The organism is Nonomuraea sp. NPDC049152 (assembly GCF_040648355.1).
In the GTDB taxonomy this organism is placed as follows: domain Bacteria; phylum Actinomycetota; class Actinomycetes; order Streptosporangiales; family Streptosporangiaceae; genus Nonomuraea.
Genome location: NZ_JBEZDO010000001.1, coordinates 554,391 through 664,597 on the forward strand (window position 1 = coordinate 554,391; position 110,207 = coordinate 664,597).

At 70.8% G+C, this 110,207-nt stretch carries 106 protein-coding genes, 1 pseudogene and 1 riboswitch (1 of these 108 only partly in view); of the genes and pseudogenes, 45 read left to right on the forward strand and 62 right to left on the reverse strand.

The features are described from left to right. Window positions 1-123: 123 nt before the first annotated feature. The gene (locus tag AB0B45_RS02840) at window positions 124-459 is read right to left on the reverse strand and encodes a hypothetical protein (protein ID WP_358124200.1); all 336 of its coding nucleotides are present in this window, start codon (window positions 457-459) and stop codon (window positions 124-126) included. Then, complete coding sequence (locus tag AB0B45_RS02845; RefSeq protein ID WP_358124202.1) at window positions 456-1,421, reverse strand: hypothetical protein; 966 nt, start codon at window positions 1,419-1,421, stop codon at window positions 456-458. Before AB0B45_RS02845 ends, AB0B45_RS02840 begins: the two co-directional genes overlap by 4 nt. A gap of 668 nt (window positions 1,422-2,089) precedes the next feature. Between AB0B45_RS02845 and AB0B45_RS02850 the strand changes: the two genes are divergently transcribed. Then, entirely contained in the window at window positions 2,090-3,358 is a 1,269-nt protein-coding gene (locus AB0B45_RS02850) for a site-specific integrase (RefSeq protein WP_358124205.1), read from the forward strand. Between the two features lie 178 nt (window positions 3,359-3,536). On the opposite strand, the gene AB0B45_RS02855 is transcribed toward AB0B45_RS02850, so the two are convergent. The 4 genes from AB0B45_RS02855 to AB0B45_RS02870 all read right to left on the reverse strand — a co-directional run bounded on the left by AB0B45_RS02855 (window position 3,537) and on the right by AB0B45_RS02870 (window position 9,294). Continuing rightward, window positions 3,537-4,250, reverse strand: coding sequence for a GNAT family N-acetyltransferase (locus tag AB0B45_RS02855; RefSeq protein ID WP_358124207.1), 714 nt, complete (start codon window positions 4,248-4,250; stop codon window positions 3,537-3,539). Window positions 4,251-4,414: 164 nt separating this feature from the next. Then, entirely contained in the window at window positions 4,415-4,921 is a 507-nt protein-coding gene (locus AB0B45_RS02860) for a hypothetical protein (protein WP_358124210.1), read from the reverse strand. Between the two features lie 40 nt (window positions 4,922-4,961). Next, complete coding sequence (locus tag AB0B45_RS02865; RefSeq protein ID WP_358124212.1) at window positions 4,962-6,008, reverse strand: hypothetical protein; 1,047 nt, start codon at window positions 6,006-6,008, stop codon at window positions 4,962-4,964. 61 nt (window positions 6,009-6,069) lie between these two features. Continuing rightward, entirely contained in the window at window positions 6,070-9,294 is a 3,225-nt protein-coding gene (locus tag AB0B45_RS02870) for a bifunctional [glutamine synthetase] adenylyltransferase/[glutamine synthetase]-adenylyl-L-tyrosine phosphorylase (RefSeq protein WP_358124214.1), read from the reverse strand. 75 nt (window positions 9,295-9,369) lie between these two features. Between AB0B45_RS02870 and AB0B45_RS02875 the strand changes: the two genes are divergently transcribed. Beyond that, a complete protein-coding gene (locus tag AB0B45_RS02875; protein WP_358124217.1) occupies window positions 9,370-9,891 on the forward strand; it encodes an HXXEE domain-containing protein in 522 nt (173 codons plus the stop codon). Here the strand turns inward: AB0B45_RS02875 and AB0B45_RS02880 are convergent. Both AB0B45_RS02880 and AB0B45_RS02885 read right to left on the reverse strand, forming a co-directional pair. After that, window positions 9,821-10,534, reverse strand: a complete 714-nt coding sequence (locus tag AB0B45_RS02880) for a type 1 glutamine amidotransferase (RefSeq protein WP_358124221.1) — start codon at window positions 10,532-10,534, stop codon at window positions 9,821-9,823. The genes AB0B45_RS02875 and AB0B45_RS02880 overlap by 71 nt on opposite strands. Before the next feature lie 8 nt (window positions 10,535-10,542). Next, entirely contained in the window at window positions 10,543-10,764 is a 222-nt protein-coding gene (locus tag AB0B45_RS02885; protein ID WP_358124224.1) for a hypothetical protein, read from the reverse strand. 120 nt (window positions 10,765-10,884) lie between these two features. Here AB0B45_RS02885 and AB0B45_RS02890 point away from each other — a divergent pair, with 120 nt between their 5' ends. Both AB0B45_RS02890 and AB0B45_RS02895 read left to right on the forward strand, forming a co-directional pair. Continuing rightward, a complete protein-coding gene (locus tag AB0B45_RS02890) occupies window positions 10,885-14,289 on the forward strand; it encodes a WD40 repeat domain-containing serine/threonine protein kinase (protein WP_358124226.1) in 3,405 nt (1,134 codons plus the stop codon). Between the two features lie 10 nt (window positions 14,290-14,299). Further along, window positions 14,300-15,148, forward strand: coding sequence for an alpha/beta hydrolase (locus AB0B45_RS02895; protein WP_358124228.1), 849 nt, complete (start codon window positions 14,300-14,302; stop codon window positions 15,146-15,148). Between the two features lie 45 nt (window positions 15,149-15,193). Here the strand turns inward: AB0B45_RS02895 and AB0B45_RS02900 are convergent, their stop codons facing one another. After that, entirely contained in the window at window positions 15,194-15,910 is a 717-nt protein-coding gene (locus AB0B45_RS02900; protein WP_358124230.1) for a hypothetical protein, read from the reverse strand. Between the two features lie 214 nt (window positions 15,911-16,124). On the opposite strand from AB0B45_RS02900, the gene AB0B45_RS02905 reads away from it, so the two are divergent. Together AB0B45_RS02905 and AB0B45_RS02910 are read left to right on the forward strand one after the other, a co-directional pair. Next, on the forward strand, window positions 16,125-17,363 hold the full coding sequence (locus AB0B45_RS02905; protein WP_358124232.1) for a serine hydrolase domain-containing protein: 1,239 nt from the start codon (window positions 16,125-16,127) through the stop codon (window positions 17,361-17,363). A 190-nt stretch (window positions 17,364-17,553) separates the two neighbouring features. Next, window positions 17,554-18,450 carry a CPBP family intramembrane glutamic endopeptidase gene (locus AB0B45_RS02910; RefSeq protein ID WP_358124235.1) on the forward strand — a complete coding sequence of 299 codons (897 nt, stop codon included), beginning with the start codon at window positions 17,554-17,556 and terminating at the stop codon, window positions 18,448-18,450. Between the two features lie 155 nt (window positions 18,451-18,605). Here the strand turns inward: AB0B45_RS02910 and AB0B45_RS02915 are convergent, their stop codons facing one another. Both AB0B45_RS02915 and glnA read right to left on the reverse strand, forming a co-directional pair. After that, window positions 18,606-19,205: an RDD family protein gene (locus AB0B45_RS02915; RefSeq protein ID WP_358124238.1), complete on the reverse strand. Its 600-nt coding sequence runs from the start codon at window positions 19,203-19,205 to the stop codon at window positions 18,606-18,608. Between the two features lie 254 nt (window positions 19,206-19,459). Continuing rightward, a complete protein-coding gene (gene glnA, locus AB0B45_RS02920; RefSeq protein ID WP_358124241.1) occupies window positions 19,460-20,824 on the reverse strand; it encodes a type I glutamate--ammonia ligase in 1,365 nt (454 codons plus the stop codon). A 250-nt stretch (window positions 20,825-21,074) separates the two neighbouring features. On the opposite strand from glnA, the gene AB0B45_RS02925 reads away from it, so the two are divergent. The 3 genes from AB0B45_RS02925 to AB0B45_RS02935 are packed head-to-tail and all read left to right on the forward strand — an operon-like array spanning window position 21,075 to window position 23,360. Beyond that, window positions 21,075-21,620 carry an EF-hand domain-containing protein gene (locus tag AB0B45_RS02925; protein WP_358124244.1) on the forward strand — a complete coding sequence of 182 codons (546 nt, stop codon included), beginning with the start codon at window positions 21,075-21,077 and terminating at the stop codon, window positions 21,618-21,620. An 8-nt stretch (window positions 21,621-21,628) separates the two neighbouring features. Then, on the forward strand, window positions 21,629-22,513 hold the full coding sequence (locus tag AB0B45_RS02930) for a terpene synthase family protein (protein WP_358124247.1): 885 nt from the start codon (window positions 21,629-21,631) through the stop codon (window positions 22,511-22,513). Between the two features lie 31 nt (window positions 22,514-22,544). Next, window positions 22,545-23,360 carry an expansin EXLX1 family cellulose-binding protein gene (locus tag AB0B45_RS02935; protein WP_358124250.1) on the forward strand — a complete coding sequence of 272 codons (816 nt, stop codon included), beginning with the start codon at window positions 22,545-22,547 and terminating at the stop codon, window positions 23,358-23,360. Window positions 23,361-23,445: 85 nt separating this feature from the next. Here AB0B45_RS02935 and AB0B45_RS02940 read toward each other — a convergent pair whose 3' ends face one another. After that, on the reverse strand, window positions 23,446-24,411 hold the full coding sequence (locus AB0B45_RS02940; protein WP_358124253.1) for a DUF5937 family protein: 966 nt from the start codon (window positions 24,409-24,411) through the stop codon (window positions 23,446-23,448). Between the two features lie 59 nt (window positions 24,412-24,470). Here AB0B45_RS02940 and AB0B45_RS02945 point away from each other — a divergent pair, with 59 nt between their 5' ends. From AB0B45_RS02945 to AB0B45_RS02955, 3 genes are all read left to right on the forward strand, one after another. After that, window positions 24,471-25,682 (forward strand): MFS transporter, encoded by a 1,212-nt coding sequence (locus tag AB0B45_RS02945; RefSeq protein ID WP_358124256.1) that lies wholly within the window; start codon window positions 24,471-24,473, stop codon window positions 25,680-25,682. A 118-nt stretch (window positions 25,683-25,800) separates the two neighbouring features. After that, on the forward strand, window positions 25,801-27,303 hold the full coding sequence (locus AB0B45_RS02950) for a BTAD domain-containing putative transcriptional regulator (RefSeq protein ID WP_358124259.1): 1,503 nt from the start codon (window positions 25,801-25,803) through the stop codon (window positions 27,301-27,303). Window positions 27,304-27,358: 55 nt separating this feature from the next. Beyond that, window positions 27,359-29,131: an NAD+ synthase gene (locus tag AB0B45_RS02955; RefSeq protein ID WP_358124262.1), complete on the forward strand. Its 1,773-nt coding sequence runs from the start codon at window positions 27,359-27,361 to the stop codon at window positions 29,129-29,131. Here the strand turns inward: AB0B45_RS02955 and AB0B45_RS02960 are convergent. The 4 genes from AB0B45_RS02960 to AB0B45_RS02975 are packed head-to-tail and all read right to left on the reverse strand — an operon-like array spanning window position 29,093 to window position 33,199. Beyond that, the gene (locus AB0B45_RS02960; RefSeq protein ID WP_358124264.1) at window positions 29,093-29,623 is read right to left on the reverse strand and encodes a TetR/AcrR family transcriptional regulator; all 531 of its coding nucleotides are present in this window, start codon (window positions 29,621-29,623) and stop codon (window positions 29,093-29,095) included. The two genes, AB0B45_RS02955 and AB0B45_RS02960, sit on opposite strands and share 39 nt — an antisense overlap. Then, on the reverse strand, window positions 29,620-30,840 hold the full coding sequence (locus AB0B45_RS02965; RefSeq protein ID WP_358124267.1) for a hypothetical protein: 1,221 nt from the start codon (window positions 30,838-30,840) through the stop codon (window positions 29,620-29,622). Before AB0B45_RS02965 ends, AB0B45_RS02960 begins: the two co-directional genes overlap by 4 nt. Further along, window positions 30,837-31,220: a hypothetical protein gene (locus AB0B45_RS02970; protein ID WP_358124270.1), complete on the reverse strand. Its 384-nt coding sequence runs from the start codon at window positions 31,218-31,220 to the stop codon at window positions 30,837-30,839. The genes AB0B45_RS02965 and AB0B45_RS02970 overlap by 4 nt, the downstream gene beginning before the upstream one ends. Beyond that, window positions 31,217-33,199: a right-handed parallel beta-helix repeat-containing protein gene (locus tag AB0B45_RS02975; RefSeq protein WP_358124273.1), complete on the reverse strand. Its 1,983-nt coding sequence runs from the start codon at window positions 33,197-33,199 to the stop codon at window positions 31,217-31,219. Before AB0B45_RS02975 ends, AB0B45_RS02970 begins: the two co-directional genes overlap by 4 nt. Before the next feature lie 232 nt (window positions 33,200-33,431). Here AB0B45_RS02975 and AB0B45_RS02980 point away from each other — a divergent pair, with 232 nt between their 5' ends. Then, window positions 33,432-33,596 (forward strand): hypothetical protein, encoded by a 165-nt coding sequence (locus tag AB0B45_RS02980; protein WP_358124276.1) that lies wholly within the window; start codon window positions 33,432-33,434, stop codon window positions 33,594-33,596. Between the two features lie 155 nt (window positions 33,597-33,751). Here the strand turns inward: AB0B45_RS02980 and AB0B45_RS02985 are convergent, their stop codons facing one another. The 3 genes from AB0B45_RS02985 to AB0B45_RS02995 all read right to left on the reverse strand — a co-directional run bounded on the left by AB0B45_RS02985 (window position 33,752) and on the right by AB0B45_RS02995 (window position 37,210). Beyond that, window positions 33,752-34,357: a TetR/AcrR family transcriptional regulator gene (locus AB0B45_RS02985; RefSeq protein WP_358124279.1), complete on the reverse strand. Its 606-nt coding sequence runs from the start codon at window positions 34,355-34,357 to the stop codon at window positions 33,752-33,754. Window positions 34,358-34,364: 7 nt separating this feature from the next. After that, the gene (locus AB0B45_RS02990; RefSeq protein WP_358124281.1) at window positions 34,365-35,903 is read right to left on the reverse strand and encodes an MFS transporter; all 1,539 of its coding nucleotides are present in this window, start codon (window positions 35,901-35,903) and stop codon (window positions 34,365-34,367) included. Window positions 35,904-36,007: 104 nt separating this feature from the next. Continuing rightward, window positions 36,008-37,210 carry an MFS transporter gene (locus AB0B45_RS02995; RefSeq protein WP_358124284.1) on the reverse strand — a complete coding sequence of 401 codons (1,203 nt, stop codon included), beginning with the start codon at window positions 37,208-37,210 and terminating at the stop codon, window positions 36,008-36,010. Between the two features lie 124 nt (window positions 37,211-37,334). On the opposite strand from AB0B45_RS02995, the gene panB reads away from it, so the two are divergent. Further along, entirely contained in the window at window positions 37,335-38,159 is an 825-nt protein-coding gene (gene panB / locus AB0B45_RS03000; RefSeq protein WP_358124286.1) for a 3-methyl-2-oxobutanoate hydroxymethyltransferase, read from the forward strand. An 87-nt stretch (window positions 38,160-38,246) separates the two neighbouring features. Here panB and AB0B45_RS03005 read toward each other — a convergent pair whose 3' ends face one another. After that, on the reverse strand, window positions 38,247-39,233 hold the full coding sequence (locus tag AB0B45_RS03005; RefSeq protein WP_358124289.1) for a pyridoxal-phosphate dependent enzyme: 987 nt from the start codon (window positions 39,231-39,233) through the stop codon (window positions 38,247-38,249). Then, window positions 39,233-39,529: an ArsR family transcriptional regulator gene (locus AB0B45_RS03010; protein WP_358124292.1), complete on the reverse strand. Its 297-nt coding sequence runs from the start codon at window positions 39,527-39,529 to the stop codon at window positions 39,233-39,235. The genes AB0B45_RS03005 and AB0B45_RS03010 overlap by 1 nt, the downstream gene beginning before the upstream one ends. A 67-nt stretch (window positions 39,530-39,596) precedes the next feature. Between AB0B45_RS03010 and AB0B45_RS03015 the strand changes: the two genes are divergently transcribed. Continuing rightward, entirely contained in the window at window positions 39,597-39,905 is a 309-nt protein-coding gene (locus tag AB0B45_RS03015) for a hypothetical protein (protein WP_358124295.1), read from the forward strand. A gap of 103 nt (window positions 39,906-40,008) precedes the next feature. On the opposite strand, the gene AB0B45_RS03020 is transcribed toward AB0B45_RS03015, so the two are convergent. The 4 genes from AB0B45_RS03020 to AB0B45_RS03035 all read right to left on the reverse strand — a co-directional run bounded on the left by AB0B45_RS03020 (window position 40,009) and on the right by AB0B45_RS03035 (window position 44,150). Further along, a complete protein-coding gene (locus AB0B45_RS03020) occupies window positions 40,009-41,340 on the reverse strand; it encodes a glycosyltransferase (RefSeq protein WP_358124298.1) in 1,332 nt (443 codons plus the stop codon). Further along, entirely contained in the window at window positions 41,333-41,935 is a 603-nt protein-coding gene (locus AB0B45_RS03025) for a TetR/AcrR family transcriptional regulator (RefSeq protein ID WP_358124301.1), read from the reverse strand. Before AB0B45_RS03025 ends, AB0B45_RS03020 begins: the two co-directional genes overlap by 8 nt. Window positions 41,936-42,134: 199 nt before the next feature. Next, window positions 42,135-42,611 (reverse strand): hypothetical protein, encoded by a 477-nt coding sequence (locus AB0B45_RS03030; protein WP_358124303.1) that lies wholly within the window; start codon window positions 42,609-42,611, stop codon window positions 42,135-42,137. Between the two features lie 357 nt (window positions 42,612-42,968). After that, window positions 42,969-44,150, reverse strand: coding sequence for an aminotransferase class I/II-fold pyridoxal phosphate-dependent enzyme (locus AB0B45_RS03035; protein WP_358124305.1), 1,182 nt, complete (start codon window positions 44,148-44,150; stop codon window positions 42,969-42,971). A 60-nt stretch (window positions 44,151-44,210) separates the two neighbouring features. Here AB0B45_RS03035 and AB0B45_RS03040 point away from each other — a divergent pair, with 60 nt between their 5' ends. The 5 genes from AB0B45_RS03040 to AB0B45_RS03060 all read left to right on the forward strand — a co-directional run bounded on the left by AB0B45_RS03040 (window position 44,211) and on the right by AB0B45_RS03060 (window position 49,229). Beyond that, window positions 44,211-45,611, forward strand: coding sequence for a PLP-dependent aminotransferase family protein (locus AB0B45_RS03040; protein WP_358124308.1), 1,401 nt, complete (start codon window positions 44,211-44,213; stop codon window positions 45,609-45,611). A gap of 274 nt (window positions 45,612-45,885) precedes the next feature. Beyond that, the gene (locus AB0B45_RS03045) at window positions 45,886-46,764 is read left to right on the forward strand and encodes an ABC transporter ATP-binding protein (RefSeq protein WP_358124311.1); all 879 of its coding nucleotides are present in this window, start codon (window positions 45,886-45,888) and stop codon (window positions 46,762-46,764) included. Next, the gene (locus AB0B45_RS03050; protein WP_358124313.1) at window positions 46,757-47,500 is read left to right on the forward strand and encodes an ABC transporter permease; all 744 of its coding nucleotides are present in this window, start codon (window positions 46,757-46,759) and stop codon (window positions 47,498-47,500) included. The genes AB0B45_RS03045 and AB0B45_RS03050 overlap by 8 nt, the downstream gene beginning before the upstream one ends. An 11-nt stretch (window positions 47,501-47,511) precedes the next feature. Further along, window positions 47,512-48,627: a sensor histidine kinase gene (locus tag AB0B45_RS03055; protein ID WP_358124316.1), complete on the forward strand. Its 1,116-nt coding sequence runs from the start codon at window positions 47,512-47,514 to the stop codon at window positions 48,625-48,627. Continuing rightward, window positions 48,624-49,229, forward strand: a complete 606-nt coding sequence (locus AB0B45_RS03060) for a response regulator transcription factor (protein WP_358124318.1) — start codon at window positions 48,624-48,626, stop codon at window positions 49,227-49,229. Before AB0B45_RS03055 ends, AB0B45_RS03060 begins: the two co-directional genes overlap by 4 nt. 179 nt (window positions 49,230-49,408) lie before the next feature. Here the strand turns inward: AB0B45_RS03060 and npdG are convergent, their stop codons facing one another. Then, the gene (npdG, locus tag AB0B45_RS03065) at window positions 49,409-50,071 is read right to left on the reverse strand and encodes an NADPH-dependent F420 reductase (protein WP_358124321.1); all 663 of its coding nucleotides are present in this window, start codon (window positions 50,069-50,071) and stop codon (window positions 49,409-49,411) included. Between the two features lie 100 nt (window positions 50,072-50,171). On the opposite strand from npdG, the gene AB0B45_RS03070 reads away from it, so the two are divergent. After that, window positions 50,172-50,750, forward strand: coding sequence for a hypothetical protein (locus tag AB0B45_RS03070; protein ID WP_358124324.1), 579 nt, complete (start codon window positions 50,172-50,174; stop codon window positions 50,748-50,750). Here the strand turns inward: AB0B45_RS03070 and AB0B45_RS03075 are convergent. Then, window positions 50,691-51,644, reverse strand: a complete 954-nt coding sequence (locus AB0B45_RS03075; RefSeq protein ID WP_358124327.1) for a LysR family transcriptional regulator — start codon at window positions 51,642-51,644, stop codon at window positions 50,691-50,693. The genes AB0B45_RS03070 and AB0B45_RS03075 overlap by 60 nt on opposite strands. Window positions 51,645-51,738: 94 nt before the next feature. Here AB0B45_RS03075 and AB0B45_RS03080 point away from each other — a divergent pair, with 94 nt between their 5' ends. Continuing rightward, window positions 51,739-52,386, forward strand: a complete 648-nt coding sequence (locus AB0B45_RS03080; RefSeq protein ID WP_358124329.1) for a cyclase family protein — start codon at window positions 51,739-51,741, stop codon at window positions 52,384-52,386. Here the strand turns inward: AB0B45_RS03080 and AB0B45_RS03085 are convergent. Next, window positions 52,383-52,595, reverse strand: coding sequence for a hypothetical protein (locus AB0B45_RS03085; protein ID WP_358124331.1), 213 nt, complete (start codon window positions 52,593-52,595; stop codon window positions 52,383-52,385). The two genes, AB0B45_RS03080 and AB0B45_RS03085, sit on opposite strands and share 4 nt — an antisense overlap. Here AB0B45_RS03085 and map point away from each other — a divergent pair. Continuing rightward, window positions 52,594-53,442 carry a type I methionyl aminopeptidase gene (gene map, locus AB0B45_RS03090; protein WP_358124334.1) on the forward strand — a complete coding sequence of 283 codons (849 nt, stop codon included), beginning with the start codon at window positions 52,594-52,596 and terminating at the stop codon, window positions 53,440-53,442. The two genes, AB0B45_RS03085 and map, sit on opposite strands and share 2 nt — an antisense overlap. Before the next feature lie 45 nt (window positions 53,443-53,487). On the opposite strand, the gene AB0B45_RS03095 is transcribed toward map, so the two are convergent. The 4 genes from AB0B45_RS03095 to AB0B45_RS03110 form a co-directional block, all read right to left on the reverse strand. Further along, a complete protein-coding gene (locus tag AB0B45_RS03095) occupies window positions 53,488-53,892 on the reverse strand; it encodes an ATP-binding protein (protein WP_358124338.1) in 405 nt (134 codons plus the stop codon). Window positions 53,893-54,068: 176 nt separating this feature from the next. Further along, window positions 54,069-56,060, reverse strand: a complete 1,992-nt coding sequence (locus tag AB0B45_RS03100) for a cytochrome c oxidase assembly protein (protein ID WP_358124341.1) — start codon at window positions 56,058-56,060, stop codon at window positions 54,069-54,071. Further along, on the reverse strand, window positions 56,057-56,686 hold the full coding sequence (locus AB0B45_RS03105) for a copper resistance CopC family protein (RefSeq protein WP_358124344.1): 630 nt from the start codon (window positions 56,684-56,686) through the stop codon (window positions 56,057-56,059). Before AB0B45_RS03105 ends, AB0B45_RS03100 begins: the two co-directional genes overlap by 4 nt. Before the next feature lie 44 nt (window positions 56,687-56,730). Beyond that, a complete protein-coding gene (locus AB0B45_RS03110) occupies window positions 56,731-58,017 on the reverse strand; it encodes a helix-turn-helix transcriptional regulator (protein WP_358124347.1) in 1,287 nt (428 codons plus the stop codon). A 395-nt stretch (window positions 58,018-58,412) separates the two neighbouring features. Here AB0B45_RS03110 and AB0B45_RS03115 point away from each other — a divergent pair, with 395 nt between their 5' ends. After that, window positions 58,413-61,226 (forward strand): BTAD domain-containing putative transcriptional regulator, encoded by a 2,814-nt coding sequence (locus AB0B45_RS03115; RefSeq protein ID WP_358124350.1) that lies wholly within the window; start codon window positions 58,413-58,415, stop codon window positions 61,224-61,226. Window positions 61,227-61,316: 90 nt separating this feature from the next. Here the strand turns inward: AB0B45_RS03115 and AB0B45_RS03120 are convergent, their stop codons facing one another. Beyond that, on the reverse strand, window positions 61,317-62,798 hold the full coding sequence (locus AB0B45_RS03120; protein WP_358124352.1) for a helix-turn-helix domain-containing protein: 1,482 nt from the start codon (window positions 62,796-62,798) through the stop codon (window positions 61,317-61,319). Between the two features lie 93 nt (window positions 62,799-62,891). Between AB0B45_RS03120 and AB0B45_RS03125 the strand changes: the two genes are divergently transcribed. The 3 genes and pseudogenes from AB0B45_RS03125 (at window position 62,892) to AB0B45_RS03135 (ending at window position 66,779) form a co-directional block, all read left to right on the forward strand. Continuing rightward, window positions 62,892-65,054: a molybdopterin cofactor-binding domain-containing protein gene (locus AB0B45_RS03125; RefSeq protein WP_358124355.1), complete on the forward strand. Its 2,163-nt coding sequence runs from the start codon at window positions 62,892-62,894 to the stop codon at window positions 65,052-65,054. A gap of 56 nt (window positions 65,055-65,110) precedes the next feature. Beyond that, window positions 65,111-65,353, forward strand: a pseudogene (locus AB0B45_RS03130) (EF-hand domain-containing protein); the annotation flags it as partial. 52 nt (window positions 65,354-65,405) lie between these two features. After that, a complete protein-coding gene (locus tag AB0B45_RS03135; protein ID WP_358124358.1) occupies window positions 65,406-66,779 on the forward strand; it encodes an NCS2 family permease in 1,374 nt (457 codons plus the stop codon). Between the two features lie 40 nt (window positions 66,780-66,819). Here the strand turns inward: AB0B45_RS03135 and AB0B45_RS03140 are convergent, their stop codons facing one another. Together AB0B45_RS03140 and AB0B45_RS03145 are read right to left on the reverse strand one after the other, a co-directional pair. Then, a complete protein-coding gene (locus AB0B45_RS03140; RefSeq protein WP_358124361.1) occupies window positions 66,820-67,425 on the reverse strand; it encodes a cadmium resistance transporter in 606 nt (201 codons plus the stop codon). A 59-nt stretch (window positions 67,426-67,484) separates the two neighbouring features. Beyond that, window positions 67,485-67,871, reverse strand: a complete 387-nt coding sequence (locus AB0B45_RS03145) for an excalibur calcium-binding domain-containing protein (protein WP_358124730.1) — start codon at window positions 67,869-67,871, stop codon at window positions 67,485-67,487. On the opposite strand from AB0B45_RS03145, the gene AB0B45_RS03150 reads away from it, so the two are divergent. Together AB0B45_RS03150 and ald are read left to right on the forward strand one after the other, a co-directional pair. Further along, on the forward strand, window positions 67,752-68,555 hold the full coding sequence (locus AB0B45_RS03150) for a pentapeptide repeat-containing protein (RefSeq protein WP_358124732.1): 804 nt from the start codon (window positions 67,752-67,754) through the stop codon (window positions 68,553-68,555). The two genes, AB0B45_RS03145 and AB0B45_RS03150, sit on opposite strands and share 120 nt — an antisense overlap. 131 nt (window positions 68,556-68,686) lie before the next feature. Continuing rightward, window positions 68,687-69,802 carry an alanine dehydrogenase gene (gene ald / locus AB0B45_RS03155; RefSeq protein ID WP_358124364.1) on the forward strand — a complete coding sequence of 372 codons (1,116 nt, stop codon included), beginning with the start codon at window positions 68,687-68,689 and terminating at the stop codon, window positions 69,800-69,802. On the opposite strand, the gene AB0B45_RS03160 is transcribed toward ald, so the two are convergent. Further along, complete coding sequence (locus tag AB0B45_RS03160) at window positions 69,799-70,518, reverse strand: DUF3105 domain-containing protein (protein WP_358124367.1); 720 nt, start codon at window positions 70,516-70,518, stop codon at window positions 69,799-69,801. The two genes, ald and AB0B45_RS03160, sit on opposite strands and share 4 nt — an antisense overlap. Before the next feature lie 95 nt (window positions 70,519-70,613). Between AB0B45_RS03160 and AB0B45_RS03165 the strand changes: the two genes are divergently transcribed. Together AB0B45_RS03165 and AB0B45_RS03170 are read left to right on the forward strand one after the other, a co-directional pair. Continuing rightward, window positions 70,614-71,240, forward strand: a complete 627-nt coding sequence (locus AB0B45_RS03165; RefSeq protein ID WP_358124369.1) for a DUF305 domain-containing protein — start codon at window positions 70,614-70,616, stop codon at window positions 71,238-71,240. A gap of 105 nt (window positions 71,241-71,345) precedes the next feature. Beyond that, window positions 71,346-71,639: a DUF3467 domain-containing protein gene (locus tag AB0B45_RS03170; RefSeq protein ID WP_358124372.1), complete on the forward strand. Its 294-nt coding sequence runs from the start codon at window positions 71,346-71,348 to the stop codon at window positions 71,637-71,639. On the opposite strand, the gene AB0B45_RS03175 is transcribed toward AB0B45_RS03170, so the two are convergent. From AB0B45_RS03175 to AB0B45_RS03185, 3 genes are read right to left on the reverse strand one after another with little or no spacing between them, the layout of a single operon-like run. Further along, complete coding sequence (locus tag AB0B45_RS03175; RefSeq protein WP_358124375.1) at window positions 71,609-72,679, reverse strand: low specificity L-threonine aldolase; 1,071 nt, start codon at window positions 72,677-72,679, stop codon at window positions 71,609-71,611. The genes AB0B45_RS03170 and AB0B45_RS03175 overlap by 31 nt on opposite strands. After that, window positions 72,676-73,305: an SDR family NAD(P)-dependent oxidoreductase gene (locus tag AB0B45_RS03180; protein ID WP_358124378.1), complete on the reverse strand. Its 630-nt coding sequence runs from the start codon at window positions 73,303-73,305 to the stop codon at window positions 72,676-72,678. Before AB0B45_RS03180 ends, AB0B45_RS03175 begins: the two co-directional genes overlap by 4 nt. Continuing rightward, a complete protein-coding gene (locus AB0B45_RS03185) occupies window positions 73,302-75,341 on the reverse strand; it encodes a DUF6421 family protein (RefSeq protein WP_358124381.1) in 2,040 nt (679 codons plus the stop codon). The genes AB0B45_RS03180 and AB0B45_RS03185 overlap by 4 nt, the downstream gene beginning before the upstream one ends. 174 nt (window positions 75,342-75,515) lie before the next feature. Here AB0B45_RS03185 and AB0B45_RS03190 point away from each other — a divergent pair, with 174 nt between their 5' ends. Next, window positions 75,516-76,220 (forward strand): DUF4386 family protein, encoded by a 705-nt coding sequence (locus AB0B45_RS03190; RefSeq protein WP_358124384.1) that lies wholly within the window; start codon window positions 75,516-75,518, stop codon window positions 76,218-76,220. Here AB0B45_RS03190 and AB0B45_RS03195 read toward each other — a convergent pair. From AB0B45_RS03195 to AB0B45_RS03205, 3 genes are all read right to left on the reverse strand, one after another. Continuing rightward, window positions 76,160-76,822, reverse strand: a complete 663-nt coding sequence (locus AB0B45_RS03195) for a response regulator transcription factor (protein ID WP_358124386.1) — start codon at window positions 76,820-76,822, stop codon at window positions 76,160-76,162. The genes AB0B45_RS03190 and AB0B45_RS03195 overlap by 61 nt on opposite strands. A gap of 63 nt (window positions 76,823-76,885) precedes the next feature. Beyond that, window positions 76,886-78,451: a serine/threonine-protein kinase gene (locus tag AB0B45_RS03200; RefSeq protein ID WP_358124735.1), complete on the reverse strand. Its 1,566-nt coding sequence runs from the start codon at window positions 78,449-78,451 to the stop codon at window positions 76,886-76,888. Beyond that, window positions 78,451-79,947, reverse strand: a complete 1,497-nt coding sequence (locus AB0B45_RS03205; RefSeq protein WP_358124389.1) for a hypothetical protein — start codon at window positions 79,945-79,947, stop codon at window positions 78,451-78,453. The genes AB0B45_RS03200 and AB0B45_RS03205 overlap by 1 nt, the downstream gene beginning before the upstream one ends. A 94-nt stretch (window positions 79,948-80,041) precedes the next feature. Between AB0B45_RS03205 and AB0B45_RS03210 the strand changes: the two genes are divergently transcribed. Both AB0B45_RS03210 and AB0B45_RS03215 read left to right on the forward strand, forming a co-directional pair. Continuing rightward, a complete protein-coding gene (locus AB0B45_RS03210; RefSeq protein WP_358124391.1) occupies window positions 80,042-82,051 on the forward strand; it encodes a hydantoinase/oxoprolinase family protein in 2,010 nt (669 codons plus the stop codon). Then, entirely contained in the window at window positions 82,048-83,709 is a 1,662-nt protein-coding gene (locus AB0B45_RS03215; RefSeq protein WP_358124394.1) for a hydantoinase B/oxoprolinase family protein, read from the forward strand. Before AB0B45_RS03210 ends, AB0B45_RS03215 begins: the two co-directional genes overlap by 4 nt. A gap of 13 nt (window positions 83,710-83,722) precedes the next feature. On the opposite strand, the gene AB0B45_RS03220 is transcribed toward AB0B45_RS03215, so the two are convergent. The 9 genes from AB0B45_RS03220 to AB0B45_RS03260 form a co-directional block, all read right to left on the reverse strand. Further along, complete coding sequence (locus tag AB0B45_RS03220) at window positions 83,723-84,361, reverse strand: adenosylcobinamide amidohydrolase (RefSeq protein WP_358124396.1); 639 nt, start codon at window positions 84,359-84,361, stop codon at window positions 83,723-83,725. Then, complete coding sequence (locus AB0B45_RS03225) at window positions 84,358-85,122, reverse strand: ABC transporter ATP-binding protein (RefSeq protein WP_358124399.1); 765 nt, start codon at window positions 85,120-85,122, stop codon at window positions 84,358-84,360. The genes AB0B45_RS03220 and AB0B45_RS03225 overlap by 4 nt, the downstream gene beginning before the upstream one ends. Beyond that, window positions 85,119-86,078, reverse strand: coding sequence for an iron ABC transporter permease (locus AB0B45_RS03230; RefSeq protein WP_358124738.1), 960 nt, complete (start codon window positions 86,076-86,078; stop codon window positions 85,119-85,121). The genes AB0B45_RS03225 and AB0B45_RS03230 overlap by 4 nt, the downstream gene beginning before the upstream one ends. A 68-nt stretch (window positions 86,079-86,146) precedes the next feature. After that, complete coding sequence (locus AB0B45_RS03235) at window positions 86,147-87,109, reverse strand: ABC transporter substrate-binding protein (RefSeq protein WP_358124402.1); 963 nt, start codon at window positions 87,107-87,109, stop codon at window positions 86,147-86,149. Between the two features lie 72 nt (window positions 87,110-87,181). Then, window positions 87,182-87,300: riboswitch (cobalamin riboswitch) on the reverse strand. Between the two features lie 10 nt (window positions 87,301-87,310). Continuing rightward, window positions 87,311-88,168, reverse strand: a complete 858-nt coding sequence (locus tag AB0B45_RS03240; protein WP_358124405.1) for a Gfo/Idh/MocA family oxidoreductase — start codon at window positions 88,166-88,168, stop codon at window positions 87,311-87,313. Window positions 88,169-88,174: 6 nt separating this feature from the next. After that, window positions 88,175-88,975 (reverse strand): SDR family oxidoreductase, encoded by an 801-nt coding sequence (locus AB0B45_RS03245; RefSeq protein WP_358124408.1) that lies wholly within the window; start codon window positions 88,973-88,975, stop codon window positions 88,175-88,177. Then, on the reverse strand, window positions 88,972-90,159 hold the full coding sequence (locus tag AB0B45_RS03250; protein ID WP_358124411.1) for a cytochrome P450: 1,188 nt from the start codon (window positions 90,157-90,159) through the stop codon (window positions 88,972-88,974). The genes AB0B45_RS03245 and AB0B45_RS03250 overlap by 4 nt, the downstream gene beginning before the upstream one ends. Beyond that, window positions 90,105-91,106: a phosphotriesterase-related protein gene (locus tag AB0B45_RS03255; RefSeq protein WP_358124415.1), complete on the reverse strand. Its 1,002-nt coding sequence runs from the start codon at window positions 91,104-91,106 to the stop codon at window positions 90,105-90,107. The genes AB0B45_RS03250 and AB0B45_RS03255 overlap by 55 nt, the downstream gene beginning before the upstream one ends. Continuing rightward, the gene (locus AB0B45_RS03260) at window positions 91,091-91,855 is read right to left on the reverse strand and encodes a phytanoyl-CoA dioxygenase family protein (protein WP_358124418.1); all 765 of its coding nucleotides are present in this window, start codon (window positions 91,853-91,855) and stop codon (window positions 91,091-91,093) included. Before AB0B45_RS03260 ends, AB0B45_RS03255 begins: the two co-directional genes overlap by 16 nt. Before the next feature lie 91 nt (window positions 91,856-91,946). Here AB0B45_RS03260 and AB0B45_RS03265 point away from each other — a divergent pair, with 91 nt between their 5' ends. Beyond that, entirely contained in the window at window positions 91,947-92,603 is a 657-nt protein-coding gene (locus AB0B45_RS03265) for a hypothetical protein (protein WP_358124421.1), read from the forward strand. 97 nt (window positions 92,604-92,700) lie between these two features. Further along, on the forward strand, window positions 92,701-93,612 hold the full coding sequence (locus tag AB0B45_RS03270; protein WP_358124423.1) for a TIGR03621 family F420-dependent LLM class oxidoreductase: 912 nt from the start codon (window positions 92,701-92,703) through the stop codon (window positions 93,610-93,612). Between the two features lie 63 nt (window positions 93,613-93,675). On the opposite strand, the gene AB0B45_RS03275 is transcribed toward AB0B45_RS03270, so the two are convergent. Next, complete coding sequence (locus AB0B45_RS03275; protein ID WP_358124426.1) at window positions 93,676-94,620, reverse strand: zinc-binding dehydrogenase; 945 nt, start codon at window positions 94,618-94,620, stop codon at window positions 93,676-93,678. Window positions 94,621-94,737: 117 nt separating this feature from the next. Here AB0B45_RS03275 and AB0B45_RS03280 point away from each other — a divergent pair, with 117 nt between their 5' ends. Beyond that, on the forward strand, window positions 94,738-95,319 hold the full coding sequence (locus tag AB0B45_RS03280) for a histidine phosphatase family protein (protein WP_358124429.1): 582 nt from the start codon (window positions 94,738-94,740) through the stop codon (window positions 95,317-95,319). Here AB0B45_RS03280 and AB0B45_RS03285 read toward each other — a convergent pair. The 4 genes from AB0B45_RS03285 to AB0B45_RS03300 form a co-directional block, all read right to left on the reverse strand. Beyond that, entirely contained in the window at window positions 95,316-96,059 is a 744-nt protein-coding gene (locus tag AB0B45_RS03285; protein WP_358124432.1) for a hypothetical protein, read from the reverse strand. The two genes, AB0B45_RS03280 and AB0B45_RS03285, sit on opposite strands and share 4 nt — an antisense overlap. A gap of 43 nt (window positions 96,060-96,102) precedes the next feature. Further along, the gene (locus AB0B45_RS03290; protein ID WP_358124435.1) at window positions 96,103-96,360 is read right to left on the reverse strand and encodes a hypothetical protein; all 258 of its coding nucleotides are present in this window, start codon (window positions 96,358-96,360) and stop codon (window positions 96,103-96,105) included. Between the two features lie 87 nt (window positions 96,361-96,447). After that, entirely contained in the window at window positions 96,448-96,684 is a 237-nt protein-coding gene (locus tag AB0B45_RS03295) for a DUF397 domain-containing protein (protein ID WP_358124437.1), read from the reverse strand. Next, the gene (locus AB0B45_RS03300; protein ID WP_358124440.1) at window positions 96,685-97,506 is read right to left on the reverse strand and encodes a helix-turn-helix transcriptional regulator; all 822 of its coding nucleotides are present in this window, start codon (window positions 97,504-97,506) and stop codon (window positions 96,685-96,687) included. Window positions 97,507-97,730: 224 nt separating this feature from the next. Between AB0B45_RS03300 and AB0B45_RS03305 the strand changes: the two genes are divergently transcribed. Continuing rightward, the gene (locus tag AB0B45_RS03305; RefSeq protein ID WP_358124443.1) at window positions 97,731-98,240 is read left to right on the forward strand and encodes an ATP-binding protein; all 510 of its coding nucleotides are present in this window, start codon (window positions 97,731-97,733) and stop codon (window positions 98,238-98,240) included. Window positions 98,241-98,384: 144 nt separating this feature from the next. Continuing rightward, on the forward strand, window positions 98,385-100,787 hold the full coding sequence (locus tag AB0B45_RS03310; protein ID WP_358124445.1) for a helicase-associated domain-containing protein: 2,403 nt from the start codon (window positions 98,385-98,387) through the stop codon (window positions 100,785-100,787). On the opposite strand, the gene AB0B45_RS03315 is transcribed toward AB0B45_RS03310, so the two are convergent. Beyond that, a complete protein-coding gene (locus AB0B45_RS03315) occupies window positions 100,771-101,781 on the reverse strand; it encodes an ABC transporter substrate-binding protein (protein WP_358124448.1) in 1,011 nt (336 codons plus the stop codon). The two genes, AB0B45_RS03310 and AB0B45_RS03315, sit on opposite strands and share 17 nt — an antisense overlap. Before the next feature lie 114 nt (window positions 101,782-101,895). Between AB0B45_RS03315 and AB0B45_RS03320 the strand changes: the two genes are divergently transcribed. From AB0B45_RS03320 to AB0B45_RS03330, 3 genes are read left to right on the forward strand one after another with little or no spacing between them, the layout of a single operon-like run. Then, on the forward strand, window positions 101,896-102,948 hold the full coding sequence (locus tag AB0B45_RS03320) for an iron chelate uptake ABC transporter family permease subunit (protein ID WP_358124451.1): 1,053 nt from the start codon (window positions 101,896-101,898) through the stop codon (window positions 102,946-102,948). 29 nt (window positions 102,949-102,977) lie between these two features. Then, window positions 102,978-103,958 carry an iron chelate uptake ABC transporter family permease subunit gene (locus AB0B45_RS03325; RefSeq protein WP_358124454.1) on the forward strand — a complete coding sequence of 327 codons (981 nt, stop codon included), beginning with the start codon at window positions 102,978-102,980 and terminating at the stop codon, window positions 103,956-103,958. Next, window positions 103,958-104,773, forward strand: coding sequence for an ABC transporter ATP-binding protein (locus tag AB0B45_RS03330; RefSeq protein WP_358124457.1), 816 nt, complete (start codon window positions 103,958-103,960; stop codon window positions 104,771-104,773). Before AB0B45_RS03325 ends, AB0B45_RS03330 begins: the two co-directional genes overlap by 1 nt. Before the next feature lie 6 nt (window positions 104,774-104,779). Here AB0B45_RS03330 and AB0B45_RS03335 read toward each other — a convergent pair whose 3' ends face one another. Continuing rightward, a complete protein-coding gene (locus tag AB0B45_RS03335; RefSeq protein WP_358124460.1) occupies window positions 104,780-105,430 on the reverse strand; it encodes a helix-turn-helix domain-containing protein in 651 nt (216 codons plus the stop codon). A 36-nt stretch (window positions 105,431-105,466) separates the two neighbouring features. On the opposite strand from AB0B45_RS03335, the gene AB0B45_RS03340 reads away from it, so the two are divergent. After that, window positions 105,467-105,802 (forward strand): rhodanese-like domain-containing protein, encoded by a 336-nt coding sequence (locus AB0B45_RS03340; RefSeq protein ID WP_358124463.1) that lies wholly within the window; start codon window positions 105,467-105,469, stop codon window positions 105,800-105,802. 160 nt (window positions 105,803-105,962) lie between these two features. Continuing rightward, window positions 105,963-106,895 (forward strand): endonuclease/exonuclease/phosphatase family protein, encoded by a 933-nt coding sequence (locus AB0B45_RS03345; protein WP_358124466.1) that lies wholly within the window; start codon window positions 105,963-105,965, stop codon window positions 106,893-106,895. A 13-nt stretch (window positions 106,896-106,908) separates the two neighbouring features. Here AB0B45_RS03345 and AB0B45_RS03350 read toward each other — a convergent pair whose 3' ends face one another. After that, entirely contained in the window at window positions 106,909-107,481 is a 573-nt protein-coding gene (locus tag AB0B45_RS03350) for a DUF1349 domain-containing protein (protein ID WP_358124469.1), read from the reverse strand. A gap of 157 nt (window positions 107,482-107,638) precedes the next feature. Here AB0B45_RS03350 and AB0B45_RS03355 point away from each other — a divergent pair, with 157 nt between their 5' ends. After that, a complete protein-coding gene (locus AB0B45_RS03355; protein WP_354913060.1) occupies window positions 107,639-107,959 on the forward strand; it encodes a co-chaperone GroES in 321 nt (106 codons plus the stop codon). A 5-nt stretch (window positions 107,960-107,964) separates the two neighbouring features. Here AB0B45_RS03355 and AB0B45_RS03360 read toward each other — a convergent pair whose 3' ends face one another. The 3 genes from AB0B45_RS03360 to AB0B45_RS03370 form a co-directional block, all read right to left on the reverse strand. After that, window positions 107,965-108,870 carry a hypothetical protein gene (locus AB0B45_RS03360; protein ID WP_358124472.1) on the reverse strand — a complete coding sequence of 302 codons (906 nt, stop codon included), beginning with the start codon at window positions 108,868-108,870 and terminating at the stop codon, window positions 107,965-107,967. 13 nt (window positions 108,871-108,883) lie between these two features. Further along, entirely contained in the window at window positions 108,884-109,750 is an 867-nt protein-coding gene (locus AB0B45_RS03365; RefSeq protein WP_358124475.1) for a hypothetical protein, read from the reverse strand. Between the two features lie 62 nt (window positions 109,751-109,812). Further along, on the reverse strand, window positions 109,813-110,207 hold the 3' portion of the coding sequence (locus AB0B45_RS03370) for a TIGR02611 family protein (RefSeq protein ID WP_358124741.1). It continues 40 nt past the right edge of the window; only the last 395 of its 435 coding nucleotides appear in the window; the start codon falls outside the window, past its right edge; the stop codon is at window positions 109,813-109,815.

Consider the following 110,207-nt stretch of genomic DNA (forward strand, 5'->3'; position numbering starts at 1 on the left):
TCTAAGCGCTTGAACGCGCTCGACGCGACAGACGCACCAGACACACCGCGAACGCGTATCTCCGTTGAACTGACGCGCGCGTAGCGGTGCTTCTAAGCGTCTAACTCTCCCCCGACCCCGGCTTTACGACGTAGATTCGGATTTGTCGTTTTGTCGGTTCGCGCGTGCGGCGCGGGCCCGCATCCTCGCCCGCGCCAACGCCACCCGCCGCCGCTCCACTTCCTCATCCACCTCGGGCTCCGGCTCCGTCTGCGGCGGAACGGCCTCGACCAGCCGCGACTGAGCCTCGATCACCTGCTCCACCTGCTCGTCGATCCAGTCCCACCGCCACTCCTCCACCTTCCGTCGCGGCCGCGCAGCCTCGACCGCGCGAGCACGCATCGCCCGGGCGGCCGCTGGCGACGAGCGCGCCAGCAGCTCCCGCGCCTGCTCGGCGCGATCGGCGTACGACCCGCTCACGACGACCTCCGAAGGCGCAGCATCTCCAGGTGCATCTCCCGCTGCAGACGCTTCTCCTCCAGCGCCGCACGGGCCGCACGGAACGCCTCGGACGGGCCGGGCGCCGGGGCTTGCTCGACCACGGGCGGGGGCGCGAGCGCTTCCGTGCGGCTCAGCCGCGGCGCCAGTTCGAGCGGCCCGCCGACCCGAGCCGCGTTCATCGCCTCGCGCTCCGCACGCCAGGCTTGCTGGTCGGCGCGGAGCCGGGCGGCCGCGGCCTCGAGCCGCTGCGACTTGCCGGGCAGGGGCCGGCCGTGCTCGTCGAGCCATGCGGCAAGCCGGAACCGCGCCCAGCCGGGGACGTTGCGGATCTGGTCACGGCTGATCCAGGTGTAGGTCCAGGCCGAGCCGTCCGGCTGGTGATTGAGCGCGTGTCGAACGTCGTCGGCGCTCCAGCCAGCGACGAGGAAAGCCCTGGTCAGGTGCCGGATGTACCACGGGGACAGTCGCCCGAGGACGGGGTCGGCGTCGTGGATCTTCTGGGCGGTTTGGAGTGCGTGCTTGCGGGTCCCCGGCGTTGCGGCGGGTCCGCTCGTCGTCGAGATTCGGCTGCGGCGACGGGAGGATGATCTTTCTTCGCGCGCGTGCGTAGGACCTTCCTGTACTCCCCTACGGGAAGTACAGGAGGGGGGTTCAGTTGTCGTTTTGTCGGTAAGCGTGTCGTGTTCGTCCAGCTCAGGTACAGCAGGAACGCACAGCACCCACACCGCTGCCCGGTTGCCCAGGCCGTCGTCGTCGAGCCCGCACCGGTTGCCCTTGCGGAAGCGGACCGTGCTTCCCTCCTCGACGACGCCGAGGTAACCGCGCACGCGCAGCCACCTGATCCAGCGCTTCACGGTGGACAGGGCCAGGTCGAGATCGTCAGCAATGCGCTGCTCGGTCGGGCGGGTGGTCATCGTGGTCCAGTTGGCCCAGTCGGCCAAGCGGGCCGACACCTCCGTCAGGTTCCGGTAGGCGTGGCACCGCAGCGCGAGAGCGTCCGGGTGTTCCTTGACAGCGCGGAGGAAGTCCCGCTGCGAGGGGGCACGTCGCATGCCCTCGGGGACGGCGGACAGGACGGCCATGCGGGACGTCGGTGCGTCTTGGGAGACGTTCGGCTGCGGCGCGACCCAGGCCTTCGGGCGTGCCGGGGCGAACGCTTGGCGAGGTGATATCTTCGGCTCCAAGCATCTTGAGCACCTCCCGATCGGCTTTGGGCGACCAAACCTTTGAAGCCGGTCAGGGATGCGGGTGTTGAGGTGATGTGAGTAAGGCGCTCTCCGCTGTGCGGGGGGCGCCTTTCTTTGTGTCTGGCCGGGTGGCTCCTGAGGGGCAGGCGTCTCGGATGCGGGCTCGGGGTGGTGCTCCCCCGGCTCGCCCTACTGAGGGATAGGGCGGTGCGGGCTCTCGCCCGTTCCGGAGGTCTCGTGTGATACAAACAATATAACTTGATGCGTCTGACGCGTCAGATACACCATAGCGTGACGTGTACGAGAGCACGAGACATGTTCAGGAAGATCACCAATCGCGCACGGTGACTGCTCGGCACCAGGCGAAACGCCCATTCGGAGCAGCTCGCCGCCGCCCCGCCACAACCCTCAGGAGAAGCACGATGGCTCGCGTCAGAGACCTGTGGTTCAAGACCGTGCAGGACCCGGACGGCAAGACGAAGCGAGAACCGACCAGGCGCCACGGAAAGGGGATGCGCTGGTTAGCCGTCTGGAACGACCCCGAAGGGCGAGAGCTGACGAAGGCGTTCGCTAAGAAGTCGGCGGCCGAGACCCACGGCTCGCTCATGGAGGCGGACAAGTCGCGGGGTAACTACATCGACCCGAACGGGGGCAAGAGGCTCCTGTCCTCCATCGTCGAAGGTCCTGAAGGCTGGCTGGCGTCGCTCGAAGCCGACCCGTCCACGAGGCAGATCTACGAGGGGTACTGGCGGGTGCACATCAAGCCGAGGTTCGGCCATCGGGAGATCGGCTCGATCAAGCCGAGCGAGATCCGGGCCTGGCTGAAGCAGCTCGGCAACAGGCTGGCGGCGAGCACGGCCGGCCGCGTGCTCGCGTTCCTCGAACAGCTCTTGGACAGCGCCGTGGCTGACGAGCTGATCAGCAAGAATCCGTGCGCGTCGAAGACCGTCATGAAGCCCAAGTCGCCGAAGCGGAAGATCGAGCCGTGGCCCACGGAACGCGTGCTCGCGGTGATCGATGAGCTGCCGGAGCGGTACGCCATCATGGCGATCCTGGGCGCTGGGTGCGGCCTGCGGCAGGGCGAGATCTTCGGTCTCGCCGTGGACGACGTGGACTTCGACAAGGGCGTCGTCCACGTGCGGCAGCAGCTGAAGATGATCCGGGCGAAGCTGCTGTTCGGACTGCCCAAGCACGATCGCGAGCGGACGATCCCTCTTCCGTCGTACGTCGCCGAGGCCGTGAAGGAGTACCTGAGCCGGTTCCCGGCCCGTGAGATCACCCTGCCGTGGGAGGAACTGGATGGGGAACCCAAGACCTTCAAGTTGATCCTCACCAGCCGCGAGTCCAAGGCGTTGAACCGCAACTACATCAACGAGTACGTCTGGAAGCCCGCTCTTGAGCGGGTGGGCGTGATCTCCGGGGATCGGCCGAAGATACCCGGTCGTCGCAACCAGGAGAATCGCAAGCACGGCATGCACGCGCTGCGGCACTACTTCGCCAGTGTGCTGCTCGACGCTGGCGAGTCCATCAAGGCGTTGGCCGATTACCTCGGGCACCAGGACCCGGGATACACGCTGCGGACGTACACGCATCTGATGCCCGGCAGCGAGGGCCGGACCCGGAGCGCGATCGACGAGGCGTTCAGCCGGGAGGACCCGAAAACCGGAACAGAACCGGAACAGCCCTCTTAACGATCAAGGGATAGGCAGGTCAACTGCCTGTATGTGTCACACCTACGACGTGTGACCTGTGAGTGAGCGGCCTCACCTGCCGCCTCGCCACCCCTTCGAGACGCCCCGTCACCCTGTGGCGGGGCGTCTCCTCTTGCCCCGGCATGGAGGAAGCGTGGGCGCCCGGCGAGATGCCTCTCTAGCGGAGCGAGATGTACAGGGCCTCGCCCACTTTCCGGTAGCCGACGCGGGCGTAGACCCGTGCGGCGCCGTCGTCGGCCGGGGTGAGGAACGGCGTGGTGATCCCGGCGTCCGCGCCCGCGCGGGTCAGCACCGCCGTCACCGCTCCCGCGATGCCGCGCCGCCGGTGCGAGGCACGCACCGCGATGCCCGCGACCTCGGCGACTCCCTGATGGGGGCTGCCGATCTGTCCCGCGCCGACGACGTCCCCCGTCGTGGTGTCCACGGCGGCGGCCACGAACCCGCCGCCGTCCAGGACCCGCCGGAGCCGCGCGACGTCGTGCTCGGTGGCCTCCGGCGCGTCGAACGCCTCGTTCATCACCCGCGCGACGTGCCACAGGCCGGGATCATCGGTCACCCGCGCGACCCTGACAACGTCGTCGGCGGTAGCGTCCACCACCTCGTCCGGCGGGCACACCAGCAGCGGATAGCGGCCTTCCGGGGTGAAGCCTGCCGCGAGCAGCGCGTCCTCCACCTTCGGCGCCGCCTGCGGCACGTACTCCAGCCTGGGTGTCCTGGCCCGCTCACGGAACACCGCGATCAGCGCGGCGACCTCATCCGCCGTGGGCGCGACGTCGTCGTCGGGGACCGCGTAGTTGAACGGGAGCGCGTCGTCGTTCTCGTCGAACCGGATCACGAACGGCCCTGCCCTGTGCGCCCGGGTCCCGGCCACCGACCTGAGGTACGCATGTACACGAGCGCCCAGCACGTGAGGTCCTCTCTGCGAACGACGATCACCACAAGCTAGGCCCCGGCGGATCCCCGGGCAATCGGTTTTGGAGCGCGCCGGCCCGGGGCGCCCGCCTCGCCGCACGGGAGGCGGGCACGGGCGCGGCCCTAGGGGCAGGACTCGCCGTACTTGACCACGCCGAGCGACACGGGCCCTTCCAGGGGCGCGGACGGGGCAGGCCTCTGGGTGCACACGCGCCACGCGATGTCCCAGAAGACGACGCGCTTGCGCCCCGTGGCGTCCTTGATCCTGATCGTGGTGCGTCGGGGCAGTGTGTGGCGGGCCACCCTGACGCTCTTGCCCTTCAGGTCAGGCATGAATCCAGGCCTGGTCGTCGCGGGCTCGCCGACGGGGCAGGTCTCGTCCGTCTTCACCACCGCGAGTTCCACTCCCTCCTGCGTCGCCTCGGCTCCGGCCACGGGCCGCTGCGCGCACACCTTCCAGGAGCGGCGCGTAACGACGACGCGTCCCCGCCCGCTGACGTCAGTGGTCCTGACGCGCTCGTACCCCGCGTCCCTGAGCGCTCCGATGGCCGGCACCAGTTCCTGGCCCGCGACGTCGGGCACCGGCGCCACGACGCTCGACATCATGACGATTCCGGCGATCATCCACATGAGGACTCCTCCCTGAGAACGTGGGGGGAGTGGGAGGATCTTACTTCGGGGAGCGCAGGCCGGTGATGCGGCGGAAGACGTCCCACCAGAACGGCGCGCCGAACAGCAGGGCGACGTAGGTGACCAGGAAGCCGGGCCAGTGGCTGAGAGTGGTGAGCCGCGCCCACCACGTGCCGCCGTTCCACGCGATGGAGGGGTCGCCCTCCTCGGGGATGACGACGCTGACGATCGCGTGGTCGAAGACCTTGACCAGGGCGGGCGAGCTGAGCGTCTCCGTGACGCACAGGTAGGGGTTGCCGGGCGTGTCGCACTCCTGCTTCAGCGGTTCGATCTGCTCGGCGCCACTGCTCGCGATCGCCGACACGGCCGAGCGGTAGGCGTTGTCGCGCAGCAGCGTCTTGGCGTACTCCAGGCCGTCCATGCTGAACAGCAGCACGACCACGAGCCCGAGCACGCCGACGACCCACTTGACGTAGCGCTTGTAGAGCATGGTCAGGCGCTGCATCTCGGCGTCGAACCAGATCTCGACGCCCTGCCTGAAGCGGTCCATGTCGCGCTGGGCGCCCTCCCACAGGCCCTGCAGGTGACCGTGGAGCGGGCTGCCGATGCCCTTGAGCTTGACCAGCAGCCCCTCGACGCCGTCCTTCTCCGCCGAAGCCATCTCCATCATCGCCACGGCGAACCGCTCGGGCGGGATGTTGGCGATGCTGGTCCTGCCGGTCTTGGGATGGTCGATCTCACGAACCCGCTGGTAGAACAGCGTGGTCATGGCCTCCTTCGAGGCGCTCTCCGCGGCCGGCATCGGCGCGACCTCGGACGGCGCGGGCAACTGGTTGTGCTCGGGCCGCGGATCGTGCGTGAACGGCAGCTTCGCGAAGACGTCGGCCACCCTGTTGGGCAGCCACGCCCTGCCGGAGGAGTCCGCGCCGTCCATGGTGTCCCTGAGGTAGGCCCACAGGAACTTGCTGCGGATCGACAGCAATCTGACGAAGCCCTCGTTCAGGCCGCTGACCAGCAACGACAGCAGCAGGAAGCACAGGACTAGGCCGAGTCCGAGATCGACGTAAAGAGACAGCAAAGCGATCACCCCACGCCGTGATACACGGCGGCTCCGCCGCGCGCAATGCGTTCGCCCGATTTAGGTGCTGTCAGTAGAAGACGCGCTCCACCACCTGGCGGGCGCGGCGGGTCACCCTGCGGTAGTCGTCGACGAAGTCCTCCGAGCCGTCGGGCGGGTAGCCGAGCGTCCTGGCGATCAGTCGCCGCTCGTGCGCGTCGGCCGGCACCATGTCACCGGCCCTGCCCTTCACCAGCATCATGGCGTCGCGGATGCGCGAGGCGAACCGCCAGCTTTCGATCAGCACCTCGGCGTCGGCGTGGTCGAGCAGCCCGGCGGAGACGGCCGCGCGCAGCGCCTCAAGCGTCCTGGTCGTCCGCAGCCCTGGCTCCGCGGCGGCGTGCTGGAGCTGCAGCAGCTGGGCCACCCACTCCACGTCCGACAGCCCTCCCCTGCCGAGCTTGGTGTGCAGGGCGGGGTCCGCCCCGCGCGGCAGCCGTTCGGCCTCCATGCGGGCCTTCAGCCTGCGGATCTCCCGCACGGCCTCCTGCGAGAGGCCGCCGTGCGGGTAGCGCACGTCGTCGATCACCGAGACGAACGCCTCCCCGAGTGCGGCGTCGCCCGCGCAGAAGCGGGCGCGCAGCAGCGCCTGCGACTCCCACGGCGAGGACCAGCGGGCGTAGTAGGCCCGGTAGGAGGCGAGCGTGCGCACCAGCGGGCCCTGCCTGCCCTCGGGACGCAGATCGGGGTCGATCAGCAGCGGCGGGTCGGGCGCGGGCAGCGCCAGCAGCCGCCGCAGCTCGTTGGCCACGGCGAAGCCCGCCTCCGGGCGTTCGGCGACGAACATCACGTCGGCGTCGCTGGCGTAGGAGCACTCCATGCCGCCCAGCCGGCCCATGGCGATGACGGCGAACGCGCCGAGCGGCTCGCCCCTGCTCTCCAGCCGCACCTTGGCGAGCGCGGCGTCGAGCGCGGCCTGGATCGTCACGTCGTTCAGTTCCGACAGTGCCACGCCGACCCGCTCGATGTCCGCCAGGCCCGACAGGTCGGCGACCGCCGTACGGAACAGCTCCCTGCGGCGCAGCGCCCGCACGGAGGCGACGGCGTGCTCGGCGTCGGCCTGCCTGGCGACCGCCGCGCCCGCCTCGGCGTACAGCGTCGCCACCGGCCTGGGCTCCAGCTCGGAGTCGGACCCGAGCATGGCGACGCCCTCGGGGGCGCGGGTGAGCAGGTCGGTGGCGTAGCGACTGGTGCCGAGGACACGCGCCATGCGGGCGGCCACCGCCGTCTCATCACGCAGCAGCCTCAGGTACCACGGCGTGGTGCCGAGCTGGTCGCTCACCTGCCGGAAGCCGAGCAGGCCCGCGTCGGGGTCGGCGGCGTCGGCGAACCAGCCGAGCATGACGGGCAGCAGCGTCCGCTGGATGGCCGCGCGCCTGGACACACCCGTGGTGAGCGCGGCGATGTGGCGCAGCGCCCCCGAAGGGTCGCGGTAGCCGAGCGCCTGGAGGCGGGCGGTCGCGGCGGCGGTGGACAGGCGCGCCTCGGCTTCGGGGAGCCTGGCCACGGCCTGCAGGAGCGGCCGGTAGAACAGCTTCTCGTGCAGCCGCCGCGCCTCCATCGCGTGCTTCTTCCACTGCCTGGTGAACTCTGCCGCCGGATCGGGGCCGAGCTTGAGCGCCCTGCCGAGCCTGCGCAGGTCGTCGGTGCCCGACGGCACGACGTGTGTACGGCGCAGCCGGTGCAGCTGCAGCAGGTGCTCGACCTGGCGCAGGAAGGTGTACGCCTCGGCCAGGCCCTTGGCGTCGTCCCTGCCGACGTAGCCGCCGCGGGAGAGGGCGGCCAGCGCGGGCAGCGTGGCCCGGCGGCGCAGCATCGGATCGAGCCGCCCGTGCACGAGCTGCAGCAGCTGCACCGCGAACTCGATGTCGCGCAGGCCGCCTGGACCGAGCTTGAGCTGCCGCTCCCCGTCCTCGCGCACGTGCGCCTCGACGCGGCGGCGCATCGCCTGGACGTCCTCGACGAAGTTCTCCCTCGCGGCGGCGTTCCAGACCAGCTCGTCGACCGCCGAGACGTAGGCCGCGCCGAGCGCGGCGTCGCCTGCGACCGGCCTGGCCTTCAGCAACGCCTGGAACTCCCAGGTCTTGGCCCAGCGCTGGTAGTAGGCCAGGTGGCTGGCCAGCGTGCGCACCAGCGGTCCCGCTCGCCCCTCGGGGCGTAGGCCCGCGTCGACCTCCCACAGCTCGGCGCAGGCGCGCATCATCACCTGGGCCAGGCGCGTGGCGCTGCGCAGGGCCTTGGTCTCGTCGGCGCCCGCTACAGGCTCGGCCACGAAGATGACGTCGACGTCGCTGATGTAGTTGAGCTCGCGGGCGCCGCACTTGCCCATGCCGACGACGGCCAGCCGTACGTCGTCGGCGGGCACCTCGGCCCGCGCGATGGCCAGGCCCGCCTCCAGCGCGGCTCCCGCCAGGTCGGACAGCTCGGCGGTGACCTCGGCGAACGAGGCGGCGCCTGTGAGGTCGCGGGCGGCCAGCAGCATGAGCCGCCGCCGGTACGCGGCCTTCAACCCCTCCGCCCCGCCCTCGAGACCAGGGGGTACGGCCGAAGCCCGGCCCGCATCCCCTGCGCCCCCGGCCGATCGCGCGTCTCCAGCGCCGGACACGAACTCGGTCGGTTCTGGGTCTCCTGTGACGGAATCGACCCCAGCGGAGCTTGAGTCTCCGGGTGTGGGCGCGAGAGGGGGCCGGTGTCCCGCGTCGGGCAGCGGTGCGGCGGGATCCTGGTCACTCGCGAGGGCTTCGTGGGCCAACGGTCCGGCGTCGCCCACAGGGGATTCGGGGGCCGACCATCCCGCGTCGCCGACACGGGGTTCGGAGGCCGTCGGTCCAGCGGTGCCCACGCGGGGTCCGGGGTCGCCTGCGCGGGGTTCGCGAGCGGACGGGTCGGCGGCGACCGCGCGGAGAAGCGTGGCGCGTAGTTCGCCTTCGCCGGGCCTGGCGAGGGCCGCTTCTCCCGCCAGCGACCGCCAGTGGCCCGGGTGGGTGATCACGTGCTCTCCCAGCGCCGCGCTCACCCCCAGCACCGCCAGCAGGCGCGCGCGCAGCCCCTCGTCCGACCGCAGCCTCTCCAGCACCGAGGGGTCCCGCTCGGCCAGTCTGGTCAGCGACAGCAGGGCGAGGTCGGGATCGGCGACGGCGGCGAAGGCATCGAGCAACCATGCCGCGTCGATCTCCGCGACCAGACGTTCGGCGCGATCCGGGTCGGCGAAGCCGAGCTTGGCCAGGCGGGCGGCGGTGGACTCGATCCTCGGCACCTTCTCATCTTGTCAGGTGTGCGTATAGTGAGAAGTACAACGCAACGTTGCGTTGTGATGAGAGGAGTGAGCGACATGGCAGCCTGGGGTTTGCTTGCCGCATGGGCGCTGCACGACGCGGAGGAACTGGCCACGATGGCGGGCTGGGCTCGCAAGGCACGGCCTCGGCTGGCCGAGCGCTTCCCCTGGGTGCCCGATCGGGTGTGGGAGGCCATGGACGTCGACCAGCGGCACGTCAACGTCGCCATCGGCCTCATGGGCGGGGTGGTCGCGGCCGCCGCGGCCAGCGGGCCGCGCAGCGGCTTCTACCGGGCGGCGCTGGCGGCGTTCGGGGCGCACGGGGTCGTGCACCTGGCACAGGCGGCGGCCGTGCGCGGCTACACGCCGGGCGTGGTCACCGCGCCGCTCGTGGTGATCCCCTACTCGGTGTGGGCGTGGCGGCGGCTGGAGGACAAGCGGCTGTCCTCATCGAGCTGGCTGCTCCTGCCGCTGGTCCTCGGCGGCGTCCACGCCGCCGCCCACGTCCTCACGACCCCGCGGGATCACACCACCCCGCCCGGCCGTCGGCCCACGAAGCAGCGCGACCGCTGGTTCTGACCACCTCGCCGAACGCCGAGGCGAGCGGCCGCCACGCGGCGACCAGGTCGTCCTCCGCCCGCTTCACCTCGACGACCAGGTCCTCCGGAGGGGTCCATCCCGCGAAGATCTCGGGTGTGGCCTCGGGGTGGAACTGGATCGCCCACGCCCGTCCGCCGAGGCGGTAGGCCTGGTTGGGGTACTGCTCCCCGGTGGCCAGGCGCACCGCGCCCTCGGGGAGGGCGGTCATGGCGTCCTGGTGGTACTGCACGGCCACAGCCCTGTCCAGGTCGCCGAGCAGCGCGTCGTCCCGCGCCTCCGGCAGGGCCACCACCTCGCGGACGCCCACCTCGAGCCCGTTGCCGCCGCGCTCCACCGTGCCGCCGCACGCGATGGTCATGAGCTGGGCTCCGAGGCAGATGCCCAGCGTGGGCGTGCCGTCGGCCACGCTGACCCGCAGCAGTTCGCGGGTGGCGGGCAGCCAGGGGTAGCCCTCGTCGTCCCACGCGGAGGCCTCGCCGCCGAGCACGATCAGCCCGTCCTCGGCGCGCGAGGGCACCTCCTCACCCAGATAGGGCCGAACGACGTGAACGTCGACGCCGAGCCAGCCCTCGAAATACCCCAGGCCGGCTCCGGCCTCGTGCTCGATGACGGTGATGCGCATGTGCGCAATTATCCGACCTTCACGACTATGGGCGGTTCGGGCTCATCCAGGTGCTCCGGCATCCCGGGAAGCGTCGGCTTGGGCCGCCTCGGCTCCCTGACGCCGCCCTCGCCTCCCGGCGGCTCGTCGGGGAAGTCATCGGACCAGTGCGGCTCGCCGGGGCCGAACCCCGGCATCCAGGCAGGCGCGCCACTGGTCAGCGCGCGACGCCGGCGTGAGCGTTTGCTCATCGCGGACACCCTTCGTGGGGGGATTCCAGTGTCGCCCGGCCACCCCAAGAACGCCAGATTGAACCTTATTGCGGCCTTCCGCATCAAATGCCACAGAGATCACGATGACGGAGAAGGCGGATGGCGACGGCACTGATCGACGGGGACCCGCAGCGGCTCGGCGACTACTGGCTCGCCGCCAGGCTCGGCGCGGGCGGCCAGGGCGTGGTCTACGAGGCGTACACGCAGGACGGCCGCAGGGTCGCTGTCAAGGTGTTGCACGGCGACCAGGTCGCCCAGCTGGGCAGGGAGGCCGAGGCCGCCCAGCGTGTCGCCTCGTTCTGCACCGCCAAGGTGATCGCCGCCGAGCTGCGGGGGCCGCGGCCGTACATCGTCAGCGAGTACGTGGAGGGCCCGAGCCTGCGCAAGGCCGTCACGGACGGCCGCAGGTTCGGCGGGGGCGACCTGATCAGGCTGGCCACCGCGGTGGCGACCGCGCTGACCGCGATCCACGAGGCGGGGGTGGTCCACAGGGACCTCAAGCCCGACAACGTGCTGCTAGGCCCCGACGGGCCGCGTGTGATCGACTTCGGCATCGCCAGGACGGAGGAGATGTCGCTCACCGACACGGGCCTGGTCAAGGGGACGCCGAGCTACATGGCGCCTGAGGTATTCACGGGGCAGCGGGCGGACGCCGCCGCCGACGTGTTCGCGTGGGGCGCGATCATGCTCTACGCCGCGACGGGCGCCGACCCCTTCGAGGCCGACAGCCTGGGCGCAGTCATGCACAGGGTCCTGTCGGCCAACCCTGATCTCACGGTCCTGCCCGAGCAGTTGCGCCCGCTGATCGGCGCCGCGCTCAGCAAGGAGCCCACGCAGCGGCCCCCCTCGCGTCAACTCCTGCTCGCGCTGGTCAGCGGGGACGCGCGGCTCGGCACCGGCAGGCTGCTCGCCAGGGGCGGGCGCGAGGCAGCGCTGGTGAGCGTCACCGCCGACGACCCCGCGCTCGGCACGCTGGCCGAGGACGCCTACGCGCTCCTCGACGCCGCGGAGAGGGAGCTGGCGCCCGAGGTGTTCCTGCGCCTGGTGACCGTGGACGAGCACGGCGAGCTGTCGGTACGGCACGCCGCGACGGCCGAGCTGGTCGAGGGCAGGCCGCTGCCCGAGGTGGCCGCGATCACCAAGATCCTCAAGGTGTTCGGCTACCTGCTCGGCAGGGACGGCGAGGCGATCTGGCTGGCCCGTCCCGCGCTGCCGCAGGCGTGGCCGAGGTATCGCAGGTGGATCGAGACCAACAGGGACGGCCTCGCCGTACACCGGCAGATCCTGCTGGCGGCCAGCCGGTGGGACTCCAGCGGCCGCAGGGACGGCGACCTGTTCCACGGCTCCAGCCTGGAGAACGCGCTGCAGTGGGCGGCGACGGCGCGCAGGAACATCACGCTGTCCCCCGCCGAGCGCGACTTCCTCGAGGCGGCGGCGGGGGTGACCAGGCGCAGGGCGAGACGGAACAGGCTCGTCTCGCTCAGCCTGGGCGGACTCCTGGTGATCTCGCTGGCGGCCGGGGGCCTGGCCGTCCAGCAGAGCATGGTCGCCGACACCCGGGCCGCCGAGATCGGCAGGCAGCTGCAGCGCTCCGAGGCCACCAGGCTGACCACGCTGGCCGCCTCGACGCGGGGCACGGACCCGAGGCTGGCGATGCTGCTCAGCGCGGCGGCGTGGAGCCTGGACCACACCCCCCAGACCAGGGCGGGCCTGGTGGCCTCTCTGGCGCAGCGCGAGTCGGCGATGTTCAGGGATCCCGCCACGAGCGGCGACACGGTCAGGAAGCTGTCGCCCGACGGCAGGACGTTGCTGAGCGTCGGCGAGAACGCGGCCCGGCTGTGGGACGTCCGCACGGGAAAGCGCACAGGAGGCATCCCCGACCTCGGGCTCGGATCGGAGCGAATCTCGGACGCCGCGCTGTCGCCTTCGGGCCGGACGCTGGCGGTCGTCACCGACAAGGGCATGAGGGCATGGGACCTGCGCGACGGCGGCCTCATCAGGGAGCGGGCCTTCGATCGAGCTCTCGACCTGGTCAACAGCAGGGCCGACATCTTCTACACCGACGAGCGCGGTCCAGACCTGTCCGTCGGCGAGCGGCCCGACGTGCGATGGGACCTCGAGACCGGAGCCACGACTCGCGCCGCCTTCCGTGCCATGCTCGACGCCAAGGGCGAGTGGAGGACGGCCGACGGCACCAGGGTGTTGCGCCTGACCAACTCCAGGACCAAGGCCGAGGTCGAGCTCGGCACGCGGGACGGCGCGGGCGAGAGCGGGGGCTGGAACCAGGGCTCGGTGGCGATCAGCGCGGACGGCCGGTTCGCCGCCTCCGCCGCCGCCGCCAAGGAGATCCAGATCTGGCGCATGGGCGACTCGGGGCTGCTCGCCACCATGCCCGTGCGGGGCGACTCGGACGAGAGCGACCTCCCGCAGGGCTTCTTCGACGGCCGCATCTATCGCTATCTCGTCGACGACAGGGTCTTCTCCATGGATCTGTCCGACCTGGCCTGGCGGGACAGGGACGGGGCGTACTCGGACCTGGCGGAGCTCTCCCCCGGCGGCCGCCATCTGGTGACCCCCGACGTGAGCGGGGCCACGAAGCTGCGCCAGGCACGCGGAGGGAAGGACCTCGGCGCGCTGCCCTCCGCCGATGGCGTCGCCTTCAGCGGTGACGGCAAGCGGCTGGCCCTCTTCCTCCGCGGCAAGGTCGCGATCGTGGACGCGGGCTCGCAGGCCACTCTCGCCGAGCTACGGCTCGCCGCGGGCGACATGGAGCCGGTGCGGGCCGTCTTCAGCCATGACGGAGCGCGGCTGGCCATCGTGTTGCGCAGTCCCGACGACGGCAGGCCCGACTTCCGCCACGCCGCCCAGGTCTGGGACTGGCAGCGCGGACGACGGCTGTGGAGCGGCGACCAGGCCGAGACCAACGACGCCGCGCTCTCGCCCGACGGTCGCACGCTCGCCCTGAGCGGACCCCGCCAGTCGCTGCTCGACGCGGCGACGGGCAAGCCCCTGGGGGCGCCGTTCGGCGGGGAGGGCATGCGGGTGTTCTTCACCCGCTCGGGCAGGGAGCTGGCCGTGCTCGACTCGCGCGGGCGGCTGACGCTCTGGGACGCGGCCACCAGACGCCGGCTCAACCCGGTCACCAGGGGCGCCCGGGGCAACTCCGCCGACTACGCCACCGCCTACTCCCCCGCCGAGGACGTCGTCGCGGTCGGCGGCAGGGGCAGGGTGCTGCTGTTCGACCCGGTCAAGGGGGTGAGTCTCGGAACCTACCCCGACGCGGGCGGGGCCGAGTTCGCCGGCGGCGGGTGGATCCAGTCGGTGGCCTTCACCGCCGACGGTTCGTCGCTGCTCACCATGGACGGCAAGGGGGTGGTGCGCGAACAGCCGGTGGCTCCCGCCAAGGTGCTGGCCGCCGTCTGCGCCCGCGCGGGCGGGACGCTCACCGAGGCGCAGTGGCGGGCGTACGTGCCCGCCCTGCCGTTCAGGAAGGTCTGCCCCTAAGATCGCGCGCATGAGGGTAGAAGACGTCGACGGCCTGCGCATCGCCACCTTCGGGACGGGCCCCAGGCTGATCATCGCGGCCCACGGCATCACCGCCTCGCTGATGGCGTGGGCGGGGGTGGCGCGCAGGCTGCCAGGGGAATGGTCGCTGGTGGCGATGGACCTGCGGGGCCGCGGTCACAGCCGCGACCTGCCCGGCCCTTACGGCCTGCCCAGGCACGCCGATGACGTGCTGCGGGTGGCCGAGCACGTGGGGGCCGGCCCCGACGCGGTGCTCACCGGTCACTCGATGGGCGCGTACGTGGCCGTCCTGGCGGGAGCGCGGCGGCCCTTCGGCAAGGTGGTGCTGGTGGACGGCGGGCTGCCGCTGCCCTCTCCCTCGCCTGACGCCGACGTGGACGCGCAGATCGAGGCCACGCTCGGGCCGGCGATCGCCAGGCTGAGCCAGACCTTCGCCACACCCGACGAGTACGTCGCCTTCTTCAAGGCGCACCCCGCCTTCGCAGGGCAGTGGACGGCCGAGGCGGAGGAGTACGTCAGGTACGACCTCGTGGGGCCCTCCGGCGCGCTGAGGTCGCGGGCGGTGGGCGAGGCCGTGCGCGAGGACGGCAGGTGGCTGTGGCTCAACGGCGACAGCATCGGCGCGTCGCTGGCCGCCATCGAGGCGCCGACGACCGTGCTGCGCGCGCCGCGCGGCCTGCTCAACCAGGACGTGGGGATGCTGCCCGACGAGCTGGCCGCCGCGTGGACCGCGCGACTGCCAGGGCTGCGCGACGAGCTGGTGCCCGACTGCAACCACTACACGATCCTGTTCGACGACCGGTGCGCGTCGCTGGTCGCCGACCGCCTGACGCGGTGAACAGATCAGGGGCGGCCCGAGCGGGCCGCCCCTGATCGCGCGTTTCTAGCGTGGAGCGATCCAGGTCGCCTTGGCCGCGGCCACCAGCGTGCCGTCCACCTCGTAGATGGCGCTCTCGCCGAAGAGCTTGCGTCCCTCGCGGCCGGTGGCCTTGGCCACGACCGAGTACGTGCCTCCGGGGTAGACGCGCCGGTCGACCTGCAAGGTCAGGCGGCCGAGCAGGGCCGACTCGCCGGGCGCGAAGTGGGCCCAGCCGGTCACGCAGTCGAGCACCGAGGCCACGACGGCGACAGGCACGGCGCCGTCCGCGTCGGTCACCGTGAACGGCACGCGCCACCCCGCCGCGACGACGTCGGCGCCGTCGACAGGGCCGGGGAAGACGCGCAGGCCGTCACCGGGCTCACGCAGGCCGCAGGCGAAGCACTCGGGGAAGGCGTGGCCCCTCCAGCCGGGGAAGCCCGCCTCGGCGCGGGCGGCCTCGTTGAACGGCACGAAACCGGGGCCGCTCAGGTGCTCGGCGACCGGGATGGCCTCGACGAGCACCTTGCCGTCGTGGGAGAGGGACGCGGAGTTGGCGACGTGCTCCAGCCTGAGCTCGGTCTCGAGCGGGGTGGGTGCATGAAGCGTGACCTCCACGGCCGATTGGAGACCGTTGAGCGCCTCGGCCACGGTGCCGGAGATCCAGCCGCCGTTGGCGATACCCGCCGGACCGCGGAAGCGCTCGGGGACGGTCAGCACGGTCTGCAGGGCAGCCGTCGTCATGCCACACCCTCCAATATGTCTGGAAATATCATTTTGAACAGGCCGATTTTACCCGAACGTCCCATGATCCAGGGAATCAGGGTGATGTCGCGGTCGCTCAACACGCGTAACGCGCTGACGAGCGCCTAGCTTCCCATGGAATCGGCACAAGCACCGACTTGTCCGTATGATGCTGCCCCTTGACACGCATGTGACTTGGGGGTCAGAAGTGACTGTGCTCAGCCGCCGGAACCTGCTCAAGGCGGGCGCCGCCACCGTGGCGCTGGGGCTGCAGCCCGCGAGGGCCGAGGCGGACCTGCTGCCCAGTGGGGTCGTTCCGGCCCAGTTGGCCAGCTTCGACAAGACCGTGCAGAAGTACATGACCGAGCGGAACATCACCTGCGGCCAGCTCGCCGTCGCCAGGAAGGGCAGGCTGCTGGCCGCCCGCGGCTACGGCGTCTACCGCCCGAACACCACCAACGCGATCGCCCGCGTGCAGCCGACGTCGCTGTTCCGCATCGCGAGCCTGAGCAAGAGCATCACCTCGGCGGCGATCCTGCGCCTGGCCCAGGACGGCAAGCTCAGCCTGACCTCCCCCATCACCACGCTCCTCGGCCTCCCCGCCACCGCCGACCCCCGCCTCGAGAAGGTCACCCTGTGGCGGCTCATGCAGCACACGGGCGGCTGGGACAGGAACGTCAGCAAGGACCCGCTGTGGCTCGACGCCACGATCTCCGCCTCGCTCGACGCGCCGCTGCCGATCAGCCACGCCGACATCATGAAGTACGTCACCGCCAAGCCGCTCGACTTCGACCCTGGCACCAAGATGTCCTACAGCAACTACGGCTACATGCTGCTGGGCAGGGTCATCGAGAAGGTCTCGGGGCAGAGCTACGAGTCCTACGTGAAGTCGACGCTGCTGTCGCCGCTGGGCATCGACAGGATGGTGCTCGGCGAGAGCCTGCGCGAGGACATGTCGGCCAGCGAGGTCGGATACAGCTCCAAGTACACCAACAAGAGCGTGGTCGACTCCTCGGGCGAGGTCGTGCCGTACCCGTACGGCGGGTTCAACATGCCCAACCAGGACGCCAACGGCGGCTGGCTCGCCTCTGCCGTCGACACGGTCCGGTGGGCGAGCGCCTTCGACAAGGCGGGCGCCGCCCTGAACGCCACCTCCATCTCCCGCGCGTTCGCCAAGCCTGAGATCGGCGTGAGCGGCGACGGCTGGTGGTACGGCTGCGGCTGGTACGTCAGGACGGCGGGCACCGGCCTCAACACCTGGCACACGGGCTCGATGCCGGGCACGTTCACGCTGCTCGTGCGGACCTCGGCGGGAGTGACGTGGTGCGTGCAGTTCAACAGGCGCGAGGAGGAGGGGTCGCCGGACTTCGACGTGATCGACCGGCTGATGTGGCAGGCGCACGACGCGGTCACCTCGTGGCCGACCACCGACCTGTACCCGAAGTACCTCTGACGCGCCCGGCCGTCGGGCGCCCTGAGCTCAGCGCGCCCGGCGGAGGGCTTCTACGCCGACCGTGCCGCCCACGAGGAACTCCAGCACGATCATGATGGAGCCGAGGATCGCGGTAGGCATGGCGCGACAGTCCGACAGGTCGTGAATTCTTCACTGGCTCGGGATTCGTCGCCCTCCGAAGATCGAGGACATGACGAACCTCGAGAGCCCGCCCCCACGCCAGGTCATCCAGGCCCGTCCCGCCGACCTCCTCGTGTTCCTCGCCGTGGCGTTCGGCGGCGCGTGGCTGGCCGCGATCCCCCTCTGGACCGCTGCCCCGAACGCCCGAGGCTCGGCCCTTCAGATGACGCTGGTGGGCATGCAGCTGTCCCCCACGCTCGCGGTCCTGGCCGTCTGGCTGCTGCGTAGGAACAACGCCCGAGAGTGGGCCCGCGACACCGGCCTGACATTCGGCGGCAGGCCAGGACGCGCGCTCGGCGTCACGGCCCTCACCTGGATCGCCGTCCCCGTGGTCGTGGCGGCCACGATCGCGATCAGCGCGCTGGTCGGCGCCTTCCCCACGGACCTGGCGGGCCTGTCGGGCTACCGCCGGCTGTTCCCCCAGAGCACGCACGGCTTCGCCGCCACCGGGCTGGCCATCTCGCTCGTCGTCTATCCCGTCCTCTACGCGTTCGGCGCGTTCGGCGAGGAATGGGGCTGGCGCGGCTGGCTCCTCCCCCGCCTGATGCCGCTCGGCCAGGGCAAGGCGCTGCTGCTGTCCGGCGTGATCTGGGGCGTGTGGCACGCCCCGCTCACCGCGGGCGGCCTTCACTACCCCGGCCTCGGCTGGTCGGGGGTGCCGCTCTTCACCGTCTCCTGCGTGGCCATCGGATCCGTCCTGGGCTGGCTCCGCCTCCGTACGGCCAGCGTCTGGCCCGCCGTGATCGGGCACGCCGCGGTCAACGGCACGATGCCCGCGCTCTACCTCGTGGCCTCCGACGCCCGCCACCCCGCCGACCCCGTACTCGGCGGCGTGTTCGGCGTGGTCGGCTGGGTGGTGATCGGCGGCATCGCCCTGCTGCTGACGACGAGGCGGTGGAACCGATGAGGGCTTTCAACCTGTGGAGGGATCGAGGGCTTTAACCATCGGCACCAAACCGCATGAGCCCCGGAACTGTGGACCACCTGAAAGGCCACCAGACGGCCGCTGGATTGCAACGAGAACTGCAACCAGGAGGATTTCAGGCTCTGTCGCACGCGGGGCTACCTCGCCAGCAGCGTGGAGAACAACGCGAAGGCGGCAAAGAGAGATATGAGGATGCCCAGCCTGAACAGGAAGCCGGATCCCTCCGACCACTTCCTTGTGGGGTCGTGAAGGTCGATCACGATGGTTTTAGCGATGACGTCATGCAGGCATCGCCGCTGGGGGTCGCCGAATATCCACAGCATGTCGACAAGGCCGAGGACCGCCCCGAGATAGGGGATCGCCGTGAGGAGGTGGTGGACGAGAGTGCGTAGTCCTGCCTGGCGCAGGCTCGGTATCTCTCCAGTGGCGCCGGACACGACCTTCATGCGGCAGAGGCGCTTACCGAGCGTCTGGCCCCATAGGGCGTGCTGTAGCCAGAAGTACACGGCGAAGAGGACGGTGATCACGACCTGGATCGGCCAACCGGGATCCCCCGCGTAGGGGTTGAGGAAGCTGATGAGTGTTGATTCATCGGAAACCTCGGACTCGACCGTGAACGCTACGTTGATCGGTGCAGTGGCTATGAGAAGAATCAGGGTGTCGATAAGGAAGGCAGCACAACGGGAACGCCTTGCGGCGAGAGTTCGCGTTGTCAGAACCTGGGGGGCGGTTGTCATGCGAGCCAGTGTGTCGGATGGCCTTGACGTCCGAAACCGGGGATGGCGGGCGATCACAAGAGGACGATGCCCTCGCCGAATCGGCGGGTGTGCTCGGTACCGCGGATCTCTGGTGTGGCTACGGGTAGGTCACGAAGCGCTCGCCGCCCGCGCCTCGCGGATGTGACCTGATCATGATCAGCACTACACGATGCCCTGCCGCCGAGCGACACCCGATCACAACGGGACTCTCACCGGCAGGGCGTCTTACCTGATCAGAGGACCGGCAGGTAGCGGCCCAGCTCGAACTCCGTCACCTGGCGGCGGAAGTCGCGCCACTCGGAGCGCTTGTTGCGCAGGAAGTAGTCGAAGACGTGCTCGCCCAGCGTCTCGGCGACCAGCTCGCTCCGCTCCATCACCGAGATGGCCTCGTCGAGCGACTGCGGCAGCGGCTGGATGCCGAGCGCGCGCCGTTCGGCACTCGTCAGCGCCCACACGTTGTCCTCGGCCGGCGCGGGGAGCTCGTAACCTTCCTCGATGCCCTTCAGCCCCGCCGCCAGCACGAGCGCGAAAGCGAGGTAGGGGTTGCAGGCCGAGTCGAGCGAGCGGAACTCGATGCGCGTGGAGCCGCCCTTGTGCGGCTTGTACATGGGCACGCGCACCAGCGCCGAGCGGTTGTTGTGGCCCCAGCAGATGTAGGAGGGGGCCTCGCCGCCCTGACCGGCGATGGCCTCGGCCCCGCCCCAGAGGCGCTTGTAGGAGTTGACCCACTGGTTGGTGACGGCGGTGATCTCGGCGGCGTGCTTGAGCAGCCCCGCGATGAACGACCGGCCGATCTTGGAGAGCTGGTAGTCGGCGCCCGCCTCGTAGAAGGCGTTGCGGTCGCCCTCGAACAGCGACATGTGGGTGTGCATGCCGGAGCCCGGGTGCTCGGTGAACGGCTTGGGCATGAAGGAGGCCCAGATGCCCTGCTCCAGCGCGACCTCCTTCATGACCAGGCGGAAGGTCATGATGTTGTCGGCCGTGGTGAGCGCGTCGGCGTAGCGCAGGTCGATCTCCTGCTGGCCGGGGGCGCCCTCGTGGTGGCTGAACTCCACCGAGATGCCCATCGACTCCAGCATCATGATCGCCTGGCGGCGGAAGTCGTGGCCGGCGCTGTGCGGGGTGTGGTCGAAGTAGCCGCCCGAGTCGATCGGCTCCGGCCTGGGCTCGCCGGCCTCGGGCCGGTTCTTCAGCAGGAAGAACTCGATCTCGGGGTGGGTGTAGAAGGTGAACCCCATGTCGGCACACTTGGCGAGGGCGCGCTTGAGCACCCACCTGGGGTCGGCGTGGGACGGCGAGCCGTCCGGCATGAGGATGTCGCAGAAGATGCGGGCCGCGCCCGGCACCTCGCTGCGCCACGGCAGGATCTGGAAGGTGCCCGGGTCGGGCTTGGCGAGCATGTCGCTCTCGTAGACGCGCGCGAAGCCCTCGATCGCCGAGCCGTCGAATCCGATGCCCTCGGCGAAGGCGCCTTCCAGCTCGGCCGGCGCGATGGCGACCGACTTGAGAAAGCCGAGCACGTCAGTGAACCAGAGCCGGATGAACCGGATGTCGCGCTCCTCGAGTGTGCGGAGAACGAACTCCTGCTGACGGTCCAAGGCGTCCCCTTGACTGAAAAGACATGTCTGGTCCTCTACAGTCTGCCTGTTTCGTGTTTCGCGCACGTTACGGAACGTCGCGCGCCGGCCTCTCCCGAGCGGCCGTCCCGGGGGTCCGCGGCGCCTTCGCCCAAGAAACGGCCAAGGGTCAGGCATAACGCCTGGGAGCGAACCAAGCGCGTGCCTCACTGACAAATGACTCCCCGCCCTCCTAGGGTGATCAGGCACTGCCGTCTCGGGGGAGGCACGTATGAGCGCTGATCTGCGCAAACACAAGCTCGATCGAGCTTTCACGCACATTGACGTCTACAGCAGGGGACAGATCGAGCGCGACGACCTGCTGGGGCTCGGCGCGCGCCTGCTGGTGGGGTTCGGTGAGTCCCCCACCTCGGTGACCGGCGACCGTCTCGTGCAGAGCTTCGACGGCATCTGGTCGACGCTGTCGGCCGAGCTCGGCAGGGACAACGACGCGTGGATCTCCAACACCGAGTTCCACGCGGGGATGACCTCAGCCTTCATCGAAGGCGACCTGTTCGACCCGGTCTTCAGGCCCGCGGCGACGGCGGTCGCCGAGCTGTGCGACGGGGACGGCGACGGCAGGATCGGGGCGCCCGAGTTCCGCGTGCTGCTCAGCGCCTTCGGCACCGCCTACGACGACGTGGAGGAGGCCTTCGACCGCCTCGACCGCGACCGTGACGGCGTGCTGAGCGTGGAGGAGCTGGTCGAGGCCGTCAGGCAGTACTACACCAGCGACGACCCCCACGCGGTGGGCAACTGGCTGTTCGGGCCGCTGTAGTGCTGACCATGACGCCCGCGAGCGTGCTCACGCCGCTCATCTCGCGGGTTCCCGCGCTGGCCGCGCCGTGCAGGATGCACCGCTCGGTGTACGCGATCGAGGCGGCGGTCATCGACTGGACCAGGCGGACGGGACTGCGCGTCGATCGCAGGTCGGCCTGTCACCGCCTGGCCGCGCGCGCCTTCGCCGAGTTCGACGCGAGGGCGGCGGCGCTGTTCGCGCAGTGGCTGACCTGGCTGTTCCACCTGGACGACCTGGTGGACGAGGCGGGCCAGCCGTACCCGAGGCTCTTCGAGGGGAACGGGGCGCACCCGCTGGAGGCGGCGTTCACCGACCTGTGGCGCGCGACGAGCGCGACCATGAGCGACGACTGGCGGCTGCGGTTCGCGACGAACCTGCAGCGGCAGTCGGACGCGTGTGGAGTCGAGGCGGACAACAGGGCCACCGGCGGCGTGCCGACCATCGAGGAGTACCCGGCGCTGCGCAGGGGCACGGCGGGTCCCTTCCTGTACGACCTGGTGGAGCCCTGCCTGGGGGTGGAGGTGCCCCCCGAGCTGGCCGCCGCCGAGCCGTGGCAGGCGCTCGTGGAGGCCTGCGCCGACGTGGCGACCTGGTGCAACGACCTGGCCTCGCTGCCGAAGGAGCGGGGCGACGCGCACAACTTCGTGGTGGTGGTGACCCACGAGCTGGGGCTGAGCGAGCCCGAGGCCATCGACTGGGTGCTCGACAGGATCGAGGGCCGGTGCGCCGACATGGGCGCGGCGGCCAGGCGGCTGCCGCTGGACGAGCTTCCCGCCAAGACCGCCAGGGACGTCAGCAAGGTGGCGTGCGCCTACCTGACCGCGCCGAGAGCGCATCTGGACTGGGTCACCGAGAGCGAGCGGTACACGTAACGTCATCGCGTGAATCCCCTATGTATTCAGCATGGTGGGCAGACACGCGAGACATGGGACGTGGCGGCGGCGAGGAGCGGCAGGCGCGGCCGCGATCGTCGCCCTCGCTGTCGCGTTGCTGGGGATGAACCTGCTGCGCGCGGGGGGATGCGCCGCCGCCGACGTGGAGCCGACCAGGACGGGCACGGCCGTCGACGTGGAGCCGACCAGATCGGGCACGGCGCTGCACTACCAGGGCGAGGCGGGCAACTGCTCGATCACGGGCGCCGAGCTGTACGCCTCGGTCTCGGTCGAGGAGTACGCGGGATCCGAAGCGTGCGGCGGCTACCTCGACGTGAAGGGACCGCGCGGCACGGTTCGCGTCGAGGTCGTCGACAGCTGCCCCACCTGCAGGTCGGGTGAGCTGGACCTGAGCACGGCGGCCTTCTCCAGGATCGCCGACCCGCGCTCGGGCGTGGCGAGGGTGGCCTACCACTCCGTCCGCGACCCCGAACTCGGCCGCGGGCTGGCCTTCAGGGTGCGCAAGGGCTCGACGGCCGGCTGGCTGGCGCTCCAGGTGCTCGATCACGGCAATCCGCTACGCAAGGTCGAGGTCCGCGGGAACGACGACTGGCGCGATCTGGAGCGCGGCTCCGATGGCTACTGGGTGGCCTCGGGAGGCGCGGGCGCGGGCCCGTTCGACCTGCGGGTGACCGACGTGCACGACCAGCGCGCGACCGTCGAGGGCGTCGATCTCGCCCCCGACGAGATCCAGCGGACCACCACCAGGCTGTACGGCACGGCACCCGCGAGCGCCTCCCCCGCGCCCAACCCACTGGCCGCCGAGCACGTCAGGGGCCGCTGCTAGCCCGTCCGTCGCGTCCGCCCTGCCCGCCAGGCCCCGCGCGGGGCGGCGCCTCTGGCCCGCAGTCGGGCGCGCCTCTGGCGCGATGTCAGGCGGCGCCGGCGGCCAGCGCGTCGCCTGTGGTCGTGCGGCGGTAGACGACCTCCTTGCCCAGGCGGTTGCCCACCGCGAGCCCGCCCGCCGACAGCACGCCGAGGTGCTGGCTGACCGCGCCAGGGCTGAGCGACATCCGCCTGGCCAGCGCCGACGTGGTGGCCGGTTCGGCAAGCGCGGTCAGGATCCGCGCTCTGCTGCGGCCGATGAGGGCGGCCAGCGCGCCGGGCGCGGGCGGAGGCCCCTGCTCCCACAGCGTTCCCACGCCCTGCACCGGATAGATGAGCATCTCCTGGTAGGGGTCGGTCATCACGGCCACGCTCGGCCAGTAGAACGCCGAAGGCAGCAGCACGAGCCCGTCGCCGTGCAACCCTCCGGCCGTGCACCACGGCCGGTCGATCAGTAGCTGCTCGCCCGTCCACACGATGGACGGGTCGAGCCCGGCGAACAGCTGGCGCGCCCCGCCGGAGGCCAGCTCGCGGGAGCGGCGCAGGACGTCTCTTTCGAGCAGGCCGTACACGCGCGGCCAGTATTCGGCGAAGCACGCCTCCCAGTAGGCCTCCAGCGCGTCGGCCACGCGGGCGATCCCGGCGGCGGGGTCCGACCTGAACCGCTCGATGATCGCGGGGTCGGAGCCGGCCACCTCGCCCGCCTCCTCCGCCGCGCGTTCGGGCGGCGTCATCCGGATCCGCTCGATCTCGGTGGCGAACTCGGGCAGGGGCGTGTCGGGCGGCGGGGTGATGAAGTCGGCGAGGTAGCCGCTCGGTGGGACCAGCGCGAGCAGCTCGCTCATGTCGAGTGCGGACAGGCGCGGACGAACCGCCTTGATCCATGGCAGGTGGACGGACTGCCGGGCGGGGTCGCGCAGCGTCCGCAGGCTGGCCACCAGCTCCCACACGGGAGAGAAGGCGAACCTGATGCGGGCCACGTCCTCGGGCTTGAGGGTCCACACGATGGACATACCTTTTAGTCTGCCCTAAATGGTTCGCGATGCGGATCGAACGCCGCCAATCTGGCCGCGTGAGTACCGCGACCGTTGAGAAGCCGTCATTCCTGAAGTCGAAGATCGGCGGCCTGCCGCGCCCGTTCTGGGCGCTGTGGAGCGGCACCCTGGTCAACAGGCTGGGCACCATGGTGATGCCGTTCACCGGCGTGTACCTGACCCAGTCCCGCGGACTGTCCTTGGCCGCCGCGGGCATGGTGATGGCGGTGTTCGGCGGCGGCCAGCTGGTCTCGCAGTTGATCGCGGGATCGCTCACCGACCGGATCGGGCGCAGGGCGACGCTGGCGGGCGGCATGCTGGCCACGGCGGTGGCGATGCTGGCGCTCGGCTACAGCACGACGCTGCCGGCGATCCTGGTCTCGATGTTCGTGCTCGGCCTGGTGATCGACGCCTACCGGCCCGCCTCCAGCGCCCTGGTGGCCGACCTGATCTCGCCCGCCGAGCGGCCCAGGGCGTACGGCCTGCTCTTCTGGGCGATCAACCTCGGTTACGCGGTCGGCATGACGGCGGGCGGATGGTTGGCCGAGTCGGGATTCCTGTGGCTGTTCTGGTTCGACGCCGTCAGCAGCGTGATCTTCGCGGTGCTGGTGTGGCGGGCCGTCCCCGAGACCAGGCCGGAGCCTCAGGCCGGCGTGCCGGGCGGTGGAATGCGAGAGGTGCTGCGCGACCGGCTGATGCTCGCCTTCACCGTCGTCGTGCTCGGCGACGCTCTCGTCTACGCCCAGACCTTCACCACCCTGCCCATCGCCATGGGGCTCGTCGGGCTGAGCACCGCCGAGTTCGGCCTGGCGATGGCGGCCAACGGGGTGCTCATCGTGGTCCTGCAGCCGCTGGTGTCCGACTGGCTCGGCCGCAGGGATCCCACCAGGACCTTCTCGCTCGGCGTCGCCGTCATGGGCGTCGGCTTCGCGCTGACCACGTTCGTCACCTCGACCCTGGCGCTCGTGGTCACCGTCGTGGTGTGGACGCTCGGCGAGATCGTCACGGCGGGCAGCTCGGGCGCGATCGTCGCCTCGCTGGCCCCCGCCCACCTGCGCGGCAGGTACGCGGGCCTGTTCGGGTTCGCGTGGGCGCTGGCGGGCCTGATGGCGCCGCTGATGGCGCCGCTGTTGGAGATCAGCACGTCCGCGCTGTGGTTCACGGTCGGCACCATCGGCCTGGTCACCGCCGCGGCGGGGGTGGCGCTGGCCCCCGCGATCGCACGCAGGGCGGCGTTGAGCGAGGGTTGACGGACGGCGAAGGTCGGGCCGCCGCCTTCGCCGTACACACTGGCTGCCCAGCTGATTGAAAATTTGGGATATGTCGCCATTACGCGCGCGCACGGGTGGCTCTACGCTTACGCCTGCCATGGTGACCTTCAGCGCATTGGGACCGTTCCAGGTCCTCCTCGACGGGCTTCCCCTCGACCTCGGCGGCCAGCGCCAGATGGCGGTGCTGGCCAGACTGGTGGTCGCGAGGGGCCGCGCGGTGCCCGTGACCACGCTCATCGACGAGCTGTGGCCAGGACAGCCGCCCGCACAGGCCCTGTCCACCATCCAGGGGTACGTCTCCAGACTGCGCCGCGCCCTCGAGCCGGACAGGGCGCCGCGCTCCGAGGCCGAGGTGCTGGTGTCGGCGCCCCCCGGATACGCGCTGCGGGCGACGGCCGAGCAGGTGGACTGCTGGCACTTCGAGCGGCTCGTGCGGATGGAGGGGCCCGCCCCTGAGGTGTGGGCCTCGATGGAGGAGGCGCTGGGGCTGTGGCGGGGGCCCGCGCTGGCCGAGTTCGCGGACCTGACCTGGGCGTCGACAGAAGGCGGGCGGCTCGAGGAGCTGCGCCTCGTCGCCCTCGAACGGAGAGCCGACGCGGGACTCCGCCTCGGGCGGTCGACCTCGCTCGTCCCCGACCTGGAGGCGCACGCGAGCGCGTGCCCGCTCAGGGAGGAGGCATGGCGGCTGCTGGCCACGGCCCTCTACCGGAGCGGGCGGCAGGGCGACGCGCTGGGGACCCTCAGGCGGGCGCGGGCGATCTGGCGCGACGAGCTGGGCCTGGACCCGTCGGCCGTGCTGCAGCGGCTGGAGGCGGACATGCTCGCCCAGTCGCCCCATCTGGACGCCGACCCCGTCGCCGCGCCCCTCTCCGTCCAGGCGGGTTCCGGCCTGCCGTCCGCCGGAAGGACCGCCGGCCTCGTGCCTGCCGAAGGCGGGGATCCGGCGAAGGAGCTGCGGGTGGTGGTCGCCGACGACCAGGCGCTCGTCAGGACGGGACTGCGCGTCGTGATCGACACCGAACCCGGCCTGGAGCTGGCAGGCGAGGCCTCCGACGGCGAGCAGGCCATCGCGGTCGTCAGGGACACCCGCCCCGACCTGGTCCTCCTGGACATCCAGATGCCGAGGCTGGACGGCCTGACCGCCGCCCGCAGGATCCTCGCCGACAGCGATCCGCCGAAGGTGATCATGATGACCACCTTCGGCACCGACGAGAACCTCTACGCCGCCCTGCGCGCGGGAGTCAGCGGCTTCGTGCTGAAGACCTCGCCTCCCGAGCAGCTCGTCGCCGCGATGCGCGCGGCCGCGGCCGGCGACGCGCTGATCGACCCGTCCCTGACGACGAGGATCATCTCCGCCTTCGCCGGCAGGACCGACCCCGGCGCTCCCCCGGCCCTGGCCGGGCTTCCCGACACGCAACTTGACGTACTCAAGCTGATCGCCCGCGGCCTGACCAACCGGCAGATCGCGCACACGCTCGCCGTCTCCGACCGTCAGGTGGCGGGCGCCGTGACCGAACTGCTCGATCATCTGGGCCTGTTCGACCGGGCCCAGCTGGTGGTCGCGGCCTACGAGTCGGGGCTGGTGACCCCGGGAAGATGAAACTTCACTTATCGTCGCTATGACGATAAAAAATCTGGGGTACTAGGCTGGGGCCGTGGCTCAATTGCGCATCGCCCTGGCTCAGACAAACCCGGCCGTCGGCGATATCACCGGCAATGCCGACATGCTGATCCGACGGACGCGTGAGGCCGCCGGCCGCGGCGCCCACCTCGTCCTCTTCACCGAGATGTTCCTGACCGGCTACCCGGTCGAAGATCTCGTCCTGCGGACCTCCTTCCTCGACGCCAGCGTCAAGGCGCTCGAGGACGTCGCCGTACGGCTGGCCGCAGAGGGCCTCGGCGACCTGCCCGTCGTGGTCGGCTACGTCGACAGGGCGGGGCTCGCCCCCCGCGTCGGCCAGCCCAAGGGCGCGCCGCTCGACGCCGCCGCACTGCTCCACCAGGGCAGGGTCGTCACCCGTACGGCCAAGCACCACCTGCCCAACTACGGCGTGTTCGACGAGTACCGCTACTTCGTGCGCGGGGACCGGCTGCCGATCTTCCGCCTGCACGGGGTCGACGTGGCCATCGCGGTCTGCGAGGACCTGTGGCAGGAGGGCGGTCCCGTCGCCGTCGTCGGTGAGGCGGGCGCGGGGCTGCTCGTGGTGCCGAACGCCTCGCCGTACGAGAGGGAGAAGGACGACGCCCGCCTGGAGCTCGTCGCGCGCAGGGCGCGCGAGGCGGGGTGCGCGCTCGCCTACGCCAACCAGGTCGGCGGCCAGGACGAGCTGGTCTTCGACGGCGACTCGATCGTCGTCGACGCTTCCGGCGAGCTAGTGGCGCGGGCCGGGCAGTTCCGCGAGGAGCTGCTCGTCGTGGACCTCGACCTGCCGGTGTCCGACGCCGAGCCCGGCGTCTTCCCCTTCGACGCGGGCGACGGCACGACGATCACGGTGGAGCGGCTGGTGCTGTCGGCCGAGCCCGTCGCGCCGTACGCCGAGGAGGTGCCCGAGGTGGCGCCCAGGCTCGACGACAGCGGCGAGGTCTACGAGGCGCTGGTCCTCGCGGTGCGGGACTACGTCACCAAGAACGGCTTCCGCTCGGTGATCCTCGGCCTGTCCGGCGGCATCGACTCGGCGCTGACGGCGACCATCGCCTCCGACGCGATCGGGCCCGAGCGCGTGCACGTGGTGATGATGCCCTCGCGCTATTCCTCCGAGCACTCCCTCGGCGACGCCGGGGAGCTGGTGCGCAGGCAGGGCGTCAACTCCCAGGTCGTGCCGATCGCCGACATCGTCACCGCCTTCGAGAAGGAGATCGACCTGTCGGGGCTGGCCGCGGAGAACCTGCAGGCCAGGGTGCGCGGCATGATCCTCATGGGACTGTCGAACGAGCACGGCCACCTGGTGCTGACCACCGGCAACAAGAGCGAGCTCGCGACGGGCTACTCCACGCTGTACGGCGACTCCGCGGGCGGGTTCGCGCCGATCAAGGACGTGCCGAAGACGATGGTGTGGGCGCTGTCCAGGTGGCGCAACGAGCACACCGACCCCTCGTTCCTCATGCCGCTCGAGCGGCCGATCCCCGAGAACTCCATCACCAAGGAGCCCAGCGCGGAGTTGCGGCCCGACCAGCGCGACACCGACTCGCTGCCGCCGTACGAGGTGCTGGACCGGCTGCTGGACGACTACGTCGAGAAGGACATGGGCTCGGCCGAGCTGATCGCGGCGGGGCACGACCCTGAGCTGGTGGCCAGGGTCATCAGGCTGGTCGACCTCGCGGAGTACAAGCGCAGGCAGTACCCGCCCGGCCCGAAGATCACGCCGAAGAACTTCGGCAGGGACCGCAGGCTACCGATCACCAACAGGTGGAGGGAGCCGACGGCCTAGGTAGGAGCGCAGCAGCCGTTTGGTCTCCTCGACCAGCTCGGCGTCGTCGTGGTGGGCCCTGAGCAGGGCGTCGGCCGCCTCGACGGCCACCAGCATCGGATTGACCCCCTCCACGCCGAGCAGGTCGGCGAGGGTCCGCGCGACCTCGGAGTTGTCGCCGAAGTCGAGGACGGCGAAGCCGGGGACCGTGGCCTTCATGTCGAGGTACTCGTCCACGACGGCGTCGATGACGGGACCCCACTCGCGGGCGCCGGCCAGCTTCGGCTCGATGCGGGCGACGAACTGCTCCAGGTTGCGCCTGGTCAGCGCGGCGGCCAGCGAGCGCTTGTCGCTGAAGAAGCGATAGATGGAGCCGATCGGCATCCCTGTGCGGGTGGCCACCGTCCTGGTGCTCAGCGCGTCGTAGCCGCCCTCGTCCAGCAGCGCGGCCGCCGCGTCGAGCATCCGGTCGACCTTCTCGGCGCTGCGCCGCTGGACAGGGATGCGTCTCATGCCGCAAAGAGTAGGGTCAGCCCGCCGATGGTGTAGCAGACCATGAGCACGAACAGCGGGATCTGCCCCGCGACCGCCCTGGCCGGTTCGAGCAGCCGCACCGACCTGTCGTGGGCGGCGACCACGCCGAGGACATGACCGGTCACGATGGCCAGCACCTGGACGGCGGCGATGGTGCCCGCGCCGACGACGTCCGCGTTCACCTCGCTAGCCAGCCCGAGGGCGAGGATGGCCGCGCGCTGACCCTCGATCACGAAGAGCGAGAAGTAGTGCGCCACCAGGTAGCCGATCGCGATCGGCACCAGGGAGTGCGCGAAGCGGGGAGTCAGCCCGCGGGTGCCGCCGATGAGGCCCGCCGCCCACAGGCAGGCGGTGTACAGCAGCGCCACTCCCCCGATGGCGGTGAGCAGGCCGACCGTGCCGAGGCCTGCTCTCCCGAGCGGGCCGGTCTGCAAGGCGTCCACCCAGAAGGGCGCGCCGGAGAAGCCGTCGTATCCCGTGCTGCCGAGTAGCACGCACACGGTCGCGACAAGGCCAGGCGCGGGGGCGATCGCGTCGAGGCCGTTGAAGGGGCTGCGCACGACCAGCGTCCCGTCCGCCCGCCTGCCGAGCGGCGACAGGTGGCCGACGAGCGTGGAGTAGACCTCGAAGGGGTCGCCCTTGTCGAGCCACGCGTGGCCGTACGTCAGGGTGCCGGCGGCCGTCGCCGTGCCGTACAGGAGGAGGAAGATCAACAGCGTCGCCGTCGCGGCAGGCTCGGGCGAGACCAGCTCCATCCAGGTGAAGGCGGTCAGGCCCGCGGCCGCGGGCCAGTAGCCGAGCCGCTCGGGCAGCGCGCGGCGCGGCCTGTCGGGCAGCAGCCTGAACGGGTTGGCCAGCCGCCATACCGGCCCGAACAGCAGCGAAGCGGGTACCAGCCCCACCCAGAAGACCACATAGATCAGGTACGGCGCGGCGTTGTCCTCGGCGGGCGCGAGGAGCAGCCAGCCCAGCGTGTACAGCGCCAGGAGCGCGGTGATGACGCGCGCCGCCCTGGCGGGTGGCCGCCACGGCAGCGCCCTGCCCGCCCTGTCGCCGCTGAAGCGGGAGTCCGCCCAGAGCAGCCCGAGCGCGAGGAACGACACGACCAGCGCCGCGAACGCCCCCGCGTAGGCGTAGAAGAGCGGGATCGGCAGGTCGCTGCGGCTGCCGACCCCGTGCGCGAGCACGCCTGTCACGTGACCGCCAGCTGGATGAGCACCAGCTTGCTCTCGTGCGTCTCCACCTGGAACACACCTGTCATGTCCGCCTCGAAACTGATGCCGGCGGCCTTGCCCGGCTCTAGCTCCCTGGCGATGTCGAACCCGTGCACGTGCAGCTCGTCGGCGACGTCGCTGGTCACGGTGAGGGTCACGGTCTGGCCGCGCTTCACCTCCAGCCAGCCGGAGGGCGGCGTCACCTTCCCTCCCGAGATCGTGATCTCCGCATGCGGGGCGCCCGCCGCGGGCGCCCCCGTCGCGACCTCGTGTCCCGTGCCCGGCCTGTGATGCGTCTCCGGCAGCGATCCACACCCCGTGACCAGCAGCACGACCGCGACCAGCGCCGCCACCCGTCTCACGCCGGCACCTCCGCCGCCTTGGCCGTACGGCGGGGCGCGACCGCGACCACCGCGCACAGCACCCACACCCCCGTGAGCAGCCCGCGGATCCAGCCAGGCCCGATCGGCAGGAGCGGCAGCATCCACACCGCCTTGTCGAAGGCGTCGACCAGGTGGAGGACGCCCAGCACGACGCCGAACCAGCCGAAGGCCCCGCGCATGATGAGCCCCGACCCGAGCAGCCAGATCCCCGTCAGCGCCAGCGCGGCGGCGGGCAGCACCGTGTAGGCGTCCAGCGCCCCGAACACGTCCAGCGTCAGCCCGGCGAGGCCGACGAGCGTCAGCGGCAGCGCCCACCGCGAGCGCAGGCGGCGCCGCCACAGCAGGACGGCCATCAGCGCGAGCACCAGCGAGCCGCCCAGCGCGAGCTGCACCTCCACCCTGGCCAGGCCGCTGGAGCCGAACCACCAGCACCCGCCGGGCAGACGGCGATCGCCGATGCTGTAGTCGTTGCACAGGTACATCTGCACGAGCTTGACCGGCTCGGCCACCACCCTGGCGGGACCGCTCGCGCCGCAGGAGGGAAGCGCTCCGGGGCTGCTGACACGCACGCCTTCCCAGCAGTTGCCGCTGCCCTGGCCGTCCCAGTAGACGTCGGCGCCGTTGGCGCGCTTCTCACCCGCCGGGGAGACGCCCAGGTGGTTGCCGGCGTAGAGGTTGTCGTGCGAGGTGTCGAACTGCTTGTCCCACGACTGCTCGCCCCTGATGAAGGCGGGCACCGCCAGCAGGTTGAAGGCGGCGTTGTCGTGGCCCCAGATCCAGTTGTTCCTGAAGACGTTCCAGTTGCCGCCGCCGGTGATGATGCCGCTGCCGGGCGGCAGGCCGATCTGCGGGCAGACCACGCCCTTCTCGTAGCCGCGCTCGGCGGGCGGCTTGGCGCAGGTGCCGTCCTTGACGTAGTCGTAGTAGGTGGCGTTGTTGTCGTAGATCTTGTTGTTCTCGAACCTGGCGTGGTTCTGCGGGAGCCCGGGGTGGCCGGGAAAGGCGCTGTCCATCGTGGCGCCGGCGAGGTTGCCCCAGAACTCGCTGTCGTGGACGTAGACGGAGTCGCCCGCCGTACCGGAGTAGCCGACCATGTTGTGGTGGCTCTTGCAGCGCCTGATCTCGATGGAGTAGCGCGGCACCTCGTGGCCGCGGCCGTCGTTGATGTTGGAGGCGCTGCCGGGATAGAGACCTGAGTCGCCGTTGCCGTAGGACTCGCAGTCGGTGTAGAGGCCGTGGTCGCTGGCGAAGGTGAGGAAGCCGTACTCGTCGTTCCACCTGGTCAGCATGTTGTCGATGACGAAGCCGTCGGTGGCCAGGATGTAGAGGGAGTTGAAGGTGGTGCGCTGGGCGGTGAAGTTCCTGAAGTAGACGCCGTCGGTCATGTCGGCGCGGATGGCGTTGAGCTTGCGGTACTGCGCGTCGATGACGACGTCGAGGGGACCGGCGCCGGTGCCCTCGATCTGGAGATCCTTCTTACCGAGGATGGCGACCAGGTTCTGGTTGTGCGGGCACTGGACCTGCTGCTCGTAGGAGAGGATCTGGTAGCCCCAGCTCGACTGGCGGGCCTTGAGCTTGGTGCAGTCGCCCTCGGGCTGCGGCTGGCCGGGCTCCTCCAGGTAGAGGCCGGGCAGGATGGCGATGTTCATGCCCGGCTTGTCGACCCGGTCGACCGCGTCCTGGAGGTGCCTGACGCCCTCCTTCTGGCATCGGGCGAAGAGGGCGAGGTTCCGCTGCTTCAGATCGGCCGGAAATTTCGCGATTCGCCGCTGGAAGTCTGATTTATCCGTCTTGCAGACCAAGAGATCGGGTTCCCCCTGCCGGTAGACGGGGACGGTCCCCGATCCGTCCGGCAGCTTCACCTCCCGCTCCTCATGGGCCAGTGCGGCGCCGGCAGGTAGGAGCAGGGCGAGGACCACGCCTAAGAGCGTCAGCGTCCTTCGGGCGATGAGGGGCATGGCGGCGAGACTAGAACATTGCTCACGTTCTGCCTAGGGCCTCCTCCACGGAAGATCGTGCGCCTTCGTGTCGGCAGGCGACCGGATCGGCTGCCGCGCCCTCGGCCGTACGATGACCGTCGCACCGCTGCCCCCTCGGCCGTACGGTGACCGACGCCGCCCCGCAACACACCCTCGACCCGCGCGGTGGCGTCGACCGGCTGGTCGACGTGGTGTGGGGTGTCTGGAGTCCATGGCTGAGGACGAGCCGGGCAGTCTTCTGGAGAGCGCCATCGGCGACTCCCCTGCGCCGGGCGAGCCCGCGATCGCGTGGGGAGATCGTCCGGCGGTGCGGCGGGGTGCCGCTCGCCTGGTGGCGGTCTGGACAGCGGCCCACCCCCGCGGGCCGCTGTCCTGACCGCCCGACCGCGCGTCACGGTCGGGCAACCCCGTGCCCGGCGTAACCGGGGCTCAGGCCGGACAGCCCCGCCCAGCACAGCCGGACTCATGCTGGGCAGCCCGCGCACGGCGGACCGGGCTCAGCCGGGCAGCCCGCGCCCGGCATGACCGAGCTCAGGCCGCCAGGCCGCGCAGTACGTTGTCGACGATGCGGGCCGGCAGGTCGTCGGGCAGGTCACCGTCGTCCTTGGCGCGCTTGAGGTGCCACATCATCGTGCCCGCCAGCGTGCCGAGCGCCAGCCGCGTCTCCAGGTCGGCCCGCAGCTCGCCGGTCCGCATGCCGCGTTCGAGCACCGCCACCATGGCCGCCGTGCGCGGCTCGACGGCCTGCTTCATGAACTTCGCGAACAGCTCCGGATAGCGGTCGGACTCGCTCATCGCGATGTTCATCACGCAGCGCGTGCGGGCATGCCCCGACTCGCGCATCATCGTGTCGAGCAGGGCCACCATGTCGTCGCGCACCGAGACCCCCGCGAGCTGGGGCACTGGCGCCTTCAGCGAGGCGAGCGCGTCGGCGACCAGGTCCTCCTTGTTGGACCAGCGCCGGTAGATGGTCGTCTTGCCGACCCCGGCCCGCGAAGCGATCGCCTCGATGGACAGCTCGGAGATTCCCATCCCCTCGCCGATCAGATCGAGCGTCGCCTCGATGATCGCCTTCTCGGCCTTCTCGCTGCGCGGACGGCCTGCGGGGCGGGCCGTGCCGGTCTCTGTCGTCGTCATCGCCGCCTCAGACTACCGCTGGTTCCTTCTCTTCGACCTTGACAACGGCGCGCGCCTTGCCCGGCATCCAGATCACCACGACGACCACGCCGACCAGGGCGATGACCGCGGAGACCATGGCCGTGGTGTGCATGCCGTCGATGAAGGCGTCGAAGGCGGCGTTCAAGATGGCGGGGTTGCCCTGGGCCGCGGGGACGGTGCGCATGATGGACTCGCCCGCCGCGTGCCGTACACCTTCGGGGAGGGCGGCCAGGGCGGGGGCGATCTCGCCGCGGTAGGCCGACGACAGCACCGAGCCGAGGACGGCCACGCCCAGCGCGCCCGCGACCTGGCGGACGGTGTTGCTCATGGCCGAGCCGACGCCCGCCTTCTCCCTCGGCAGCGCCTCCATGATCGCGGTGGTCGCGGGCGGCATGATGTTGGCCATCGCGGCGCCCTGGATGAAGAAGACGGCCTCCATCAGCCAGATCGGGGTGCTCCTGTCGAAGAGCGCGTAGCCGGCCAGGGCGGCGGTGACCACGAGCATGCTGGCCGTGGAGGCGGCCTTGGCGCCGAAGCGCTGGTTCACCCGCTGGCTGAGCGGGGCGAAGATCAGCTGCGCGGCGGCGAACGGGATCATCAGCGCGCCGGCCTCGACCGGGCTGTAGCCCCTGACGATCTGGATGTAGAACGTCAGGAAGAACATCCCGCCCATCATCGCGAAGAAGACGATGCCCATCATGCCGATGGCCGAGCTGAAGCGGACGTTGCTGAAGTTGCGCACGTCGAAGGCAGGGTGGTCGATGCGCCGCTCCCACCAGACGAACGCGGCCAGGACGAGCACACCGAAGATCGTCGGGACGAGCACCTCCGCGTCGGCGACGGTGGCGAGCTCGCCCATGCGGATGATGCCGTAGACGACGGCGACCAGCCCGATGATCGACAGCACCACGCCGACGGGGTCGAGCTTGGACGGCCTGGGGTCACGCGACTCGGGGACGACGGTGCCGATGAGCACCATGCTGATCAGCACGATCGGCACGTTGATCAGGAAGACCGAGCCCCACCAGAAGTGCTCGAGCAGGAAGCCACCGGTGATCGGGCCGATCGCCACCGCCAGACCGACGCCGCCCGCCCAGACGCCGATGGCCTTGCCACGTTCCTGCGGCGGGAAGACGTTGGAGATGATGGCCAGGGTGGCCGGCATGATCGCCGCGCCGCCGATGCCCATCGCGGCGCGAGCCATGATGAGCTGCATCGGATCCTGCGAGTAGGCGCTGGCCAGCGAGGCCAGGCCGAACAGCAACATACCGATGAACAACATCCTCTTGCGGCCGGTACGGTCACCGATCACGCCGAAGGTGAAGAGCAGGCCTGCGAAGACGAGCGTGTAGGAGTTGATCGCCCACTCCAGCTCGCTCTGTGTCGCCCCCAGACCTTGGACGGGGTCGGCGATGGTCTTCATCGCGACGTTCAGGATCGTGTTGTCCAGCACGACTGCCAGCAGGCTGAAGACGAGGACGCCGAGGATCGCCCAGCGCCGGGGATGGCCCGTCTGCGGTTCCATCAGGGGCTCCAAATTTCGATACGGAAGAGTTTCGCAACGTCACCGTAGCGCAACTTATTTCGATACGCAACGGTGTCGTTTCATAAGTGGGAGCCCCTGTGGATTCAGGCGTTCACGGGCTCCGGCTCGGGCGCGACCTCCCGCTGCGGCGTCCGCCTCCAGAACGGCAGCGCGACCAGCACCATCACCACGGCCACCAGCCCCGCGACGGCGAACGCCCAACTCGGCCCGTGCGCGTCGATCACGGCGCCCGCGATCGGCGCGGACATGGCGCCCCCGATCAGCAGGGCGGTGCCGTGCAGGCCCATGGCCTCGCCGCGCGCGGCCGCGGGGGTCCACCGGCTGAGGGTGTCGATGGAGGACGACAGTGCGGGCGCGCAGAGCACACCGGCGGGCAGCAGCGCGACCACCAGCCACCGCCAGTCGCCGCCGACCAGGCCGACGGGGATCGTGAGAGCGCCCATCAGGCCGGTCAGCAGGAGGGTGGGGAAGCCGCGCGCCAGCCCGCCGTACACGAAACCGCCGACGAGCGAGTAGACGCACCAGATGCCCACGGCCAGCCCGATCCACTCGGTCTGAGCGGCGTGCTCGAGCGTGGCCACCAGCGACAGCTCGGTCGCGGTGAGGACGAACGTGGCCGCCGTGACCGTGCCGAACAGCGCGATGAGCGAGGGGGTCAGCCACTGGCGGCGGGAGACCTTCTCCGTCGCCTCCTCCATCTCCGCCGCGGACCTGACCGGCGGGTTGAGCACCAAGAGCGCCGTGCCCGCGCCGGCCAGGCCGACGGCGATCACCGTCATCGTCCATGGGCTGCCCAGCGTGGTGATGCCGGCGACGGCCAGCGCGGGACCCGTCATGTAGGACAGCTCGACCATCATCGAGTCGAGCGAGAAACCCATCCTGCGCTGGTCGACGGGCACCATCGCGGCCAGGCACTGGCGGATCACGCTGAAGATCGGCAGCGCCAGCAGCCCCGCGACGCCCGCGGCCGGTACCAGCGCGGCGAACGGCAGCAGCCACGCCGTCGCCCAGAACGCCGCCTGCGCGACCGTCGTGACGGCCAGCACGGGGCGAAGGCCGTGCTTGTCAACGAACCTTCCCGACAGCGGCGAGCCGACGGCCATGCCGATGGTGCTGGCCATGGCGACCACGCCCGCCTCGGCGAAGCCGAGTTTCAGGCCGTTCACGACGTGCAGGGTCAACGCCATGGCCGTTGCCGTGGCGGGGATCCTGGCGAGCAGTCCGACCAGCAACAACGTGCGGACACCTGGGAGCCTGAGTAGACGACGGTAAGGTTCGATAGCCATTTTTATTGCTTACCTCCGCCCCCATTCTCTCGTTAGGCACCGACACTTTTCGCCGCATGTCATCATCGGAGGAGTCCGGGTACGCCGCTGGGGCGACTCGAGACGCCTCTGGAGGGTTACACCCATGTCCTCTTCCCTGTACGGCGGCGCCTCCGGGCGCAGGGTCACCGTCCGCGACCTCGCGGCGGCCAAGGAGCGCGGCGAGAAGTGGCCGATGCTGACCGCCTACGACGCGATGACGGCCCGCGTGTTCGACGAGGCGGGCATCCCCGTCCTGCTCGTCGGCGACTCGGCGGCGATGGTCGTCTACGGCTACGACTCCACGCTCCCCGTCTCCGTCGACGACCTGCTGCCGCTTACCGCGGCCGTGGTGCGCGGCTCCTCGCGGGCGCTGGTGGTGGCCGACCTGCCGTTCGGCTCCTACCAGGCGTCGCCCGCGCAGGCGCTGGAGTCCGCCGCGAGGTTCATGAAGGAGGCGGGAGCGCACGCGGTCAAGCTGGAGGGAGGCCGCAGGGTCCTGCCGCAGGTCGAGGCGCTGGTCTCGGCGGGCGTGCCGGTCATGGCGCACCTCGGCCTCACGCCGCAGTCGGTCAACGCCTTCGGCGGGTACCGGGTGCAGGGGCGTGGCCAGGCGGGCGACGAGCTCATGGCCGACGCCAAGGACCTGCAGCAGGCGGGGGCCTTCGCGGTCGTGCTGGAGTGCGTGCCCGCCGACCTGGCCGAGCGAGTCACCATGTCGCTGGCGATCCCGACGATCGGCATCGGGGCCGGCGCGGGCACGGACGCACAGGTGCTGGTCTGGCAGGACCTGATGGGCCTGACGCCGAATCCGGCCAAGTTCGTCAGGGCGTACTCGGATCTGGGGACGGAGATGGACAGGGCGGTCCGCTCCTTCGCCGCCGAGGTGGCCTCCGGCGCGTTCCCCGCCCCGGAACACGCCTACAGCTGACGCCCGCCCCCACGCCGCCGAGGTGCGGCCCCGCGCCCCTGGTGGCTCACACCAGGGGCGCGGGGTCGGCACCCGAACCTTGACGGCTCACGCGAGGGTGGCGGGGTCGGTGTTGGAGCCGCACACCACGACCGCGACCCGCTCACCGCGGCCGCGGGCATAACCGCCCGACAGCAGCGCCGCGTATGCGGTCGCGCCCGCGTGCTCGGCGACGACCCTGTGCTCGGCCCAGAGGGTACGGCGGGCGGCCTCGATGGCGTCGTCGGACACCAGCAGGCTCTGGATTTCCGCCTTGGAGACGATCTCGTAGGCCACGTCGCCGAGGCGGGTGGCCCCCAGCGCGTCGGCGGCGACTCCGCTCACCGCCACCGGGACGGGCGCGCCCGCTTTCAGCGCCTCATGGAGCGTGGGGATCAGCTCGGGCTCGACCGCGACGATCGTGGGCGCGTGCCCGCCTTCATTGACGGCGCCCGCCGTACCGACTCGCACGGCGGCCGCTCCACCCGGAGCCACGGCCCCCGCTCCGGCCCCGGCGCCGACGGTGACGCCCGCGACGAAGCCGCCGCCGCCGACCGCGATCAGGATCGTGTCGACGCCACCCGTCTGCTCCATCACTTCGAGCCCGAGCGTGCCCTGCCCCGCCACCACGGCGGGATGGTCGTAGGCATGCACCTCCAGCGCCCCCGTCTCGGCCGCCCGTTTGGCAGCGGCGCCCGCGGCTTCGGAGTAGATCGCCCCCGTCTGGGTGACCTCGGCGCCGAGCGCCCGCAGCCCCGCCACCTTCACGGGGCTGGAGACCACCGGCACGAAGATCTCGGCCCGCACGCCGAGCGCCCTCGCCGCGTAGGCGACGGCGAGCCCGTGGTTGCCCCCACTGGCGGCGATCACGCCCGCGGCGGGCACGTGGGCCGACAGCATCCTGTTGAACGCCCCGCGCACCTTGAACGAGCCCGAATGCTGCAGCCCCTCCAGCTTGAGGAACAATCCTTCGGCGATCTCGATGACCGGCGTCCGCAGCACGCGTCCCTCGATCCTGCGCGCCGCCGCCAGCACGTCGTCATACGAAACCGTCATCACAGCTCCCGCTCGATCGTCCGCTTCAGGTCGGCTATCCGCGCCTCGTCACGCCGGTAGAAGACCCACTGTTTGATCTTCGTGCCGCGGATCAGCCCTGCCCTTTCCAGGATTTTCAGGTGCGCCGTGGCGCTCGGCTGGGTCATGCCGAGCTTGGTAGCGATGAAGATCGAACAGACGCCGTCCTCCACCAGATCGCCGTCGACCTGTGGAGGGAAGTGGGCGACGGGGTCCTTGAGCCAGTCGAGGATCAGCAGCCTCGGCTCGCTCGCGAGCGCTCGGAGAGTCGTCAGCACTTAGGAAGTTTCCTAAATAACTAAGCGCCCCGTCAAACCGTCGGACCCGTCGAGTAGCTTTCCGAACATGGAATCGAACCTGTGCGAACGCTTCGTCGAACTGGTGGAGTCCTGTGGTCCCGTGACCTGTGTCAGGTCCGCCACCTCGATGACCTTCCGCGGCCCCCGCCGAGACTTCGCCGGAGCCCGCCGCACCAGCCACGGCCTGACCGGGTATCTCGGCCTGCGCCGCATCGTCCACGACCCCCGCTTCGGCGGGGCCACGCGCTACACCGACCAGCTGTTCGTGCACCGCTTCCACCTGCGCGGATGCGAGGACCTCGACGAGGAGTTCGCGGGGTGGGTCCGCGAGGCCTACTTACGAGTTGGTGCGTGACAGGGATCGTGACGTGCTGGACTGAGCTGCCGGCCGTGGCTACCGCATGCTGGCGCGGTCGGATACCAGGCCGGCGATGGCGTGCGGCCGCCGGTGTGCGGGGTCAGTTCGACAACGTCCGTGATGGCCCGGACGGTTCGGCCGTATCGCATCCGGGGGTGCCCTCGTCCCTGTCGGTCGCTCGTTCGGTGAGGGCCTCGAGTTCGGCGACCACTCGGTCGGTGGCCGTCTCGGCGGCGATCTCGGCCGCCAGTCGCTGCGCTTCGCGGTGGTAGGACGGGTCGTGCAGGACTCGGTCGACCGCGCGGGCGATTGCGCGGGGTGAGGTGCTCTTGCTCACGGTGATCCCTGCACCGGCGAGGTCGACGCGCCGTGCCACCTCGCGCTGGTCTCGCCCCAACGGCACGCAGACCAGGGGAACGCCCGCGGCCAGGGACTTGACGACCGTCCCGTGGCCGGCGTGCGTGATCGTCACTGCGGCGTGCTGCAGCGCGGCGCTGTGCGGGGCGGCTGCGGTGACCAGGACGTTGCCGGGCGCACGAACTGTCGCCGGGTCCACGGCCGGGCCGGTGGTCAGCAGCCCGCGCACCGGCAGCGCGCCGAGGGCTTCGGCGATCCGCTCGAGCAATATGCGCTGGTCCATGAACGTCGAGCTCAGGCTGACCAGCACCAGCGGCGCATCCCCCGCTGGCAGCGCCAGTTCCCCGACCCAGGCGGGGTCGTCGAGCCGTGGCCCGACGTGGCGAACGTAGGACGGGAAACGTCGGCTGGGGTAGTCGAGCGCACGGGGGGACAGCACGAGGAACCGGTCGACGCGGCCGAACGCGTCGATGACCGAATCCACCGGCGCCAGGCCGTTGGCGGTGCGGGCGGCGTTGAGCGCTGGCAGTCCCTTGGCCCACGGTCTGATGGTCAGCTCCGTCAGGATTCGATCGCGCAGGCGCCCCAGCACGCCGGTGGAGGGTCTGAATCCCGGACCGAACGGTGGCGCTCCCGGGGTGGGGAACGGATAAAGGGTTGTCCCCAGAGCGGCCACCGGGATCCCGGCGGCTTCGCCTGCGGTGATCGTGCCGAGCAGCGAGAAGTCGGCGACCAGCACGTCGGCTGGACGGGCGCGCAGCTCGGCCATGGTGTCCCGGGCGAAGTCGGCCGCGGGTCCGCAGACGAGGCGGTCCCGCAGCCGCGCGAATGCGCCCATCGGCGTGCGGGCCTCAAAGTCCTTGAGGACGTCGTCGGCCGGATCGGCGGTGTCGCCCTGGGGCGCCGTCGTCCAGGCGATCGGCTCCGCGCCGCTGGCGGCGACCTCGTCGTGCAGCGACCTGTCGGCCAGCACCCGGACGCCGTGGCCGCGTTCGCGCAGCGCGCGGGCAACCGAGAGGGTGGGCGGCACGGCTCCGCCGCCGGACCAGGTGGCGAACAGGAAATTGCTACTCATGGTTCCTCTTTCGCGGGTCGATTGAGGTCAACAGGTCACACATGGCACGTTCGGCGTCCTCACGCGACAGGCCGAGGTCGCGCCGCCACAGCTTCCAGAGGCAGACGTCGGTGGCGGCGTAGTGCAGGTTCAGCGCGTGCTCGCGGGCGGGGCCCGGGGCCGGGAGGCGGTCGGCGAAAAGCCGTTCCAGCCACGCCCGATGCTGGCCGCGCGCGTGAGCGGCAGCCCGGGCGATCGCCGGGACACGGTCGACCTGCGCGGTCCAGAGCACGTTGGCCTCGCCGTGCCGCTCGTAGTCCTCGAACAGCGCGGCCACGATCGCCACTACATCACCGGTCGGCGCCTGACGGGTGGCCGCCGCTTGCGACGCCACCCAGTCGGCGACGGCGTCGGCCAGCCCATCCTTGCCACCGAAGTGGTTGACGATCGTCTGCACCGACACACCCGCCTCATCGGCGACGTGCTGCAGCGTGACGTCGTCGTACCACCGCTGCATCCACAGCGCGGCCGCCGCCTCCAGCACGCGCGTACGCGTGACCTCCAGGGCCGCGGCACGGGCACCCATGCGGTACGGACGTCTGACCCCACTTTCCATAGAGTCATTCTTATATTCAATTGACTGACCGGTCAAATGAATATTGGCTCGCTCCGCGAAGTTTTATCCGGACACCGGAGGGCGTGAACGCCCCTCGCATCGGGTACGCCCGCTGCTCCACCGACGAACAAGACGTCGTCAGCCAGACCGAGCAGTTGCTCGCGCAGGTGGCTCGCCGAGCCGCAGGAGGGGCGTGTGGTCAAGGCGTGAACGGCTCCACGCGGAGGCCGCTGTTGCGGGCATCGACGGCGTGCCCGGCGCACACCAGCGTCTCGACCCCGCTGGCGTCGATGAGGCGGTGCGTGGCGAGCTCGGCGCACGGCGCTTTCTCATGGCCGTAGCCCCATGTGCGGGCGCATCCACGGACGGTGCAGCGGGTCGTGCTGCCGATCGAGGCGAGGGTGTCGCCGTGTTCGGGGCACACTCCGCCTCCCATGCTGCAGAAGGTGAACGGGCGGCGGCCGAGGCGGGTCAGATCGGCGGCGGTATCCAACAGCTCGCTGGCGGCCTGGCGGACGAGGCCGGCCGCATCCGGCAGCCGGAATCCGGCACGGCCTGCAGGGTCGGTCTGGGAGAGTTCGCCCGCCAGCGTGTCGATGGCGGCCGCCAGCTCCTCAGCGCGGGTGGCCAGCTCGCGCACCTGCTCGGGCGTGGGAGTGGCCGGTGTGGACGTCACGCTCACTCCTTCCTGCTCTTCCGGCGCGATCGGGCGGATCTGGCGCCCTGACCGTCACGTGCCTGCTGCCGGAAGTACCCCTGCTTGCACCGTAGAACGTGCCCTGACCAGACCGGTAGCAGGTAGCAGCGCGCACGACGAGGCCCCGCCCACCTGCTCGTTGACGGGCGTCGTCTGGGGGTCCAGAGGACGTGGTCCGGGCGCTCAAGGAGCGCAATCTGCTGAAGTAGCCGCAGAGCCGGTCGTCGCGGTCCGGCAACGCTGAGCGGAGCTGCCTCAGACCGCCTGTCCGGTCAGCAGCGCAAGGAATCCGCTTCAACGCCCTGCACCAGCCCGCAGCTATCACGCACCAGCTCGTTAGTGGGCTCCGTCCAGGGCCTGGGCGAAGTCGGCCCAGAGGTCCTCCGCGTGCTCGATGCCGACCGCCACCCGCACCGTCCCCTCGGAGATGCCATGCCGTCCCAGTTCCTCGGCGCTCAGCGACCTGTGCGAGGTCGTGGCGGGGTGCAGCACGAGCGTCTCCACCCCGCCCAGCGAGGGAGCGAGCAGCGCCAGCTTCAACGAGGCCATGAACTTCTCGCCCGCCGCCCGGCCGCCGACGAGGTCGAAGGAGAACACGCCGCCGAATTCGGGCAGCAGCTTGACGGCCACGTCGTGCGAGGGGTGCGAGGGCAGTCCCGGCCAGTGCACGGCGCTGACCGCGGGGTGCTCGGCGAGCCTGCCGGCCAGCACGCGGGTGTTGGCGCAGTGCCGCTCCATCCGCAGCGGCAGCGTCTGCATGCCCCGCAGGGTCAGCCACGCGGCGAAGGGGTCGGGGGTCGAGCCGAGCTCGATCGCGAAGTGCCACACCTTGCGGTAGAGCGCGTCCTCGGCGAAGACGGCGATCCCGCCGAGCACGTCGGTGTGCCCCGACAGATACTTCGTGGTCGAGTGGACGACGATGTCCGCGCCGTGTTCGAGCGGGCGGCAGAGCACCGGCGAGGCGAAGGTGTTGTCGACGACGGACAGCAGACCGAGCTCCTTGGCCGCCGCGCACATCGCGGGCAGGTCGGCCACCTGGCAGACGGGGTTGGCGATGGTCTCGAGGTAGACGAGCTTCGTCTCGGGGCGGGCCGCCGCGCGCAGGGCCGCGGGGTCGTCCTCGGCGACGTAGCTGACGGCGATGCCGAAGCGGGCCACGAGGTCGTTGATCATCGCGGCGGTCCCGCCGTACAGCGCCTTCTGGGCGATCAGGTGGTCGCCGGGCTTGAGCAGGCCGAGCAGCACCGAGTTGATCGCGCCCATGCCCGAGGCGGTCGCGACGGCCGCGACACCGCCCTCCAGGCCGGCCACGGCCTCCTCCAGCGAGCGCACCGTGGGGTTCGAGAGCCTGCCGTACACGAAGGCCCCGTCGGGTCTGCCCATGCCGTCGGCGAAGACCTCGGGATCGTCGAAGACGAAGCCGGAGGTCTGGTAGATCGGCACCGAGATCGGCACGCTTCCGCTGATCACAGGCCTGGGCAGGTGGACAGCACGGGTCTCGGCACGCAATTCGCTCATACCGATAAGAATGTCCTGTTTCGCCGTTCGATGTCAGATCCAATCACTGATAATTGGTCCATGGATGAGGCCAATCTTGCGGATCTCCTCGGCCGGTGGGCGTCCGGACGGGGCCCGCTCTACCTGCTGCTCGCCGCCCAGCTGCGCGGTCTGATCGACGACGGCCTGCTGCCGCCCGCAGCCACGCTGCCGCCCGACCGGGTCCTCGCCAGGCGGCTGGCGGTGGCGCGGGGCACCGTGGTCGCCGCCTACGACCTGCTCCAGCAGGAGGGGCGCGTGGTCAGGCGCAGGGGCAGCGGCACCCGCGTGGCCTCCGCCGACCTGCCCGCCACCCGCACGACGAACGAGGTGGGCAGCAACCCGTTGCTGTCGCACATCCTCCACCCGCCCGACGGCGTCACGCTGCTCACCTGCGCCGCGCCCGACGAGCCGCCGCCGCTGCTGGCCGACGCCTTCAGCGAGGCCGTCACGCTGCTGCCCCGCCGCGACCTCGGCTACCACCCCGCCGGTCATCCCGCGCTCCGCTCGGCGATCGCGGCCTACTACACCCGGCGCGGGCTGCCGACCGACGCCGCCGAGATCATCGTCACCACCGGCGCGCAGCAGGCGCTGACCCTGCTCACCGGCTTGCTGGTCAGCCCCGGCGACACCGTCCAGACCGAGACGCCCACCTACCCCGGCGCGCTGGAGGTCTTCCGCCACGCCGCCGCGGTGGTGCGGTCCGGCGTCGACGCGGTCCAGCGACCCGCCCTGATCTACGTCACGCCCACGGCCAGCAACCCCACGGGCGCGATCATGGACTCGGCGGAGCGCAGGCGGCTGGCCGCCTCGGCCGCCACGCACGACGTCCCGCTCATCGACGACGAGGTCTGCGCCGAGCTGTGCTTCTCTGGCGACACCCCGCCCCCGCTGGCCGCGTTCACGCCGGGCGAGCAGGTCATCACCGTCTCCTCGCTGAGCAAGCTCGTGTGGGGCGGGCTGCGCGTGGGCTGGATCCGCGCCGCCGCCCCACTGGCCGCCCGCCTGGCCAGGCTGCGCGCCGTCCACGACCTCGGGGGCGACGTGCTGTCCCAGCTGGCGGCCGTCTCGGTGCTGTCCAGGCTCGACGACGTACGGCGGGCACGCGTCGAGGTGCTCCGCAGCGGCCACGACCACCTGCTGGGCGAGCTGCGGGCCAAGCTGCCGTCGTGGGAGTTCGCTCCGGCGCTCGGCGGTCAGACGATCTGGGTCCGGCTCCCGCGCGGTGAGGCCGACGCCTTCGCCCAGGTGGCGCTCAGGCACGGGGTGGCGATCCCGCCGGGGCGCTCGTTCGACCCGCTGGGCGGGCACGCCGACCACCTGCGCCTGCACTTCCTGTTCCCGCCCGCGGAGCTGACGGCCGCGGTCGACGCGCTGGCGTCCGCGTGGGAGGCCTACGACGACGCCCACCACACCACCTCCCGCCACACCCTGATCGTCTGAAGCCTCGAACATGGCGGCCCGGGGTACGGCCGGCCCCGCGTCGTCGGACGGGTCGGGTGGGAGTTCCTCGGGCCCAGGCCGACCGCACCCTGGCCCGCCCGTGAGGCCCTGACCGTCGACGAGCGGACGGACGAAAGAATGGGCAACGACGCCCGCCGGGCGCGGGGTGTGACGCGCCTGTCCGGATGCCCCACCACCTCATCGACCCGGAAGGCGTGGCAAGTCATGAATTCTTCACTGCCCACCGCCGGGGGCGGCCCCAAGAATCAGACGCATGATCCAGGTGAACGGACTCACCAAGAGCTACGGAGACTTCCAGGCGGTGAAGGGCATTTCCTTCGAGGCCGCCCCAGGTGAGATCTTCGCGCTCCTCGGCAGGAACGGCGCGGGCAAGACGACCACGATCGAGGTGCTGGCAGGCTTCCAGCGCGCCGACGCGGGCGAGGTGCGCGTGCTCGGCCTCGACCCCGGCAAGGACCGCAGGCTCGTACGGCGGCGCACCGGCATCATGCTGCAGGAGGCGGGCTTCTTCCCCGACCTCACGGTGGCCCAGACCGTCGACTCGTGGCGCGACTTCACCCCTGCGGCCAGGCCGACGGGCGAAGTGCTGGAGCTGGCGGGCCTGCTCGACAGGGCGCCGACGAAGGTGCGGCAGCTGTCGGGCGGCGAGAAGCGCAGGCTCGACCTGGCGCTGGCCCTGCTCGGCCGTCCCGACGTGCTGTTCCTGGACGAGCCGACCACCGGGATGGATCCCGAGGCGCGGCGCAACACCTGGGACGTCGTGCGCGACGTCGCCGCCTCGGGCACCACCATCCTGCTGACCACGCACTACCTGGACGAGGCGCAGCGCCTTGCAGGCCGTATGGCGATCATGGACCGCGGTGAGGTCGTCGCCAGCGGCGGCATGGCGGACACGCTGGCCGCGCAGGCGGGCAGGGTGTCGTTCGAGCTGCCCTCCGGCATCTCGCCCGAGGACCTGCCGCTGCCGGTGACCATGGCGGGCCGCGTGGCCACCTGCAGGGCGGAGGATCCCGACCTGGCCGCGCAGGAGTTGCTGAGCTGGGCGGCGGAGAAGGGCCTGCGGCTGCGCGGCCTCGAGGTGCGGACGGCGTCGCTCGAAGACCTGTTTCTCGAAGGGATCGACCATGCGTGAGTTCGTGGCGGTGGCCAGGTTCGGCGGGCGGCTGTACTGGCGCGACAAGGTCACGCTGACGACCTCGGTGGCGTTGTCTCTCGGGCTCGGCATCGGCCTGCCGTTCATGATGGCGAAAGTACGGCCGGGCGCGACCGGCGAGCTGCTCAACACGCATCTCGGCGTGCTCACCATGATCATGACGATGGCGACGGTGATGCAGGCGGCGGTCACGCTGACGGCCCGCAGGGACCAGCTGATCCTCAAGCGGATGCGCGCCACCGGCCTGCACGACCGCGAGATCATCGGCGGCGAGCTGCTCAACGTCACCGCCCAGGCCGTGCTGCTCGCCTTCACGGTGTGCCTCGTCCTCTACGCCGTCACGGAACTGCCGCTTCCGCGCAACCCACTGGCTCTGGTGCTGGTCGTGGTGGCGGGCGCGGGCGTGCTGTCGCTGCTCGGCGCGGCGTGGACGGCCGCGATCTCCAGGGCAGAAGTGGCCGCGGTCATGACCATGCCCTGGTTCCTCCTGGCCGGTCTTGGCGCGGGCGGTTTCGGGCCTGTGGTCGAGATGCTGCCCTCGTGGGTGGGCACCGTGCTGAACCTGCTGCCCACCAGCGGCGTCGTGGAGGGAGCGCGCGCCGCCTACACCGGTACGGGCGATCTGGTCTTCCCGCTCGTGAAGCTGGCGGCCTGGGCCGCCATCGCGCTCGTCACGATCCACCGGCGGTTCCGGTGGGAGCCCAGGAAGTCATAATTGGGCGCACTATGACCTCCGACGCCGCCCGCCGCCTCGCGATCACCGTGATCGCCACTGTCTCCGCCCTCTACACGGCGATGGCCGTCGTGCTCTATCTCCTGTCCACCTATCTCGTCCTGGCCCCCGTGTCGATGAGCCTCTGGGCGCTGGCAGCCGGTCTGTGCATCGGCGTCGCGCATTACCTGCACGTACGGGCGGGCCTGCGGGGCGAGCGACCCCCGCTGTTCCCGTTGACCCTCGTGTTGCAGGTCGCGGCCACCTACCTGACCGACCTGATACTCCCCTACGGCTGGTCCGCCGTGGTCTCGCCCCTCCTCGCCGGATCGCTGCTGATCATGCTGCCAGGGCGCGTCGGGTGGCCGCTGGTCTCTCTCGCCACGGGGTTCCAGTTCTGGCAGCTCTTCGTGGCGACGCAGGGGTACTGGGCGCTGACGCTCTTCTACTCCGTCACCGTCTTCAGTACGGGCGCGATGGTCTACGCGCTGGTCAGGAGCGTCAGGATGGCCGCGGAACTGGACAAGGCGAAGGCGGAGCTGGCAGAGGCGGCGGTGCTCAAGGAACGGCTGCGGATCTCCCGCGATCTGCACGACGGTCTCGGCCGCAGCCTCACCGCCATCGCGCTGAAGGGCGACCTGGCCGCCAGGCTCGTCGAGCGCGACCCCGTCTCCGCCAAGACCGAGGTCGGCGAGCTGGTGCAGGTCGCCCGCGAGGCCGTCCAGGACGTACGGCAGGTCGCGCGCGGCTACCGGCAGATGTCGCTGGCCGGCGAGGTCGACAGGGCGGTGGCCCTGCTGGAGGCCTCGGGCGTCGACTGCCAGGTCAACCTGGCCACGGCCGCGCTGCCCCGCCCCTCGGAGGAGGCGATGGCGTGGGGCGTGCGCGAAGCGGTCACGAACATCCTGCGCCACAGCCGCGCGACCACCTGCTCCATCAGCACCTCGGTCAGGCCGGGCACGGCACGCCTGGAGGTCGTCAACGACGGCGCCTCCCCGGCCTCGACGGGGTCGTCCGGCGGCAACGGGCTGACCGGTCTCAGCGAGCGCGCGAGCCAGGCGGGCGGTGCCGTCACCGCCGCGCCCTCGGGCACGAACGGTTTCCGCCTCACCATGGAGGTCCCCACGTGATCAGGGTGCTGCTCGCCGAGGACATGCACATGATCAGAGCCGCCCTGACCGCGCTCCTCCGCCTCGAATCCGACATCGAGGTCGTCGCGGAGGTGACCAGGGGCGACGAGATCGTTCCCACGGCGATGGACGTCCGGCCCGACGTGGCGATCGTCGACATCGACCTGCCCGTGGTCGACGGCATCACCGCCGCCGCCACCCTGCGCACCCTGCTGCCCTCGTGCCGGATCCTGGTGCTGACCGCGATGGGCCAGCCCGGCCAGGTGCGGCGGGCGCTGGAGTCGGGCATCGAGGCGTTCCTGGTGAAGGACGCCCCAGGCGACCGGCTCGCCGACGCCATCCGCAGGACCGCCGCGGGGCTCAGGGTACTGGACGCCGACCTGGTGTCCTCGGCGATGGAGTACGGCGAGAGCCCGCTCACGCAGCGCGAACGCACGGTGCTGGCGGAGTCGGCCCGGGGGGCGACGGCGGAGGAGATCGCCTCGCGGCTGCACCTGTCGGCGGGGACCGTGCGCAACTACCTCACGGGCGCGATCACCAAGACGGGCGCCAGGAACAAGATCGACGCCATCAGGATCGCGGAGGACGCGGGCTGGCTCTGACCCGGCCCGAACCCACCAGACCCGGAGACCCGCCGGTCCCGGAAACCCAGCGGTCCCGGAGAGCCGGCGGTCCCGGAGAGCCGGCGGTCCCGGAAGGGGCCGGGTGTGGTGGGGTGAGCAGGCGGAGGGCGGCCTGAGGTGGGCTCAGGGGAGTCGGCCGGGCCGCCCCGGATCGCAGGTCAGACGTCGGTGACGCGGATGCCCGCGTGCGCCTTGTACCGGCGGTTGATCGAGATCAGGTTCGCCGTGAGCGCCTCGACCTGGTGAGCGTTGCGCAGCCGCCCGCCGTACACGCCTCGCGCCCCGGGGATCTCGAACGCGAGCGCCCGCACGATGTCGGTGGCCTCGCGGTCGTCGCCCAGCACCAGCACGTCGAGGTCGATCTTGTCCACCGCGGGGTCGAGCAGGAGCACGGCCGACACGTGGTGGAAGGCTGCCACGACCCGGCTGTCGGGCAGGACGGCGGCGGCCTGCTGGGCGGCCGAGCCCTCCTCGACCGGCAGCGCGTAGGCGCCCTGCTTGTCGAAGCCCAGCGGGTTGACGCAGTCGATCACGATTTTTCCGGACAAGGGGGTGCGGAGGGATTCCAGCGTCGCCTTGTGCCCGTCCCACGGCACGGCGACGATCACGATGTCGGCCTCGGCTGCCACCTCGGCGTTCTCAGCTCCCCTTGCGCCTCCGCCGATGGACTCGGCCGCCTCGTGGGCGCGCCCGGCGTTGCGGGAGCCGATGAGCACAGGGTGTCCGGCCAGGGCGAATCGGCGCGCGAGGCCCTTCCCCTGGTCGCCGGTGCCGCCCAGGATGCCGATCGTCAACCCGCTCACTTCAGGAAGGTCAGTCATATCGCAGATCATGCCAGTACCGAAGTTCGCGCGCCGAACCCAGGTCCCCCATGGAGGGAAAGCGGCGGCGTAATGGTCACAGGTCAGGCACCATGGACGGATGGACGCAGGCTCGGTGGCTTTCCTTCGCGAGGTTCTGTCCGAGACCGGCTGGCTCGAACGCACGCGTGAGCTGGGCATGGCGCTGAGAGCCACCCGATCGCCTGGGGGCCTGCTCCTGGTCGGCACGCCCGACGACGAGCCGTGGCACCTCACCGCGCACCTGGGCGACGAGGCGCGGCTGGCCGGGCTGCCGCAGCTGGCGCCGACGCTGGTGCGGTGGCAGCCGCCGCCGCAGGCGCCCCCCCATCTGCGGGTCGGCCTCGACCGCATCGAGCGGGCCGGCAAGGGCGAGACGCTGTTCGTGGTCGCCGAGCGGCAGGCGCCGGTGCCGCTCCTGGAGCGGGTCGACGACGCCAGGCGTACCGGCGCGACGATCCTGGCGCTGGAGGGCGGCGATCCAGACCTGGCGGGCCTGGCGCACGACGCGCTGGCGATCCCCGTCGACGGACCCGTGAGCTTCGACGGCGCGCAGCATCTGGTGAGCGCGGCGGCCGGCGAGCTGCCGCAGCGTCCCGGGCTAAGGGACCGGCTCGCCAGGCTCCTGGAGCGGGTCAGCGGCCCTCAGGTGGTCGACTAGCGCCTCCTCGATCACCGCGATCACCACGGCCTGCACAGGGTCGGGCTCGCCCGACCGGGTGCGGCTCAGGCGGGTGACGGCGTCGATCCTGCGCGCGCCGACGTCGGCGATCTCGCTCACCCTGACGAACCCCTCAGGCACGTCGAGCAGCGCGAGCTCGGGCACGATGGCCACTCCGTGTCCCGCCGCCACCAGCGCGAGCGTCGGCGGGAACTCCTCGATCACGTGGACCCGGTTGGGCGCGAACCCGTGCAGCGACGCCAGCCGTTCGAGCGCCTGCCCGCAGGCCTGGTCGGGCGGCCCCGCCACCCACGGCGCCGCGGCGAGCTCGGCGACGGTCGTGTGCGCGGAGGGCCAGCCGGGCGGCACCACGACGCGGAACTCGTCGACGTGGAACGTCCGCGAGACCAGCGAGGGTCTGACCGGCGTCGGCAGGCTCGCGTCCCGCTCGGTGATCACCAGATCCGCCCCGCCCAACCGCAGTTCCTCCAGCGCGGGCGGTCCGACCAGCTCGCGGATCACGGGTGTGATCCGCGGATGCCGTACGGCCAGCGTCCGCAGCGCGGGCACCAGCAGATGGGTGATCACCGTGGGGAACGCGGCTATGGTCACGGGCCCGGCGAGCCGTTCGGTGAAGAGGGTCAGCTCCCGCCTGGCCTCGGCGAGCTCGTCCTCGATCCGGTCGGCGTATCCGGCCAGGACGCGCCCCGCGGGCGTGAGGGAGACCCTGCGCTGGGACCGGTCGATCAGCGCCAACCCGACCTCGCGTTCGAGCTGCGCCAGCTGCTGGGAGACCGCCGAGGCGGTGAGATGCAGCGCCTCGGCCGCCCGCATGACTCCGCCGCGCCTGGCGACCTCGCGCAGCACCCGCAACCGCCTGGGATCGATCTCCATTAGCTCAGCTTAACCGGAACTGAAGATTTCGTTATTTGCGCTGCACCAACGACGCTCATCACAATGAGCCCATGAACCGCATGGAGGCCAACGGATGATCGTCGAGCTGAGTCACCGGATCACGGAGGGCATGGTCACCTATCCCGGTGTCCCAGGCCCCGTCCTCGGATCCCACCTGACCAGGGAGGACTCCCGCGAGGTCTACGCGCAGGGCACCGAGTTCCACCTCGGGACCATCGCCATGGCGTGCAACACCGGAACGTACGTGGACACGCCGCACCACCGCTACGCCGACGGCCCCGACCTGTCACAGGTGCCGGTGGACCGGCTGGCCGACCTTCCGGGCGTGGTCGTGCGCGCCGTGGACCGCCCCAGCGTCGGCATGGACCTGCTGGACGGGCTCGACGTGCGCGGCATGGCCGTCCTCCTCCACACCGGGTGGGACAGGCACTTCGGCACGGACGAGTACCAGCGGGGACACCCCTACCTGACGGGCGAGGCCGCGGCGTGGCTGGCCGAACAGGGCCCCGCGCTGGTCGGCATCGACTCGCTCAACATCGACGCCACCCCGCCGCGAGGCGAGCGCCCCGCCCACACCCTGCTTCTCGCCGCGGGGATCCCGCTGGTCGAGCACCTGACCGGGCTGGCCGGGCTGCCCGACAGCGGGTTCCGCTTCCACGCGGCGCCACCGATGGTCGCCGGCCTCGGCACCTTCCCCGTCAGGGCGTACGCGGTCGTCTAGTCGTCGTCATCCTGATCCTGCTCGTCCCATGCCTTGTTGCGCTCGGCGGCGCGTTGCAACGCGCCTGCCGCCTCCTCCTGGGAGGCGTAAGGGCCCATGCGGTCCTTGTTCGGGCAGCCCTGGTCGGGCTCGACGCGCATGTGCTTGAGGCAGAACCACCATTGACCTTCGCTCACGGGGTGAATTGTGCCCCGTAAACTCGGTTTCATGACCACACTGCTCCAGCCCGGGCGGATCTCGCCCATGCGCAAGGTTCCCGCCCACATCCAGCGGCCGGAGTACGTCGGCAAGAAGCAACCGAAGACCGGCGAGGCCGACGTCAAGACCCCCGAGATCATCGAGCGGATGCGCGTGGCGGGCAGGATCGCCGCGCAGGCCCTCGAGGAGGTCGGCAGGCACATCGCCCCGGGCGTCACCACCGACGAGCTCGACCGGATCGGCCACGAGTTCCTGCTCGACCACAACGCCTACCCGAGCACGCTCGGCTACCGCGGCTACCCGAAGTCGCTGTGCACCTCGATCAACGAGGTCATCTGCCACGGCATCCCCGACGACACGGTCCTGCGCGACGGCGACATCATCAACATCGACATCACCGCCTTCATCGGCGGCGTCCACGGCGACACCGACGCCACCTACCTGGTCGGCGACGTGGACGAGGAGTCGCGGCTGCTGGTCGAGCGCACCCGCGAGGCGATGATGCGCGCGATCAAGGCGGTCGCCCCCGGCCGGCAGCTCAACGTCGTGGGTCGCGTCATCGAGGCGTACGCCAAGCGGTTCGGCTACGGCGTCGTGCGCGACTTCACCGGCCACGGCATCGGCACGACGTTCCACTCCGGGCTGATGGTCCCGCACTACGACGACCCGTCGCACCAGGTGGAGCTGGTGCCGGGGATGACGTTCACGATCGAGCCGATGCTGACGCTCGGCACGATTGACTACGACATCTGGCCCGACCAGTGGACCGCTGTCACCAAGGACCGCAAGCGCACCGCGCAGTTCGAGCACACGATCTTGGTCACCGACACCGGCAGCGAGATCCTCACCCTCCCGTGACGGGCGCGGGCGAGCCCGCCCGCGCTCTCGGCGTGCCGTACCGGATCAGTGCCTTCGCGGTACGGTGCCCGAAACGGTCGTGCCCTCCCCCTGGACGCTGTTGACGGACAGGTTGCCGCCGAGCTCGGCCATCAGCGCGCGCATGCGGGCGATCCCCCTCCGCTCGTGCGGCATGCCGAACCCGCCGCCGTCGTCGCTCACAGTCAGCCTCAGCCCAGGCTTGCCCACGGTGACGGCCACGGAGACCGTGACGGCGCCGCTGTGCAACTCGACGTTGAGCAGCGCCTCCTCGACCACGGCGAGCACGCCTCTGGCGATCGTCGCGGGGACGTCGCTCTGGGGAAGGGCCCAGACCTCCACGGCGATACCCGTGCGCTGCGACCAGTCCGTCAGATATTCGTCGAGAGCCTCGGCCAGGCCCTGCCCCCCGCGCATGCGCGTCTCATCCACCAACTCTGCACTCGCCTTTCTGAGCACATAGCGGGCGATCACCGAAGCCGTGCCCTGGCGCCCCCACGATGGCCAGGACCGACGGCTCACCAACGTGATGCCCGTCTCCCCCGCCCGCAAGGTTACCGGGCGGCTGGAAGACGCGTGGGTGAAGATAGAAGGCCGTAGCCGGAGGGCTACTCGACCTGGTCGCGGCGGTTCAGCTTGGCCAGATAGTCGTTGTAGGAGTCGAGCTCCGCGTCGCCTGTGCCGCCGGTGCGGGCGGCCAGCGCGTCGGCCCTCCTGTCGGCCCTGCGGGCCTGCCTGTCGTCGTCGCGGTACCACTGGAAGGCCAGCGCGAGCAGCACGATGAGGGTGGGGATCTCGCCGAAGCCCCAGGCGATCGCCCCGCCGTCCTGCTGGTCCAGCAGGGAGGACGCGCCCCACGTACGGCCGAGCTGTTCGTACCATTCGGCGGCGACGACGGTGCCCATCATCATCAGCGCGATGCCGAAGAAGGCGTGGAAGGGCATGGTGACGAACAGCGTCAGCAGGCGGCCGACGTGCGGAAGCTTGTGCGGCGCTGGATCGACGCCGATGATCACCCAGAAGAACAGCGATCCGCTCAGCAGGAAGTGGAGCGTCATCGCGATGTGGCCGAGGTGCTCCTCCATCGCCGAGGCGAACAGCGGTGTGAAGTAGAGCGCGTACGTCGAGGCGATGAAGATGGCGGTGGCGACCGCCGGGTGGGCGATGACGCGGAGGAATCTGCTGTGCAGGATGACGTTCAGCCATTCGCGCGGGCCCCTGTCGCCGCGGCGGGCGGCGGGCTTGAGGGCGCGCAGCGCCAGCGTGACGGGCGCGCCGAGCACCAGGAAGATCGGCACCAGCATCGCGAGCGTCATGTGCTCGATCATGTGGACGCTGAACAGCACCTTGGCGTAACGGGCCAGGCCGCTCTGCGTGGCGATGACGAGGATCGCGACGCCGGCGAACCAGGCGATGGTGCGACCCCACGGCCACGCGTCGCCGCGGCGGCGCAGCCGTACGACACCGGCCGCGTAGAGGCCGCCGAGCCCTGCGGCGAGCAGCGCGAAGAACAGGTCGAGCCACCACAGCGAGACCAGGTTGGCCAGCGAGATCTCCGGCGGCATCGTGAAGCCGAGCAGTTCGAAGGCGCGGTCGGGGGGCAGCGTCGTGGCGGGCGGCTTGGTGCGCGACAGCGCGACCGCCAGGCCCATGGTGGCCGACATCACCACGAGCTCGCCGACCGCGAGGCGGGTGAACGCGCCGGGCTTGCCCTTGTCGAGCTGGCCCATCGTGTTCTGGCGATGCCACCAGCCGATGTAGCCGAGCACGACGAACGCGACGGTCTTGGCCACGAGGAGCACGCCGTACGCGGAGGTCCACAGGTCGCTGATCGCGGTCAGCCTGGCCAGAACGCTGAAGAACCCCGACACGCCGACGCCGACGTAGCACCACAGGGCCATCCTGGAGAAGCGGTTGGCCGCCACCTCCAGCTGCGGCTGCTTGCGCACCCCGTGGATGATCAGCACGGTCAGCCCGCCCACCCACAGCGCCAGCGACACCAGGTGGAGGGCGACGCCCGTGGTGGCCAGACCGTGGTTGGGCGAGGAGGAGACGTGGCTGGTCAGCGCGGGCGGCATCAGCGTCACCAGCGCCAGGATCAGCAGGCCCGCCGACGAGCCCGCGGTGATCACTCCGCGGGAGAACAGCGCGATGGCGACGCCGAACAGCACCACCAGGGTGAGCGAGATGCCCTGCCCGACCTGGCTGGCGAAGCTGGTCAGCTCGTTGCCGCCGAGCACGTCGGCGACAGGCAGGCCCAGCTGCTCCGACAGCGAGAAGATCATGGTGAGGACGGCCGCGCCGGCCCAGACCAGCGCCGTCCACGACGCGGACTGGACGTAGCGCAGCGCCGACTTGCCGAGCATGCCCTTGTCGTTGGGCAGGAAGACGGTGGCGGCGAGCAGCAGGCCGACCGTGATGACGCCCGCGAGGTCCATCGCCATCTTGGAGATCGGCAGGCCCCACCGGGTCAGCGTGCCCTCGTCCGGCAGGCCGGGGATGATCCGCGGGCACGCCGCGCCGCCGGCGATCATGCCGATGACAAGGGCGACGAGCGCCGCCCCCGCCAGCGTCAGCGCGAGACGCGCGGTTCTGGTCACGGCTTCTTCTTCCTGGCGCTCAGCAGGAAGCCGATGCCGACGCCGACGAGCCCGCCGATCACGATGATCAGCCAGAGGGGGAAGCCGGGGGCGGCCTGCCCAGCGGCGGGCTCCTGCGTGGCGGGCTCCTGCGTGGCGGGCTGCCGCGCGGCGAGCTGGTCCTTGGAGGGGGCCGCGGAGGGGGCCGCCGAGGCCGTCTCACCGGGCGGCGCGCTCTCAGCGGCCGGGGAGGCGGACTCCTCGGCCGGAGCCGGCCGCGGCGCGCCCTTGACCTTGAACGGGATCTCGCCCTCAATGGGGTGCCCGTCGGAGGAGACCACCCTGAAGGCGATCGTGTAGCCGCCGTCGGGCAGCACGCCCTTGAGCTTCTGCGTCACGACCCTGCCGTCGATCTCCGGCTTGCCGGCCTGCACCTCGGCGCCGTCGGCCGAGCGCACGATCACGAACGGCAGCTTGGGAGTGGCGTTGAACTCCAGCTCCACTTTCTCCAGCGTCTTGACGGTGGAGTCCTTCTTCGGGTTGCTGCCCTTCAGCGCGTCGTGGGCCAGCGCGGGCGGCGCCAGCAGGACGGCGGCGACCAGGGCGGCGAGCAGGGCGGTGAGGGCCGCCAACGGAGATCTCTTCATGACATCCCCAAGGCTACCCACCACCCTGCCCGGTATTGACGTCGCTACAGCCCGACGCAGGCCAGTGCCCGGTGGTAGGCCTCGACGGTGCCCTCCTCGTCGCCGAGCTCCTCCAGCGTCTCGGCCACGGCGTACCACTTGGTGGCCGCCTGGCGCGAGGTGGAGGACCGCTCCATGAACCGCACGGCGTCACGGGCGCTGGCCAGCGCCTCTTCCCTGTCGCCCATGGCGCCCTGCGCCCTGGCGAGGACCATCCGCATGTGCGCGTCCATCTCGGGCGTCTGGTCGGCCAGGAGGTCCTCGGCCGACCTCGCGTGCTCGGCCGCGCGCTCGGGATTGCCCGCGGTCAGCTCGACCGTGGCGAGCTGGAGCTCGGCGATGGCCTGGTCGGTCACGCCCGCCGAGGTCTCGGCGATGTCCTTGGCCGTCTGGCTGAACAGGTCCCTGAGCTTGTCGGTGTCGTGCGGCTGGAGCCTGGCGCGGTGCCCTGCAACGGCGCCGCGGAGCCTGGCCAGGTTGCGCGGGGCCGTCGCGGTCTCCGACTGGATGGCGTAGGCCCGCTCGACCAGACTGAGCGCCTCCTCCGCCCGTCCGACGGACTCGGCGACCCTGGCGGCGTTCCAGCTGGCCGCGACGGCCGAGCGCGGGGTGCCGAGGAGCTCGGCGGCGGCCAGCAGCTCGGCGGAGAACTGGCGGGCGCGCAGCAGGTCGCCGCGCACCCAGTAGACCGACAGCAGCGTCGCGCCCAGCTCGACCAGGCCGTCGGTCCAGGCGGGGCGCACAGCGCCGGAGAGGATCCGCTCGCCGACCTGCACGGCGGCGACCAGCTCGCCCTTGTCGCGGTAGCACCTGCACAGCGCCAGCGCGATCTCCACATGACGCTCCGCGCTGAGGTCCTCGCCGTCGAGCCGCTTGAGGATCCTGATGGCCTCGGCGATGTCGCCCGTCGCCTCGGTCGCGAGCGCCAGGCCGTACTCCGCCTCTTGACGAAGGGACGTCAGACCCGTCAGGTTATTGTCCGCAACAAGCTCGGCGAAACGGGTCCGAGCCTCGTGAACCTCGCCGTTCTCCAGAGCGAGTCGCGCGTAGCCCAAGCCGAGCTCGAGGTCGTTCATCTGCTCGGCGGTCACGCCGTTGACGAGGTAGCTGAGCGAACAGTCGAGCTTCTGGGCCAGGAGCTCAAGCACCGCAGGGGTTGGCGTGCGCTTACCGCTCTCGATCAACGAGACATAACTGTCAGACAACTCAGGGTGGGCGAGCTGGGCCTGTGACAGGCCACGCTGGCGGCGGACCGTCTTGATACGGAGTCCGACCAGATCAGATGTGGTCACGGCAACGTCTCCCTGGGATGATGTACTTCAAGCACCACCTGAGCGAGGGAGAACCCCCCATGCGCAAGCGACTTGTCATGTCCGCACTCACTGTCCTCATCGCGGCTATTGCCACGGTTGGAGGACATGTTACGACCGCCGGTGCCGAAGTGTCTCCTAAGCGGCCGAGCTTCGACTACCTCTGCTGCTAGTGCGCTCCAGTGCTTGCTGGAAGATGCCGCTTCGTCAAGCCCTCGAATCGCCACAATTCGGGGGCTTCGGCATTCCCATGGGGGATTAACAGCGTAACCAGCCCGTCTATATTTCAACTACAGGCGACATTGATCTTCGATCGTCTGCGTTCCTGATTAGGCTTGCCGTTTCACCATCCCTCTGCGGCGAATCCGGAGGCTTGAGTGTTCATCGCTCTCCTGGGCCCGATGCTCGGACGGCTCCGTGGACGCGAGGTCCCGCTCGGCGCACCCCGTCAGCAGGCGATCGCGGCGATCCTCGCCTGCTCGGCGGGCAAGGTCGTCCTGAAGGAACACCTCATCGACGGCCTCTGGGGCGAGGACCCACCGAAAAGCGCCGAGCAGAGCGTCTACACGTATGTCGCCGGATTGAGAAACGTCCTCGAACCGGACCGGGGATCGCGTGGAGAGCCGAGGATACTCGTCGGCGTCCCCGGTGGCTATTCCTTACGCGTCGATCCCCTCCACGTCGACTGCGTGGCCTTCTCCGCCCATATCGACGACGCCGCGCGGCGGCGCGCGGAAGGTGATCTCGAAGGCTGCCTGCGCTGCCTCGATCTGGCCCTGGAGTTGTGGCGGGGACCCGCGCTCCCAGGGGTGCCAGGGCCGTTCGCCGAAGCGCGCAGGCTCCATCTGGACGAGCTGCGCGTCACCGCCATGGAGCACAGGGCCGAGGTCATGGTCGAGCTCGGCAGGCACCAGGAGATCCTTCCCTCGCTGATGGAGCTGGTGGCCGAGCATCCGCTGCGCGAGGGGCTGCGCGAGTCGTTGATGCGGGCCCTGCACCTGGGCGGTCGCCAGGCGGAGGCGCTCGAGGTGTTCAGGGAGGGCGAGCGCCTGCTCGCCGAGGAGCTCGGCGTCGATCCCGGCGAACGGCTGCGCGCCTACCGCGACGCGATCCTGCGCGGCGAGACACCGGCGCAGGCGCCCCCGATCGTCACGGTCCCGCGCCAGCTCCCCCGCGACCTGCTCGGCTTCGTCGGCCGCACCACCGAGCAGCTCAGGATCCGCTCGCACCTCGCGCCGTGGGACGAGGTTCCGCCCACGCCCGCGGTGGCGATCTCAGGGCCGCCGGGGGCGGGCAAGTCGGCGCTGGCCGTCCATGTGGCACACGCCGTCGCCCATCGGTTTCCGGACGGGCAGCTCTACGTGAACCTGCGCGGGGGCACGCCGGGCGTCAAGCGGCTGACTCCGTCCCAGACCCTCGGCAGGCTGTTGCGGGCGCTCGGCACCCCGCCCGAGCGGGTGCCCGTCGACCTCGACGAGGCCGCGGCGCTGTGGCGCGACCTGCTCAGCGACCGGCGGGTCCTCGTGCTGCTCGACGACGCGGCCAACCTCGCGCAGGTACGGCCGCTGCTGACGCTTCCCGAGGGCTGCGCGGTGCTGGTGACCAGCAGGGAGACCCTGGCCCCCGCCGACGACTGCGTGCAGGTACGCCTGGGGACCCTGCAGGACGCCGAAGCGGTCACCATGCTGGCCAGGCTGACGGAGGCCAGCCGTACCTCGGCCGACCCCGCGGCGACGACCAGGCTGGTCAGGTTGTGCGACGGGCTGCCCCTCGCGCTGCGCATCGCCGGCGCGCGGCTGGCCAGCCGTCCCGACTGGACCGTCGGCATGCTGGTGGATCGCCTGGCCGACGAGCAGCGCAGGCTCCACGAGCTGGAGTCGGGCGATCTGGCCGTCAGGTCGGGCCTGACGGCGAGCTGGCAGGCGCTGCATGACAGCGACCACCCCATCGACAGGACGGCGGCCAGGCTGCTCGTCCTGCTCACGCTCATCAGGGTGCCCGACGTCAGCACGGAGGTCGCGGCCGCGCTGCTGAACACACCGGCGGCCGAGGCCGAGCGCGCAATCGACCGGCTGGTCGACGCCAACCTCGTCGAGCGGGGGCGGGCGTGGCACTACCAGATGCACGACCTGGTCAGGCTGTTCGCCAGCGAGCACGTCGTGGCCGACCGCGTCGCGTGCCTCGATCGCGTCCTCGGCTACTACCTCGTCTCCGTCGAGCACGCCACCCGCCTGATGGACCCTCACAGGGTGCAGGCCGACAGCCCCGCCGTCCAGATGCGCCCGCACCCGCTGACCGAACGCGACGAGGCCCATGACTGGCTCAACGCCGAGGAGCCCAACCTGGTGGCCGCGGCCGCCCAGGCCATGGACGACCCCGACGAGCGGATCGCACGTCTGGGAGCCGCGCTCAGCATCGCCCTGCGCTGGTTCCAGCGCCACTCCTACCGCCTGGTGGACATGATCTCGCTGTGCCAGCGGGCCCTCGCGGTCGCCAGGCGGCTCAGCGACGACACGATGGCGCTGGAGGCCCACGGCGGGATCGCCAGCGGCTTCGGCCACCAGGGCCAGGTCGAAACGGCGGTCCGCCACCTGAACGAGGAGCTCAGGCTGGCCAGACGGCTCGGCGACAGGTTCGCCGAGCAGCGTGCGCTCGGCAACCTGGCCAACTCCTACGTCGACGTGGGCCGCCACGACCTCACCCTGCGCCACGCGATGGCGCAGCTGAAGATCGCGACCGAGATCGGCTCCCAGGTCGGCCAGCGTTACGCGCTGCTCATGGCGGGGCACGCCAACGGCCGCCTGCGCAGGTTCGCCGAGGCCGAGGAGTGCCTGACGAGCGCGCTGACGATGGCGCGGCAGGTCGGCGACCTCGGCCACGAGGGGGCCATCCTCGGCGCGCTCGGCCTGGTCAAGATCGACGAGGGCGACCTCGAGGCCGGCGTGGAGGCGCTGTCGTCAGGGCTGGCCGTCGCCCGCACGGTGAAGTCGCTGAACACCGAGATGAACTGCCTCATCACCCTGGCCAGGGCGCATCGGCTGCTCGGCAGGCCGCGCCGGGCGCGCGCGTTCCTGAGCGAGGCCGCCGCGCTCTCCCGCGCGATGCAGTCGGCCGAGTTCAGCCGCCAGGTGGCCGAGGAGCGGGAGGCCCAGGGGGCCGGCGACGCGCTCCCCCTCGCCGGCCTCGTCTGATCACCGAGCCCGCGGCGCTCCGGTCACCGGGTCCCCGGGGCTCCGGTCACCCGGTCCCCAAGGTCTGGTCACCGGCCCCCAGGGCTCAGGTCACCGGGCCCGCAGGGCGAGGAAGAAGTCCACCCGGTCGGCCATCGTCGACAGGTCCCTGCCCGTCAGCTCCTCGATGCGCCTGATGCGGTACCGCACGGTGTTCACGTGCACGTGCATCCGCTCGGCGCACGCGTTCCACGACCCCGCCGTGTCGAGGAAGGCGCCGAGGGTCCGCACCAGCTCCGACTGATGTTTGGCGTCGTAGTCGAAGAGCGGCTCCAGCAGCCGGTGGGTGAACGAGCGCCGCACGTCGCCAGGCACGGTGGCCAGCAAGAGGGCGTGGGTGTAGATCTCGTCGCTGGTGACGACCCCGCCGGAGCGCGCCTCCGCCATACGGAGGGCGTGGCCTGCCTCCTCGATCCCGCCCCTGATCGAGGAGGCGCCGGTGAGCGCGCCGCTCACGCCGATAGAGATCCTCGTGTCGCGCAGGGCCGACAGCACGCCGAGCCCCGCGCGCAGCCGGTCGGCGAGGACGGAGACGGGATCGGGCAGCGGGACGAGGGCGACCGCGCCGTCCGCTCCCGCCGCCGCGACGACGCCGCGGCCGAGCAGTTCCTCCAGCACCTGTCCGCCCAGCGTGGCCGGGTCGGGGCCGCGCGTCGCCCCCGGCCGCAGGGCCGTCGCGGTCACCGCCGCGTACGGCTCGCCCGGCCCCAGCCCGCACGTGCGCAGCCGGGCGTTGAGCTCGGCGGGATCGGCGTCGGCGGCGAGGGCGGCCCCGACGAGCTGTTCGACGAGGCGGCGCTCGACCCGCCTGCCCTCCTCCATCCTGGTGCGTTCGAGCGCCACGCAGGCGGCCAGCTCGAAGCCGAGGTCGGCGCGGCCGAGCAGGTCTCCCTCGCAGACCAGCGTCCATCCGGCGGCCCTGTGGCCCCTGCCGATGCCGAAGAGCGTGTGCCCCTCCGACACGCAGGGCAGCCTGGGCGCGGCGAGGTAGGCCGTGGCGAGCCGTACGGGATCGGCGCAGGAGCCGACGACGACCTCGCCCGTGGAGGAAAGCACGGCGCCGTTCACGCCGAGCTCGGCGGCGGTGAGGGCGAACAGCTCGGCCAGGTCGGCGCCCTCCGCGACGGCGTCGACGATTCTGCGCTGGCGGCCGAGCGCCGCCCTGACCTCGCCCGACAGGCGCGGGGCCGCGACCTCCCCGACGGCGCGGAAGGAGACGGCGGTCGGGATCTCCAGCAGCGGCATGCCGGCCTGCGCGCACGCGGCCACCAGGTCGTCGGGGACGTGGCCGAGCCACGCCTGGCCCGCGCCCAGGGCCGCGACACCGGCGGCCCGCAGTGCGGCGACGAAGCGGGCGGAGTCGGCGGGCTCGTGCCGCCACATCAGCCCGGTGAGCACCAGCTCGCCGCCGGTGAGATAACGCCCCGGGTCGGGCAGGTCGGTGACGTGCACAGCGGTGAACTCGGTGTCCTCGTCCCCTGCCAGCAGGGTGAGGCCGAGCTCGGAGACGGCGAGCAGGTCCCTGATGCGCACTTGGAGGAATATACAAGCGGGCCCAAGGACGGCTTACCGTGATTTCACATCACAGACATAGGCCGCCCGGATGCCGAGTGCTGTACTCGGAAGATGACGGACACGGTCAGTACGACGCGGCAGGGCGTGGGCGAGAGCGTCATGCGACCTGACGCCACCCTCAAGGTGACGGGTGAGTTCGCCTACTCCTCCGACCTGTGGCTCGACGGCATGGTGTGGGGCGTGACGCTGCGCAGCCCGCACGCCTCGGCGTGGATCAGGTCGATCGACATCGGCCCCGCGCTGGCCGTGCCGGGGGTGCTGGCCGTGCTGACGCACGAGGACGTGCCCGGCGAGAAGTTCTACGGCCTGGAGCACAAGGACCAGCCGGTCCTGGCCATCGACCAGGTCCGCTACCAGGGCGAACCGGTGGCGCTCGTGGCGGCCGAGCACCCGGAGACCGCCCGCAGGGCGGCGGCCGCCATCGTCGTCGACTACGAGGTGAGAGAGGCCGTCACCGACCCCCGGCTGGCCACGGAGTTCGTCAGAAGGCAGCCCGTCAGGGTCGGCGACACCTTCGAGGCCGAGGTCGTCGTCACCGGCGAGTACGAGGTCGGCATGCAGGACCAGGCCTTCCTCGGCCCGGAGTCGGGCCTCGCCGTACCCGCGGAGGACGGCGGGGTCGATCTCTACATCGCCACGCAGTGGCTGCACGTGGACCGCGACCAGCTCGCCCCCTGCCTGGGCCTGCCCCCCGAGAAGGTACGGCTGTCGCTGGCGGGCGTGGGCGGCGCGTTCGGCGCCCGAGAGGACCTGTCGATGCAGGTGCACGCCTGCATGCTCGCGCTCCGCCTCGACCGGCCCGTCAAGATCGTCTACGGCCGCGAGGAGTCGTTCTTCGGGCACGTGCACCGCCACCCCGCGTGGATGCGCTACGAGCACGGCGCCACCCGCGAGGGCAGGCTCGTCTACGTCAAGGCCGAGATCCTCCTCGACGGCGGCGCCTACTGCTCCTCCTCCCCCGCCGTCGTCGGCAACGCGGCCTCCCTCGGCGTCGGCCCGTACGAGGCGCCCAACGTCGACATCGTGGCCACCGGCGTCTACACCAACAATCCGCCGTGCGGCGCGATGCGCGGGTTCGGCGCGGTGCAGGCCTGCTACGCCTACGAGTCGCAGATGGACAAGCTCGCCGCCGCCTGCGGCCTCGACCCCGTCGAGATCCGCGTCCGCAACGCCGTCTCCCAGGGCTCGGCGCTGGCCACGGGCCAGATCATCGACTCGCCGGCGCCACTGGCCGAGATGCTGCGGGAGCTGGCCGCCATGCCCATGCCAGGCCCGGCTTCGCAGGACCTGCGCGACCTGCCGGGCGGCGTCTCCCAGACCACCCACGGCGAGGGTGTACGGCGGGGCGTCGGCTACGGCGTCGGCATCAAGAACATCTGCTTCTCCGAGGGTTTCGACGACTACTCCACCGCCAGGGTCCGCGTCGAGCTGATCGGCGGCGAGCCCCACGCCACCGTCCACACCGCGGCCGCCGAGGTCGGGCAGGGGCTGGTGACGATCCAGGCGCAGATCGCCCGCACCGAGCTGGGCGTCGACAGGGTCACGGTCGCCACCGCCGACACCCGGGTCGGGTCGGCGGGCTCGTCGTCCGCCTCCCGCCAGTCCTACGTCACTGGCGGCGCGGTCAAGGCGGCGTGCGAGGCGGTGCGGGAGCGGTTCGAGGGGCTGCCGGTCGTCGAGGCGCTGGAGAAGCACGGCCCGATCGAGGAGACGCGGGAGTTCAGGCACCGGCCCACCTATCCCATGGACCCCGTCACGGGGCAGGCCGACTCCCACACCCAGCTCGCGCTGTGCGTGCACAGGGCGGTCGTGGACGTCGACGTGGAACTCGGCCTGGTCAAGGTCGTGGAGCTGGCCGCGGTGCAGGACGTCGGCAGGATACTCAACCCGGTCGCGCTGGAGGGCCAGATCCACGGCGGCTCGGCGCAGGGGCTCGGCCTGGCGCTGATGGAGGAGATCCAGGTTCGCGACGGGCGGGTGCTGAACCCGTCCTTCACCGACTACCTCATCCCGACCGTGCTCGACATGCCGCCCATGCAGCTGTCGATCATGGAGAACCCCGATCCCGCCGCGCCGTACGGACTGCGGGGGGCGGGCGAGCCGCCCACGCTCTCCTCCACGCCCGCCATCGTGGCCGCCGTACGCGACGCCACCGGCGTCGCGCTGACCAGGGTGCCGGTACGGCCGGAGCACATCGTCGGGGTCCTTTCATGACAAACGCGTGGCCGCGCTAGGTTGGGTGCTCGACAGGCTCGACCAATCACGGAGGAAACAGCCCCATGTCCGAAGCGCGCGAGGCGGCCAAGGCCGAGTTCGAGAAGTTCGACACCGACCACGACGGCGTGCTCACGGCGGGCGAGATCCGGCAGGTGAACCAGGCGCTGGGCGGTCACGGGGTCACCGACGAGGAGATCGAGGCGTTCGTCGCATCGGCCGACCGTGACGGTGACGGCAGCATCACGCTGGACGAGTTCGTCGCCCTGGTCGGCGGCGGCAAGCACGAGCAGCGATAGCCGCAGGGCAAACTGGGTAGAAAACGATCACCCCCCTTCGAGCGTAAGGGGGATGATCGTGCTCGACCGGCTGTTCGAGCTGTCCGAACGCGAGACCACGGTCGGGCGTGAGGTGCGTGGCGGCGTCACGACCTTCATGGCGATGGCCTACATCATCCTGCTCAACCCGATCATCCTGGGCGGCGCGAGAGACGTCACGGGGGCGCGGCTCGACATCGGCCAGCTGACCACCGCGACCGCGCTGGCGGCGGCGGTCAGCACGCTGCTGATGGCGTTCATCGGCAACGCCCCCTTCGGCGTGGCCGCCGGGCTCGGGCTGAACGCGGTCGTCGCCTATCAGGCGGCCCCGCACATGACGTGGGCGCAGGCGATGGGCCTGGTCGTGCTCGAAGGCCTGGTGATCATCCTGCTGGCCGTCTCGGGCGTCCGCCGGCTGATCATGGACTCGATCCCGCTGGCGCTGAAACACGCCATCAGCGTGGGCATCGGGATGTTCATCACGCTGATCGGCCTGGTCGACGCGGGCTTCGTCTCCGGCACGGGCGCCACGCCCCTGCAGCTCGGCGCCGTCGGGCATCTGGTCGGCTGGCCCGTCGCGGTGTTCTGCCTCGGACTGCTACTGATGATCATCCTGTTCGTCCGCAAGACGCCCGGCGCGATCCTGCTGTCCATCGTGATCACCGCGGTCGTCGCGATCGTCGTGAACGCCGTCGCCACGATCGACCCCAAACAGTGGGGCGTCGTGGTGCCCAATGTGCCCGAGGCGCTGATCTCACCACCCGACTTCGCGCTGATCGGCGACGTCGACCTCTTCGGCGGATTCGCCACCGCCGGCGTCGTCACCGCCTCCGTCGTGCTGTTCACGCTCGTCCTGTCGGGCTTCTTCGACGCGATGGGCACCATCATCGGTGTCGCCGACGAGGCCTCGCTGGTCGACGCCCAGGGCAGGGTGCCGCGGCTCGGCGCCATCCTGACCGTGGACGGCGTGGCGGGCGTGATCGGCGGCGTGTGCAGCGCCTCGGCCAACACCGTGTTCGTGGAGTCGGCGGCGGGCGTGGGCGAGGGCGCGCGCACCGGCCTGGCCAGCGTCGCGACCGGGGGGCTGCTCGGGCTGACCATGCTGTTCACGCCCCTGGCCGAGGTGGTCCCCGCCGCCGCGGCCGCTCCCGCGCTCGTGGTGGTGGGCGCGCTGATGATGACGCAGAGCCGCAACGTGCCGTGGGAGGACCTGGAGCTGGCCGTGCCCGCGTTCCTGACGATCGCGCTGATGCCGTTCACGTACAGCATCACCAACGGGGTGGGGGCGGGGGTGATCGCCTACACGGTCATCAAGGCGGCTCGCGGGAAGTTCTCCGAGATCCCTTGGCTGCTGTGGGTGGTCTCGCTGGTGTTCCTGGCGTACTTCGCGATCAGCGGCCTCTTCTGACCGCGTCGCCCACCTGCGTGACGGCGGTGCGGCGGGGTGCTCAGAAGATCCTTGTCAGGACGCCTGACTCGATGACGATGAGGCCGCCGATGATCATGAATACGCAGGGGACGAGCCAATGGCCGTACCGTTCGACGATCCCGATCACCTTCTTGTGGGAGCCGAGCCATGACCCTGCCAGACACCACACGGCGACTCCGGCGACGAACACGGCGATCGTGATGAGCGTGGGTCCCGCGCCGATGGTACGGAACACCGGGGTGTAGACCGAGATGTTGTCGGCGCCGTTGGCGATCGTCACCCCGGCGACGGCGACCAGGCCGGAGGCGATGGGCGGCGAGGCGTCCTCCGGGTCGTCACGGGTGCGGATCGCGGAGATGAGGCCACGGACGCCGAGCGCGAAGGGGACCAGGCCGAGGAGGCCGGCCCAGGCATCGGGAACGATCGCCAGGCCGAGGGCGGCGATCACCGACACGGCGACCAGGACCGCGATTCCCGCGTACTGCCCGCCCCAGATCTGCCAGGCCCTGGGCGCGCCACCGGCCCTCGAGGACAGGAACAACACCGTCAGCACGATGAGGTCGTCCACGTTCGTGCCGGCGAACATCCCCACCGCTGTCGCGATGGTCCCTGCGATCCCGTCCACGGCCGTGAACCTATCGGCTGCGGCCGCCACCGGAGCAACCGCAGTCCCCCTGGCAGATGTCAGCCGTCTTGGGGGTCGCAGGCGAAGCCGTCGGCGTCCTTGTCGGTGTACCAGTAGTACTGCGGGTGCCTGCCCTTCTGGTACGGCCCGCCGTACCCGGCCGCGATGGCTTCCTTGCAGCTGGGATAGCGCTTCTCGCTGCCCGCGCTGAGCGTGGAATCCGTGGTTCGCGTGCCGCTTGTGGTAGCCCCGGTGCCCGAGCCCGGCGGCGTGATGCCGGTCGTGCGGGCGCCCGGCTGGGTGGCTCCGGGCTGAGGGACGCCAGGCTGTGTGGAGCCAGGCTGTGTGGAGCCAGGCTGCGTGGAGCCAGGCTGCGTGGAGCCAGGCTGCGTGGTCCCGGTGCCCGGCGGGGTGGCTCCCGGCTGGGTGGCTCCGGGTTGCGTCATCCCCGGCTGCGTGGTGCTCGTGCCCGGCGGGGTGGTGCTCGTGCCCGGCGGGGGCGACGCGCCCGGAGTGGTGGGCGGTGTCACGGCGCCCAGCATCGCCTTCACCAGTTCGTCGGCCTTCTCCTTGGTGAAGCCCGCGATGCTGACGCTGTCGCCGCTCATCTGCTGGGCGACCGTGGGCGCGGCCAGCACGGTGGCGCTCTCGTTCTGGCCGACCAGGATGGCGATCTGCTCGTCGACGCGTTCCCTCATCAGCGCGGCGAGCGCGTCGCGGAAGGCGGGGGCGACGGCGATCCTGACGCCGTAGCTGTCCTTCTCCTTGACCGTCTCGATCGTCTGCACGGCCGAGACGGGCACCGCCTCGGACAGGAAGTAGCAGATCTTCCCGTCGAGCGAGAGCGCCACCTTCTCGCCGGGGCAGGGCGCGGGCTTCTGCTCCTCGACGGGGGCGAAGTAGATCGGCTGGCCGAGCCTGACCGGCGGTTTGCCGCCGAACAGCGGCGAGTCCGGGTTCCTCGTCATGAGCACCGCGACGGTGCCGAGCACGCCCGCGGTCAGCACGACCAGGACGAGGGATACGATCAGCACGATGGTGGTGAGCCTGCTCGCCCTCGGTCCTTCCGGGACCGCTGCGGGCTGCGCCCCGGGCGGCTGCCCCGGCGGCGGCGGTTTCTCCATCCGTGAACCCCATCCTGACTGGTGCTTCCGCAGAGCCTAGCGAGGACGGCAAAAACCAGGAAATCATCGACACTCTGCCAAGAACTTTGGCACGGTCCATACAGAGTGTCACCCCATGCCCGGGGAACATTGGTCTTATGAAGGTCGGAGTTCCTCGCGAGGTCAAGAACCATGAGTATCGCGTGGCCCTCACACCCGCGGGCGCGCACGAACTCATCAGGCATGGACATCAGGTCTTCGTCGAGCGTGACGCGGGCGTGGGGTCGGCGATCCCCGACGTGGACTTCACCGCCGTCGGCGCGGTGGTCCTCGACGGGCCCGAGGAGGTGTGGAGCACGGGCGACCTCATCCTGAAGGTCAAGGAGCCGGTCGCCGAGGAGTATCACAGAATGCGCAAGGGGCAGGTGCTGTTCACCTACCTCCACCTGGCCGCCTCGGAGCCGTGCACGCGCGCGATGCTCGACTCGGGCGTGACCGGCATCGCCTACGAGACCGTGCAGGCCGACAACGGCGCGCTGCCGCTGCTCGCCCCGATGTCCGAGGTGGCGGGACGGCTCGCCCCTCAGGTGGGCGCCTACCACCTGATGAGCCCCCAGGGCGGCAGGGGCGTGCTGATGGGCGGCGTCTCGGGAGTGCGCGCGGCCACGGTCGTCGTGATCGGCGCGGGCGTGTCGGGGATGAACGCGGCGGCGATCGCGCTCGGCATGCAGGCCGAGGTGCTGCTGCTGGACCGCAACGTCGACAAGCTGCGGCAGGCCGACGTGATCTACCGGGGCCACTGCCAGACGATCGCGTCGAACACGCTGGAGATCGAGAAGGCCGTGCTGGAGGCCGACCTGGTGATCGGCGCGGTGCTGGTGCCGGGCGCGAAGGCGCCGATGCTGGTCACCAACGAGCTGGTCAGCAGGATGAGGCCGGGCTCCGTGCTGGTGGACATCTCCATCGACCAGGGCGGCTGCTTCGAGGACTCCAGGCCCACCACGCACGCGGACCCGACCTACCGGGTCCATGAGTCGGTCTTCTACTGCGTGGCCAACATGCCGGGGGCGGTGCCGCACACCTCGACGTTCGCGCTGACGAACGTCACCCTGCCGTATGCGCTGGCCATCGCCGACAGCGGCTGGCTGGCTGCGCTGAGGACCGACCCAGCGCTCGCCCGAGGGCTGAACACGCACGAGGGGCGCCTGATCAGCGAGCCCGTGGCCGAGGCGCACGGGCTCGTGTCGACGCCCCTTCTGGAGGTGCTGGGTTAGGAGCGCGCGGGCGACGGCGTGCCCGAGGGCGCGATCGACTCGCTCGGCATCGGCGTCGCCTGGCCCTTGGGCTCGGGCGGCAGCGGCTGCTGGTCGGCGGTCGTGGTGATCGCGTACTCGCCCCCGCAGGTGGCACCGAGCTCAGGGGTGTCGGCGCCGTTCTGGTACTTGGTGATGAACTTGGGCAGCTTGGCGTCGTCCGCGTCCTGGAAGGTCAGCTGGTGGCCCCACGAGCTGGCCACGATCGGCGCGGGAAGGTTGGGGTACGGGCTGAGCAGCATGTAGTTGGCGTCACCCGTCGACTCGGCGATCGACTTGAGCTTCTCGATCTGCGCCTTGGGCAGGTCGGGGCGGTAGGTGATCCACACCGCGCCGTGCTCGAGTGAGTGGACCCCGTGCTCGCTGTGGATGGGCTTGTCGTAGACCGCGCACTGCTGCCAGTAGTTGTTGTGCGGGCCGCCGACCGGCGGGGTCTCCTTGTACTTGACCGTCTTCCAGACGTGCTCGCCGCCCGCGTAGGACGCGTTGGTCACGGCGTCGAGCGAGGTCGCCTGCCGGTCCTTGATGACGTAGAAGCCGACTCCGCCGATCAGAAGGAGGATGACGAGGCCACCGACGCCCCACATCACCATGGCGGTCCGGCGCTCCTTGGCGTGCTGCTCAGCTCGCATCTTGGCCAGATGCTCGCGTCGCGCCTGCGCCTTCTCCTTCGTCATCAGTCTCCTCCATGGGCTTACCAACTGCGGGTCACCCTATGCCCTCGGGGCGTATGTGGCGAATAGGGAAGGACCCCTTAGTACTCTGGAAAACGATGACGAAAAAGCCTCTTCAGATCGTGGGCCTCGTGGTGCTCGCCGTCGCCGCCCTCCTGTTCTTCGTGGTGGGCAGGAGCGGCACGCCCACCGACTCCTCGCCCGAGGCCGGGTTCGCCCGTGACATGGGCAGGCACCACGCGCAGGCGGCCGAGATGTCCTTCATGGTGCGTGACAGGTCGACCTCGCCCGACGTCAGGAATCTGAGCGAGGACATCATCGTCACGCAGACGGCGCAGCGCGGGATGTTCATGGGGTGGCTGCAGCAGTGGGGGCTCGGCCAGGCCACGGACCGCCCGCCGATGGCGTGGATGGTCGGGCACGCGGGGCACGGCGGCACGCAGGAGAAGCCCGAACCGATGCCGGGCCTGGCCACCGAGCAGGAGATGGCCAAGCTCAGAAGCCTGCAGGGCAAGGAGGCGGAGGTCTTCTACCTGCAGTTGATGATCCGCCACCACGAGGGTGGCGTCGAGATGTCCAAGGGGCTGCTGGAGCTGACGGACAGGGCCGAGGTGAAGGGGATGGCCCAGCAGATCGTCAACAGCCAGACCAGCGAGATCAACCTGATGGCCGATCTGCTGAAGCAGCGCGGCGCGACGCCCTTCCCCTCGATCCTGAAGGACTAGTCGCCCGCGCCCTCAAGCAGCGCGGCGGCATGGACGGGGGCGGGCGAGAGATCGGACGGCGCGGTGGTTATGCCTGCCGATCCCGATATAGGGCACGATGGCGGCATGGGAGAGCCCGAGAGTCGCCTGGAGGTCAGCATCTCGCCGGAGGTCGAGGCGGGGCAGTACGCCAACTTCGCCTCGGTCTGGCACACCCGTGACGGGTTCGTGCTCGACTTCGCGGTGATCACCCGGCCGCCACAGCTGACGGAGGAGCCCGAGTCGGGACAGGCCGTGGTGCATGTCCCGACCAGGATCGTCAGCCGCATCAGGATTCCGCCGAGCCAGGTCTTCGAGTTGATGAAGGCCCTGGAGCAGCAGCTGAGCGCCTACGAGAACGAGACGGGCGGCTCGCCGTGAAGCTCCTCCGCCACGGCGGCGGCGAAGGCGTCGACGTCGGCTTCCGTGGTGTCGAAGGAGCACATCCAGCGCACCTCGCCGATGGCCGCGTTCCAGGTGTAGAAGCGGAAGCGCTTCTGCAGGCGCTCGGTGACGTCCTTGGGCAGGCGGACGAAGACCGCGTTGGCCTGCGCCTCCCTTGACAGCTCGACTCCCGGCACGTCGCGTACGGCGGCCGCGAGCCTGGCGCCCATCGCGTTGGCCTGCCTGGCGTTGCGCAGCCACAGGTCGCCTGAGAGCAGCGCCTCGAACTGCGCGGAGACGAAGCGCATCTTGGACGACAGCTGCATGAACGTCTTGCGCAGGTAGTCGACGCCGGTGGCCGCCTCGGGGTTGAGTACGACGACGGCCTCGCCGTACAGGAGGCCGATCTTGGTGCCGCCGAAGGAAAGCACGTCGACGCCCGCGTCGGTGGTCAGCGCGCGCAGCGGCACGTCCAGCGCGGCGGCGGCGTTGGTGAGCCTGGAGCCGTCGAGGTGGACGGTCATGCCGAGCCCGTGGGCGTGGTCGCAGATGGCCGCGATCTCGTCGGGCGTGTAGAGGGTGCCGAGCTCGGTGGTGTTGGAGATGGACACGACCTTGGGCTGGGCCCGGTGGACGTCGCCGAAGCCCCACGCCTGGGTGTCGATCAGCGCGGGGGTGAGCTTGCCGTCGGGGGTGGGCACCGTGAACAGCTTGATGCCGCCCACGACCTCGGGCGCGCCGCCCTCGTCGGTGTGGATGTGCGCGGTGTCGGCGCAGACCACGGCCTCCCACTGCCGGGTCATGGCGCGCAGCGAGACGACGTTGGCGGCGGTGCCGTTGAAGACCGGATAGGTCTGGGCGCTGTCGCCGAAGTGGTGCTTGAAGAGGTCCTGCAGCGCCTCGGTGTAGACGTCCTCGCCGTAGGAGATCTGGTGTCCCTGGTTGGCCGTGACGATGGCCTGCAGGATCTCCGGGTGGACGCCCGCGTAGTTGTCGCTGGCGAACGCCTTGAGGGCGGGGTCGTGGCGGGGAATCACTGGGTGAGGTCCAATCGCGTGCCGTTGATCTCGTGGGCGGGTCGCTCGTAGAGCCCCGCGACCGCCTCGGCGAGGGCGTCGACGTGGGTGAAGCCGGCGAACCTCGCGTCCGGCTTGGCCGCCTTCATCTCGTCGTTCAGCAGGGCCTTGACCACGAGGATGGTCGCCGCGGAGCCGGTGTCCTTCAGCGCGTCGGCCAGCGAGAGCGTCCACGCCTCCGAGGCCGCCTTGGCCGCGGCGTAGCAGGCGCCGCCCGCGGTGGGCCGCTCGGCCGCCTTGGCGGACACGATCACGAACCTGCCGTTGTCCGACTTCCTGAGCAGCGGCTCGAAGGCGAGCGACACGTGCTGGAGGGTGCGGATGAGCAGGTCGTGCAGGACGTTCCAGTCCTCCAGGTCGGTGTCGGCGAAGGTCTTGCCGCCGCGCCACCCGCCGACCAGGTGCACGACCCCGTCGAGGCGGCCGTGCTCGTTCTCGATGCTCGTGGCCAGGTCCTGTACGGCGGAGCGGTCGAGCAGGTCGACGTCGTCCTTGTCCACGCCGATGACCGTGTGACCATTCTTGGTGAAGTGCTCGGCGACGGCCTGCCCCGTGGGCCCGGCCGCACCCGTAATCAGAAGGATCATGCTCGGATCCCCTTCGTGGACTCGACGACGTCACCGAGCTTACGGCGCAGGGCCTCGTAGAACATGCTCAGGGGGAACTCGTCGGGCAGCACGGCGTCGACCATGGCCTTCTGCTCCTCGGGCAGGTCGCCGCGCTTCCACGCCGAGCGCGGGTGCGGTTCGACGTAGGCGGTGACCAGCTCGTAGGCGGCGATCCAGTGCGCCAGCTTGGAGCGGTCGATGCTGTCGCGGTAGAGCTTCTCCACCTCGCCGCGCAGGTCGGCCACGCCGTCGGCGACGCGGTTCCAGTCGACGGACAGGCGGTTGTCGGTCCACCTGATGATGTCGTTGCGGTGCAGGTAGGCGAAGAGCAGCTGCCCGCCGAGCCCGTCGTAGTTGCGCACCCGCTCGCCGGTGATCGGGAAGCGGAAGAGCCGGTCGAACAGGATGGCCAGCTGCACGTAGCGGGCGTGCGGCACGCCCGCCTCCTCCAGCTTGACCGCCTCGCCGAACGCGGTCAGGTCGCAGCGCAGCTCCTCGAGCGAGTACAGCCAGTACGGCATGCGCTGCTTGATCATGAAGGGGTCGAACGGCAGGTCGCCGTGGCTGTGGGTGCGGTCGTGGATCAGGTCCCACATGACGAAGGTGTCCTGGGCCAGCTCCTGCGACTCCAGCAGCCTGGCCGCGTCGGGCGGCAGGTCGAGCTTGAGCGTCTGGGCGGCGGCGGTGCTGACCTTGCGGAAGCGCGCGGCCTCCCTGTCGGCGAAGATGCCGCCCCAGGTGAAGCGCTCGGGGGCCTGCCGTACGGCGACGGTCTCGGGGAACAGGACGGCCGAGAAGGTGTCGTAGCCGGAGGTGAAGTCCTCGAAGGCGATCGGCACGAACAGCGGGTTGTCGTAGCCGTCGGACTCCAGCGCGGCCAGCCACTCGGGCCAGATCGTGCGGATCCAGACCGCTTCGAGGTTCCGGTTGGGGTTGCCGTTCTGGGTGTACATCGGGAACACCACGAGGTGCTCCAGGCCGTCGACGCGCTGGGTGTCGGGGTGGAAGAGGTTGAGCGAGTCGAGGAAGTCGGGCACGCCGAGGTCCTGCTCGAGCCACTTGGCCAGGTCGGCCTGAACGGCCGTGAGGTAGGCCGCGTCGTGCGGGAAGTAGCCTGACAGCCTGCCGACGAGGTCGGAGACGTAGCCGACGAGCGCCGCGGCGTGCGGCTTGTCCTCGGCAACCGAGCCGTCCTTGATCTGGAGCGGGCGCAGCTCCTCCACGACGGCCTTCAGCTGCGCGAACAGCTCGGCCTTCGCCCCGTCCTGCGCGTCGGCCGAGCGGGTGGGCGCGGGCACCCTTGCCGCCCACGTCACGACGTTGCCCCACAGGGTGCGGTGGTCGTGGTCGTCGATGGAGTCGTCGCCGAACAGGTCGGAGTCGGCGAAGGCCACGACCTTGCCCTTGCCGTACTCGACGGAGACGGCCAGCGGCGCGCCCGCCGGGTCGGCGGTGGCGGAGGTGGCGAACAGGACGGTGGCGTCGTCGCGGGCGGTGAGCACGCCCGAGCGGTAGAAGCACGCGCTGTCGACGCCCGCGAGCATGCCGCCCTTGGCGGGGGCGCCGAGCACCCAGGTGGCGACGCCGCGGTGGGCGTTGCCGGGGTCGCGGACGGTGGTGTGGGTGACGCCGATGCCGAAGCGGGCGAGCAGTTCGGCCAGGTTGTTGCCGTACTTGTCCTGCTCCTCCTCGGCCAGGACGATCAGCCCGCCGCCGTCGGCGACGAACGACTCGATCGCGTTCAGCTCGTCGGCGGTGAAGATCGGGCTGCCCTGGCCGGTGGTCCGCTCCCAGCGCTCCTGCGACGGGTGGGCGATCACCAGGACGTCGTGCTCGGCGAGCGACCGCAGGCCACCGGAGGCCACCTGATGCCCCAGGCGGCGCAGCAGGTCGGCCGCGCGCGCGTAGCTGTTGTCGTCGGGATGCGCGGGGTTGATGGCCTCGGCGACCTCACGCCGAATGGTCCACGACTCGCTGTGCGTCTCGTCGAACAGCACCCTGGGGAACGCTCGCATAAAAAATCTCCTGTTTCGGACGCTCTCTTACGGAAAATATACACACAAGTGGGGCATGCACCGCCATACCCTCCCGAATCGCGAGACGGATGGCCGCCGTCCCCCGGCCGGGTGAGGTCGGATCGGTCAGCAGGTGGACGACCGGGAGCACAGGGGCGGCCTACCGTCCCTGACATGCTCAACAACCAGGTCGCCTTCCGCAGGATCGCCGCGGGCGCACTTCTCATCACCGCACCGCTGCTGCAGGCGGTCGCCGTCGTCGTCGACCCGGGCACGTGGGGCGACGACCGCGAGGCCGTCAGCTTCGGGGCCAACCCCACGCTCGCCCAGATCCAGTCCGCTCTCTACCACTGGAGCTGGCTGCTGATGGCCGTGGCCGCGCTCGGCCTGGCCCATCTCACCCGCCGTACGAACACCAGGCTCGGCCACGTGGCCGCCGCCATGACGGTGGTCGGCTACGTCTCGCTGTCCGGCTTGCTGATCATCGACCCGGTCGAGTGGTGGCTGGGCAGGCACTACTCGCCTGAGCGGGCGCAGCAGATCATGGACGAGATGCTCGACCTGCCGATCACCGTCGGCGCGTTCCAGCTGCCGTGGATGTTCCTGGGCATGATCGGGCTGCCGCTCCTGACCGTGGCGGTGTGGCGGTCGGGGTTCGTCGGCTGGTGGGTGCCGCTCGTGGTCGCCGTCGGCTACCTGGGCTCCTTCGCCGTGCCGTACGGCCCGCTGACCGTGCCCTTCTGGAGCGCCCCCGTCCTCGCCCTCGGCTGGGCGGGCCTGAAGGTGCTGCGGATGGGCGACGCCGCCTGGGCCTCCTACTACCCGATGGCGGCGCCCGGCCTGACCACGCCCGACTCGTACGCGAACACGACGGCTTGAGCCCGATCGCGCAGCCGCAGCTTCATCAGCACCCGGGCCACGTGCGTCTTGACCGTGGCCTCGCCGACGAACAGCTCGCGGGCGATCTCGGCGTTGGTCAGCCCCCTGGCCAGCAGGCGCAGCACCTCCAGCTCACGCGGGGTGAGGTCGGCCAGCTGGGGCGGCGGCGTCGGGTCGTGCCGTCCGGCGAAGGAGGCGATGACCCGGCTGGTCACCGCGGGGTCGAGCAGGGCGTCGCCGGAGTGGACGACCCTGATCGCCTCCACGAGCTGCTCGGGCGGCGACACCTTGAGCAGGAAGCCGCTGGTGCCCGCGCGCAGGGCCGCGTAGAGGTTCTCGTCCGTGTCGAAGGTCGTCAGCATGACGACCTTCGGCGGCGCGGGCTCCTCGAAGATCTGCCTGGCCGCGGCGAGGCCGTCCATGCGGGGCATGGAGATGTCCATCAGCACGATGTCGGGGCGGGTCCGCCTGACCACGGCGAGCGCCTCGTGGCCGTCGGAGGCCTCGCCGACGACCTCCATGCCCTCCTCGCTGTCGACGACCATGCGAAGGCCGACTCTGACCATGGCCTGGTCGTCCGCGATGACGATTCGAATACCCACACGCGGAGAGTAGACGTTCAGGACGTCCCTGCCCATAGGGGTACAGCGGGCTCCAAGTCAGGCTCAAGTCAGCGCGACGCTGGTCCTGATCTTCGCGAGGAGTGAGGCGTCGCATGCGCTCGGTGCGCAGAAGTAGAGGATGAGCGCGGGCCTGGTGGGGGTGTCGACGAGGTAGCCGGTCACGTTGAGCAGGCCGGTGTTGGCGGAGTTCCGCATGATGCCCTCGAACTTGGTGGCGGTGCGGCCGGCGATCAACCCCTCGGCCGGCTCGGAGGTGAAGGTGACCTTGCCGGGCAGCATCGTGTTGAGCGTCTCCTGCATGCCCTGCAGGTCGGCCTTGGGGTCGAAGGTGTCGGCCAGCTGGATGTACAAGCCGGTGGCGTCGGCGGGCTCCAGGGCGTTGACCTCGTTCCAGTCGGCGCCAGGCCCCGCGACGAACAGCGACTCGAACTGCGTGGCGCTCGGCGAGGCCACCGCGAACAGGTCCTTGTGCGTCTTGGCCGCCCAGGCGTCCGGATATTCGAAGGTCATCGGTACCGCGGCGGTCGGCTTGTAGGCGGCCATGCCACCGCCGCTGTTGGACAGGACCAGCACGACGGCGAGGACGATCGCGGCGACGGTGGCCGCCACTCCTGTCAGGATGAGCGGCAGCCTCCCGCTCTTGCCAGGCTTGACGGTCCTGGGCTCGGTCGGAGTTCTGAGCTGAGTCTTGGGCTGGGTTCTGGCCTTGGCCTTGGTCTTGGCTTTGGCCTTGGGCTGGACCGGCTGCTGCGGGCGGGTGGGGGCGAACTCGCCGCTGATGGCGTCGCGCAGCGCGCCGACGAACGCCGTGCAGGTGGGATAGCGCTGCTCGGGCGACTTCGCTAGCCCCTTCATCATCACGCCGTCGACCTCGAGCGGCAGTTCGGGGCGCTGGTGCGACAGCGGCGTCGGCGACTCGGCCAGGTGAGCCCACAGCAGCGCGACGTCGTTGTCGCGCTCGAACGGCATCCGGCCCGCGAGTGCCTCGTAGACGACGCAGGCCAGCGCGTACTGGTCGGCGCGGCCGTCGATGTGCTCCTTGTTGATCTGCTCGGGCGACATGTAGCGCGGTGTGCCGATGAACTGGTCGGTCTGCGTCAGCCCGGAGATCGAGGTGCGGTGCTTGGTGATGCCGAAGTCGGTCAGGTAGACGTGGTCGCCGGCGAGCAGGATGTTGGCGGGCTTCACGTCACGGTGGATCAGGTCGTGCGCGTGGGCGGCGTCGAGGGCCGCGGCCACCTGCGCGGCGACGCTGTTGACCTGCCCGACGGGCATCGGTCCCCTGTCGAGGATGAACCTGCGCAGGTCGAAGCCGTCCACGTAGCGCATCGAGATGTACAGCACGCCCTGCTCGTCGGAGTTGGCCTCGTAGATCGGGATGATGTTGGGATGCTCGATGCTGGCGACGGTCCTCGACTCCAGGATGAAGCGCTGGCGGAAGCGGTCGTCCACGGCGAGGATGGGGTTGAGGATCTTCAGTGCCACCCTGCGGCTCAGGCGGGGGTCCAGGGCAAGGTAGACCACCGCCATGCCGCCTTTGCCGATGACGTCCTCGATGTAGTACCCCGCGACCTCCTGGCCGATCAGGGATCTCTCGTTCAAGTGCATCACGTTTCGATCGGGTGGCCGCAATAGCCACAGAACCGGTGCGCGGGGCCCAGTTTCATACCGCATGACGTGCAGAATTTGAGCTGCGTTTGTGCGGTTTGCTGTGCTGTCATCACAGGTTGCGGTTGCGGTTGTTGCGTCGGAACGACGGGGAAGGTCTGGGATCGCCTGACCATCACTGTCGGGCTGGCGCCGTCATCGGGGGGACGTGCGGCGAGGTTGAGCTCCTGCTGCGGCATCTCCTCCGGTTCTTCTTCGTAGAGCGCGGCCCGCCGTCGCCGCCACAGCAGCAGCGCGAGCCCCGCGGTCAGGGCCAGGACGAGCGCCGCTCCGGCGATGAACGGCCACAACGGGATCTTGGTGGTCTGGGGCGGCGGGGCCTTCCTGACGCCCAGATCGGCGGCGGTGCCCTTCTTGGCCAGCGACTCCTGCAGGTGGGCGGCGGCCACGGGCTGGCCGGGGTAGAGGGCGAGCACGCGTTGGAACAGGGGTACGGCGTCGGTGTAGTTCTTGGTGTGGAAGCGGGTCAGCGCCGCCTCGAAGGCCGCGTCGACCGTTCCCCTTCGCGCGGGCGTCTTGGCGACGGCGAGCGCGGAGGTGATCTCACGGGCGCCGATCATCTTGGCCGTATTGCCGCCTCCGACCAGCAGACCGATGACGTGGCCGTCTTTGTCGCCGATGACGGGAGCGCCGAGCATCCCCTGATCGATCAGCTTGCCGAGCTTGACGGGCTCGTCGGCCTTCTTCTGCGGGTCGGAGAAGCTGCGGCCGCCCTCACCCGCCGCACCGGGACCCAGGTGGGCGATGTCGAGCTTGATCGACTGATTGGGTCCCGGTCTGCCGAGGAATCCGGCGACCGCGGTGGGCGAGCCCGGCTTGCTGGGCACCTTCTCGGCCAGCGGCGCGGTGGGCAGCCCGACGCCGCCGTCGGCCCTTGAGGACGGCCGCAGGACGGCGGGAGTGTCGGGTCTGTCGCCGAGCTTCACGACCTCGGCCTTGAACCCCCGCCCATCAGCGGGCGTGATGTTCGGGAAGACCGTGATGTCCTGTTGGATGTCGACGATGCAGGTCGACATCTTGCTCTTGAGGTCGTAGCAGAGCTGCAGATGATGGTTGAGTGTCTCGTCGTCGACCTTGTGCCTGCCGAAGTCGGCGGGGATGTCCACCTTGTGATAGTCGCCGAACACCTTGTTCGCCGCGTACGTCGCCAGGTCCTTGTCGGTGTTGACCACCTGGGTGAGTGTGACGAGCGTCCCGTCCGGATTGACCACGGTCCCCGTGCCGACGCCGATCGGCACCTCGTAGCTGCGCTCGATGTGCAACAGCTCGCCGACATGGTCGAGAAGCGTGATGTTGATCAGCGCCTTGGCCTCGACCCTGACCACCGCGGGAGTGACCAGGTCGGTGATGCCGGCGGGATGGTCATGGGCCTGCGCGGCGGGCACGCTCATCAGCACGAGGCCGACCGCCACTCCAGGCACTGCGAGACGCCTCATAACGAGCTCCCTCCCCCTACGACAGAACCAGAGTCCCAACCGCCCACCGAAAGTCAATCGTGACAAGCGCTTGCTTGAGTCCTACCGTATCGACGTGGAGTACCAGATTGGGGTCGACGTTGGCGGCACGTTCACGGACGCCGTGCTGCGCGGTCCGCACGGCGAGGTATCCGTCGCCAAGTGCCTCAGCACGCCCGGCGACCCCCTCACGGGCATCATGTCCAGTATCTCTCAAGTGCTCGAGGATGCCACCCCCTCCCTGGTCAAGAGGGTGGTGCACGCCACCACGCTGGCCACGAACGCGGTCCTGGAGCGCACAGGGGTGCGAGTCGCCTTCGTGACCACGCGCGGATTCCGTTCCGTCATCCCGCTCGGCCGGTACGCGCGGGTGGAGGAGGACCGCTACGACCTGCGCTTCACCCCGCCGATTCCACCCGTGGCCGCCGAGGACTGCTTCGAGGTCGACGAGCGCGTCGCCGCCGACGGCTCGGTGCTCGTCCCGCTCTCCCTGGAGTCCGTACGGCGGGCCGGCCGCGAGATCGCCGCCCGCGGCATCACCTCGGCCGCCGTGTGCCTCCTGCACTCCTACGCCGCTCCGGCGCACGAGCGCCAGGTGGCCGCCGTGCTCAAGCAGTACGTGCCGGACGTGGTGATCTCGTCGGAGGTGTGGCCCGAGTTCAGGGAGTACGAGCGCGCCACGACCACCATCATGTCCGCCTATGTCGGGCCGCTCATGTCGTCCTACCTCAGCCGCCTGCGGGAGGGGCTCGCCTCCCTGGGCATCACCGCCCCCGTGCACGTCATGGAGTCGGGCGGCGGCGTCATGTCCGCCACGCAGGCCGCGCGCAGGGCGGTGGCGACGATCGAGTCGGGCCCCGCCGCGGGCGTCCTGGCCGCCGCGCTCACCGGCCATCCCGAGGTGATCTCCTTCGACATGGGCGGCACCACGGCCAAGACCTGCGTCATCAGGAACGGCAGGCCCGAGATCACCCACGAGTTCCACGTCGGCGGCAAGGGCAGCTTCGGCGGCCGGAGGGCGGGCACGGGAGTGCCGGTGAAGACGCCCGCCATCGACCTGGCCGAGGTGGGCGCGGGCGGCGGCAGCATCGCGTGGGTGGACACGGCGGGCGCGTTACGCGTGGGCCCGCGCTCGGCGGGTTCCTCGCCAGGGCCGGCCTGCTACGGGCTGGGCGGCTCCGCCCCCACCGTCACGGACGCGAACCTGGTCCTCGGCTACCTCTCCCCCGGCTCCTTCACGGCCTTCCCGCTCTCCGCCGAGCCGGCGGAGAAGGCGCTGGACGGGGTGGCGGGGCCGCTCGGGGTCTCGCGCGAGGCGGCGGCGCACGCCGTACACGAGATCGTCGGCGCGGCCATGGGGTCGGCGGTGCACGTGGTGACCGTGCAGCGCGGGATCGACCCCCGCGGGTTCGTGATGGTCGCCTTCGGCGGCGCGGGCCCGATGCACGCCGCCAGGGTCGCCGAGCGCTTCGGCATCGGCACGGTCGTGGTGCCCGCCCTGTGCGGCGTCGCCTCGGCCGCAGGACTGCTCGCGGGCGAGCTGTCGACCGAGCGCGTGCTGTCCGCGCTGTCGGCCCCCGATCCTGAAGCCGTCTTCGGCTCCCTGGAGTCCGCGGCCCGCGACGACCTCGCGATCACCGCCGACTCCGCCGACGTTCGCGTCGAGCGCTCGGTGGACGTCCGCTTCCGCGGCCAGGCGCACGAGCTCACCGTCCCGTGGGGACCGTCCGTGGCGAGCGCCTTCTTCGAGAAGTACCGGCAGGTGTACGGCATAGCGCAGGAGGGCGAGATCGAGCTGGTCGGCTTCCGCCTCCGGCTGAGCGTCTCCTCCGTCAAGGACACGGCGTGGCGGATCGCACGCGAGCCGTCCGCGAGCCCCGGCCGCAGGGCCGCCTACTTCGCCGAACACGGCGGCTACGTCGAGGTGCCCGTGCTCACCCGCGCCGCCCTCACCCGCCTCGCGGGCCCCGCCATCGTCGAGGACCCGGAGTCCACCATCGTCGTCCCCCCTGGCTGGAGCGCCGCCCTCGCGGACGACGGCGCCGTGGTCCTCACCCGAACGACCCGCGAGGAGGACCCGGCGTGAACGACGCCCTGACCGCGGAGGTCCTGCGCAACGCCCTGGTCGTCGCGGCGGAGGAGGCGAGCGTCGTCGTCGTCCGCTCGGCCTACTCCACGTTCGTCGTCGAGGGCTCCGACGCCTCCGCCGCCGTCCTGGACGCAGGGGGACGGCTGATCGCCCAGTCCATGGCCACCACGCTCATGAACAGCATGGCGCTCAAGGTGGCCCTGCCGTCGGTGCTGGCCGACCATCCCCTCGACGCCATGGAGGAGGGCGACGTCTACGTCATGAATGACGCCTACCGCGGTGGCGTCCACACCAACGACCTGCTCGTCTACCGCCCCGTCTTCGTCTCGGGGGTGCCCGCCTACTTCACCGCCACGATGATCCACGTCTCGGACCTGGGCGGCCTGTCGGCGGGCGGCATGGCGCCCCTGGCGACCGACATCTTCCTCGAAGGCCTCCAGCTCCCTCCCGTGCGCCTGGCCACCACGGCCGGTCTCGAGCCCGCCGTCGAGGCCATCCTGCGCGCCAACTCGCGCACACCCGACAAGGTGATGGGCGACGTGCGCGCGCTCGTCGCGGGCACCGCCGTCGCGGCTTCGCGCATGTCCTCCCTCGTCGCCGAGTACGGCGCCGACGGCCTGGCCCGCGGGATCGACGCCTACCTCGACTACACCGAGTCCCGCACCCGCGCCGCGCTGGCCGGTCTGCCGCGCGGCCGCTTCACCGCCTCGTACCCGATCGACGACGACGGCGTCCACCCCGAAAGGACACACACCGTCGCGGTCGCGGTCACGACCGGGGCCGCGGACGTGGTCGTGGATTTCGAGGGGACCGGCCCGCAGGTGCCCGCCGCGATCAACTCCTCCTCCTCGCAGTCGCTGGCCGCCGCCGTCTTCGCCGTGCGCTGCTTCCTCGACCCCACGATCCCCATGAACGACGGCTGCCTGCGCGCCATCGACGTGCGCCTGCCTGAGGGGTCGCTGCTGAACGCCAGGCCCCCGCACCCGTGCGGCGGCAGGTTCGTGCCGATCTACGCGGCCATGGAGGCGATCTTCCAGGCGCTGTCCGACGCGATGCCTGAGCGGGCGATCGCCGCCAGCGGCATCCTCCAGCCGTTCTCGATCGCCGCCGTCGGCGCGCCGTACTGGATCCACCTCTCCTACGACTTCGGCGGCGTGGGCGCGCGGCGCGGGCTGGACGGGCCCGACGCGACGGGCGTGCACTTCGGGATCGGCCGGAACTCCGTGCCGCAGGCCGAGCCGGTGGAGACGCGCTGTCCGCTGATCGTGGAGTCGATCGAGACCGTCCCCGACTCGGGCGGCCCCGGCACGTTCAGGGGCGGCCTCGGCTCGCGCACGGTGCTGCGCTTCCTCGCCCCCTGCCACGTGACGACGCGCGGCGACCGGCTGCGCAACGCCCCACCCGGCCGGGACGGCGGGCTGCCGGGCAGGCTGGGCGGTTTCTTCAAGCGGTATGCGGACGGCTCGGTCGAGCGGCTTCCCGCCAAGGCGAACAACGTGCCGTTCCAGGCGGGAGAGGCGTTCGTCGTCGAGACGACAGGGGGCGGCGGGCTCGGCTCGCCGCTGCTCAGGGACAGGGCGATGGTCGAGGCCGACCTCAAGGCGGGCCGGGTCAGCGAGCGGTCGGCCAGGGAGGACTACGGTTTCTCCCCGTGAAGGCGGCGGGTGGTCAGCCGGTGCCGCGCGGGCGCCAGTCGGCGGCGCCCTGCCGTACCGCCGCGTGGACGGCGCGGGCGAGCCTGGAGCCGTAGTCGGAGCGCGGCCCGCCGAACACCTCCTCGGGGCCCGAGGCGGGCACGGCGACGCAGACGGCGTCGGAGGCGGTGCCCGTGCAGGGGAAGCCCGCCTCGATGAGTGCCTGCGTCTTGGCCTCCGTGGCGGTCATGACGGCGTTGACCAGGGCCGCGTCGGTCATCGCCACGGGGACGGTGATCATGAGGTTGATGGTGCCGACCCGCAGCGGAGCCAGTTCGGGGTCGAGGTGACCGGGAGGGGCCGCGGCCCACGTGGGGACGCGCAGCCCGACGGTCGCGACCGCCTCGACGCCGCCGTCCGAGCCGGTCGTGCGGCGGTCGACGGAGGCCGCGGTCATCATGCCGACGCCCTGCCCTCCAGGGCCCAGCGACGCCAGGTGATCGATCGGGTCCATGCGCGAGTATCCGGCGACGACCTGGGCGTTCAGCACCCACGAGCGCGGGCCGATGCCGCCGCCGAGCATCGCCGAGGAGATCATCCGCCACCCGGGCCCGAACTCCCACAGCAGCGAGCCGAGCCTGGCCCCGTCCTCGACGCGATATGACAGCTTCAACGGCCCCTCACCAGGTGGACGACGGGCCGTCCGTCTGGGCCCGGCTCGATCTTGACGTGCGCCTCGAAGTGCCTGCCGACCAGCTCCTCGGTCAGCACCTGGACGGGCTTGCCCGCGGCGACCGCGCGGCCCTCCGCGACGAGGAGCAGCGTGTCGGCGTACTGCCCGGCCAGGCTGAGGTCGTGCAGGGTGGTGACGACGGTCAGCCCGTCGGCGAGCCTGAGCTGGTCGACGAGTTCGAGGACCTGCTGCTGGTGCCCGAGGTCGAGGGCGGTGGTGGGCTCGTCGAGCAGCAGGACGGGCGCCTCCTGGGCCAGCGCCCTGGCCAGCACGGCCCGCTGCCGCTCGCCGCCCGACAGGTTCTCGACCCGCCGCCCCGACAGCCCCGTCAGGTCGAGCCGGTCGAGCACCGAGGCGGTCACGTCCCTGTCTCTCCTGCTCTCCCGCCCGAGATAGGGGATGTACGGCGTGCGGCCCAGCATGGCGTAGTCGAAGACGGTCATGCCCGCGGGGAGCGCGGGCATCTGGGGGGCGAAGGCGACCCGTCTCGCCCGCTCCCTCGCCTTGCCGAGCGGTGCCCCGTCGAACAGGACCGAGCCCGCGCGGGGCACCAACCCCATGATCGCGCGCAGCAGCGTGGACTTGCCCGCGCCGTTGGGCCCGATCACCGCCAGCCACTCGCCCCGCCGTACCGTCAGCGAGACCTCGGAGAGCACCTCCCGCTGCCCCAGGACCACCGACAGCTCGCGGGTCTCGATCACATCTCCGCCTTCCTGGTCATGCGCAGGACGCCGACGAAGAAGGGCGCGCCGATGAAGGCGGTGACGACGCCGATGGGCAGCTCAGCGGGGGCCATGACGGTGCGGGCGATGAGGTCGGCCAGGACGAGGAACGCGCCGCCGCCGATCAGTGAGAGCGGCAGCACGATGCGGTAGGAGCCACCCGCCAGGCGGCGCACCACGTGCGGGACGACGATGCCGACGAAGGCGATGAGCCCGCTGACGGCGACGGCTGCGGCGGTGGCCAGGGACGCGCCGAAGAGCACAGCGAGCCTTACCCTTGCCGCCCTGACGCCCAGGGCCGTCGCCTCCTCGTCGCCGACGGACAGCACGTCGAGCATGCGCCCGTGCAGCAGGAGCAGGACGGTGGAGACCAGCGCGTACGGCGCGACCAGCGCCAGCTGGTCCCATCCGCCGCTGACGTCGCCGAGGATCCACGAGTAGATGCGCCGCAGTTCCTCGACCTTGAGCTGCTGGACGAAGGTCTGGATGGCGGTCAGGAAGGACGTGACGGCCACGCCCGCCAGCACCAGCGTGGCGGTGCCGCCCGAGCGGCCCGCGGTGTTGCCGAGGGCGTAGGCGAGGAAGACACCGCCGACCGCGCCCGCGAAGGCCGCCAGCGGGACGCTCGCGGCGCTGCCGGGCAGGAGCACGATCACCATCGTGACCGCGAGGCCCGCGCCGGAGGCCGCCCCGAGCAGGTACGGGTCGGCCAGCGGGTTGCGGAACACGCCCTGGTAGCCGCCGCCCGCGATGGCCAGCAGCCCGCCGACGGTGGCGGCGATCAGCACGCCTGGCAGCCTGATCTGCCATAACAGGTCCCGCTCGATGGGCGCGAGACCGGAGTCGACGTGGACGCCTGGCAGCCAGTCGACGGCCTGGAGCACGACCTGCCAGGGCGAGATGCCGGCCGCGCCGCCCAGCAGTCCCGCGAGCATCGAGATCGCGAGGGCCACGAGGGCGGCGGCGACCCACAGGGGTCTGGCCCTGGCGGGCACGCGCGGCTTCACTGGCTCGCGTCGGCCTTGCGCACGGCGTCGCCGATCGCGGTGGCCAGGTCCACGATGCGCGGACCCCACCGGGAGGCGATGTCGTCGTCGAGCTGGATGACGCGGTCGTTCTTGACGGCCTTGAGGTTCTGCCAGCCGGGCCGCTTGGCCAGCGTCTCCTTGCTCTGCCGGCAGCACTTCACGTCGGCCAGGAAGATCAGGTCGGGGTCGGTCCGCGCGACGAACTCCGCCGACAGCTTGGGGTAGCCGCCGGCCGCCTCGGGAGCCTTGTCGGCGACGTTGACCAGGCCGAACATTCCGTAGATCTGGCCGATGAAGGTCGTGGAGGTCGCGGCGTAGGGCGTCGTGTCGAGTTCGTGGTAGTAGGTGAGCTTCTTGCCCTGCGGCGCTCCCGAGGCGAGCTGGTCCAGCTTGTCCTTCATGCCGGAGACCACCTCGTCGGCCTTGGCCTTGTTGCCCGTGGCGACGCCGAGGTCGATGATCTCGTCGTAGGCCTCGTCGATCTTGGTGGCGGCGGGCTCCACCAGGACGGGCACGTTCACCTTGGCCAGCTGGGCGGCGACCTTGTCGTCGGAGGCGACGACGAGGTCGGGCTTGTGCGCGATGATCGCCTCGACGTTCGGGTTGAAGCCCGACAGGTCGGTCTTGGGGGCCTCGGCGGGGTAGGTGGACATGTCGTCGACCGCGACGACCTGGGGGCCCGCCCCGATCGCGAAGAGGGTCTCGGTGGCGGTCGGCGAGATCGAGACGATGCGCTCGGGCCTCTTGGCGACGGTGACCGCGCCGTTGCCCGCCTGGACGGTCGCGGGGAAGGCTGCGTCGGCGGCGGGGGCGCTCGACGAGGGGGCGGTGGGGGCGCTGGAGGCGGGGGCGGGGGCGGGGGCGGGAGTCTGGCCGCAGCCGGCCAGGACGACCGTTCCCAGCAGCGCGCCCGCGAAGGCCATGCTTACGGGCCTCACGAGTATTCCTTTCACACTGTCGGAACCGAGAGACCCGCGAATACGCGACGGATCACCCTTTTCCACGAGGGTTGATGACGTCGGCGCGGCGGCAGGCGACCTGGCTATGACAGTTGCGGGACAGCGCCGGATTCACACCGGACTTCGCTGCAAACGCTGCGCGTCGGACAAACGCTATCAATCCTCCGCGTGGGGGCGAAGTCAAGGGGTGGTGAGCTGGGCCTCCGCCTCGGCGATGATCTCCTGCAGGTGGAGCCCGCGTGCCGCGTCGAGCGGATGGCCGCCGCCCCGCCGGACGGTCGCCGCGAACTCCTCGGCGACGACGTCGAGCGGGTCGTCCTCGATGGCGGGCAGCCGGACGATGCCCGCGGCGCCGTACACCTCGACGCGCGTGGGCGAGGACTCCGGGGCTGCCATGGACAGCGACACCTCGCTGACCGCGCCGCCCTCGTGGTCGAGGAGCAGGCCCGTCCACCTGAGCGGGTCGCCGTGGGCGCGGACCCCGACCACCTTGCCGAGGGCGGCGTCGAGCAGGTCGATGACGTGCGGCCCCACGTCGAGGAGGGCGCCGCGCTCCAGCCGCCACGGGGTGGCGAAAGGCCCACCCTGAGGGAGCGTGTTCGAGATGGCCGCCGCGTGGCCGCCGAACGCCCCGACCTCGGCACACCTGGCGAGGAAGTCCCGCGCCTGCGGCGAGTAGCGCATCGTGAGCAGCATCTGGGACGGCACGCCCGCCTCCGCCACGGCGTCGGCGAGCCTGCGCGCGCCGTCGAGGTCGGCCGCCAGCGGCTTCTCCAGCAGCAGCGCCTTGCCCGCCTTGGCCGCCAGCACCCCGAGCTCGGCCTGTACGGCCGGCGGCACGCAGAAGGCCACCGCCTCGACCGCGTCGAACAGCTCCTCGATCCGCTCGTAGACGGGAGCGCCCAGCCTGGCCGCCGCCTCGGGACGGCGGGCCCACACGCCCGCGAGCCTCGTGTGCGGTCCTCTGGCCAGCATCGGCGCGTGCGCCATCTCCGCCCAAGGCCCCGCGCCCACCAGTCCTACCGCCAATGGCTCCATGGGGCGTCACTCTAGGCCCTGCCACGTATGGATGGCGTGCTCGGGCCGATGCGCCGAGGTGCCCGAGTCGATCACCAGCGTCTGGCCGGTGACGCAGCGCGCCTCGTCGGAGGCGAGGAAGGCGACCAGCGCGGCCACGTCCTCCACCTCGCACGGCCACGGCAGCAGCCGTTCGGCGGCCTTGTCGGCCAGGCGGCCGGGGCCGAGGGCCAGCCTGGCGGCCTCGGTCATGACGAGCGCGGGGGCGACGGCGTTGCAGCGGACGCCGCGCCCGCCGTACATGGTGGCGACGTAGCGGACGAAGCCGCCGATGGCCGCCTTGGAGGTGCCGTAGGCGGCGTGGTCGACGTCGCCGAGCAGCCCCGACAGGGAGGAGGTGATCACGATCGCGGCTCCGCTCCGCATCGCGGGGACGGTGTGCTTGACCACGAGCATGGCCCCGCGCAGGTTGACCGCCATCGTCCTGTCCCACACGGCGACGTCGAGGTCGGCCAGGTCGCCGTCGCGGCCGTAGACGTCGCGGTCGAGGCAGGCGGCGTTGGAGTGCAGCACGTCCAGCCTGCCGAAGCCGGCCACCAGGTCCGCCACAGCCGCGGCGACCTGCGCCTCGTCGGAGACGTCGCAGGTGATGGCCATGGCGCTGCCGCCCCTCGCCCTGATCGCCGCCGCCGTGCCCTTGGCCGCGGCCGAGCGCAGGTCGGCGACGCCGACGCAGGCCCCCTCGGCGGCGAGTCTGGCCGCGCAGGCCGCGCCGATGCCCGAGCCGCCTCCGGTGACCAGCGCCACCTTGCCGTCGAAACGGCTCACCACTCGACCATCAGCGACTGCAGGCCGCGGCCGACGATCGACCTGCGGTAGGCGACGGGCGCGCCTTCGGCCAGGCGGAGTCCAGGCAGGCGGGCGCCGAGCACGTCGAGGGCGGTGCGCAGCTGGAGGCGGCCGAGGGCGGCGCCGACGCAGAAGTGGATGCCGTAGCCGAAGACCAGGTGCGCGTCGGCGTTCGGCCGGTCGATCACGAAGGTCTCGGGGTCGGGGAAGACGGTCTCGTCGTGGGCGGCGGAGTCGGTGGACAGCAGCACGAGCTCCCCCGCGGGGATCGTCACGCCGTGCAGCTCGACGTCCGTGGTGGCGAACCTGAAGGAGCCGAGCGAGGCGCCGTCGATGCGCATGCACTCCTCGACGGCGTTCGCCACCCGCTCGGGCGGCACCGGCCACAGGCCCTCCCTGAGCAGGCGCAGGACGCTGTTGCCCAGCTGGTTGGGCACGGTGTCGTTGCCGCCGAGCAGGATCGTGGAGATCAGCTCGACCACCTCGCGGTGGGAAAGCTCCTTGCCGATGAGCGAGGTCATGAGCGAGGTGAAGTCGTCCTGCGGATCCTTGGCCCTGGCAGCGACCAGCCTGTCGACGTAGTCGAGGTAGGTCAGGAAGCCATCGGCCAGCTCGAGCTGCCTGTCGGGCGGCTGCGGTGACAGGAACAGCTGGAACCATTCCTTCACCCTCCGCTGGACGAACTCCTCGTCGGCGGCGGGCACGCCGATGAAGGCGGCGGTCAGCTTGACCGAGGGCTCGTGCGCGATCTCCTGGACGAAGTCGGCGTCGCCGCGGCCCGCCATGCGGTCGAGCAGGTCCTCGTTGAGCTCGCGGAAGCGCCGTTCCAGCGCCGCAACCGCGCGGGGGGTGAAGGCCCGCGAGACCGAGCGGCGCAGGCGGGTGTGGTCGGGCGGGTCGACGTTGGCCACGAAGCTCGACAGGAACGAGCCGTGCTCGCCCAGCTTGCTCCTGGTCTCCTCCGTCAGGCTGCGCGAGATCGTCAGCGAGCCCTTGGAGGAGAACCCGCGCGGGTCGCCGTACGCGGCGCGCACGTCGGCGTACCTGGTCAGGACGTAGGCGCCGAGGTGCTCGCTGCGGAAGACCGGCCGGTCGCGCCGCAGCCGCCTCAGGAAGTCGTACGGCGAGGCGACGTGCCAGTCCTGGGTGACGTCGAAGTCCATCCGAAGATCCTCCGCGGGTTGTCGACGAGCATCTGGTGGATCTGCTCCTCGGTGACGCCCCGTCTTCGCAGCTCCGGCAGGACGTCGGTGGGGATGTGGAGCAGGTGGTAGTTGGGGTGCCGCCGCCGTACGACGTCGGGGTCGAACCTGTCGTTGAAGCAGTAGGAGTCGTGGGAGAGGACGAGCCTTCCCGCGTGGCCGCGCTCGCACAGCCTGGCGACCACGTCCACCCTGTCGTCGAAAGAGCTGATCGACTCGATCCCGAAGCGGTCCATGCCCAGGTAGGAGCCGTTGGCGATGAGCTCCTCCAGGTAGGCCAGGTCGGTGGAGTCGCCCGCGTGTCCGATCACCACCCTGCCCAGGTCCACGCCCGCCTTGGCCAGGACCCGCTGCTGCTCCAGCCCGCCCGGCTGGGCGCTGTGGGTGGTGATGGGCGTTCCCGTGGCCACGTGCGCCTCGGCGACCGCCCTGAACACCCGCTCGCACCCCTGCGTCATGCCGAGGTGGTCGGAGGCGCACTTGAGCATCGCCGCCTTCACGCCCGTCCTGCCGATGCCCTCGGTGATGTCCCTGACGAAGAACTCCGCCAGCCGGTCAGGCCCGCCGAACAGGCTGCCAGGTCCCCTGTTGCCGAAGTAGGGCGGCAGCGCGTCGTAGGTGTAGAGCCCCGTGGCGGCGACGATGGTCAGCTCGGTCAGCTCGGCCACCCGCTGGACGGCGGGCACGTAGCGGCCGAGACCGACCACGGTCAGGTCGACGATCGCGTCGATGCCCGCCGCCTTGAGCGCGTCCAGCTTGGCCGCCGCCTCCCTCGCACGCGTCTCCAGGTCCCAGCCCTCGGGGATGTCGGGCCAGTTCCACAGGATCTCGGGGCTCAGCCCGAAGACGTGCTCGTGCATGAGCGTCGCGCCGAGATCGTCCTTGTAACCGCTCACTGTCCAAGGCACGGGAACCTCGGATGGTCGAAGGGCTTGTTCACTTCCAGTCCGAGGCCGTCCGTCTGGCCGTACGGCATGCCGGTGTAGAGCGTGTCGGCGTCGAAGTAGGTCACGGTGAACGACAGCCGCGGCGACTCGTGCCGGTTGGCCGGCGCGCCGTGCACGGTCAGCGAGTGATGGACGGTCGCGTCGCCCGCCTCCAGGTCGAGTGGCGGCGACAGCTCCAGCTCCTTCAGCCATGGATGCTGGGTGAGCTGGTCGTCCCCCGCCGCGGTGAAGCTCCTGCCGAGCAGGCCGTGGCGGTGCGAGCCGCTGTAGAAGCGCAGCGCGCCCATGTCGGCGGGCACGTCGGCCAGGGCCAGCCAGACCGTCAGCATGGCCGAGCGGTCCATCGGCATCCAAGGGAAGTCCTGGTGGAAGGGCGTCGCGCCGTGCTCTCCCTCGTGGCTGGCCTCCTTCACCAGCAGGTTGGTCACCTGCATCCGGACCGCGGCGACGCCGGCCAGCAGCCGCACCGCGACGGGAGCCAGGCGTCCGGTCAGCTCGCCGAATCGCTCGTCCTCGCGCGCGATGTCGCGTGACTGGCCGAAGGCCCGGTCGACGAGGGTGGCGCGCACCCTCGACCGCTCGCTCAGCCGCGCGAGGGCGCGCTCGCGCAGGTCGGCCACCGTGGCCCGATCGACCAGGCGGGCAAGCCGCACCCACCCGTTGGCTTGGAAGAAGGCGACCTCGTCGTCGGTCGTCGCGCGCACGTCCATGCCCAACAGTGTCTGAGCAAGCGCTTGGTAAAACAAGATTGAGTAGGGACCTACTCATGCGCGAGATCCGCGCCGGGCGGACGCTCGGACCATGACCAGTCTCGAGACGACTCCCCGGTCGGGAGCCGACACCTTCGCCCGCTACGCCATGATCGCCTCGGCCGTGTTCTCGCCGCTGGCCATCGCCGTGTCCATCCTGCTGGCGCCGGGCAACGTCACCGCCGAGGGCGAGGCGTACGTGCGCCAGTTCGTCGACGGCGCGGGTTCCTACCCGCTGCTCGCCTGGCTGTCGGCGATCAGCGCCTTCACCATCATCCCCGGCGCGCTCGGCGTGGCCAGGGTCGCCCGCGCGGGCCGGCCCGTCCTCGGCCTCGTCGCCATGATCCTCGCCTTCGTCCTGATCGTTCCGATCAGCGGCAACTCGGACGACGTGCTGTACGCCGGCATCAAGGCCGGCCTGGACCCCGCCACGCTGACCAAGCTCTACACCGCCTACAACGAGAGCCTTCCCACCTCGATCCTCGGGATGGCGTTCCTGCTGGGCCTGGTGGGGTTCCTCCTGCTGGGCGTCGCGACGCTGCTCGGCAAGAGCGCGCCCACGTGGGCGGCGATCGCGCTGATCGTGGCTCCTGTGGTGATCCCGATCTCGTGGTTCGCGGGGCTGGGGAACGTGTTCGCAGGGGTCGCGTGGCTGGTCATGGCCGTGGGGATGGGCGGCGTCGCGCTCGGGCTGTTGAACCGGCGCTGACCGGCATCGACGGGCCGTACAGGACCGGAGGGGCGCCCTGTACGGCCCGGCCCGCCCGACCTAGGCTAGTGAACCAAACGCTTGGTCGGGAGGCGCGGTGCGGCGGTTCAGGTTCGCGGCGGTCGTACGGCAGGCCGAGTCGGGCAAGGCATGGGCGGAGAAGGCCAGGCGGCTGGAAGCCGGCGGGTTCGACGTGCTCCTGGTACCCGACCACCTCGTCGGCCCCCGGATGGCCCCCTTCGCGGCGATGACGGCCGCCGCCTGCGCCACCACGCGGCTCAGGGTGGGCACCCTCGTGGTCGCCAACGACTTCCGGCACCCCGCCGTGCTCGCCAAGGAGTCGGCCACCCTCGATCTGCTGTCCGACGGACGCCTGGAGCTCGGCCTCGGCACCGGCTGGATGGCGGCGGACTACGCCGCGGTGGGCCTGGAGCTCGAACCTCCCGGCGTGCGCGTCTCCCGGTTGGCCGAGGCGGTGGCCGTGCTGAAGGGGCTCTGGGGTGACGCGCCATTCTCCTTCACCGGCGCGCACTACCGCATCGACGCGCTCGACCAGCAGCCCAAGCCGGTCCAGCGGCCCCATCCGCGCCTGCTGCTGGGCGGGGGCGGGCCGCGCATGCTCCGCCTGGCCGCCCGCGAGGCGGACGTGATCAACCTCGGCATGCGGGTCCGCGCCGACGGCAGCGGCCCCGACGGCGCCGACGGCGGGCTGTCCGCGTTCCTCGCCAAGATCGATGTCGTCCGTGAGGCGGCGGCCGGCCGTTACTCCGGCGTGGAGCTCGGGACGAGCATCCAGCAGCTCGGAACCGAGCGGTCGAGGGAGTCGTGGAGCGCCGCCGACTCCTCGCCCCAGGGCGAGACACCCCAGGTGCTCCTCGGGACCAGGCAGGACGTCGTCGACAAGCTCCGCCACTGGCGCGACACCCACGACGTCTCCTACTACGTCCTCCATCACGAACGCGACCTGGACGCCTTCGCCCCCATCGTGGAGGAACTCGCCGGCCACTGATCCCGACGCGCTCCCGGGGCGGCCTGCCCGCGGCGGGCCCCGACCTCCCTGCCCCCTGGCCGGTCAGGGGATGAGGACGACCTTGCCGGTCGTCGCGCGGCTCTCCAGCGCCGCGTGGGCCGCGGCCGCCTCCGCCAGCGGGAACGTCCGCACCTCGGGCTTCAGGCGGCCCGACGCCGCCTCCGCCAGTGCCCGTTCCTCCAGCCCTCGCAGCCCGCCGGGCCAGGCGAGGATCCGCTCGATCGCGTAGATCGACGTGATGTCCTTCGCCTTCACCTCCTCCGGCGTGGGCCCGCCCGCCTCCTCGCGGGAGGCGTTGCCGTACACGATGTGCCGCCCGCCGGGGGTCAGCAGCGAGAACGCCTCACGGCCTCGGGAGCCGCCGACACCGTCGAAGACCAGCGTCACCTCGCCGACCTGCGAGCTCCATCCCGGCACGTCGTAGTCGACCGCCCGGCCCCGCACGGTCGCCACCTTCGCGGCCCCGCCCGCCGCGCCGACGACCTCGGCGCCGATGTCGCGGGCGTGCTGCACGAGCAGCCTGCCGATGCCGCCCGCCGCCGAGTTGACCAGGATGACGTCGTCGGCCGTGGGCGCCCCGAGCTCGATCAGGGCCATGGTGGTGGTGCCCGTCACGATCATGGCCACCGCCTCCTCGAACCCGAGCCCGTCGGGTACGGCGTGCAGCGAGTCCACCGAGGCGACGCCGAGCTCGGCGTACCCGCCGGGTCTGCTCCTGCCGGTCACCACCCGGCGGCCGATCCACGACTCGTCGACGCCGGGACCGACGGCGTCCACGACGCCCGCCACCTCGCCGCCGAAGATGGCCGGCAGCTCGGGGACCGGCGGCCCGATCGTGACGCCGGTGCGCAACAGGGTCTCGATGAGATGCACGCCCGCGGCTTTCACCACGACGCGCGCCTCGCCCGCGCCGGGGACGGGGTCGTCGACCGTCTCGTAGGTCAGGTTCCCCGCGGGTCCGTAGGCGTGCAGGACGACGGCGCGCATGTTTCTCCATCCGTTCGGCGGCTTCACCGCAACGATGCAACCTCAAGTCGAGTTGAGGTCAACCGACGCCGCCCCGGGGAGGCCCGGAAGCGGCCGGTCGGCGATGATGGTCCTGCTATGGATGAAATGTTGCTCTTGAGACACGGCGAGACCGAGTGGAGCAGGACGGGCCGGCACACGGGCCGCACCGACCTGCCGCTGACCCCCAACGGCGAGGACCAGGCCAGGGCGCTGGCCCCGCTGGTGAAGGCGCGCTCGTTCGGCCTGGTGCTGGTCAGCCCCGCCGCCAGGGCCCGCCGTACGGCGGAGCTCGCGGGCCTGACCGACTACGAGGTCGATCCCGACCTGTGGGAGTGGGACTACGGCGGCTACGAGGGCATCACCACGCCGACGATCCGCGAGGGGCGTCCCGGCTGGTATCTGTGGCGCGACGGCGTGATCCCCGGTGACGCCGACCATCCGGGCGAGAGCGCCGAGCAGGTGGCGGCCAGGGCCGACAGGGTGATCGCGCGGGCCAAGGCCGTGGAGGGCCAGGTGTCGCTGGTCGCGCACGGCCACTTCCTTCGCGTGCTGGCCGCCAGGTGGCTGGGCCTGCCCCCGCAGAACGGAAGGTTCTTCAAGCTCGACACGGGCACCTACTCGCGGCTCGGGTTCGAGCACGCCGAGCCGGTGATCCTCAACTGGAACGCGCCAGTCTAGGGCGCGAGCCTGCTGCCGGGGAAGGGCACCAGCATGGTCTCCCTCCAGGGCCCCGACAGGTAGTCGCGGGCCCTTTTCCCCCAGGTCAGCAGCCGCTCGTCGGGTGAGACCTCGTCGTCGAGCCCGAGGGCGGCGTCCCTGGCCCGCTGGACGGCCAGGTGCGCGTCGAGCGTGGTGCCCCACACGGTGACGACCTCGGTATCGCACATCAGCACCTCGTACAGGCCGACGAGCTCGTGCCCGTGGTCGCGCAGGATGGGCAGGCGTTCGGCGCGGACGGCCTCCAGGTAGTCGAGGGCGGCGCCGGGCCGTACCGTGGCGCTCTCGAACAGGAACAGCGGCGCGGGGGCGGCCGAGGCGAGCGGCGGGCTGCCGTGGACCGCGCCGAGCGGCCGGGAGAACGCCGAGAAGCGCAGGTCGTCGATGTCGGACAGGAAGAGCCGTGAGTCGACGCCCGAGTAGATCTCCATCATCTGGCGCCAGCCGCCCTCCCATCCGCCGTGGCAGTCCCACAGCGTGACGGCCTTGAACTGCGGGTGCCCGGTGATGCCGACGGCGTAGAAGGCGCCGACGAGGTCGATCTCGCGCGAGCGGATGGACATCCCCTCGGTCAGCTCGGGCGCGTCGCGGGTGGCGTCCTCCTCCTTGTAGCGCGTCAGCCAGGTGAGGTACTCCAGTGGCCGCCGGGAGTTCATCGGCCGGAAGTCGACTTCCTCGAGCAGGTGGATACCTCGCCGCACCACGACCTCCCGAGATCGAACCAAGCGATTGCTCGGGATGATATCAGGCCACGGCGGGAACCGGCTGGGGACCGCGCCCCGTCAGCCATTCCAGGACGCGCCTGTGCCCTGAGGCGGCGTCCTCGAAGTGACCCCAGTGCCAGTAGCGCGGCTGGTCACGCACCCCGGTGACCCAGGTGCGATAGGAGACCTCTCCGTCGTGCACGGCGGAGGCGACACCATAGGTGCGGATCACGACCCTGCCGCCCGGTGCGATGAGCACGTCGTCGGCGATCGGGTACAGCGTCATCTGGTCGAGCATGAGGAGATCGTGCTTGAGACATGAATCCGGACGATTTCCCTTCCGGCGCACCCGGGTTACGCGGGTGCGCCGGAGGTGAACACCGTGTTAAACAAGCAGGCCGTCGAACTCCCCGTCCTTCACCCCGAGCACCAGCGCCCGGATCTCGTCGCGGGTGTAGATCAGCGCGGGGCCCTCGGGAAAGCGCGAGTTGCGGACCGCGATCCCGCCGTTGGGGAGCTCCGCGAGCTCCACGCAGTTGCCCTGCGAGTTGCTGTAGCGGCTCTTCCGCCAGGCGACCTCGGTCAGGTCGGTGGCGGGCATGCCGTTGTAGGTGTGCTCCATCTACATCTTTCTGAGAAGACCGTCGATGAGCTCAACGGTGCCGCCCGGCGTGGTGCTCTCCACGCACAGCTGCTCCATGGCGGTGAGGTACGGGTCGATGTCCTCACGCTTGTCCAGGTACAGGGCACCCCAGAGCTGTTCGACGTAGACGACGTCCGACAGGTCGGACTCGGGAAACCGCATGATGCTGAACGCGCCCCCTTCGGCGGCGTGCATGCCGTACCTGAAGGGCATCACCTGAATGGTGATGTTGGGGAAGGTCGCCACGTGCAGCAGATGCTGAAGCTGTTCGGACATGACCTCTCTCCCGCCGATGGTCCTCCTCAGGGTCGCCTCATCGATGACGGCCCACAGACGGGGGCCGTCCTTTCTGGTGAAGCGCTCCTGACGCTGCATACGCAGATGCACGCGTTGGTCGATGTCCCGGGAGGTGGCATCGGGGTTGCCGAGCTGGTAGACCGCCCTCGCGTAGTTCGCCGTCTGCAGCAGGCCCGGCACGAACTGCACCTCGTAGGTGCGGATCAGGCTGGCGGCCTCCTCCAGTCCCACGTAGGTGGAGAACCATTGGGGCAGGACGGCTGAGTACTTGTGCCACCACCCGGGGGTGTTGGCTTCGCGGACCATCTCCAGCAGGGCACGCCGCTCGGCGTCGTCGACGACGCCGTACAGCGTGAGCAGGTCTTCCACATCACGTGTCTTGAAGCCGACGCGGCCGAGCTCCATGCGGCTGATCTTGGACTCGGAGGCCCTGATGTGGAAGCCGGCCACATCGCGGGTGAGTCCGCGCTGCTCGCGCAGGCGACGCAGGCTGGCGCCGAGCATGATGCGCCGAACGGTTGAGCCAGAACCCGGCGGATCCATGGACACGTGCTGCTCCTTGGTCGTTTCCGTACCACACAGTCTGTCACTTCGCGCCCCAAAGATCATGGGTCGCGACAAGATCCCCCTTTGCCACACGATTCACCGATACACGGCAAACCGTAGCGGCTGGCAATCGCTTCTGCACGTGCATTCGCTCTTGCACCTGCACGAGACTCTGCCCCAGAATGATCAACGTGCAGTCCACCAAACCCCTCGGCCTGTGGACCACGCTCGACTGGTGGCCCCCGGTCGGCTGGTGGCCTGAGGCGGCGCGCGATCTCCTCGTCCCCGGCACGGCGATCGGCGCCAGCGCGACGTTCGTCCTGCCTCCCGCGGCCTCCTCCGTCCACTCCGCCCGCAGTTTCACCTCCGGCACGCTCGCGGGCTGGAGGATGGGCGAGCTGGTCGACAGCATGGAGTTAGTGGTCTCCGAGCTCGCCACCAACGCGCTCCGCCACGGCCTGACGCTGGACGAGGTCCGGCACCACGAGCCCGTGCGCATGTCGCTGGTGCGCAGGGGCGCGCTGGTCACCTGCGCCTTCACCGATCCCGCCGCCGCCGTGCCCGTGCTGCGCTACCCGGGACCACTCGATGTGGGCGGGCTCGGCCTGCACATCGTGGAGTCGCTGAGCCTTCGCTGGGGCTGGTCCGCGCTGTCGCCGTACGGGAAGATCGTCTGGGCTGTTCTCTCCTGAATCCAGGCCGTCTGTCGTGAGCGCGAAGCCCCGGACACCCGGGCACCGAGCGCGTATGCTGAGGTCTGCCTCGTAGTGAGGCCCACGTGGATGATCAAGGCTCAAGGCGAGTCCCCGCGCGCGACCCACTGAGAGTGCTGACAGATGGATGATCACCTGCTCGGCTGGCTGCGAACCCTGGACGAAGCGAGACTCGCCCGCGTCCTTTCCAACCGACCGGATGCCATAGCGGCCCCGTGGCCGCGTCGGCTCGACACGCTGGCCCAGCGGCTGGGCAACGGTTTCGCCGTGATGGAGGCGATGCGGACGCTGCCGCTGCCGTGTCTGGAGATCGCGCAGACCTGCCTGGTGCTCGGTGACGGCGTCACCCCCGAGCGGCTGGCCCGCTTCCTCGGCGCGCAGGTGACGCAGGTCATCCCCTGGCTCGACGTCGTCTACGACCACGCGCTCGCCTGGCCCGACCAGGACGGCGGCGTCCATCTGGCCGCCGCGGTCTCGCGCTGGTGGGCGGCGCCGCTCGGCCTCGGCGAGCCGCTCGACCACTACCTCAACTCCTGGACCATCAGCAACGACACCCTGCGCACGCTGGCCCGCAACCTCGGGCTGCCGCCCCACGGAAACAAGCGCCGCACGATCCTCAGGGTCACGGAGGTGCTGTCCGACGGGGCGCGGCTGACCGCGCTGCTGCGCAACGCGCCCGAGGGCACCGAACGGCTGCTGGCCGACTTCGCATGGGACGGCCCCGTGCGCGAGGTCGACGGCGACAGGTTCGTGACGCTCGGCACGCCGGAGAAGTGGGCGGCCGACCACGGCCTGCTCTACCGTCCCCGATGGGAGCTGGCGGAGATGCCGCGCGAGGTGGCGCTGTCGATGCGCGGCGCCGGCTATCATCCGCCCTTCACCCCCGAACCGCCCGAGGTGCCGACGATCCCCGTCGACCCCGAGGAGGTCGACCACCTCATGACGCTGGCCGCCCCGCACGTGGTCGAGCGCTGCGCCGCCCTGCTCGACAACACCGCCAAGACGCCGCTGCCGCTGCTGAAGACCGGCGGGGTGGGCGTGCGCGAGGTGCGCAGGGTGGCCAGGGAGACCGGCTGCGACGAGGACGAGACCAGGCTCCTGCTGGAGATCTGCGCGGTCGCCAGGCTGCTGGCGTGGGATGAGAAGTCGGCCGGCATGGTGCCCACCGACCGCTTCGACAGATGGCGTCTCGACGAGGGCTCGGCCAGGCTGCGGGTGCTGCTGTCGGCCTGGTGGCGGATGGAGCGTTCGTCGCTGCGCAAGGTTGAGGGCAAGTACCTCACCGTGCTCGGCGACGACCAGAGCGGTGCGGCCATCGCCCGCGTGCGCAGGGCGGTGCTGGGCGTGCTGTCCCACCTGCCGTCGGGTACGGCCTTCGCCGACAGGGGCAGCCTCGTGCGCAGCGCCCACTGGCACGCCCCGCTGCTCGACCAGGCCCTGCTGGCCGACTGCTCCGCCGCGGTGCTGGAGGAGGCCAGACTGCTCGGCCTGCTGGCCAACGACGCGCTCACCGACCTCGGCAGGGCGCTGGCCGGGCTGAGCTCCCACGCGGGCGACGAGAACGACGACACCGTGCCGCTCGTCGAGTACGACCCCGTCCTGGCCGAGGCCTCGACCCGGGCGCTGGCGAGCGTGCGCAGGAGCGCGCTGTTCGGCCCCGACCTGACCGCCGTGGTCACCGGGCCGCCCTCCACCGAGTTGGCCGAGCTGCTCGACAGGGTGGCCGAGCGGGAGTCGCGCGGCGCCGCCTCGGTGTGGCGCTTCACCACCGAGAGCGTCCGCGGCGCGCTCGACCAGGGCTACGACGCCGACGAGTTGCTGGCCGAACTGGGCGAGGTCGGCGCGATCCCGCAGCCGCTCGAGTACCTCATCCGTGACGTGGCGCGCAGGCACGGCGAGGTGACGGTGACGACGGTGGCGTGCATCGTGCAGGCCTCCGATCCCGCCCTGCTGGCCGAGATCGCCCAGCACCGCCGCCTGGCCAGGCTCGGCCTGCGGCTGCTCGCCCCGACCGTGCTGGTCAGCTCCGCGCCGACCGAGCGCACGCTGACCGCCCTGAGGGAGAACGGCTACGCGCCCGTGCCGATCGCCGACACGGGTGAGATCTCCATCAGGCGCACCAGGATCGCCAGCTCGGAGGATCCGCAGAACGGCAAGCTGATCCTGCTGCCCGGCGGCCAGGTGGCCGAGGTGGAGGTGCCCGCGCACATCCTGACCGAGCCCGCGCCCGACCCGCGCGAGCACGCCCGCCGCCTGCTCGGCGCGCAGGACGGGGTCGAGCAGAGCGGCCGCACCTGGGCGATCATCGGGCGGAACGCGACCAGGCTGCCGACCGCCCAGCAGTCGCTGCTGGGCTTCGTGGTCGACCGGGGCGTGCGGGCGGGCATCACGCTGACCGACGGGCTGACCGCGACGATCAGCCACGGCGAGCTGCGCGGCGGGGCGCTCGACGCCTGGTGCGAGGAGGCGGGCGACTACCTGGAGTTCCCGCTGGCGGAGATCGTCGAGGTCAGGGGAGCTTACTAGCCTTCCCCAGGTCGGCCACCAGGCTTTCGAGCAGGTCGGCCCACTTCTGGTAGCTGTAGGGAGTCTCGACCCACATCGGGTAGGCCTGGCCCTTGGCGACCGCGGGAAGCTTCGCGAAGGTCGGCTTCTTCTTCATCTCCTCCAGGCCGAGGGCCTGGGTCCTGCTGTCGAACAGGAGGACGTCCGCCTCGTACTTGTCGGCGTTCTCCCAGCTCAACGGCTCGAAGTAGCCCTGGGCGTCGACCTTCGGCCTGACGATGTCGAGTCCGGAGTCGCTCAGCAGCTTGAAGTCCGGCACCATCTCGGGCGTCGAGACGTACATCGCGTCGGGGCTGCCGGAGACCAGCTCGATCTTCAGGCCCTTGGACGAGAGCTTCTTCAGCTCCCCGAGCGCCGCCTCGTAGCGGGTCTTGGCCTGGGTGATCTCGGGGGCGTTGAGGTCGGCGCCGAGCTTGGCCGCCAGGTCACCGTATTTGGCGATCACCTCGGTGGCGTTCCTGCCGGTGAGCATGACGCCCGCGGTCGGGGCGACCTTCTCGATCGTGTCCTTGGACTTCTCCGGCACGTACCAGAGCGTGTCCTTCAAGTACATGCTGCTGACCAGCAGCTCGGGCTGCAGGCCGATGTACTGCTCGACGTTGAACTCGTCCCAGACGTTGCCCAGGCCCTTGACCTGGGTGATGTCGACGTTGCCCACCTGAGGGTCGCGTTCGCCGCCGTCGAGCTTGTGCGGGCCGAAGACGGCGATCGGCTTGACGCCGAAGTCCCAGAGCGCGGCGGCGGAGCCGACCTGAGCGACGATCTTGGTTGGGGTCTTGGGCAGCTCGACCTTCTTGCCGCGGTCGTCGGTGTAGGAGAAGGGGGTGGTCGCGGCGCCGGTCCGCGCCGCGGACGCGACGGGCGCGGACGCCGCCTGCCCGCCGCACGCGGCCAGGGCCAGAACGGCGCCCAGGCCGGTGGCCGCCGCGACGAAACCCCTGCGGGATACCGACATCTTGCTACTCCTAAGACGAGACTTACCTAAAGCGGACTGGGGGGTTAGCTTAGCCTTACCTTTGCCAACCTTGTTAGATTAGCCTTGCCTAACCGATTACGACGAGAGGGACACGTGACCGCGCCTCCACTGGCCGACCCCGCAACGGAGCCGGCCGCCGCCCAGCGGGACCGCCCCGCCGTACTGGCGGTGGGATTGCTGGCCGCGCTCGCACTGCTCGTGCTGGTCGCCCTGCTGAGCGTTGCGCTCGGCGCGCGCTCGGTACCGCTGTCGACGGTCATCAGCGCCTTCACCACACCGGACGGCTCCAGCGACCACACCGTCATCCGCGAGCTCAGGGTGCCGCGCACGGTCCTCGGCCTCGGCGTCGGAGCGGCGCTCGGGCTGGCCGGGGCGCTCATGCAGAGCCTGACCCGTAACCCGCTGGCCGATCCCGGACTCCTCGGGATCAACCAGGGCGCGGCGCTCGGCGCGACCGTCGCGATCGGCGCGCTCGGGCTCACCGACCCCGCCATCTACGTGTGGTTCGCCTTCGGCGGCGCCGCGCTGGCCTCGGCGCTGGTCTACGCGCTCGGCTCGGCCGCGCGCTCTGGTGCCTCCCCCGTACGGCTGGCGCTGGCAGGCGTGGCGCTCGGCATGGTCTTCACCGCCATCTGCCAGGCGATCCTGCGCATGGACTCCCAGGCGTTCGACCGCATGCGGTTCTGGCTCACCGGATCGCTGGCCGCTCAGACCGCTGACGTGATCATGCGGCTGGTGCCGTTCATGGTGGCGGGCATCGTCCTCGGGCTACTGCTGGCCAGGCCGCTCAACGCGCTGGCGCTGGGCGAGGAGGCGGGCAGGGCGCTCGGCGTGGCCGTCGGGCGGACCAGGGTGCTGACCGCGGTCGCGGTCACACTGCTGTGCGGGGCGGCCACGGCAGGCGCGGGCCCGCTGTGGTTCGTCGGCCTCGCGGTGCCGCATGCCGTACGCGCGGTCGTGGGGCCGGACCAGCGGTGGCTGCTGCCGTACGCGGCGGTGCTCGCGCCGGTGGTGCTGCTCGTCGCCGACATCGCCGGGCGGGTCATCGCGCCGCCGGGAGAGGTGCAGGTCGGCATCATGTGCGCGGTGATCGGCGCCCCCGTCTTCATCCTGCTGGCCAGGCGCAGGAGGTTGGCCGCGCTATGACCTCCCCTGTTCGCGTCGGTCCTTATTCGATGCGGCCGGCGCTCCGCCCCTTCCTGGTGAGCCTCGCGCTGCTGGTGGCCGCGGTCGTGCTGGCTCTGGTCGCGGTCTCGACGGGCGAGTTCACCGTGCCCGTCGGCGACATCGTCTCCGCCCTGTTCGGCGAGGGCTCACCGGTGGCCGAACTGATCGTCAGCGAACTGCGGGCGCCCCGCGTGGTGACCGGCCTCGCCGTGGGCGCCGCCTTCGGGCTGAGCGGGGCGATCTTCCAGTCCCTCACCCGCAACCCGCTCGGCAGCCCTGATTTCATCGGCTTCACCGCGGGCGCGTCGACCGGCGGCGTCGTCGCCGTGGTCATGGGCGGTACGGCGGCGCAGATCGCCGCGGGCTCGATGCTCGGCTGCGTGATCTCGGCCGCGCTGGTCTACGCGCTGGCCTTCCGCGGAGGCGTGCAGGGTTACCGCCTCGTCCTGGTCGGCATCGGCGTCAACGCCCTCTTGTTGTCGGTCGATTCCTACCTGCTGACCAAGGCGAACATCAACGACGCGGCCACCGCGGGCGCGTGGCTCACCGGCAGCCTCGGCGGTCGCGGCTGGGACCACGCGATCCCCGTCACCCTGGCGCTCGTCGCGCTCGCCCCGGTCTGCTGCTACGTCTCAAGGCCGATGCGGATGATGGAGATGGGTGACGACGCGGCCAGGGCCGTCGGCATCAGGGTCGAGCCCGTGCGGGCGGCGGCGATCGTCGCGGGAGTCCTGCTGTGCGGGGTCGCCACGGCGGCCGCGGGCCCGGTGATCTTCGTCGCGATGGCGGCGCCGCAGCTGGCCAGAAGGATGACCCGCTCCCCCGGCGTGACACTGATCGCCTCCGCGCTGACCGGCGCGGTCCTGCTGACGGCGGCCGACCTGGCCGCCCAGCGCCTGCTCGCCCCGACCCAGCTGCCCGTCGGCGTGCTGACCGCCGCCATCGGCGGCACCTACCTGGCTCTGTTGCTGAGAAAGGAACGCCGCTGATGGCCCGGCTGACCGGCTCCGACCTCACCCTCGCCTACGAGCAGCGGGTGGTGGCGACGTCGCTGAACGTGGAGATCCCCGACGGGTCGTTCACTGTGATCATCGGCCCGAACGCCTGCGGCAAGTCGACGCTGCTGCGCGCGCTGGCCAGGATGCTCAGGCCGCGCACGGGCGCGGTCCGCCTGGACGGGAGTGTGATCACCTCGCTGCCGTCCAAGGAGGTGGCGCGGCGGCTCGGGCTGCTTCCCCAGACCTCGATCGTGCCCGACGGGATCACGGTGGCGGACCTGGTGGCCAGGGGACGCTACCCGCACCAGCGGCTGATGCGGCAGTGGTCGAAGGCGGACGAGCTGGCCGTGGCGGCGGCCATGGCGGCCACCGACGTCGGCTCGCTGTCGGAGCGGATCGTGGACGAGCTGTCGGGCGGGCAGCGGCAGCGCGTGTGGCTGGCCATGGCACTGGCGCAGGAGACGCCCATCCTGCTCCTCGACGAGCCGACCACCTATCTCGACATCTCGCACCAGATCGAGGTGCTCGACCTCTGCGCCGACCTGCACGAGGCGGGGCGGACCATGGTGGCCGTGCTGCACGACCTGAACCAGGCGTGCAGGTACGCCACCCACCTCGTCGTCATGCGTGAAGGGGCGGTCGTGGCCGAGGGCGATCCCGCCTCGGTGATGACGCCCACGCTGGTCGAGCAGGTCTTCGACCTGCGGTGCGAGATCATCGCCGACCCCCAGTCCGGGACGCCGCTGATCGTCCCCGAGGCGCGGAGGGCGCGCAACCCCGTCGCGCCCGGCCTCATGCGCGGCTGACGCTCGTCAGCCGGCGAGGACCGCCAGCGCGGCCCACGTGAGGGCGGCGCGGGCGCGCGGCTCGCCGTACCTGTCCTTGAGCACGGTGGCCAGCTCGCCCGTCAGCCCCGCCAGGACGGCATGCGACAGCGCCTCGGGGTCGGCGTCCGGCAGCGCCTGGCCCAGCAGGATCGCCACGTGCCGATGCCAGAAGCCGTAGGCGCCGATCCGGTACCGTGCCCCCGGACTGGCGGTCTCCGACATCCGCACCAGGTCGAGGTGGGCGAACAGGTAGTCGAGGTAGGCCTCGACGAACGCGGCGAGCCGTTCGGCGGGCGCGATGTCACGACCCGCGGGCGGCGGACCCAGCGGAGGCTGCCCCGACAGGATGCGCTCCTGCAGATCGCGCTCGCGGGCGTCGAGCAGCGCCACCGCCAGCCCCGACTTGTCGCCGAACCTCCTGAACAGCGTCCCCTTTCCCACGCCCGCCTCGGCGGCGATCGCGTCCATGGAGACCGCCTCCACCCCCTTGCCGGCGAACAGCCTGGCCGCCGCGGCCAGCACCTTCTCGCGGTTGCGGGCGGCGTCCGCCCGCTCCTGGGGCGGGCGGCTGCGCAGGATCTCCAGCACCTCGCTTGACGAACCGGACTGCGGTCCGGTAGTTTCCGTGCCATCCACAAACCGGACTGTAGTCCATTTACCTTGGAGGTCGCAATGACCGCCCTCATCACCCGCGACGAGCTCAAGGCGGCGATCGACGCAGGAGAGGTCACCGTGGTCGACGCGCTCGGCGGCGACTACTACGCGCAGCAGCACCTGCCGGGCGCCGTCGCGCTGGTCGAAAGCGAGGTCGACGCACGCGCGGCCGACCTGCTGCCCGACAGGGGCGCGGCGATCGTCACCTACTGCTCCAACCCCGCCTGCCCCAACAGCCAGGCCGTCGCCAACCGGCTGGAGGCGCTCGGGTACACCGACGTGCGCAAGTACCGCGAGGGGATCCAGGACTGGGTCGAGGCGGGCCTGCCGGTGGAGTCCTCGGTCACCGTCTGAGCCTGCCCGAGCACGCCACCCGCTCACCCCTCCAGGCGAGCCGGCGGGTGGTGCCGCCACTCCTCCCCCACGACCGATCAACCGGGAACGGGTCCCGGCTGCACGAAGAGCGCCGGAGACCTTCACGATTTCTGCACATGCGCCGGGTAGGTTCCGCTCCATGATCCGGACTGTGCTCGCCTGGCTGCTCGTCGTGCCGTTCGCCGCCTGGGCGACCCTCAGGGTGACGGGGGTGGACATCGCCGACCGGTGGATCCAGCTGGTCGCGTTCACCCCCTACGTCGCCGCCGCCTCCATGGTGCCGCTGCTGGCGGCCGGTCTGCTGAGGCGATGGGTCCCCATGACGGTGGCCGTGGTGACTGCGGGGGCGCTGGCACTGGCCGTCCTGCCGAGGTACTTCACCGACGCGGACCCCCGGACGGGCGACAGGACGTTCAGGGTGCTGGCGTCGAACCTGGCCGTCGGCGCGGGGGACGCCGCGGAGCTGGTGAAGCTGGTCGACCGGCTCAAGCCCGACGTCCTCGCCATCCAGGAGCTCACCCCCGACGCCAGGAAGCGGCTCGACGGGCTCGGCCTCCGCGAGCGCATGCCGTACGTGGTGGACAGGTCCCACACCGGCGTCTGGGGTTCGGGGATCTACTCCCTGCACCCGCTGACCGAGAAGCCGCTGCTCGCCCTCGGCAACTTCCGGCAGGCCAGGGCGGTGGTCGAGGTCAAGGGAGGACCGGAGATCGAGGTGGTCTCCGTGCACCCGTGCGCGCCCAGCCACGACGCGAAGATGAGCTGCTGGAGAGCCGGGCTGGCGGCCCTGCCCAGGGCGGGCGGGCAGCTCAAGGTGCTGGCGGGCGACTTCAACGCCACCCTGGACCACTGGCCGGTGCGGGACCTGCTCGACTCCGGCTACAGGGACGCGGCCGACGTGAGGGGACAGGGGTTCACGGCGACGTGGCCGCAGCAGGGATGGCGGCCCGTGCCCGGGGTGACGATCGATCACGTGCTGGCCGACGGCCGGATGGGGGTGCGCTCCTTCGGCGTCCACCCGCTGCCCGGCACCGACCACCGATCCGTGTTCGCCGAACTCACCCTCCCTTGAGCCCGGCCACCCGTCAGCCCGCGGTGATGCTCAGGGCCTCGAAGCGGACGGGGAAGCCCTTGCCCGCCGGGGCCGCGGCCATCGCGCCCGCCAGCGCGGGGACGGCCGGGGGAAAGTAGGCCAGCCGCAGCATCGACACGGGGGCGGCGCCGTCCAGGCCGTAGCCGACGGTCACCGCGTCGCCCTTGCGCTCCAGCGCGAACGTGACGCTGCCCGAGACGCCCGGCAGCGGCAGGACCGACCAGTCCGACACCTCACGCGTCACGACGGTGCTGAGGTGGAAGGCGCCGTCGACGTACTCCACCCCCGCCTTGATCCAGTTCTCCTCGTCGATCCGCAGGACGGCGCCCGCCTGGTCGTACTGCTCGGCGTACTCGCCCGAGAACGTCACCGTGAGCGTGAAGTCGCCCGAGACGATCCGGCCGAACAGGTGGGCGGTGTCGTAGGTGTAGCCGTAACGGGTCCTCCGCCACAGATCCGTGCCGGGATCGCAGACCAGGCTCAGGCCGTCGTCGGCGGTCCACTCGCGGGGAGGGTTGACCCATTGCCAGTCCGAGGAGCCGAAGGCCGTGATCATGGCGGTCATCCTGCCATGTTCACCCGAAATATGCGGCTAGATCCTGCCATGGGCCCCAGCGCCCATGCCTGTTCGCGCATCGAGCGGCAGGCGGGCAACGGCGCCTCGATTCCCCGACATCGCCGACAGGGGAATCGGTCCCACGGGCCCGCGTAGACTGGCATTCGTGGCAGACCCCAAGTTCGAGATCCAAATGCTTCACGACCGGGTGATGATCCGGCTGGAGAAGGACGGCGAGGAGCGGCGCTCCGGCGCCGGCATCGTGATCCCCGCGACGGTCAAGATGGCCAACAGGCTGGCCTGGGGCGAGGTCTGCGGCGTGGGAGCGAACGTGCGCTCGGTGAAGGTCGGCGACAAGGTGCTGCTCAACCCCGAGGACCAGTACGAGGTCGAGTTGCACACCAAGGTCTACCTCGTCATGCGCGAGCGTGACCTGCATGCCGTGGCGACCCACGAGACCGACCACGGCACGGGTCTCTACCTCTAGCCCTCTCAGTTGCGCGTGTAGCTCAGGTAGACGTCGTAGTCGCGCCACGCGGTCCTACTGATGTCGGCCAGCGGGCGCACCGCCTTGCCCTTCAGATCGATCACCACGCTCAGGTAGCCCTTGCCGTGCCTGCCGACCGCGATCAGGTGCTCGCGGTCCCACCAGCCGTAGGAGGCGACGGCGGGGACCTTCACCTTCTTGTCGAGCTTGCCGTTGTACGGGTTCCAGGTGCACAGCGCGGCCTTGTACCGCTTCGGGCACCAGGTCGCCATCCGCCTGCCGTCGGGCGAGAAGGCACTCTCGCCGCCGACCAGCCCTCCGGTACGCCAGAGGGTCCAGGCGACCCGGCCGTCGGGCACGTAGAAGCGCACGCCGTCCCAGTAGTCGGAGACGACACGCCTGCCGTCGGGCGACCACTGGAACAGCGCGTCGTGGTAGGCGCCGCGCACCTTCACCAGCCGCGCGCGCTTGGCGGCCACGTCGACCACCACGAACCCGATGCTGCGCCAGCCGCCGCCCGCGTCGTCGCCCTTCGAGACGGTCAGCACGACCTTGCGCCCGTCCGGCGACCAGTACGGCGAGCCGGCCACCATGGGCGCCTTCACCGTGCGGATCTTGGCGACCCTGCCGGTGGCGCGGTTGACGATCGCGATCCGGTCGTAGCCCTTCGTGAACTTCCTGGGGATGGCGGCGACGAACCCACCTCCGGGGGAGACGGCGAGGTCGTTGTAGGAGCGCTGCCCCGCGAAGGCGCCCCCTGACCGCAGGTAGGCCGAGCCCGCGGTGGTGTAGGCGGTGACCCTTTTCGGGTCGCCCGGCTGCTCGCGCAGGGTCACGTCGAGTCCGGGCAGCCTGACGTCCGCCCCTGTGAAGGCGAGCGTGGCGGCGAGAAGGAGGGTGCTTAAGCTCACGGAAGGCACCCTCTCACTTACGGGTGAAGCTCAGCCAGAGTTCGGCCTGCCAGGTGCCGGACGGAATCGCTGCGAGCACCCGCCTGACCGTGCCCGCGGTGTCGGCCACCACGAGCCTGTAGGCCTTCCGATGGGGCACGACGGCGATCAACCTGCTGTCGTTCCACCAGCCGACCACCGTCTCCGGCCTGAGCTTCGAGCGCGAGACGATCTTTCCGGTGGCGGGGTCGACCAGGCACACGTGCTCGGCGAACCGTGAGGGGCACCACGTCGTCATGCGCCTGCCCGAGGGCGAGAAGAGGTCGGGCCCTGTAGGGGTGCCGACACCCTGGAGGATCCTCGGCCTCCTGCCCTCCTTGTGGACGATCGCGCCGCCCTTGTGCTGCGCGATCACGCCACCGTCCGGGGTCCACCAGAAGGTGGCCGCCGGGTCGGCGCCCGCGACGGTGGTCGTGCGCGCGGTGCCCGCGGCGACGTCGACCGTGACGTAACCACTGGTGCGCCATTTGCCGGAGGTCTTCCGCTCCAGCGTGAGCAGCACCCTCTTGCTGTCGCGCGACCACGAGGCGTAGGAGGCCATCAGGGGTCCGGCGACTGTGGGGATCCGCCTGGCTCGGCCCGTCGCGCGGTCGGTGACGACGAGCGCGTCGTGCCCTCCCCGGTAGGCGGCCGGTACGGCGGCGGCCATCCGGCCGTCGGGCGAGACGACGACCTCCGCGGCGTCACGCCGGCTGACGAAGGTGGAGGCGCCGCGCAGGTAGGCCTGCTTGGTGCCCAGGCCGTATGCGGTCAGCCGTACGGGATCTCCCGGTTGCTCATGGAGCGTCACGGAAGTCCCGGGAAGCGGGATGAGGGCGAGAGCCACGAGGACGGTGAGCACGGCGGCAGCCTAGGCAGGCGCTCACCCTTTCGTCCGCCTCGCAGACCGAACGAGCATGAACGTCAGATACCGAGGAGCTTGCGGGCTTCCACGATGAGGTCGATGCCGAGGCTCACCTTCATGGCGGCCCAGATGATCACGGCCATGGCGGCGAGCGTGACGACCAGGACGATGATCCGCACCGTCCAGCCCTGCCGCTTGTACCACTCGGTCCAGGCGTGCAGGACGCGCTTGCCGAACTCCAGCAGCTTGTGCGCCCAGTGGAACTCGGTGGCCAGCACGGCGAGGCCCGCGAAGACGACCAGCCATCCGGGGCCGGGGAAGGGCACCATGATGAGCCCGCCCACGACCATCACCGTGCCGATCACCCCAATGATGATCTTCAGGGTGAGGGCGCCGGCCTTGGTGGACCTGATGCCGTCGAGCCAGCCGTGTATACCTGAACGGCGCGCGGCCT

What these genes read in the sequence shown, in the direction of transcription:
- AB0B45_RS03240 (WP_358124405.1), bottom strand. Translation starts at nt 88,168, where the DNA reads ATGGAGCCATTGGCGGTAGGACTGGTGGGCGCGGGGCCTTGGGCGGAG.
- AB0B45_RS03170 (WP_358124372.1), top strand. Translation starts at nt 71,346, where the DNA reads ATGGGAGAGCCCGAGAGTCGCCTGGAGGTCAGCATCTCGCCGGAGGTC.
- AB0B45_RS02850 (WP_358124205.1), top strand. Translation starts at nt 2,090, where the DNA reads ATGGCTCGCGTCAGAGACCTGTGGTTCAAGACCGTGCAGGACCCGGAC.
- AB0B45_RS03035 (WP_358124305.1), bottom strand. Translation starts at nt 44,150, where the DNA reads ATGAGCGAATTGCGTGCCGAGACCCGTGCTGTCCACCTGCCCAGGCCT.
- AB0B45_RS03275 (WP_358124426.1), bottom strand. Translation starts at nt 94,620, where the DNA reads ATGCGCGCCGTCGTCCTGCACGCCTACGGACCCGCGGGGAACCTGACC.
- AB0B45_RS03265 (WP_358124421.1), top strand. Translation starts at nt 91,947, where the DNA reads ATGACCAGTCTCGAGACGACTCCCCGGTCGGGAGCCGACACCTTCGCC.
- AB0B45_RS03125 (WP_358124355.1), top strand. Translation starts at nt 62,892, where the DNA reads ATGACGGACACGGTCAGTACGACGCGGCAGGGCGTGGGCGAGAGCGTC.
- AB0B45_RS02980 (WP_358124276.1), top strand. Translation starts at nt 33,432, where the DNA reads ATGGCTGAGGACGAGCCGGGCAGTCTTCTGGAGAGCGCCATCGGCGAC.
- AB0B45_RS03280 (WP_358124429.1), top strand. Translation starts at nt 94,738, where the DNA reads ATGGATGAAATGTTGCTCTTGAGACACGGCGAGACCGAGTGGAGCAGG.
- AB0B45_RS02925 (WP_358124244.1), top strand. Translation starts at nt 21,075, where the DNA reads ATGAGCGCTGATCTGCGCAAACACAAGCTCGATCGAGCTTTCACGCAC.
- AB0B45_RS03180 (WP_358124378.1), bottom strand. Translation starts at nt 73,305, where the DNA reads ATGATCCTTCTGATTACGGGTGCGGCCGGGCCCACGGGGCAGGCCGTC.
- AB0B45_RS03190 (WP_358124384.1), top strand. Translation starts at nt 75,516, where the DNA reads ATGCTCAACAACCAGGTCGCCTTCCGCAGGATCGCCGCGGGCGCACTT.
- AB0B45_RS03050 (WP_358124313.1), top strand. Translation starts at nt 46,757, where the DNA reads ATGCGTGAGTTCGTGGCGGTGGCCAGGTTCGGCGGGCGGCTGTACTGG.
- AB0B45_RS03350 (WP_358124469.1), bottom strand. Translation starts at nt 107,481, where the DNA reads ATGACCGCCATGATCACGGCCTTCGGCTCCTCGGACTGGCAATGGGTC.
- AB0B45_RS03055 (WP_358124316.1), top strand. Translation starts at nt 47,512, where the DNA reads ATGACCTCCGACGCCGCCCGCCGCCTCGCGATCACCGTGATCGCCACT.
- AB0B45_RS03325 (WP_358124454.1), top strand. Translation starts at nt 102,978, where the DNA reads ATGCGGCCGGCGCTCCGCCCCTTCCTGGTGAGCCTCGCGCTGCTGGTG.
- npdG (WP_358124321.1), bottom strand. Translation starts at nt 50,071, where the DNA reads ATGACTGACCTTCCTGAAGTGAGCGGGTTGACGATCGGCATCCTGGGC.
- AB0B45_RS02995 (WP_358124284.1), bottom strand. Translation starts at nt 37,210, where the DNA reads ATGGCTATCGAACCTTACCGTCGTCTACTCAGGCTCCCAGGTGTCCGC.
- AB0B45_RS03330 (WP_358124457.1), top strand. Translation starts at nt 103,958, where the DNA reads ATGGCCCGGCTGACCGGCTCCGACCTCACCCTCGCCTACGAGCAGCGG.
- AB0B45_RS02930 (WP_358124247.1), top strand. Translation starts at nt 21,629, where the DNA reads ATGACGCCCGCGAGCGTGCTCACGCCGCTCATCTCGCGGGTTCCCGCG.
- AB0B45_RS03005 (WP_358124289.1), bottom strand. Translation starts at nt 39,233, where the DNA reads ATGACGGTTTCGTATGACGACGTGCTGGCGGCGGCGCGCAGGATCGAG.
- AB0B45_RS03200 (WP_358124735.1), bottom strand. Translation starts at nt 78,451, where the DNA reads ATGCACTTGAACGAGAGATCCCTGATCGGCCAGGAGGTCGCGGGGTAC.
- panB (WP_358124286.1), top strand. Translation starts at nt 37,335, where the DNA reads ATGTCCTCTTCCCTGTACGGCGGCGCCTCCGGGCGCAGGGTCACCGTC.
- AB0B45_RS03105 (WP_358124344.1), bottom strand. Translation starts at nt 56,686, where the DNA reads ATGAAGAGATCTCCGTTGGCGGCCCTCACCGCCCTGCTCGCCGCCCTG.
- AB0B45_RS03080 (WP_358124329.1), top strand. Translation starts at nt 51,739, where the DNA reads ATGATCGTCGAGCTGAGTCACCGGATCACGGAGGGCATGGTCACCTAT.
- AB0B45_RS02895 (WP_358124228.1), top strand. Translation starts at nt 14,300, where the DNA reads ATGAGGGTAGAAGACGTCGACGGCCTGCGCATCGCCACCTTCGGGACG.
- ald (WP_358124364.1), top strand. Translation starts at nt 68,687, where the DNA reads ATGAAGGTCGGAGTTCCTCGCGAGGTCAAGAACCATGAGTATCGCGTG.
- AB0B45_RS02890 (WP_358124226.1), top strand. Translation starts at nt 10,885, where the DNA reads ATGGCGACGGCACTGATCGACGGGGACCCGCAGCGGCTCGGCGACTAC.
- AB0B45_RS02960 (WP_358124264.1), bottom strand. Translation starts at nt 29,623, where the DNA reads ATGAGACGCATCCCTGTCCAGCGGCGCAGCGCCGAGAAGGTCGACCGG.
- AB0B45_RS02900 (WP_358124230.1), bottom strand. Translation starts at nt 15,910, where the DNA reads ATGACGACGGCTGCCCTGCAGACCGTGCTGACCGTCCCCGAGCGCTTC.
- AB0B45_RS02880 (WP_358124221.1), bottom strand. Translation starts at nt 10,534, where the DNA reads ATGCGCATCACCGTCATCGAGCACGAGGCCGGAGCCGGCCTGGGGTAT.
- AB0B45_RS03135 (WP_358124358.1), top strand. Translation starts at nt 65,406, where the DNA reads ATGATCGTGCTCGACCGGCTGTTCGAGCTGTCCGAACGCGAGACCACG.
- AB0B45_RS03160 (WP_358124367.1), bottom strand. Translation starts at nt 70,518, where the DNA reads ATGACGAAGGAGAAGGCGCAGGCGCGACGCGAGCATCTGGCCAAGATG.
- AB0B45_RS03340 (WP_358124463.1), top strand. Translation starts at nt 105,467, where the DNA reads ATGACCGCCCTCATCACCCGCGACGAGCTCAAGGCGGCGATCGACGCA.
- AB0B45_RS03230 (WP_358124738.1), bottom strand. Translation starts at nt 86,078, where the DNA reads ATGCTCGCGGGACTGCTGGGCGGCGCGGCCGGCATCTCGCCCTGGCAG.
- AB0B45_RS03165 (WP_358124369.1), top strand. Translation starts at nt 70,614, where the DNA reads ATGACGAAAAAGCCTCTTCAGATCGTGGGCCTCGTGGTGCTCGCCGTC.
- map (WP_358124334.1), top strand. Translation starts at nt 52,594, where the DNA reads ATGACCACACTGCTCCAGCCCGGGCGGATCTCGCCCATGCGCAAGGTT.
- AB0B45_RS02940 (WP_358124253.1), bottom strand. Translation starts at nt 24,411, where the DNA reads ATGTCCATCGTGTGGACCCTCAAGCCCGAGGACGTGGCCCGCATCAGG.
- AB0B45_RS02860 (WP_358124210.1), bottom strand. Translation starts at nt 4,921, where the DNA reads ATGTGGATGATCGCCGGAATCGTCATGATGTCGAGCGTCGTGGCGCCG.
- AB0B45_RS03015 (WP_358124295.1), top strand. Translation starts at nt 39,597, where the DNA reads ATGGAATCGAACCTGTGCGAACGCTTCGTCGAACTGGTGGAGTCCTGT.
- AB0B45_RS02885 (WP_358124224.1), bottom strand. Translation starts at nt 10,764, where the DNA reads ATGAGCAAACGCTCACGCCGGCGTCGCGCGCTGACCAGTGGCGCGCCT.
- AB0B45_RS03300 (WP_358124440.1), bottom strand. Translation starts at nt 97,506, where the DNA reads ATGCTCGGCGCCAGCCTGCGTCGCCTGCGCGAGCAGCGCGGACTCACC.
- AB0B45_RS03070 (WP_358124324.1), top strand. Translation starts at nt 50,172, where the DNA reads ATGGACGCAGGCTCGGTGGCTTTCCTTCGCGAGGTTCTGTCCGAGACC.
- AB0B45_RS03310 (WP_358124445.1), top strand. Translation starts at nt 98,385, where the DNA reads ATGGATGATCACCTGCTCGGCTGGCTGCGAACCCTGGACGAAGCGAGA.
- AB0B45_RS03045 (WP_358124311.1), top strand. Translation starts at nt 45,886, where the DNA reads ATGATCCAGGTGAACGGACTCACCAAGAGCTACGGAGACTTCCAGGCG.
- AB0B45_RS03260 (WP_358124418.1), bottom strand. Translation starts at nt 91,855, where the DNA reads ATGGACGTGCGCGCGACGACCGACGACGAGGTCGCCTTCTTCCAAGCC.
- AB0B45_RS02985 (WP_358124279.1), bottom strand. Translation starts at nt 34,357, where the DNA reads ATGACGACGACAGAGACCGGCACGGCCCGCCCCGCAGGCCGTCCGCGC.
- AB0B45_RS03085 (WP_358124331.1), bottom strand. Translation starts at nt 52,595, where the DNA reads ATGAAACCGAGTTTACGGGGCACAATTCACCCCGTGAGCGAAGGTCAA.
- AB0B45_RS02875 (WP_358124217.1), top strand. Translation starts at nt 9,370, where the DNA reads ATGGCAGCCTGGGGTTTGCTTGCCGCATGGGCGCTGCACGACGCGGAG.
- AB0B45_RS03290 (WP_358124435.1), bottom strand. Translation starts at nt 96,360, where the DNA reads ATGCTCGACCAGATGACGCTGTACCCGATCGCCGACGACGTGCTCATC.
- AB0B45_RS03295 (WP_358124437.1), bottom strand. Translation starts at nt 96,684, where the DNA reads ATGGAGCACACCTACAACGGCATGCCCGCCACCGACCTGACCGAGGTC.
- AB0B45_RS03315 (WP_358124448.1), bottom strand. Translation starts at nt 101,781, where the DNA reads ATGTCGGTATCCCGCAGGGGTTTCGTCGCGGCGGCCACCGGCCTGGGC.
- AB0B45_RS02935 (WP_358124250.1), top strand. Translation starts at nt 22,545, where the DNA reads ATGGTGGGCAGACACGCGAGACATGGGACGTGGCGGCGGCGAGGAGCG.
- AB0B45_RS03345 (WP_358124466.1), top strand. Translation starts at nt 105,963, where the DNA reads ATGATCCGGACTGTGCTCGCCTGGCTGCTCGTCGTGCCGTTCGCCGCC.
- AB0B45_RS02975 (WP_358124273.1), bottom strand. Translation starts at nt 33,199, where the DNA reads ATGCCCCTCATCGCCCGAAGGACGCTGACGCTCTTAGGCGTGGTCCTC.
- AB0B45_RS03075 (WP_358124327.1), bottom strand. Translation starts at nt 51,644, where the DNA reads ATGGAGATCGATCCCAGGCGGTTGCGGGTGCTGCGCGAGGTCGCCAGG.
- AB0B45_RS02915 (WP_358124238.1), bottom strand. Translation starts at nt 19,205, where the DNA reads ATGACAACCGCCCCCCAGGTTCTGACAACGCGAACTCTCGCCGCAAGG.
- AB0B45_RS03185 (WP_358124381.1), bottom strand. Translation starts at nt 75,341, where the DNA reads ATGCGAGCGTTCCCCAGGGTGCTGTTCGACGAGACGCACAGCGAGTCG.
- AB0B45_RS03145 (WP_358124730.1), bottom strand. Translation starts at nt 67,871, where the DNA reads ATGACGCAACCCGGAGCCACCCAGCCGGGAGCCACCCCGCCGGGCACC.
- AB0B45_RS03025 (WP_358124301.1), bottom strand. Translation starts at nt 41,935, where the DNA reads ATGGAAAGTGGGGTCAGACGTCCGTACCGCATGGGTGCCCGTGCCGCG.
- AB0B45_RS03020 (WP_358124298.1), bottom strand. Translation starts at nt 41,340, where the DNA reads ATGAGTAGCAATTTCCTGTTCGCCACCTGGTCCGGCGGCGGAGCCGTG.
- AB0B45_RS03040 (WP_358124308.1), top strand. Translation starts at nt 44,211, where the DNA reads ATGGATGAGGCCAATCTTGCGGATCTCCTCGGCCGGTGGGCGTCCGGA.
- AB0B45_RS03205 (WP_358124389.1), bottom strand. Translation starts at nt 79,947, where the DNA reads ATGAGGCGTCTCGCAGTGCCTGGAGTGGCGGTCGGCCTCGTGCTGATG.
- AB0B45_RS02950 (WP_358124259.1), top strand. Translation starts at nt 25,801, where the DNA reads ATGGTGACCTTCAGCGCATTGGGACCGTTCCAGGTCCTCCTCGACGGG.
- AB0B45_RS02910 (WP_358124235.1), top strand. Translation starts at nt 17,554, where the DNA reads ATGACGAACCTCGAGAGCCCGCCCCCACGCCAGGTCATCCAGGCCCGT.
- AB0B45_RS02990 (WP_358124281.1), bottom strand. Translation starts at nt 35,903, where the DNA reads ATGGAACCGCAGACGGGCCATCCCCGGCGCTGGGCGATCCTCGGCGTC.
- AB0B45_RS03305 (WP_358124443.1), top strand. Translation starts at nt 97,731, where the DNA reads ATGATCAACGTGCAGTCCACCAAACCCCTCGGCCTGTGGACCACGCTC.
- AB0B45_RS03250 (WP_358124411.1), bottom strand. Translation starts at nt 90,159, where the DNA reads ATGGACTTCGACGTCACCCAGGACTGGCACGTCGCCTCGCCGTACGAC.